The sequence below is a fragment of the Calyptranema fuscum S582 genome, from assembly GCF_055793305.1.
The window spans coordinates 1-115,343 of record NZ_JBSLYH010000006.1 but is presented as its reverse complement, the minus strand read 5'-3'; the positions used below and the strand labels follow the sequence as shown (position 1 = coordinate 115,343).

Genomic DNA, 115,343 nt, shown 5'->3' with positions numbered 1-115,343 from the left:
CCCTGTGCCATAGGCAGCACAAGAGTTTTAAGGTGATATGTTTAATTCGGCTATGTGATTCCGTGAGTGCTGTGTACGGCTTATGGTAAGAGTAGTCTAAATCTAACCCGTGCTTGTGTCATGCCAACTACGTCCTTCACCGATAGTCAGGGTCATTGGGCTGAAGCTTGCATTTTGGCGTTAGCCAATCGTGCCATTGTCAACGGCTACCCTGACGGAGGGTTTCGACCTGATAGCGGAATTACTCGGGCGGAATTTGCAGCCCTGACCTATCGGGCATTTCCAGAGGCACCCGCCGTGCGATCGCCCCTTGCATTCGCCGATGTGCCAGCCACCCATTGGGCAGCAACAGTGATTCGCTGGGCAGTAGAAAGAGGCTTTTTTTCGGGATATAACGACGGCAGTTTTCAACCGGGGCAATCGATTTCTCGTTTACAAGTGTTATTGGTACTGGTGAATGCGGCACGGTTGACGACTGTAACAACGGCTGATGACCTCTTACCCCTCTATTTCACCGATGCGGCAGAGGTAGCAGGATGGGCAAAAGGGGCGATCGCTACTGCCATTAGTGGCGATCTGGTGGTGAACTATCCAGATGTGCGACAGTTGCGCCCCAACGTCAATGCCACTCGGGCTGAAGTCTGTGCTAACTTATGCCGTGCCTTAAAGATGCGCGATTCAGTGCCACCCCAAGCTGCCACCTGGTACTGGGGTTTACCAGACTTGCTAGCAGGCAGCGTCACTGTTCCCTTTGCTACCTGGAAAGGTAGTGCCCGGTTGATGCGTGATCTTCAGGTGCAACTGACCGCACTGGGATTGTATCCTGCGGCAGAAATCAATGGCATCTACACTTCTAAAACTGAGCAAGCTCTAACGCAATTTTGTCAGTTTTATGGGCTTTCTACCATGAAAGTCGGTGAGTTTAACGCGCCCTTTGCCCAGGCATTAATCCATGCCGATGCCACTGATATGTCTTTGCAAGCCGCCAGCGATCGGCAACAGCTGTTTGATCGTCTGCTCACCCAGGAGGCTGGATTTAATGCCGAGAAGCTCGCGTTTCTCGATTACGGCATTCAACAATCTGCCTATTTTAATGACATCCCCAGCTATGCCGATCGGCTGATACAACCCGTAGATGGCTCCCAGGTAGTATCGTTGGGCGATCGCACATCCTTAACCGGCAGCACAACCCCCGTTACATTTCTGCCGTATCCCAGCGTGGGTACGAAACCTTCTGTAGCAGGGGGCTTGGAGTTTTTGCATAGTGATATTGCCTCCGCCTGCATCTGCATCGGCAGCATGGTTGAAGGCAGGGTCAAAGCTCGTTGGTTGGGACGCAACGCCCTGACGGCAATGCAGCTCTGGAGTGCAACTAAATTTATTCCCGTGTTGCATGTCATCGCCCGTGCCAATGCGGTTAACCCCGGTGCAGCCATTAAAGATTGTCTGGTGCGATCGCCCGGAAGTAGTGGCGGCTATAACGTCTATCGACTGGCAGTTGATCTGGTCACCTATCAAACCATGATTGGCAGTTCCAATGCGATCGCCTTAATGTTTAAACAGTTTTCGCCGCCAACGGATCTAGAGAACTGGGTGAAACGCATGACTGGCAATAGCTCCCTGGAATTTCGCGGACGCTATGGAGAAGATGCCTTCATCAGTCAACCCAGTTTATATCATCTCTCCTCCAATCAAACGCTCTTGCCTGCGATCGCCACCAGTTATTCCGGCAATAATTTGCTATCAACCTACGATCTCACCCGCCTGATCACCATGCTGGGCTGGCACTATCATCTTCCTGCCGATGCCCAAATCACCTCTGCCCAGTGGAGTAGCCTGGAAGCGGTGGTACGAGCAATGGCACAAGATACAGCCCGTTACCTGGATATCGCCATCGATCAATTGGGTATCGCCAATGTGATTGAAGCGCCGGTGATTCTTTCAAAACTGGGGTTTGGGCGCAGTGCCACCCGCGATCGCACAGAATTGGTTTATACAGCGCTGTTTCGTTTTAACGATACCCGTCCGCGTCGTCAGGGAAATCCAGCGATTTGGCGATCGCTCGGTTTGACTCTGGTTGCAACCAAAGACTTGAATGATGCCAACGAAGAGGCTCGCCAACTCGATGCCCGTATGGCTGCCGAAATTACCGAAATTCTCCGTCGGATCATGACGCAAGAACTATAGCGATCGCCCATTTGTGTGAGAACCACGCTCCGCGTGGCTCTCACATAGACGGATAGGCGGGTTGTGAGAGGCGTACCCCTTCGGGGTGCGCCTCTCACAACCCATTTAGGATTGCGGTATTAACCATTAGGGGCTGGTGTTTCAGATGTTTCAGGCGCTTCAGGCGTTGCTGGTTGATCACAGGCAAACCGTAATGTCCTCAATGCACTACTACCAGAAGCGGGTTGGGCAAGGCTACCCGTATCGCCATAATTGAACTGTTGCAATTGTTCTTGACCATCACCATAAACAATCAATTGCCGTAACCGAGCTACATTCGCAACACAATCCACAGATTGATACAGCATCACCCCATATACTGGCTCACTGATTTCAGCTTCAACAAACGCATTATTGGGTTGCTCAAAACTACGATATTCCCAGTACCAAACACTATCTTCGCGCGTCTCAATCGAGTTGCGATCGACAGAAAAGCGATCGCCCACGGCATTGGTTGTGACTTCTACCCAGTTAGGTTCTGCGATCGCAGGTAGGCAAGGCAACAGCACCGCACTTAAGACCGCTAACTTGAGCAAGTATATATTCATAATACGATTCATAACATGATTCATTAAAGGTTCAAACGATACCCATCTCACAAGCATCACAGCTCAATTAGAGGGGGATGGACTTGGCTGCAAAGGTACCACATCAGAAGGGTCGGTTGTGTCTTCAGGCAGGCGATTCAAGTAGCCTTCAACGTTTTCGATCGCCTGCTGAGCATAGCTATCATCGGGACGTTCATCCAGCGCCCGCCTGAAGTACAGCAATGCAGTCGCATAATCCCGTTGCTCCGTTGCTCTGTATCCCGCTTGCATATAGCGATCAAACACCGGGCGTAGAGGCTCTGCCTCTACAGACGGTTGTGCGCTGGAAGTTGCCGTTGATTCAGATTGCTGTTGATAGGCATTCAGCACTCGCTCAGTATAAGCTGCCGTTCCAGCCGTGTCGTACTGGCTGGCATCTCCTGTCATCCACCATGCCGCCGCCCGTCGAACAGCGATCGCTTCATTCTGATTGCTGGCGTCATACTCCTCTGCCAACACATCTCGCATTACACAGATCAAAATGTTACGAGCAGTGACAGGGCTGGCTTCAAAAGCATCAGGAGTTAACTCGCGACCAATGCAACGGCGCGACCAGCGCGGAATATTTTCGGGCTTGATTTGCCACTCACTGTACAAACCATCGTTTTCCGTGTCCGTTTGCGGAGCAGCCTGCCGCAAGGCTTCAACCAATGCCCCAACTTGTTGATCAGACACTTGAGCCTGGGCAGGCAACGCCCCCAGTCCCCAGACCAGACCCAAGAGCAATATTAATTTGCTGAACGGCGATCGCACCATACCCACTCTCCAACTCTGAGTTAGTTTCCAGATACCACATACCAGAGTGTATCAACAGTTTTGGTTACACCCACTGCCAACAATTGTAATCAATCGTGTTCTCTAGAAGAAAGACCCCTAGGAGAGAGCGATCGTTCCCTACTCAGCTGAAAATACGTTTGAGCAGTTTCTCTAGTTGACTAACTCATGAATGCGGCGATCGCCAAGATAACAAATAACCAATTAATTGACTGGAGACACCACTAAATCACTTATGTCCCATGAGCAAAGTGTCCCAGTATGAGGTGAATCGGTCTGCCTAGAAATATCTATTAACAAATAAGCAGGATCAGATGTTTCTAAAATGACATCAAACTTTGATACATTGTCAGATACAAGTTTAAGCTGTTTTTGATCGAGTATCGTGCCTTGAGGATCCACTGACTTAACAGTTAATTTTATTTCCGGGCATTGTGCATCACTGAAGTTGAATTGTCCTTCAAGAAAAGCTTGGTTTGGAGGTGTTTCCAAATAGAGTAGCGAAGTTGCCTCAGGTTGACTATCACCTTCTGGATAAAAGTTAATATTGTAGCTTTGATCAGAATCGTTAGAAATAAAATATCCTGGGCTGTGGCTCAGTGCTAACCAAGCTTTCTGACCGCCAGGACGTTCTCCCATATCCTCTTCCATGCTCCTTAGGGTGCGAAATGCTGTATCAATTGAGGTAGGTCGCCGACGTTGATAAATATTTACTGTTATATCGTCGTCTAGTAAAAATTGTTTAGGAAGCAATGCAAAATCCTGAGCAATTTCCCAGTTTTGCGCAAATGCGTCAACCACCACCCTGATCAAATCTTGTTCCTCAGGGCGCAAATGATGCTGGAAAGGAGTCGCAATCACAACATAGTTGGAATACAGCAGACGTTCCAAAGGGTATGCATCCCTTGAATCTACAAAAGGTATCCAATGAAGGATTTTCAATCCTTTACTGTGCCAAAACTCCTGAGCTGAGGACGACATCACATTTTCATACAAACTTCGATTTGCTTGCCACAACAAATCGTCATTTAATTGAGGAGACGATGCTGCAACATAAATGGGATCATTAGGCTCTGATACCTCTCGAAGATAATTCACGAGGTCACTAATAGTCGCGTAGTCCTGATGAACCTCAGGAGGATAGTTAGATGTGAATAGCTTGCTCAAGCTGGCATTTGCGATCGCCTTACCCATTGCTGTATCAGCCCAGATACTGCGAGGGGCTAGACCGACAACCATGTTAAAACACAAATAAATAATGAGCAAACTCAGAAAAAGTAATCGTTTTCTTCCTTTCAGCGTTAGCCAAACAGTCCACATTAACGCAGACAACCCCAAAACAACCCAGGGTGTGAAGTGCATACTATAGTGAAAACCCAACTGTTTTACTCGTAGTACCCACTGCCCAATGGAAAATATTGCCAAGCTAACCAGGAACAGTGCAGTAGAGCGAGCCAGAACGTGATTGAATAAGCCTGCGACAAAACCAAGGGCTGCTAACAAACAAGCAATCCAACCGTAATACTCTCGATAGTAGTTAATGCTAACGCTTATAGGTTGTTCATAAGATGAGTAAAGCTCACCAAAATTGGTAAACAGAATTTTTTGAATGAACGGTAAACCAAGAAAAGCAACCACACTCACGGTGGCAGCTATCATAAAGATAATTTTCTGTATTTGTTGTGGTAATTCCTGAAAAGCTTTGCTTTTGTTGCGATAGAAGGTGTTGAGAAAAAAGATGAATTGCTGTCCTATAACGCAGCAGAAAAACGCAATGCCTGCATATACAAAATGACGACGAAATAAAACTGATATAGCCAAACAAAACCCGATTACGATTATCTGCCAGGGATGCGATCGCCTGGGGTTACGTACGTAGATATAGGTTGCTAAACCTACTAAAACAGCGGATCCAGCATCTGGATAACCTCGCAAGGCCGGTAGCCATGTTGCCGGCAAGAACATTGCCAATAGGGCAGTTGACCAAAATACAGTACGAGGAGAGCTAGGAATTAAAACGGAAGCGATCGCCCCCATAGTTAAGCTAAATGGCAATACATAGAATAGGGTCAGAGTAAGAATATAAACTAATCGACTATTACCAAATATCAGGATAAAAGGAACACTAAGTAATGTGTGAAAATCACTATAATCTTGAGCCGTTGATTTCCAAATTCCACCGACAGCCTGAAATACCGAAAAGAGAGTATTTTTGGGTAAATCGCGAAAGTAGATCGCTTTCGCTGCCGTCATATCTTGATATTGAGCAGAGTCCCAGTAATAAAAAGTATGCTCGTTTAGTATATAAATAGATGTTAAAGCTACGGTCAGCATTACCAATGCAATCAAGCAGGTAAAATTAATCCAAAATCCTCGCTTTTGTTGAAATAGACTCATGGCTCTAAATCTATGCACGAAACTACATTCAGCAATACTCTGATTTTTTTCAATTCTGGAGCGATCGCGTAGTAACTTCCGTCCCAGACGATAAAACTGAACCCATTTGCCAACGACAAGGCGGATTCAGAATCCCTTTGCTGCTTTGGAACGAGCGCACTTCTAAGGGATACACATGCCAATGATAATCATAGGTATATTCCCAATTACTGTGATGAATCCCGACATTAACAAAGTAACTACCCTGGTTCAAATCGAGGCGATCGATTTGTAGATGAATTCGCCCTTTCCCATACAAAACTGTCATCGGGATTTCCATGTCACAAGTATTGACATCTAAACAAGGTTGTCCATCTGCCGTACTGAGAGTCACGCCAAAAATAGCAGATTCAATCATCTCAGGAGACTCATACTCAATTTCAACCGTCAATGGCGCGCCCGACTCCATCGTCGAATCGGGTAAAAGCTTCACGCCTGTAATTTCGACCTCTAAAGAGCCAAACCGATTTTCGTTAACACGTAACTCAACTCCAGATTCAGTCAGTTGTGCAGGGCGTTTGGGTGTACGCTGCTGCGTTTGCGATCGCATTTCACTGGTGTACTGCCCGACCACAACCTCTGGTTCGCCATAGGCAACCACTGTTCCATGTCGTAACCATAGAGCGCGATCGCACAGCCGATCGACCTGATCCACATCATGAGAAACCAAAACAATGGCACAGCCTTGCTCCTTTAAATCCGCAATTCGATTCAAGCATTTCGCCTGAAATGCCAGATCACCCACAGATAAGAACTCATCGACCAGCAACACTTGGGGCGTCGTGTGGACGGCGATCGCAAATGCTAGACGCATTGCCATACCTGTGCTGTAAGTTCGTACAGGATTATCAATAAACTCTTCCAGTTCAGCAAAATCAACAATCTGATCAAACCGACGTACAACTTCCTTGCGAGTCAAACCTGCCACAATTGCATTGGTAAATACATTCTCTCGACCCGTCAGATCGCCATGAAACCCCGCTCCCAGATCTAACAACGCACCAATTCGACCATTAATATGAATGCGTCCTTCATTAGGAGGGGCAATCTGGCCTAATATTTGCAACAATGTTGATTTACCTGCGCCATTATGTCCAATCACACCCAGCATTTCACCTGCCGCAACGGTGAAGTTGATGTGCCGCAGTGCCCAAAACTCCTCCACCGGACGCATTCGCTGCAATCCGGATAATGCCGCTTCCATAATCGTCATGGGTTTTTCTGCATGATAGCGTCGAAACCACTTGCCGAGATTCTCTACGACGATGGCATCGTGCATTTAGATCTCCTCCACAAAACGAGCACTTTGACGCTTAAATACCGCATATCCAAGCGGTAATAAAGCGAGCGTAATCACAGTAATGATGGCTAACGCGAGCCAATCGGGTGCAACACCCCACAATAAAATCTGCCGATATGATGTAACGATATGAACCATTGGATTTAATCCATAAACATACCAGTATTGAGCAGGAATGTTTCTGAGGTCATAAAAAATGGGGGTGAGATAAAACAGAAATTGTAAAATCACACCCAGAGTATGTTGTGTATCCCTAAACGTTACATTCAAAGCCGCCAGAAAATAGGAAAGGCTGACGGTTAGGACAAATTGTAAAAGTTGCAGTAACGGCAAACATAAAATGAAGGGAGTAAACTTCACACCATCAATCAACAGAAAAGCAATCAATACAGGTAGAGCGAGTAAGAAATGAATCAACCCCGTCGTCACAATGACAATCGGCAAGATGGTGACCGGAAAACCAGGTTGACGAATCAAAGGGCGGCTATTGATAATGATGCCTGTTGCTTGATAGAGAGCTGTTTGAGACCAATTCCAGACCAATAACCCAATAAAAACATACGATGAATATTGGGGAATATTAACTGGTACAACGGCTTGAAAAACAAAAACAAAAACAGCAAGTTGAAATAGTGGATTGATTAATGTCCAGGCGATCCCCAGAGACGATCGCTTATACATGAGTTTCATCTCACGATCTACCAGCGATCGCAATAAATCCCACAAATAGCCAAATTGGTGCAGACTGATAGGTCGCTTTGACTTTCTTGACGCAGTCATGTTCTACACTCCTCTAACATCGACAGTTCAACAGGACACGACAGGTACTGAAACTAAAAGATTGGGACAAAATGCCCCAATCTTTTAGTCTCAAATAGTTTCGGAATATGCCCTGGTGTCAGACATGACGTCATCCTCTGGTTCAGACGGCTCAACAGGTGTGGCGATATTTAGAGGTGCCTCACGAGTTCGTAATGCAACAGGAATATAAGGTGCGCTCCGTCCTTCTTTGAAAACTCTCTGGTGCGATCGCCATAACGCCCAGGGACCCGCTAAATTTCCTTTGATTTCTAGCAAAACCAACGAAATTGGATAATCGCTCCATCCGCGTAACGAGTAATAAATTCGCCAAAAATGAGCGGCAGGAAGCCCAACTAAAAGTTGTAGTAACCCCCGCCAGTCCCAATCACGAAACAACGTTGTCAGATGGTGCGCACTATGCCCTTTACTATAGTTATAAATTTGGCGACGTAGTGCGTCCATTGTTTGCCGATGTCGGTGCCAAACATACGCATTAGGCTCGTATGCCAGTGTGTAACCTGCCTTGAGAATTTTGTAGAAGAGATAGCTATCTTCTCCTACACCCGATGGCATTCCGGGTCCCAAGGCTTCTACCATCAGCCCTACTTCTGGATCACAGAACAAACTGGCACGATAGGCAGAATTTGCGGTACCTCCTAAAATCCAGGTTGGTACCGGACGCCAGCGAAACTGCTCAAACCAGTCTCCATTAACCTCAAACGATTGAAACCCACGACCTAACCCGCCATAACTTTCATAAAGCTGTTGAGAGCGCGTTTCTAACTCCAATGGCAACACATTTCCGGTCACTGCCATGACATCAGCTCGAACAAACGGAGTAATCAGATTTTCCAACCAATCCACCGGCAACTTCACATCATCATCCGTCGTCGCAATGATATCTCCTGTACTGGCAGCGATTCCGGCATTACGTGCATAGGAAACACCCGGACGAGATTCACTAACTAACACCACCCCCGGAAATTCAGCAACCACAGGCGGAGTTAAGCCAGAATCCGGACGATTATCCACCACAATAATTTCAACAGATCGTGATGTAGATTGTGCTTTTAAACTGCGAATACAGTTACGTAAATCATCCGGGCGATCGCACGTTCCGACCACGACCGATACCGGAATTGAATCGGGTAAACGGATAGGATCAGCAATTTCTTTGGGCACGTAATGTTGCCGCAGCAAAGTTTGTATTTTGTTCCACAGCGCATCTTGAGAAGAGTGCCCCTCAAAATTGAGCAATCCCATGCCTAACCCATCGATCATGGCTGTGCGCAAACGACCTAAACTAATCGATTGGTTGCGATTGGCGATCGTAAAGTTGCCCAGAGGTTTGCCCTTCCACGAAACAAACAGTTGAACTTCATCATAGTTGCTCAGGTTTTCCAGCGGAGATAATGGCTCTGACAACTCTAACTGACGAACAGCAACTGCTTTTTCAAACTTGCCTCTAAGCGGTGTCTGAGGACAATGGACATACTTGGGAGGAATCGGTGGATCATCTGCACAAGCGAACGATTTAGTAATTTCAGCCGCCCGCCGTTGAGATTTAGCATAGGTCGTCAACCCCATAAACGCGCCCCAAAACTCCGCCCAAATCAGCTCTTTAGGAAATTGAATCGGGTGCAATGCAGCAATCAGTAACCGTCGCACATTCCAATACAACATCCACCAAATGGCTAACCACAAAAACGTTAATCGTTGATCGGGGTATGACCAACCACTGCACCAAAAATAGGTGTAAAGGCTACCATTATTGCGAATTTGGGTTTTAAGTTTGGCGTAGTCGCGTCGATGCCGATGTCGAATCAGAGCTTGTGGTTCATAAACCAGCGTATGCCCTGCTTTCAACACTCGAAAAAACATTTCTAAGTCTCCTGCCCCGTTCGTGACCGTACCCACATCCAGAGCTGGATCAAAGTAGCCAATTTGTTCAAAAACAGACCGTCGATATGCCATGTTGGCACCCGTACCAAACTGTCCGGTACCCAACCATCGCCAGGGAATCGGCTTGTCTTTCTCGGCGCGATACCACGTTTGAGTAAATCCTCGCCCAAAGCCACCATATTTTTCAAACAAAACTTGCGCTTCTGTTTCTAATTCATAGGGCACGACTAACCCTGTGACTGCCATGACTTCAGGATTTTCGGCAAACACCTGGGCGATCGCCTTGACCCAACCGGGATCAACTACCACATCATCATCGGTATAGGCAATGATGTCTCCCTTTGCTTCTAAAATTGCCCGATTTCTTGCCCAATCCAACCCCGGACGAGGCTCTCGCACATAGCGCACCTGGGGATATTGGGTATCAATCAGAATTTTTGTGGCTTCAGTGGCAGGCGCATTATCCACCACAAGAATTTCAAGATTGGGATAGTCTAATTGGTTTAATGCTTCCAGACAAAGCACCATATCATCCGGGCGATCGCGCGTACAGACTGCCACTGTCACCAGCAGATGATCCCCTTCATACTGAGGCGGTGGCATGGCAATCAAATCTTCCAGTTGCAAGTCTTCCAAGCGTTCTACAGCGGTCAATCCTTGCTTGAGTAATTGAGCCGTAATTGCCCAACTATGCTGTTCTAAAATCAGCTTACTGAGTGTTTGGGTCGGACACTGCCCTGCGAAAATTGGTGCCTGAATATAGCCAATCGGCACGCCATGTAAACGAACCAGTCCTTTCAGTGCAATATAGTGTTCTAAGCCTGTGAAAGTTGGGATGGGTTGGCTCAGTTCAATATCAACAACTTTGACAGGGGCAAGGGATGTGGGCATGGTTCAGGTGCAAGCTAAAAAGAATGAAGTGGATATGTCTCTAAACAGGATGAAAAGTCCGATTCTAAACCTGACGCTGTTTGCGCAGTAGGTGATGTAAGGGTTTCGTGATTGATGGTTAAAGGTAGCTGCCGACCGATTACAACGCTTTAGAGTTTCCGTTTATTCGGTTTAAAAAAGGGAGAAAATGATGCAACTTGTCACTGATCAAGACTTTGAACTTGACACCCCATTTTCGTAACCATGATTGGGGCAGCAGGTTAGCCGTTTGGGTTAATCGATGTTTTAGAAAGGTTTTCAGCGTCATCCAATAAGGATTCTCTGGTCCAATAAAAGCAGAAATTTCCTTAAGGGCTAACCTGACAAAACTTTCAACGACGAGAATGTACCACCCTAAGCGCAACAATGGGGTGACATGGTCGGCTCGGACGGCTTGAGATAGCCAGTACAACGTTCCCCGATAACATTGAATTTGACGGCTTTGCTGCGCCAGATAGAGATAAAAACTACTGCGAGATAGTTTGAATAAAATAGCAGGAAGTCCAGATTGACGTGCTAATGTTCGCTCAATCATCAGCTCATGAGATTGCGCCATTTTGCCGTAGTTGCGAGACATACTACCTGCAATTTTGCGGTAGCCCACCAAAAATTCTGGTACTACCCGAAACTGATAGGATTCTGCAAGACGTAAATATAAATCCCAGTCTTCACACCCCTGAGCCTCCAGTTGTTTGAACGAGGAATCATAGCCACCCACGGTATCCAAACACGTTTTGCGAATCAGGGTGGCACTGGCATTGCCAATGAAGTTATGACACAGCAACGTCGCAAACACATCTCCCTCTATGGTTGCCGTATGATAGCCATCAATCGGTGAATCATTTTCGTCAATATCTAACGACCAAGAATAGATCACCCCAACCGACTCATCAGATTGCAGACAGCATTGCACCTGCTTTTCGAGATGCTTGGGATACCAAATATCATCGGCGTCAATTGGTGCAATCCATTCACCGTTGGCATGAGCAATTGCCAGATTGCGCGCCAGTGCAACCCCGGCATTTGCTTGACTGAACAGCACAACCCGTGGGTCTGTTTCCGCGATCGCCTTGACAATTTCAGGAGTGCGATCGCTGGAGCCATCATCCACAACCAATACTTCGATTTGGCGATAAGTCTGCGACAAAACCGAGTGCAGTGTGCGTTCAATAAACGCCTCAGCATTGTAGGCAGGGATGATAACGGAAATGAGTGGAAATCGAGCAGACACTGTGAAGGTATTCATGATGCCCAGAGAACGCAGCACAATCAACAAAACGAAGCAGGTTGCTAGCCCGAATAACACTCTATGGTGCCCTTATGGCAGCATTTTCTAACGCACTGGCGACTTAACGTAACAATTGCGGCTCATCGGTTTAGCCTTTTCCAGCCAGAACACGATCGTCCCTAAAACAAAGGCAAGCCCCCCGTAGAGGAAATACAGCCAATGCATCAAGACACTTTGAACAGCAAAGATCAACCCGTGTTTACGATGAAAGAATTGGTAGACATCCCAATTAAGTTTCACCAGCACGATAGCGCATACCAGGGCACCTATGAACCAATCGATGCGATACACACTCGCCAAGGTAAACAGTACAAGCAGGTAAGATAGCACCACACTCATACGGCTAGAGGTCTTTAAATTCAAATCATTAACACACGCCGATGGATTACTTTTGATGAGGATGGTCCAGGGAATCCCGCGATCGCAAATATCCGTTTTAATCAGCCCCCAAAATGTCCAGGCTTTGTAATGCTTAACCTGAGCCTGTTTGACCAGACGAATATGCCCACCTGCCTGCCGGATGCGGTAGCCCAACTCGATATCTTCGATACAGGGACGATCATAACGGCAAACATCGAACCCACTCAGCTTCAAAAACGTAGACCGCTTAACGGCTCCGCAACCTGCCCAGAAGGTAGACGCGTCTTCACACCCTGTTTGATGCACATAGTGATGCAGCAGGTTTTTGAACTGGGCAACAAAATTGGTCGCTTTGGGGGCATCGTCATAGGAACCAAACACCGCATCAATCGTCGGGTCTTGTTGCAATGCCATTGCCAGTTGCAAAAAGGTATCTGGATGAACCTCACAATCTGCATCAATAAAACAGAGATAGTTGCCTTTAGCTGTTGCCGCACCCAGATTACGAGCAGCACCGGGTCCCAGGCGTTCGTTGGTTTTGAGAACTGTTGCACCTGACGCGATCGCCCGTTCACCCGAATCATCCGTTGAACTATCATCCACGACGATCAACTCCCAGTCTTGAAACTGAGACTGGGCGATCGCATGTAGACAAGCCCGGAATGCCATTCCACCGTTATAAACCGGAATAATAATTGAGAAAAAAGGAGAACCTGTCTCTGGCGGTTTTGTGCGTGTCATCTGCCATTTGCTCCTACATCCAGCGTCCTGTGGTGACAGATAACGGTTTCACATTGAGGTCTTGGGTGGGGAACAAGGTTTCCATTAACTGAAACACATCTTCAATCACACCATCACTATTCATATAGTGGAACGAACCCGTCCTACCCACCAGATGGAGGTTATTCCATTGACTCAGGTAGGTTTTGACCCGTTTCAGTTTTTCCTGGTAGCCAATGTGATACACCGGATACGCATAGGGCACCCGCAAAATCCACCGCTGATCGACATCTTCTTTATTGAACCAACCAATTTGATCCATTTGCTCGACCACTCGATCTAGCAAGTCGTCATCCGACAGATTCCAGACATCATCCGTCCGGCTCGAAAAGATTTCAATCGCCAGTGAGGTGTAGTCATCACGGGGCACCATTTCCGCTGACCAGTTTTTAGGTTCATGGGTACGCCCAAAAACAAGATGTTTGAGAGGAAAATACGTCCAGCTGTCCTGGCTAATTTGCTTGCGTTTTAAGGAAACAAACAGGCAAATCATATCGCGATATTCTAAATCGCAGTCCTTTAGAGCAGCCCGACTCCCCAACTCTTCAGGCAGCGCATTGAATAAGCAGTTTAGCGGTACTGTTGAGATCACCTGATCCGCGTTTAAGGTTTGATAGGTACCCGCTTGATCTTGAACCGTTATCTCAAAGCCTTGCTCTTGAGGGACACAGCGATGCAGAGAAGTTTGTGTATGGATCACGCCACCCCGCAGAATAATTTCTTTCTCCAGCGCTTTGGGGATCATGCCAAAGCCAGCACGGGGATAGTAAAAGTGAGAAATTGCCGTCGCCAGGGTTTCTTTATCAGGGGCGATCGCCTGTTTGATCATTCTAAGAAAGCTAGGAATGCCAATTCGTTGGGCTGCCCAGCTTGCAGATAACTGATCGCAGGGAATTCCCCAAACTTTCTCGGTATAAGGTTGAAAAAAAACCTCATACAATTCCCGGCCGTAGCGTTTGATTACCCAATCTTCAAACGAAATATCTGGACGATGGCGATCGCGAATCCTGGCAGCTAAATAACTCCCCACCATCTGGATTGCCTTATGGGGCGAAAAAATCGATAGCGCTTTGGGCAGTTGGATCGGGTAATCAACAAACTGGTTGTTGAGATAAATGTGACTGGTGCGCGGCACCACCAACAGATCGGATTTCAGAAGATTCTTAAGCCACTGCACCACATTGGGATTATTGCTGTGAAAGCGATGTCCACCGATATCAAATCGAAACCCATCTTTTTCAAACGTCCGCGCCAGCCCACCAACGTCTGCGGCTTGTTCGATCACCGTAACGGCGTGCCCCCGGTGAACAAGCTCATAAGCTGTTACCAAACCAGCCAAACCACCCCCCAAAATCACAAAATGCTGCTGTCTTCCATTATCTGAAGTTGCTGGAACCATCTCATTACCCAAGTAATTGGTGATAACCATTACCGAAAAAACTCCCCAATCATTTAAGAGAAATCCTATAGAAGCAGCCCCATGATGTAGGACAAGGTGCAAGAAAAACCGATCTGGAGTGTAGCCTCCGCTTTTTTATCCAGGGTTTAGGACCAGTGACTCTTTGAGCCAGATAGCGATAAACCAGCTCATTCTATGACCGTTCCAGGACAGTATCCGCCTGGGTGAAGTATGGCGTGTAGAGTTCTTTTGCAGAAAAATCCTTGCACTCTTTATCTTTATCAATCTACATACAAAGCAATGAAAATTAATAATATGATACGAGCAAAGATTAATTTGTGCCACTCAGACACGGTTTAAAATTTCAAATGAAGTCTTTAAAGAGAGGGGATCACTAGCAGTTTGATGAAACGATGATGATTTCTTTCACCTGTGCAACAGAACCCAAACTCTTGTAGAACTTTTTTCTTTTTCAACTCTTCTTTTGAGAACTTCACTGATTCGTATGCCCCCTTTGGTAGCCCCTGTCGATTTCAACACGTCCCTAGTTAAAGTTCCCTTACAATCTACATTTGCATCAAAGTAATCGATCTAACAGGATTATTGTTGAAAATTCATCGGAATTTGATTTTCAGGTTTTCTCTAAAATCTGAATTTAAAACCTCAAAACTATTGCGGCACAATAATTTCACTGGTTATATCTAAATGTCTAACAAAAGAGAATTAAATGTCTTCCAGCAGTGATTCACAATTCAATTAATACTGAAGATCAATCGTCTCTGCTGGGTTCTACTGATCTTTTAATCTATCCAATCGAGCTAATTGCTTGAAGATTAACGCACTTTACGTAAAAAAAATCAGCCTATTGGCTGATTTTGTCATAATGAAGCTCCAAATCGAATTGAATCAATCCATTAGCATTTAAACTTTCTTTACCCATGAAAACGGTATACTTCCCTGGTTAGCTAGTTTTGCTTAACTTCATATAGTAGTCCCAGGACTGTCATGATTTTTTGTGGCGCGGGCGACGCCCACGCCACAAAAAATTACTCTGTAAATATCACGACCACTTCATGCAATCTTGGAAGCAAAGTGTACATGGTTTAGTTTGGATCCAAAATCTTCCGGGTAAACCCAGCCCAAATCCCCTGACGAGGGTCTAGTAATTGGATATCGGCGGCTGGCTCTGCGGTACAGGGTAACTGAGCTGCCCAGCACGCCATTTTCTCATTTTTTGGAACGAAAAAAGTGACATCATTGACCTGTTGTACGTCTACCTCCACGCGATCGAAAGCAGGCGGTAAGACAAAGCGGGTTTGATGAATCGCCAGAACAACCGTTGCCACACTTAAACTGAGACTGAGGAAAAAGATATCCCGCTGCGTAGATGAAGATGGGGTAAGCAAAGTGTTGAGCCAAGGCAAATCAAATCTACTCTGCTTCTGCAAAGACGAGCAAAGGGCAGTCGCAATCGCTAACGCAGGTAATAAAACAACGTATCCCATGCCAAACCGAAACAGAGGCGCATAAAGTAAGATAAAACCAATACCTATGACCGCGATAGCCACGAGCCAGAAAAGACCTTTTCCAGATGACATCAGTTTTTTTTGGTGCAAGTGTTCTGGATAAAGCCGGGATCGGGGGATTTTCATCAAGCGATGGGCATGTTTCCCCGTCCAGAACACATAGAACATTGAGAGGAAAGACAAAATAACGAGTAAGACAATGAGTTTACTGGAGCCAATGGAATTGAACCATTGTTGAAAAATCCACCAGACCGGATTGACATTTGTAGGTGGAGAACCGAACCAAACACCCCATCCTCTGGTTGCTTCTGCCATTGCATGAGCTTCATAGGCAGTTTTTGACCACGGTAGCTGTAAACACAAGGTTGGAGAAGGGTAGAGCGGACAGCCTGAAGTCAGGATGTTAGCCGCCAGTATGGGAGTTAACATGAGTGTGCCTAGCACCGTACCCATAGCAACACGCAGCCAGCGGATACCTCTGATGAATAGATAGAAACAGACGGAAACGGGAAGTAAGGGTAAGGCAATAAGCTTGATACTAACGGCTCCAGCCGAAAGCAATAAGGGAATGAGATCTGCGTTCAAGTTTTTGGTTAAACCAGAGGAAGACAAATCCGATGGATGGGGCGAAATGACCAACATCGTCCATGCCACAATGCCAATGAGAAAAATTATCACAATATCGGGCGAAGCAGACACTAGGACGGTAGACAACAGATGCGTGCCCAGTAGCACGGGCAGTGTCATCACAGAATAGATCAATAAAAACCAATCACTCAGTTGGGCTTGAGATCTGAAGCCTCGATGGACAACAATGCCAATTTGCCAGGTCATGAGCAGCACAACAAAACCGTTGGTGACGGCACTCACCTGCCCTTCGAGAGCGACTGGGTTCAAGGGTGCGGCGATCGCAAACCAGGACGAAATATAACCCAATTGACTGGATAACAGTGCTAAGCCTGGAACCAAGCCAACGTCGCGTATCCAATGGATTAAAGGATAGTGGTATAAGCCCGTATCAATCCAGGTAACTTGCTGAGTCATGAACGCGGCAATGCATAGAGCGATCGCCAGTCCTGCAATGCCCTGAGTCGGGGTTAGAGTGGTGATAACGCGAGTGATTTCAGTGCGCACAGCTTTTACGATCAGGCAAAGACAGGCTAATCCTAGAATCCAACTCCAGCCTACGATAGGGGTCAGTGGCAGAAAACAAGATAGGGTTAAGAAGGATAGGTTGAGGATGATTAATCCTAACCAAACAGCTGCAATCCAGCGATCGCCCATTCTTGAAAAACAATCAGCCTTCATCGCCCAGAGTAGCGTCGTTCCAATAAGACAGCAAGCACTTCCTAAAATGAACCAAACGACTAAAAAGTACAGCATGAATACGGGGGTTTGGTAACTAAGGATGATGGATTAAATAAGACCGGAAAGTAACTACTGAGGCTGAAGATTGAGAGAAATGAGACGTCTTAGGAATACCTGTTCTAGAGCATCCAGCCGATTATACCCCTGATTTTTGAGGGTGGAAAGATAGCTCTAAATACAACAAAAAACCCGATCACCATCTAGTGAGCGCAAGGACAATTAGGCAGCCAAATGCCCCAGACAATAGTTCTCGAACTTCTGCTGATCACAAAAGCTTTACTACGGTATTCCAGTTTCCCAATCGTTTCTGCTCGTGCTTTTAGTAAATTCTCTACTAATGCAATCATAGCCTCTTCACCCTGCCAGTAGGTGGCACGGCTCATCTCCCGAAGTTGCTCTGATTGCTCGCGTGCTCCCTTGACTTACATTAGGGTCTGTTTTAAAAGTTGTTTTTTCGTGCGCGAAGCGCACGAAAAAACAACCTTCTTAGCAAGTTTCAGTAACACGCCCTAGATTATTCAAGCTAAAACTCACCCACAGCAGTAGCTTTAACATATTTGGCTCATTTGAATGATTCATCCGCTATTCTCAATCAGCTTACCTGATTGGGAATTAATATAGTTTGCGATCGCTGCGAGCACGTTATTTCGCCACCAACATTTGATGTGCCAGTGGAAATGCGGAATATGAGTTAGAAGCGATCGCAAAGTTATGTTTGTTGCTCTGGGAATTTAAAGCCGAGATAGGTTCCAGCACTAATCCCCTGTAATGTTAATAAGGTTGTATCAAATTCAGGAAATGTAAGATTTTTCCAGACTTGAATCACAAAAATAATTCCAAGAACTAGAGTCCATATGAGTATTTGAAATCGATGAAAACTAATCCCATTGACATCACTCAAAATATCCATTAAAAAGTTTTGTGAGGCTGGTTGTTCAAGCTTACCTCTGAGTTTTCCGATATCAGAAGTCTTGATCTTCAGTTGTTTCTCTTTCTCGGTGATTTCCGCTTTAGAGCGAGTTAAATCCTGCTGCTCATTTAAACTCAGTGCTGTTCCAGATTTAATCTTTTGCTCAAGATCAGATATTGTTGAGGTAAAATCTGCCATCTCGGCATCGAGATTTTCTTGTTCCACCTGAAGATTTTGAAGCTGGCTTTCCATCTCAGCACGCTTGCCATCGTCTATAACAACAGCACTTATGGCAGTACTGGCACTGATACCTAACAAGACAAGAGCTTGACCTGTGATGATATCAGTGTAATCTCCTGTAATTAAGTAGATGAATGCAAAAGAAGAAATGATTAAAAAGAACCAGAAAGCCATTTGACATCTTCCGAGACTGTAAGGTCTTTTATCGCCTTGTTTAGGATTTGTCGGAACAGAATCTCGGACTATATTGGTAATACGTGCAAGGATCAGGAATAGAATTAAGCCCATACCCAAAACAACAAGATAAAGCATTGCTGATCCTCGACCAAATATGGTGAGATCCAGGATTGGTTGAGTAACACCATCTGCTAGCGAGAGCTCTAATTGATTTGGAAAACCAACACCCACTCTTGTGTGACGTACTTGATCCTGTGGGCTACCCAGTATAGCGTTCCATGCATCTTGAGATTCGTTAGTGCGGATGAGATGAAATTCTAATAAATTACGTCCAACTGGTTCACCATAAACTCCTTTGAGAGCGTGCCCATCCAAATACAATTCAAGCTTGAGACGCTCAGATTGATTGCTTTTTAATGCATCTGAAAGCCCCTCTACCTCAACTTGAATGCGATCGCCCAACCTGACCTGACCTTTTCCATTTGTTCCAGCGATTACTGCTCTAGTTTTTAGAGATACTTCTGGAGGTTGTGTAGAAAGAGACTCTGTAGCTGAGGATTCTGTAGGGGCTACAGGTGAGGAAATCGCTGAAGGTTCTGGAGAGGGTGAAATTGTAGGGGATGGAGTTTGGGCATTAACCGCTAAGTTAATAGAGAAGACAAAGCTTACTATTAACAAAAAAATAAATATCCATTGTTTCTTGATTCTACTCAGCATAAAATCTCAAATTAATCAATTAATAAATATCACATTGATAAGAGAAAAATCTTGCTTTACCATATCATAGTTTTTACGTCACTTTAAAGAGATTCATAAGCATAATTAGTTTTTGTATCATTATCTCGATTTAGCCAGCCCGCCTGTCTCTGTAATGCTGCGAAAAATTTATTGGATACATCTACAACAGCAACTGGAAAATCTTCATCTGATTCATTGAGTGAATCATAATCAAATGAAAATTCAGTAATAAGAGGGTATGAGCCGACACTTTCTGGCAAATACCAAAAACTAAATGCTAATTTGATAATGGGTTTTTGATTTGAAAACTTAATCTGCCCTGCTTTACGAAATACTTCATGGGCAACAAAATTTTTAACGATCGTTACTGGAGTATCACTCGAAAGTGGAAGCTCATTCAGCCCCGGAAAGAGTTGAATTACATCCCCTATTGTCTCTAATTTATAAAGATTTTCCGTTTCAGCAGAGCATGACTTAGAGAATTTGCTGATAAATGTAGGAGTGATATCTTCTTCAAACTTAGGTTTACCATCAGCAGTATCTACATTCTTAGAAGCAGATATATACCGATCGCCCGAACGGTACTTCAATGTTGTTTTATAAACTGATTGTTCCTCTTCTCTAACCCGTAAGACAAATTTATTTTGCTGAAGAGCTAATTCAGGAGTATCTACATACCAAGTTTTTCGTAATTCTTCATCATCTACATCATTTTGTTGTTTTTCAATGACACCTCCATATTCCTTGATTAAAAACTCAACTAGTTGTCTAAATGCTTGACATCCTATATCTCGATCTTGAAAGCGATCGCTATTGAGAATGAGCTTATATTCTCTAGATGTTACTGGAAGAAGCATAGATTTTTCCTAAATTAGGTTTTTAGTTCATCTTGAAGCTCAGGCATTATAAATATTGCCCATTAAAAGTACTGGATACGAGAACCAAATAGCCAATAATCATCGGAGAATGTGACAAGTCTAACTAACCATATTTGATTTTCAAGAAATTTGTATCAATAAGTATGATCACTCATGAATTTATTTAGCTTTCGGCGGCTTTTTCTCTTACTGTCTTACGCAAGAGTGGAGTCAAGGCAACTAGCTGGGCTGGAAAGCCAAAAGCCATTCTGGTAAATTTAAAAAACTGTAAAAGATCCCTGAAAGTGTCTACTTGCTCAATAATTTTATTATTTTGAACTCCAAATTTAGATTTGATCCAATAGTCAACACATCTCTGCTTATCGCCATAGAGGTAACTTACTCTATACTCTGCTTCGACCGTACCATCCTCAGCTTTAACAACTTTGAATTCAGGAACATTAACGGGATCTTTGCGCGGCGAATATAGGATACAAAACCAATGCCACATTGCTCTTACTTCTTTACCTTGAATTTTATCAAAAGCAAAATCAGAAAACATCACATTGCTATCTAAACAGTCATGCATACCATTAAAGTCATGGTTTTGATAACAAGTTAGAAATTTCTCGACTATTTCTTGATTTGGCACATCAATCTCCTATTCTATCTAGTAATCTGATTTTTAAAGAAAAATAGAAATAGCTCTATTCCTCTAAATTTATTAAGTAACAGAATTTCAAAAGTTTTCTTCCGAACTTGCATTGACAAATTAAATTGTTCGGCAATTTTAAGGATCCAGAATCGACAGCTTTTCCTTGAAAAAGGATCTAGAATCGACAGCTTCTCCTTGAAAACTGTCGATTCCGTAAGTAGTATATTAGAAACCATCAATCGGCGTCTTGAGCAATCGTTTAATAGTTTCAGAATCTTGCCAGTTTGGAAGTAACAATTGACCGTCTACATCAATTTTGTCAAGCGGATTATGCTTGTTCCAAAGACTTTGGAAAGCCTTAATTCCTAGAGAACGGAGATCTGTTCCACCTGTAATAAAATCGTAGTGGGGTAAATCTCTAGACCCAAAGTGTCTCCAACCTTGAGTTTGGAGAAAAGGCTTCCAAGTTAAAGGATCTTTGATATCTAATGCTAAGCCACTTTCGTGGTTGCTTGCACCGGGTCTTGCCACTGCTGTAATACCACAGGCACTAAGAACAAAATTCTTTTCCCGAAATAGCAAAAATTGCTGCGCAAAGGTTCGGTATGCTGAATTGATGTGAAGTGTTACCCCACGAGCAGTGATTGCCGCTTCAAGTTTTGTCCTAACGGTTGAACCACCGACAAAGGGAATAGCGCCAGAATTCAGGGATACATTAAGTCCACTAATATCAACAAGTTTGCCAGGTGCGATAATTTGTAACTCAGCTAAAAGCTGATCGTTCAACCCTTTGAGGATAACAGTACTGGGGCAACTTGAAAGATTAATATCCTTGAACAATGTTGACATCAGAGTAACTCCGAAAATGTAAATTTAACTGGAAAGTCTCTAACCTTCTCTTTGTTATCCAGCAGGAAAAAAAGCAACCAGGAAAGGGCTATCGGGGAAATCTGTTTGAGAGCGCTATGACCTATTCCAATGAATCCCGTTCGACAGTCAATAGACCTAAAGCAACTAAAACACTAACACCTGCAACTCCATCAGGCGCAAATCCTTGGCTATCTTGAAAATCTTTGACGGATTGTTCCACACCTAAACCAAAAAGACCATCGATTGGACCAGTATACAAATCCAGCTCTTGCAGTTTTTGCTGAAGCTTTTCTACATCTATCCCCTTTGAGCCTAAGTATAGATTTTCCATAAATGCCGGAGTTAATTGTTCACCAGTTACTTGGAACATAACTTTCACCTACTATCTAGACAGTGCATCAAACTTTTGTACTCAAAACCAAACTTTTTTTGTTTTCTTAGCCCAGTCTTCTCGTTGAGAAATACCAATATGTCCTCCGTTAATCTTTTTAGTGATTGCCTTAATATCATCGCTGTCAGCCAAAGTATTACACCCTTTTTCTTCCCATTCTGATGCTGCAATCTCTAGACACCATTTCGCACTGATAACTTCATCAGGTTGGGTAACAAAGTCTGGAGCAGAAGGATCAGTTTTCTGTAGTATCCTTGTTGCTTCTACATAGCTTTCTTTACCCGTCAGTTGTAAAAGACCTCGACCACGATATTTAAACCCGTCTCCTGGAGCTGTATTGCCCATCCTTCCTCCATAAACCTCATTCGCAAGTTTGACAGGATTACCAGCATAGTCGGCAGGATCTAATGGTCCTCTAGGCTTAAATCTCTTAGACCAAACTTGTGGCAAACGCTTAGCACTATAGTTGAGGTTTTCAAACTCAATTGTTAATGCACCGCACTCATGCATGACTTGTGCTATGAAATGTGCTACTCGAAGGGGTGTTTTTGATATTTCGTATCGATCAAGCGTAGCTTGCCCATTTTTGAAGGCATCGAGATAGTTATTTTTAGCTGTAGGAGCCAGTTTAAGAATTTGAGCAGTAGACACCAAAACTTTGTCCAAAGCACTCGCAATTGGAGGAGTAACCGGAGACCATCCATCCTCTTTTTTGTGACTTAAACCCGCTTGCCAAGTCTCAAGTGTTACAGTTCCAGTGATCGGTAGACCAAGATCTTGTTGAAATCTTCTAGTTGTTGCGACAGTTTCTTTATCCATCGCTCCAGTCACAATCAGTTGAGGTTTGTAACCACAGCCATTTAGGATGTTTTGCCATGCCGCTACAGAGCCAACTACAGATAGATTATCCTCTATTATTCCTGTATTCATATTTCACCTAATAACAATCATTTTGAATGAGTGAGACTTTCAACGAGTAAAGTTGTAGATGGAATAGAGTGTTAAATTACTTCATTGTTTTAATTACACAAATGAATTGATTTGCACTAGTTTGCTTAAGTAAGCCGCCAGGTGTTAAACGAATGAGCTTTTTGCCAACAGAATCACTCTCATTACCACCCACGGTGAGAAGATAGTTACCTTTACTGTCAGTTCCTGTCTCAACTACAATAGCCGAATGAGATTTGTAACTAGTGTTTGCCTTTGCAAAGGTAAAATCAAACGTGTTTCCTCCTCGGTTATTTTGAATAATATCTCCTACACGAGGAGCGTATGAATCAATTTCAAAGGCTCGAAAAACTCCAGTTTTGCTGTCAGCATTTTTGATGGCTGTGTGAACAAACGCTGAATGTGCTGGGTCAAACTTAAACTCGTTAGCTGTAGCTCCAGCAGTCTTAACACACCAAGAAACGAAAACCGCTGACCACGCTGTTCCTACACCAGGAAATAAAAAACCAAGATCAGTCCAATACTGTTTAATACGGCGGGATAACGCAGGATCGGTTTCATCCTCTAAATGGAAAGCGTTGAATTCTGATTCTGCGATAGCTGCTAGTTTCTTGGCATAATCTGACACTTGGCTTTTGGGCTCAATATCTGGAGTCTCCTTAGGCCATCCAGATTCTTTATCATGCTTTAAACCCGCTTTCCACGTATCTAGAGTGACATTTCCGGTCTCCAATAACCCGAGGTCTCTCTGAAACCTTTTAGTTGTTGCGGTGGTTTCTTCATCCATATATCCCGTAATTAGTAGTGGAGGTACATAACCACAACCGTTTAAGATATTTTGCCACGCTGCTACAGAACCAACCTTTTCTGGATCATTTTCAATTAATCCACTCATATTTCAATTCCTTTCTTTTCCTTAAGTAAGTATGACCTCTATCAATGGTAAAGCACTCTAAACTACTGATCGAAATACACCCTTTACTCTGCGTCACCTAATGTACGTTAGGCATTGTTCTAGGAAAGATATACACCACCCTAATTTCTCCACATTTACTTTGCCAGAAATAAGGATTCAGCATGACAGGATCAATCATTTCTTGGACTTCTCTTAGTAATGTTTTAACGGTTTTCTCATAGCTAAGATAGATGCCTTAAAACTGGCTGAGAGGGCGATCGCCCCCTTTTACTCTTACTCCCAACCCAAATGCCTGTACTCATCTGAGATGAGAGATAGAAGGTGTTCATCGAAGCGTTGGTAGATGGCGGTAGATGTGTTTTTTGGGTTGTGAATCCACCATAAGGGTATGTGATTTTACTGACACCTAATGAACGTTAGGAATTTTGATTAGGAGGTTAAGCATAAGGACTGTAAAGTTTTAAGAGAATTTAGCCGCTGAAATGGGCAGGTATCGATCGAGTCTCCTGACAATGCCCAACTGACGTGGTATGACTGATAATATTCCTCCTGTACAAAGTGATTGCCTGTGAAATCATCTTCTAGCCCCCCGGAAGTGCTGTTTCCTGATGCTGTTCAGTTCTGGGATTTGGATCAGTTGTGTACCGATTTAGCAAAGGTCAAACAGCACAGGATTTCGCCGACTGAAACGGTTTGTTTGCGAGGGTTGTTGTGTGGTATCGACCCCAACGATATTGCGGCGGCATTGTATCGTCAGCCTCAAGGTTTGCGTGTTGATTTGTCGCGTGGCTTGTATCGTTATATTGAAGGGTTGACGGAGAAGCCTGTCAAAAACTGGCGGGAAGTTTCGGTGGCGTTGGAGAAGGCGGGTTACAAACATCGGGTTGGTTTACAACCAGAGACCATTGCGCAAGGGTCAGATGACCCTCTAGCCATGACTTTACCTGCAAACCCAACGGTTTACCACAACTTGCCGATTCGAGATTTTGGTGCGTTAATCGGGCGCGATCGCGAACTTCATACCCTATTAGAATTGCTATCGTTTGACAATCCTACCCACTGCATTAGCATTGAGGGGATGGGTGGGATGGGTAAAACCACCTTGGCAATGGCGGCAGCTTATGAATGCTTGCATTCCGATTTTAATGCCATCATTTTCACGTCTGCCAAGCAACAAAGGCTGACTCCCCAGAAAATTTTGTCGCGGTTGCAACCGCAATTGAACTTACGTGATCTATTTCGAGCGATCGCACGAACGCTGAATTGCTCTGATATATTGTTACTTGAGTTTGATGAGCAGTTGACCCAAATTCAAGCAGGTCTAGCACGGCAAAAAACCTTACTAATTGTCGATAATTTAGAGACATTGGAGGACTATGATGCCGTCCTTGCCTTCTTATATGAGTTGCCGTCCGTTGTTAAAGTAGTAGTGACCAGTCGTCAGCAAACGCCCTTTACTACCTTGCAACTTGAGCCATTAACAGAACCAGAGAGCGTTCATCTGATTCAACAGCAAGCTCAAAGTAAAAACCTGACCCTGGTTGACGATGAAGCACACACATTAAGCGCCAAAACAGGTGGCATTCCAGCTGCTATTGTGTATGCGATTGGGCAACTTGCTGCTGGCTACCCATTAAGAGAAGTACCAGAACGATTGATGCGAATGGGTGGCAATTTTTGTCGCTTTTACTTCGACAGTTCAATGATGCAATTGCGAGGAAAATCGTCTCATCAATTACTGATGGCGTTAGCATTATTTCCTCAGCCGATCACCGCCACCGCGATCGCCCATGTTGCAGGTAGCGCTTCACTTGCCGAAACTATTGAAGGCTTGGCACATTTGCAACAACTTTCGTTGGTCAATCAGCAGCAAGAATGCTATACCATGCTGCTATTAACACGAGAGTATGCGATCGCTGAACTGATGGCACATCCTAAGTTTGAGCAGCAAGCTCGCGATCGATGGGTTAGCTGGTATCTGAACATTGTGAACCAGCATGGCGGCAAAGATTGGAAAGAATGGATAGACTATGCCTTACTCGACGAAGAATGGGACAATCTACAATCTGCAATCGAATGGTGTATTGATCAAGAACGGTACGAAGATGTTTGTCAATTTTGGCAGCAGATCAATTGCTATACTCACGCGCAGGGTTATCGGGGCAATCGTTTGAGCTATTGGGATACACGACTGGACTGGACAGATTGGCTGATTCAGGCAGCAGAGCAACGACAAGATTGGTTGACTGCTCTGAGGGTCATGTTTGACCAGGGGTGGACATTGACGTTGTTAGGGCATCCCAGACACTTAGAACAAGCCAATAAAGTCTATCAAAAAGCGTGGCAACTCCGTTTTCATCAAGCTCTACCCTTCCAGACTGAGTTAGCCATTCATATTGCCGTATTAAGAATTCAGCAACAACAGTTTGATCAAGCAACCGACTGGTTGCAGCAGGCATCAACCTTGCTCCATAGCGCCCTCTCAGACGCTGACTGGGTTCTGCGATCGCAGATTCATCTGCACTATTATCACGGCGAAATTTGCTACAAAACGAAGCAGTATGATCAGTCAAAAAGCCTGTTTCAGCAAGTGCTAGAACAGGCGCAACAGATTGAATGGCAACGAGCAATCTTTTTAGCCAAAGATTGGTTGGCAGATATTGCCATTCAGCAAGGCAATTTCTCAGAGGCGCAACAGTTGCTAGAAGAAGGCTTGCAGATTGCCGCAACCTATCGGGATGATTGTCGAGCAGCTTTCTGTCAGCGATCGCTGGCTCAGTTAGAACAATCATTGGGCAATCCAACCCTTGCCTATGAGTGGGCAAAAACAGCAAAACAAACCTTTGAGCGCTTAGGAATGCTGCCAGAAGCCAGGGAAACAGAGATGTTACTGCGATCGATTGAAGATCAGTGTTGAGAATTACGATACAACCGAAGATGATGTTTGTCAGCGCGGCGTTGCCGCGCTGACAAGCATAAATTCCCAGATTTTATTTAGTTTGTAACCCCTAGAGGTAAGATGCGGATCACCTCTGTCATGCTGATATCAACGCCAGGACGGTGATCCACCGCAGGGCGATCGCCCATCGCTTGACAATGTATGGCTGAGTCTAAACGACTGATTAGCAAGGGTTCGCAATCACAAAGCGATCGCTGATGAAGGATTAATTCAATCCCGAAGTGCTTATGAAATAAAACTTGAGTCAAGGCAAACGCTTGATACAAGTCTCGTTGATCGGCATCATCGCGTGTTCCCAGATAAGGAAAATGGTGGATGAAATAGCCGAATAGAGTCTGGCAATCTTCAGCATATTTGACGGTGTCAAGAATATGATAATGCCATACTTGATCAATCTCCCAACTTGGAGAGAGTTGCAGGTGAGGATAACGATGAATCAAATAAAGAAACGCTAAATAGTGAGCGATCGCTGTCGTCGTCTGCTCGCGGGTCCATTGCAGTCCCGAACGCGATTGCATCAGCTGATAGGCAATAGGACTTAAATCTAGCAATCGAACCTTTTGCAAAAAACCATGAAATTCTTCAGTAGAGGCTTTTTCTGGCATAACCACGGGAGCGTACTCCTTCAGGGAAACATCATTTAGAAAAACGCATCAACTCATTGGATGAATCAGTCGGATGAATTTCGCTAATGTAAGATACAACTGGACTCAATTGACCTTACTGATTTTGACTGGCTCACTTTCCAGGTCAGTTACAGTAATAGAAAACTGAGTCTTGACAATTTCCTCACCGGGGTGTACCTACGTGTCATCACTTAAAGCCTCCCATCAAGGATTAGAGCAGATCAGGCAAGCTCGTAAAGCAAAGAACTGGGCAATTGAAGATCCACGCTGGTTAACGGCTGCCAGTCAATGTCTCGACCCCCAGACAGATTGGACTTCTCCAGCGTTTACAGGAATTTTTGCTGCCGGAATTTCTCTTTCGACTTGGAAGCGATTTTTGCAGGGCAAACCGATCAACGCCAAAGTGTTTGACGTATTTTGTCAACTCCTGAACCTCAACGGGGAAACTGTCAGCGATCGCCCTATGACTCCGATGGTTGAACCCCTGGTGGAACATGTACCAGGCTCTGGAGATAGCCAACAAGGCGTTGTCTCTACGGTGGTTCATTGGGGTACAGCACCGGATATCCCTGCTTTTTTCGGACGACATCAAGAACTTGCGATTCTCGCCCAATGGCTACTTGATGATCAGTGTCGGCTGGTCGCCATTTTGGGAATGGGGGGTTCGGGAAAAACAGCTTTATCAGTGAAGTTAGTAGAGCTGGCATCTGATACAAGCAGGAGCAAAAAATCACGGGAATCCCAGGTTAATTCAAAAGTAGGAAGCGAGTATTGGGAAACTAGTGAACCCTCTACCCCGTTTCAGTGTATTGTTTGGCGATCGCTGCTGAATGCGCCACCCCTTACGACACTATTGATCGATTTGCTGCAAGCTTTATCGGCTGATACTGCCTCCACGGTTTCCTATCCGGTTTCACATACGGTCGATGAGTTGATGGCTCAATTGTTAGACGTCCTGCGATCGCAGCGTTGCTTACTGGTGTTTGACAATGTCGAAACAATTTTGCAAGCAGGTGGCGTCGTCGGGCAGTATCGAAACGGCTATGAAGGGTATGGGCAGTTGTTGAAGCTCGTGGGTGAAGTTCCTCATCAAAGTTGTTTGCTGCTCACCAGTCGTGAGAAGCCCAAAGAAGTGGCGCGATTAGAAGGAAAAAATCGTCCAGTGCGATCGCTAGACTTGCAGGGATTAATGGTAGACGATGGCAAACAAATTTTTGCTGAAATTGGCAGCTTTCAAGCCACTGAACTAGAATGGCAAACCCTGATTACAGGCTATCGGGGCAATCCCCTGGCACTCGAACTCACTGCCAAACATATTGATGAAGTGTTTCAGGGTAACATTACTTCGTTTTTTCAACAGGGCAACCATTTATTTCAGGATGTCCGAGAATTACTTGATTGGCATGTTAGCCGTTTGTCGGAACACGAACAAGAGATTGCCTATTGGTTGAGCATTCATCGAGAACCTGTGGCGATCGCCGATCTCAAAGCCGCTCTACTGTCACCGGCGATCCGGGATAATCTTCCCACCCTGTTACAAGCACTTCAGCGTCGATTTCCATTGGAACGGCATCACGATAAATTCAAACTTCATTCGGTGCTAATAGAATATTTGAATGACCAATTAATCGAGCAAAGCTATCAAGAGATTCAAACAAAAACATTTCATGTCTTGAAGAAATATGCCCTGCTACAAGCCACAGCCAGCGACCACATTCGCGACTCTCAACGGCATTTGATTGTGCAACCCATTATCGAACGATTGCGCTCTGCATTGGGTGGCTCCGTCTGTCTTGATGCATGTCTGAGTCAATGTTTGGAGACACTCAAATATCAATCGGCTATAGATACGGGATACACCGCAGGCAATCTGATTAACTTGCTGGCTCATGGGCAAGCATATGAGCACTATAATTTAAGCGATCGCGACTTTTCGCACCAGGTGATTCGACAGGCAGATCTATCCCAGAGCACCCTACACAGAACCAATTTGGCAGATAGCGAGGTATATCAATCAGTTTTTGCCGAAACGTTTTCTGGAGTGCTGTGTGTTGCCTTTCACCCAACCGAAAACCTACTGGCTGCCAGTGATACTACAGGTGAGATTTTAATCCGGCAGATCTCGACAGCAAAGCAAGTAAGCAGTTGGAAAGCTCATTCTTACTGGACTTGGGCGATCGCATTTAGTCCGAATGGTCAAGTCCTCGCCAGCGTCGGAGATGATTATTGGGTGAAGCTCTGGGATGTCACCCATCAAACCTGCTTGAAGCAGTTTAAAGGACATACCTATTCCGTCAATGCCGTGACGTTCAGCCCAGACGGACGCATACTGGCAAGCAGCAGTCAAGATAGCACGATTCGGCTTTGGGATGTCAGTCCCCCGGCGTTACAAAGCTCTCCAGAGATCGTGGATACGTGTCTTCATGTCCTGCACGGGCATACCCAACGAGTTTGGGCGATCGCCTTTAGCCCCGATGGTAAAACGCTTGCCAGTGCGTCTGAAGACTGTACCATCAAACGCTGGCACGTTGATTCAGGACACTGCTATGAAACATTGCATGGACATTCGGATTGGGTCAAATGTATTGCATTCAGCCACACCGGCGAATACATTGCCAGTGGCAGCATGGATCAGACGATTAAGCTGTGGGACAGCCAAACCGGACAACCTCTTGCTACCTTTGAAGGACATACCAGAGCAATCACGACTGTTGTGTTCAGTTCAGATGATCAAACGTTGATCAGTTGTAGCAATGATCGAACCATCAAGCTATGGAACCTGAGAGAAGTGGGGATTGAGAACTCCACACAATCCTGTCGCGATCGCATCCTACCCTGTCTTAAAACCCTACACGGTCATACAAATCGGGTGTGGTCAGTGGCATTGAGTCCCGATGATCACCATCTAGCGAGCGGGGGTGACGACCATGCCATCAAGCTTTGGGAGATAGAAACGGGGAACTGTACTCAGACCTGGAAGGGGTATACGAATACAGTGCTATCGCTAACACTCAATTCTCAGCAATCCCTTCTTGCCAGTGGGCATGAAGATGAAACCATTAAAGTATGGCATCTTGCCTCAAGGAAACTCGGGCAAGTGCTTCAAGGACACATTGATCGGGTTTGGTCGGTCGCTTTTATGCCACCTCTGATTAACACTTTGCTCAAAGGTTGTACATCGGAAAGCATTATTCTGGCAAGCGCCAGTGCCGATCGCACAATTAAGTTTTGGGATTGCACCACGGGTCAATGTCTGACCACATTGAAAGGTCATACAAGTTGGGTGTGGTCTATTGCCGCCGACTTCACATCAGAACATCAACGGTTTGCCAGTGCCAGCTACGACCAAACCATCAAACTTTGGGATATTAAGACAGGCAAGTGTTTGACAACGCTAACTGGGCATACGGCTCCGGTTGTGCAGGTTGCATTTGGTTCAGGTGGGCGTTGGTTAGCCAGTAGTAGTTTTGATAGGACAATCAAGCTCTGGGATATGACCACAGGGCACTGTATTCAAACCTTACACGGTCATACCAGTAGTGTTTGGCAAATTGCGTTTCGCCCTGTCAGTACAGACCTTTTGCAGCAGCAAAGCATGTTAGCCAGCGGCAGTTTCGATCATACGGTGAAGCTGTGGGATGTTACGACCGGACAGTGTTTGCAAACCCTGTATGGGCACGAAGATTCTGTCGTGGCGATCGCTTTTAGTCCCGACGGTCACTATCTATTCAGTGGTAGCTTTGATCAAACGATTAAGCAATGGGATGTAGAAACAGGACGCTGCATCCACACCTTCAACGGACATGAAGGAGTAGTGTCGGCAATTGTTTGTTCTACCGACTTATCAAACTCATCTGTGAACAAAGAACAGGTAGAAGCCAGCAGCCAATCTCCGGCAACCGTTCCGAGCAACTTGCTGGTTAGCGCTAGCTTTGATGAAACCATCAAGCTATGGGATCTTCCCACAGGGCAGTGTTTCCAGACGTTGAGAGCACCCCGACCGTATGAAGGAATGACCATTAGCCGCATCAAAGGTTTGACCGCTGCTCAAATTATCAACTTGAAACTTTTGGGAGCCATAGAAGACACACCATCTTTCCCTTAGAATCACCAATTAAATAAAACTCGGAAGTTTATGTTTGTCAGCACAGCTCTGCCGCACTGACAAACTTAGATCTTCGGGTTTCTTCAATCCATAATCCTTAGTCGCCATGATATAGCAGTCGAAGGGTTGATTAAGACAAGGATGATGTGAGAACCCTCGCTCCGCGAGGGTTCTCACATAACCTCCTGATTTAACCGTCTCGACGGTTGCTATATGAATGAGTCGAAGATCCCTCCAACTTTCCTTAGGATCATGGATTAAATAAGATCAAATATTGAATCATTTGGAGGGGCGAACGACCGTTCGCCCGTACAACAAATCATCGGAGTTATTTAATTCCCATTCCTTAGGAAGGGGGGAATCTCCGGTTGATTAAGCTGCCATTTCAAACACCAGGACTTCAGCGTCATCGGATAGGCTTTGCAGCGTGAGGTGTTGCTCTTGAGCCACAGTTGCACCATCTCCAGCACTCAAGGTTTGGTCATTCAATTGCACCGCTCCCCGAGCAACTTGAACCCAGGCAACCCGACCATCGGCTAAAGTATGATTGACGCGATCGCCAGTTTGTAAGGCTGTTGCATAGAGATTGACATCTTGATGAATCACAACGGATCCTTCTCGTCCATCCTGCGAACCGACTAAACGTAAAGTGCCACGTTTTTCTTCGGTCGTAAACGTTTTTTGTTCGTATCCTGGTTCAATTCCTTTTTGTTCCGGCAGAATCCAGATTTGGAGAAAATGAACAGGATCTGTTTTAGAAGCATTATATTCACTATGCATAATGCCCGTTCCGGCAGACATCCGTTGCACGTCACCGGGTCGAATAACAGAGCCGTTGCCAATATTATCTTTATGCTCCAAGGCACCGTCTAAAACATAGGAAATAATTTCCATATCACGGTGACCATGAGTCGAAAAACCTTGTCCGGGAGCCACTTTATCTTCGTTGATGACGCGTAGATCCGCAAAACCCATGTGCTTGGGGTCGTAATATTCACCAAAGGAAAACGTATGCCGACTATCGAGCCAACCAAAATTAGCGATACCGCGAGCAGTTGCTGGACGAATAGTAATCATAGTGGAGTACCTGTTGATTGCGAATAGTATTATTATGAATTGAATCTCATTGAAAGACAATACCCTATTTTATAAACAGACTGTATCTAAAAAATCTACAATAAAACACTCATGGATAAATTTGAGGGCATTCGAGCCTTTACTCAGGTGGTCAAGTTTGGTGGATTTGCTGCCGCTGCCCGTGAATTGGGAGTATCGCGATCGGCAGTAAACAAACTTGTGATTCATTTAGAAAACGAATTAGGGGTGCAACTGCTGCATCGCAGTACCCGTCGGGTTAGTCCAACAGAAACGGGGCTGGCTTTTTACGATCGCTGTGTGGCAATTTTGGCTGACCTGGCAGAAGCCGAGCAAGCCGTGATGCAACTTCATGAACAACCAAAAGGTTCATTGCGAGTCAATGCTCCCATGTCGTTTGGGACGATGCATCTGGCTCCTGCACTGGCTGATTTTCTTGTGCAATATCCAGATGTGCAGGTACAACTGACCCTGAGCGATCGCTTTATTGACCCAATTGAAGAAGGCTTTGATGTCACCGTGCGGATTGCTCAGCCCCAAGCGACTGCCAGCCTCATCGTGCAGGATATACTTGTGGCAACACGAGTTCTATGTGCAGCCCCAACTTATCTCAAACAGCATGGCGTTCCTACCCATCCTACGGATCTTTCGCAACATTCCTGCTTACACTATGGTCATTTGGCAACCGACAATCACTGGACACTAACGGGTTCTGATGGAGAACATACCATCCCCATTCAAGGTGTCTTATGTTCTAATAACGGTGAGGCTCTCCGAGATGCCGCGATTAAAGGGTTGGGCATTACATTGTTGCCCACATTCATCATCGGCAGGGAACTAAAGCAAGGCATGTTAAACATTGTGTTACCCAACTACCATCCCCCAGATCTGACCATCTCAGCCATTTATCCCGCCAATCGCCATCTTTCTACTAAAACTCGTCTATTGGTGCAGTTTCTAAGAGACCGATTCAGCCAAAATCCCAGTTGGAATGAGTACGTTAACCCGTCTTTTGGCACTCCGTTGCAATAATGATGATACAAGGGAGATCTTGATTGACAGCCACGCTTCGCATAGCTGTCAATCAAGATTAGATACAGCAGACTTGCCTTGCTGATGGTTACACAACCGTGCCAAAAATGGCACCGACAGCAGCCGTCAACCCCATGGCGATCGCGCCCCAAAAGGTAACTCGAATAGCGGATACCATCACAGGTGCGCCACCCGCTCTTGCCGACAGCACACCTAACGTCGCTAAAAAAAATAGGGCATTCCCAAACACAACAGGTACCAATCTCGATTCGGGTGCAACCAGTACGGTGAGCAGTGGCATGGCTGCACCCAGAGCAAATGCACCTGCCGATGCCAACGCTGCTTGAATCGGTCGCGCTGCCAGACTGTCGGTAATCCCCAGTTCATCCCTGGCATGAGCAGCTAACGCATCATACGCCATCAACTGCTCGGCAACTTGTTCAGCTAACGATTGATCTAGCCCTCGGTCTACATAGATTGATGCTAATTCTTCCCGCTCAGATCGTTCGTCAAACGCTAGTTCTTGTCGTTCACGAGACAGGTCAGCCTTTTCAGTATCAGCTTGCGAACTAACCGAAACATACTCACCGGCAGCCATTGACATCGCCCCTGCCACCAAACCAGCAACTCCAGCGATCAATACTTCACTACGAGACGTGTTTGCCGCAGCCACACCTACAATCAGGCTTGCAGTGGATACAATGCCATCATTTGCGCCCAAAACTGCGGCACGTAGCCAGCCGATTCGTCCTGTACGATGTCGTTCTCTATGGCTTCTAGGCATTCTCTTTCTCTCTAGTGATGATGATAGCAACGATCCATTTTGCCTCGTCAATCATACACGTTTGAGCCAGTATCATACTTCTACTGGAAATGATTTGAAAAATTCATAGCTAACGACACCCATTTGCAAAGCGCTACTGGTTTTATGGCGCTACGCACTGAGGCGAGAACGGAATGCAGGGGGTTCTACCTCTACATGGGGCATTGCCCCTCACCCCCATGTCCTAACGTGAATACCTGAAGCTATATAGCAACTGTCAAGACGGTTAAATCAGGAGGTTGTGTGAGAACCCACGCTCCGCGTGGGTTCTCACACAACCTTTATCTTAATCAATCTCTCGACGGCTATAGATATGGCTTGGAATCGAAAACCGAAAGTTTCCGATTCCAAGCCATGCCCGGATTTAGCAATGGTCGTCCCAAACTTGCCCGTTGTATAACAATATTAAGTGGAAGATCTGACTCGATCAAGTTTTTCAGTCACACATAATGACCGACAATCAACTCTACTGGAGCATATCCCTTGAAGCAAGCATGGATACACTTCCAGATAAGATTCTGGCGCTGCTTCAAATAAAACGCGTTCCTTTGAAAAAACCACACGCTCAAATTCACACTTGATTCCACTCATCACTCGAATAATTTGGCTACCTTCCGTACGGTTAATGTAGTAGCAAAGAATTTGGGGAGATTCTTCAGCACAAGGCTCAGTTTGAACGAGGGAAAGCAAGTAAGCCATAGGTTTAAGTCAAATAAAACACAATATGTTCAAACATAGGGGATAAACCAAAGCGAGAGTACCCTTCTTAAGGGTGATCTCCCTAACACCACCCATATTTTTACCGATACAAACCCATACAAATAGAGGTAAGTAGAGCTTCCCAAGTAATTCATTATCTTCAGCTTGTAGAAGATTGCTTTGATCATGCCTGTTTTGAAGATACAGCCATTTTCAATTGATTAAGCCACAGATTTTTTATTGTGTGCCGCGCGGAGCGCGGCACACAATAAAAAATCTAAACAAACTCAAGCGCGAAGCACTGCAAATGGGATGAGTTGCGATCGCAACTCATCCCATTCATGGCTGATTGATGAACCTGTAATGCTTTTAGAAAGGACAACAGTTTCAACAGAGTTCTCTAAAAGCATCAAGTTTCGTTGAATCCATCATCCTGAAGACTTGAGATAGAAGTCGGTAGATTAGTCAATCATTTTTTTGACATCATCTTTCATATTTTCAATCGTATGGCGAACATTAGCTTCAGCTTGCTTTTCCTGACCTTCTACCTGAAGTTTAGGGTCACCTGTCAGGTCACCGACAACTTCTTGAGCTTTGCCTTCGATATTTTTAGCCGTTGCTTTGACTCTATTTTTTAAGCTCATGATACTCTCCTTGTTGAATACGTTGAATTGAATATTATTAGACAATGCGGCGTCCCATAAACAAGTTATAGACAATGGCAATCAGTGCCAACACTAAAAGTAGATGAATTAAGCTACCCCCTAGATGAATTAAGAAGCCTAAAAACCAGAGAATGAACAGTATACCAATCGCCGTCCAGATGAGATTAATCACCGTTTTCTCCTTCTATTTAAATTAAAGAAATACGCTTTCCGGATAGCTATCACTCCAATCAAATAAAGGGGAGAAAATAAGAGCACAAATTAGAAGATCGTCTATGTCATTTAATATGTCATGACTACCGTACAATCACATCACTCTTGGGGATTATTTCTTATCTCAGAATAATCGGGTGTAGATCGACCGGATCAGCGTCACACTCTATCCCCTTGATCGATCAGGCGATCGCCCAATCCCTTCTCATAATCTGGGTCTTGAGTGCCCAATAATTTATCCCAAAACGTGAAATATAAGCCGTAATGTTGCGTGTACTTGAGATGATGGATGGAATGATGGATGGGTCCGATAAACCACTTGCCCAGCCAATGATGGGGAAACGAAAGCGGCAACCGATCGGGTCCCAAATGATTCAACACCGCCCAAACCGTCATGGTGGTCAGTACAGCTAGCAACGTGATGAAATGTAGCGGAATTATAAACACGATCGCCACTAAAAAAAGCGCTTGCACGATCGCCTCAGGTGGGTCAAAAGCAAACGAAGTCCATGGAGTCGGGTAGCGCGATCGATGATGCCCCTGGTGCAACCAACGATAGAGAGTGGGATGGTGAAACAGGCGATGGGTGAAATAAAAATAAGTATCTTGCAGAATTAGCACAGCACCATAACTAACCCCCAAATACCATAATCCATACTGTTGAGCATGGCTATACAAGCACGTAATCCCTCCAGCGTACGATGACAAAATGAATGCAGCAGCTAACGCAAATACCCCCGCCGAAAGCACTGAAAGTTTAATATCCCGTCGAATCGCTCGCCAGGATGATGCCCGCTGGCACACCTGATGCTGAACAACAGGTCGCTGGAATGGTAAAGACAATAGTAAGTAGGTTGCCCCTGCTACAAGGAAATAGCGGAATAGAATAATGCCAAAAAAGGCGATGCCATAAAACCCGAAAGAGTAGTCTATCAATTCAATCTCCTTGCCATTTCCGATCTTCTAATTCTCTTGGCGGCAAGAGCAATGTAGCTTCAATGTCTTGTCGCATTGCTGCCGTGACTTCGCAGTGAATATAGCGCTGTACGAATTGATTCAGTATGGTGTTGTGGGGCGCAGAGCACCCCACAACACCATTTCTATACTTGACGAACTTGCACACCACTATATTCAAACAATCAATCAGAAGTTAATGAGATCATAGTAGCGTTGCAAAACTTGTTATTGCTCATGAAATCGTCAGAGATTTTTGGCTTGCCCGCAACCAAGATTCTTGCAAATCAGGAATTTAATGTAAGGTATTCTTGAAAAACGACATCGGAAAACCAAAAATGTCTCATGTTCATTCAATCGACAACCCATACTGCGCCTCGATCGCGTTTCGCATGGCTTCGCTCTCAGGTGACTCAACTCAGCTTAACCGTTGGCTTGAATCCGAGCTAAATTGATCTTGAATATCTAAATTGGCTCACTTAATTAGCCCCTGAGGCTCATCTCATACACTTAAATCTTTAGACTGATTGTGGACATATATTCAAGTTTTGTAACAAATTAAAACGCAATATTAAGTCAGTGAATGACCTATCAATCCTTGCCCCATGAAGGGCAGATCGGTGAAATCCAACAAAAACTGCGGGTATTGGTCAAAGAAGCCTTGATCGATGCGACCGATATCCCTGTGTTAGATCTATGGACGGAAGTAGAAGCCGTGCTAGATCGACTATCGCAAGACCAACAATTACTATTTTTAGGAAATGCGATCGCCATTCTTGCGGAAATTTGTGAGTTAAAAGCCCAGCAGTTTTGGGACGACTGGCAAAACCAGGATCGCTCAGATGGTCCTAGCATCACACCTGAAATGGTAGTGGGTTTGTTTCGCCAGAGTATGAATCTCGATATTTCCGACCTGGTTAAACCCAAACGAAATCAGCCCAGACAAACTACTCCGCCCCATCCAGACGATTCAGTGATTGGGGTCGTCGAAAAAGCAAGGTTGCTTACCGTTGTAGATGCGATCGCCGAGCGCGACAAAGCTCTCGCTGTTGCCCATGAAGAAGATGTGGCAGGCTGGGGCAAAGCCATCCGACTGGCGATCGCCCAGTGGCAACCCCATGACGGACGGATTTCTCTGCAAGAATTGCAAAAACGAGTCAGCAAACCTCTGGTAGAAGTCTGGTTAGCCCTGCTCTTAGGTGGATGGGAATTAGAATCAGACGATGAATTTTATGGAACAGATATTTGGATCAAGTTACCCCTGTAGGGGGGAAGCATTCGGATGATGTTCAGCCCATGCCCGTGCTTCTGCCATTAAAATCGGGTCGCCTGACACCAGGTAAGCCTGCATTCGCGATCGATGTTCAGTCCAATAACGGTGCTGTCGCAGTTGTTGATCCCGTTGCAACTCAGAGCCAGCCGAGCGACTGACCAGGGAATTACTATCCCACCTACCAGAGGTAGCCGCAGGATCTGCCAAACCCTTGTGCCACAAGGCATTACCATCAATCTGTGCTAATAAGTTTGGGGTATTTAAATCGTTATATATAATTTCCGGCTGATTTGCCTCCTTACATTCAAAATGTCCAAATTCGTCCACAAAAGCTGTGGAAAACTCAGTGGGTACTTGTTCCTGCGATACTTGTCCCTGTGATGTTTGTTGATCGAATACTTGCACCTCAGGTACTTGCAAATCTGGTACGCCTGATGCTAATGCATTGCATCCTTGCCCATGAAATCTGTCTGGTGGCGCAGACACATAACGGGGATGCCATAGATCCCGATGGCGATACAGTGACCCGCCGCCAATGCCATACTGCACCAGAGCTTGAAATCTGGCTGTAGCTTTGGCAGGAAGAGAATGGGTATCAAGTAAGTGAGCGATCGCCTGACGGATTTTTTCACGGGTCTGTTGAGATCGCTGCTGATTCCAGGTCAAGGCATCATCTGACGTTGCTTTAGATTTAAGCGATCGCCGAGATTGAACCCCATAGGGAAAGTAATGACTATTTTCCGCACAACGCGCCCATTCTGCTGATCGCTGTTCAATTTCATGCTGATGTTGACAGTAGTCGTAATAGCCAGGAAGCGATCGCGCTGTTGACACAATCGCATCCACTAACGGCTGACCCACCAGCGGCTCGCCACCATACAAAAAGTGCTGAAAGATATAACAGCGCATGGCAATCCGTCCCAACAACCGATTGGTTTGCCCTAACCCTGTCCAACCGATTTCAATCTCTGCATTGAGATCATTGAGAAATTTATTGGCTTTAACCGAAAGACGAGCATACCGACGACGAGCCGCCTTTAAAACGCGTTGTAAATAATCTGAATCAATCGAATTTCGAGCTTGAGCAAACTGCCACTGTTGAACAAAGGTAGAGCGATCGCTCCAGATCGGTTGAAAATCTGAATTGACCAGATAGGAACCCGCTTGCAATGGCAAACGATGCCCGTTAAACAAAGCAGGTAAACCATTGGCATCATACGGTTTTGGATCAGGAAATAACTCCAGTTGACCCTGTTTGAGTTTAAACCCTGCTTGTTCTAAAAGAATGGCGATCGCCATCGACAAATGCCAGGAATTCTGCACCTGATCCAACGGAAAATAAAGGTGCAAACCATTGCTATAGCTAGATGTACAAGTCACCGCAGATACTAACCCTAAGGGTTCTAAAGCCGCTTGCAATCGAGAAATAGCAAAGGCATCTTGACGAGGGTGATACACACTCCCCACATCAATGTCCAGCAACACATACTGAGTTTCTTTGCCAAACCGGACACCAAACAAAAAGTCTGCTTGATTGATCAAGCGATCGCTCAAAGGATGGCGATTTTCTGTTTTCCAACCCGGACGTTCATCAGGTTGAGGATGATTGGCATAAAGATAATCAAATCGATGCGGAAACAACGCCAGAAATGCATCGGCTGACTCCCGCACAGACACAAATTGGGATGAAGCAACTGCGATCGCTATAAGACACCTCCCAGCCATACGGCTGAATGGAGACGTCTCCGCAAATCGACAGATACAGCGAATCCATCAAAAAAATAGACACAATAATTCTGTGACTCTTTGCCAGAGCCGCAAGAATTGTTAGAATTTGGATGCATAAAAACTCGACCCAATTAGCCGTTGGGTTAAAAGAGTAAAATTCATCCCCTTAGCTGACTGTGGTAGGAAGGCTAGGGGGATTTAATTGTGGACGCCGAAGCCTTAGTTAATCTCCTTAAAACACAAGGTAGTAGCTGCAATGCAATACAGTCTTATGCCGCAGGTGGTATCCACAGCACAAGAAATCATGCTTATTCGATATCGCTCTACGAATCACACATTAAATAAAACTCGGACATTCACTTCTGTCAGCACAGCATCACCAGGCTGACAAAAATAAATCTTCGGTTTATTAAATCCACGATTCTATGAGTCAGTACATGAGTACATAATCGAGTAGAGGATAACATTCTAAGAATCAGATCTCAATAGCCCAAAACTCTCGATACGTGGGAGTTACAGGTCAAAAATACGCCGGAGTTACAGCTCAAAACTATACGCCGGAGTTACAGGTCATTTCTACGTCATACGTGGGAGTTACAGGCAAAACTATACGCCGGAGTTACAGCACTATCAAGCTAAAGATTGAAAAAACAAGCCCCAGAATTCCCCTTCAGTAAAAACCATACGCCGGAGTTACAGCTCAAAACTATACGCCGGAGTTACAGGCAACTTTCTTTCTATACGCTGGAGTTACAGGTAAAACTATACGCCGGAGTTACAGGCAAAACCGATGAAATAGTACGCCGGAGTTACAGGTCATTGGGCAAACTATACGCCGGAGTTACAGGCTTATTTTTAGTGCATGACGTCTAACTTATGGTGTAAAAGCCTTGCTCTACAAGCCTTTCATCCAATAACCATAATCCCTTCCAGGTGTGAAGCACTATAGCGATAAGAACCTGACAAAATTAGATCGATTCAGCGGCAAATCACAACGTGCCTGATACAATTTGACCACAACGATCGATAAGGGTGTGCAATCACTACCCAATGGATTTCAAACACGACCGAAAAAACTTAACTGCTAAGGATCGTGGATTTAATAAAACCCGATTCTTTTGGAGAGAGCGGCGGCTCCGCCGCCGCTCTCTCCAAAAGAATTACAGGTTAATTAATCTGTGATCCTAAAGTGCTTGAGCTGAGTGATCCCCAACCGACACGCCGCAGTTTTTGAGAAGAGTGATGAATGTGGTGAAGAAAGAAGAATCAACCTTTCCAGTCGATGGTCAACTACTCATGGTGTTGCCCAGAGCAGGTGCCTCGATTAAAAATCCCGATGTCCATCTGCCCATCTTGCGTGCCGATGACGAAGGCTATTACCTGGAAATGCGCGTTCAGGCAGACTCCCAGGAAACCACAGAGGTTGCCGTTACTCGTCGCGTTCCCTTAGACAACCTTTCAGCAGAAGAATGGGAAGATCTAAAACAACAATATGCCGCATTAGATCTACAATCTTGCGCCGACCAGGGGATCAGTAAAGGTTTAGAACGAATTCAAGACCGCCGGATTCAGCGCCTATTCATGGCGTTGCTAACGTTTCTAAATCCGCGTCAGGTTTCCATTGTTCTATACCTCTACAGACTGGCAGCGCAACAAGGAAACGGACCCCTGGTTCACTTTCGCTCCAATGATCTGCTAGAAAGTTTAGGCTATACCCGCACCAAAGATGGCGGTTTTGCCTCAAAACTGCGATCGCAACTCAACTGCGACCTCGTTGCCCTCCACCGCACAGAGCTAGTGTTTGCCCAATCCCTCCGCAAGGGCGATAGCATCGGTGCCAAAGTCATGATCAAAAGCGTCCTGCGGATTAAAGATTACGAAATTGACAACGTCCCCCGCGACTTCGACTTGGCGAAAGCTGCCGACTATACCTACGAACTCGCCGACGCGTACACCGTCTCTCTGGAGTTTTTCGAAGGACCCGGTCGCACTGGCGACTATGTTTTGTTTGCCAACAACATCGACATTACCCAAAAGCTAGGCAGCAATGCCAAAAGCGACTACAAAACCAAACTCTTGATCTACCTAGCCAGTCGGCTCAAATGGGACAAACCCCAGGATGGACAATACCTGGTCATTTCCAAACAATACTTGTTTAAAAATTTGGATCTCCTGGGCAGCAACTCTTCGCGCAACAACCAAATTTTTTGGCGCACCGTAGATGAATTGAAACAAGAAGGCTATATCCTGGGCGCACAAGAATTACCCGGCAAAAAGCGATCACCCTCCGTGCAATTTCAACTCAACCCCGAAAAGCTACATGATTCCTAAACTAAATGAGCTGAAACAGGTCATTCCAGGAGCATTTTATTGGATTTGTGTGGCACTGAAATCTCATTTTTAGATTTCAGTGCCACACAAACTTATAAATGTAAACTAACTTGATTTAAACCACTCTCGCGATGCATCTTCCCTCTTGTAATACCAAATCGCCTTGAGCTTGCACATAATAGAGAGTGAAGAGAAATAGCCCCCGATTATGTCACGTACCTGAGCATTGGACATCTCCGAGAGTGAGGAGTACTTAGAGAAAAGTGTCCGCAATGCCAAGAGCGCCAAACAGAAGGAGCGCCTGCAAATGCTTTGGTGGCTAAAAAGCGACCAAGTGAGCGAGCATCAACAGTTGAGTCAACGCCTGAGGCGAAACCCATCGACTATTACCCGGTGGTTACAGCACTATCGAAACGGGGGGTTGAGTGCCCTGCTGGAAGTGAAACAAGCCCCGAGACAACCCCCCAAGATCCAAGGAGAACTGTTGAGCAAGCTAGAGGAACGTCTGACAGAGTCTGAGGGCTTCAACAGTTATAGTGCTGTGCAACAGTAGTTAGAAGCGCAATCGGGCCAGTCCTTCAACTACAAGACGGTGCGCTATCGGCTGAAGGCGAAGCTAAAGGTGCCACGTCCTCACAACAGCAAGCAAGATACCGAATCGGTAGAGCAGTTTAAAAATTGTAATGCAACCTCTCTATAGTCTAGAACTCAATCCCATTGAAAGATTCTGGCGGCATATTCGATACCTGTTGAAGCACAAACGCATTACCTGCATCACTCAGTTACGGGCGCAGGTTAACCAAATCCTGGATTCATTAAGCTCACAGCAGGTTGCCTCACTCACCAGTTAAATAACTCCTCAAACGGTGCGTTTGGTGTTAATCGTGATGTGAAGATCTAATTCTCTCAGAGTTTCCATCACAGTCTGATAAAAATCAGCGACCGAGCGAGGGTAGAGGGCGATCGCCCGTCTTGCCCCTTCGCTGGTTTGAATCAGCAGCTCATGATCAATGAAATCAAAGTCGATTTGAAAGATGCGACTGCCGTAGTGAATGGTGGAAGTAGTCAGTCCCTAAACGGTTAAATAGAGGGGAATATGCCAGGAATGATTAATCCACGGCGTTTGGGCAAATCGGATTTTGCCGATGATTTGAGTCCACATGTGCAAGGTGGTATAGGTCTCTTGCCATGCTTCCAGGGGTAAACTCGGCCAAATATCTGTTGAGGTCAGGGTAGACTGATTTGACATCACGTTTTCCTCGTAAATGGAAGCGGAGCTTAATCAATAGTTCTTCTGTTGCTCATCGGTAAAGCACCACAGCCATTCTTCTCCCAACTCGGCTGAACTGATTACCGCGTGTCCGCTCTCTTCGTAATGGCGGCGAGCGTGTTGATTTTTAGACGAGTCGCAGCACAGCATTTTGCCGCAGGTCTGACAAATTCTCAAGTGAACCCAGCGATCGCCCACTCGCAGGCATTCCTCACAGCGGAATACCGGGTAATTGGCTTTTGAAATCATCGTCTCTAGCGTCAGTTCATTCAGGTGTTGACAAGACATGGAATGCTCCTGTGGATGTACAAGATATAGACTTGATCACGTGGGATACAGCCATTTGCGAAAGAGTTGAGTGATGCAATGCCGCAAATGGACTGGATCACTGAGCAATGACAACATCCACTCAGTTACACACGAGCCATGAGGCGATCGCGATTGGCAGAGCCAGCATTGGATATTGCTGCATAGCTCGTCATGAGGTTTTTGTAGTCAGGAATAAACTCTGCGAGGAGATTACCTAGCCCTTCAATATCGTTACGCCAATCACGGTGCAATTCACCCACAACGCTAAACCAATTGACCAACTGAACGCCAGCACGAGACATCCGATCCCACGCCGCATCGCGACAGGCTGCATCGAAGGTGCCAGAGGCATCGGTGACCACAAAAACGTCATACCCTGCCTCCAATGCTGAAAGCGCGCAAAAAGTGACACAGACATCCGTGACAATTCCAGCAATAATCAATTGCTTCTTACCCGTTGCTTCTACGGCTTCAACAAATTCCTCATTGTCCCAAGCGTTGATCTGTCCGGGGCGCGCAATGAAGGGAACATCAGGAAACTTCTCCTTCAGTTCCGGCAGGATGACTCCATTGGGACCGTCCTCAAAGCTAGTAGTCAAAACAGTAGGCAGGTTGAAAAACTTGGCTATACTTGCTAGCGCTAACACATTATTTTTGAAGTCGGCAGCACCAATATCACGCACCAGCGAGAACAGCCCAGTTTGGTGATCCACCAGTAAAACCGCAGCATTATTCTTGTCTAGACGATTGTACTTGAATGTAGACATTAGGTAATTCTCCTATTTGAGTGATTGGCGAATGAGGAATTGCAGAATGAAATTGAAGAACGCAAGTTCCTCTCAAGGGCTAAGGGCGTAAGTTGTTGTGCTATGAACACAGTTTGCAAGACGGCTCCACATTTCACCACTTAAGATCTGCAAGTTAAGCATAGAGTTAAGATTTTCGCGTCGCGTGCCCGAAGGGTATTCGCTTCACTGTGAAACGGCTCCTAATGCTTTCAATGTCGCTGCTTAGGCGTGCGTTAATCCAGTTGCAGCTTGAATATTCATGCCTTCAACATGGAACCGTGCAATTTACTTGCTCGATCCATTTGCGTGACTGTTTGCACAAATTCAATATAAGGTGGACGCCTTCAAGCTGTCGCCTACAGCAAGTTAAATTTTTTATGGTGCAAATTGATAGAGTAATCATGCCATCGCGGAGTAGAAGGCTAGCTCTAACTTAAGTTAGAATCCGAATTTGATCGAAAGTACATTCATACAACCGATCGACCATTAATGTCTGAATGTAAAATCTGGTAGCAACGTGCTGAAGCAGCTTCAATTTTGGAAGAACGCAACCGCATGGCACGCGAAATTCACTACACACTTTCGCAGTCGTTTACAGGCATTCTGGCGCAGGTAGGAGCGGCAAAACAGGTGCTAACGGATGATTTAGAAGCAGCTCAGGAACATCTAGATCTAATCAAAGAATTAGCACGCACTGGACTGACTGAAGCATGGCGATCGGTCGTCGCGCTCCGTCCTCAGCTTTTGGAGGAGGGCAGTTTACAGAGCGCTCTCCATCGTCTCATCGCTCAGACTAGAGCTGCCGCAATGGATACCACTTTGCACTATGAGATCGAGGGGGCAGTGTATGCTCTTCCCACTGAAGTCGAGAATAACCTACTGCGGATGGGGCAGGAAGCATTAACCAATGCGATTAAACATGCCAATGCTGATGAAATCCCGTTTACTCAACCGCCTCCGTCAAAGTCTTCAAAGGGGAACAGATAACAATTGACTACTCCACACCCCACACCCTACACCCCATGCACCCCACACCCCCAATTCAGGTTCTGATTGCGGACGATCACGCCATTTTTCGGCAAGGTTTAGCCACGATTATTAACCGTGATCCAGATATGACAGTAATTGTCCAAGCCGAAAATGGGGAACAGGCGATCGCGCTATTTGAGGAGCACCAACCGGATGTCACACTCATGGATCTGCGAATGCCGGAGGTGGAAGGAGTTGCTGCCATCGGTGCAATCTGTGCGATCGCCAAATCAGCTCGAATTATTGTACTGACCACGTATGATAGCGACGAAGATATTTATCGGGGATTGCAGGCAGGCGCAAAAGGATACCTGTTGAAAGAAACTGAACCCGACGAGCTTCTAAACGCCATTCGTACCGTTCATCGGGGTCAGAAGTACATTCCACCTGATGTAGGAGCAAAGTTAGTACAGCGGCTCAGCAATCCAGAACTGAATGAACGAGAACTAACAGTACTCCGCTCGTTAGCTCAGGGGATGAGTAACGCCGATATTGCGGCTACTTTGAGCATCGGTGAAGGTACTGTTAAATCCCATGTCAATCGCATTCTGAATAAGTTGGATGTGAGCGATCGCACTCAAGCGGTGATTGTTGCTGTTAAACGCGGCATTGTGAATTTGTAGGGTGTACTTTTGATCGAATTTGGATTCTACCTTAAGTTAGAGTCAGCCTTCTACGTTGCGATGGAACGGTTACTCCATCAATTTGTACTGCAAAACTTTTAACTCGCTATAGACGACAACTTAAAGGCGATCTCCTACATTGAATGTATGCAATAAAAGTGCATCCAATCAGACAAATCATGCTCCTCTAAAGCGGTGAAGCTGATTGAGTTTTCAACCCTGATACATTGGAGATAAATCGATGACATCTACTTTCACAGCTACAGACCCAATGCTACGAGAAGGCGATTCTGGTGCTGCTGTTACTACGCTACAACGATTGTTGAATGCGAAAGGAATTAACATTGCAATCGATGGAATTTTTGGCGGTGCGACTCGCGCCGCAGTGATTCAGTTTCAAAAGCAGAGTGGCATTGCTGCAGATGGCATCGTTGGTCCTCAAACGTGGCAAGCCCTTCGTCAAGTTGTTGATCTACCCATTCAACTGACTGACGCAGCCATTTACTACGAGCCATCGAAATATTTCTATCAAAAAGAGGCGTTTGAGTGGTTGCAATCCCAGATTTCTAGATCAGTTCTAGAGGAATTTGCTCGTCGTTGGCGGAACCTACGCTAACGCAGCAATCACCAATTTCAAAGTTAGTCAGCCCAGGTTCAAATTATTGACGCTGGGAATACCTGAATCATCAGGTTTTTCCCAGCTCTCGTGGCAAGGTTCCAACCTTGATACAGATGTAGAAAAATGAACGACGATCGTAGCCAGAGTTCCTTACTTATCCCACCTTCAACCTAAGATTGGATGCAAGGTGGGCTGAGTGCCAGGGTCATGCTGGTGATATATATCAGCTTGGACTAGACATTCCCCAATTTTTGCAAAAACTATCTCACCAAACGCATCTCGATCGCATCAACGCAGGTATCGAGAGTGGACACCGCAGTGGAGTTACGGTTGCTCCAGCTCTGTTTATCAACTGATGAAATTAAAACAGGAGAAACAGAATGATACTGCAAGATAAAGTGGCGTTAGTCACCGGAGGCACATCGGGAATTGGTAGAACAACGGCGATCGCTTATGCCCAACAACAAGCAATGGTGGTGGTGGTGGGTCGCCGAATGGATGAAGGTGAAGAAACGGTTCGATTGATTCAGGAAATTGACGGAGAGGCGATTTTTGTGCAAGCCGATGTCACGAAAGAAGCCGATGTTGAAGCAATGGTTGATAAAGCAGTTAGCGTTTTTGGTCGGTTAGATATTGCCTTTAATAATGCAGGAATAGTCGGCGAAAATCCCTCACTGATTGAGCAAACAGAAGCGGAATATGACCACACGATGAACGTCAATGTCAAAGGTGTTTGGTTGTCGATGAAATATGAAATCGCCCAAATGTTGAAACAGGGAAGTGGTGCAATCGTCAATATGGCATCTGCGGTTGGAGTTGTTGCCCTGCCTAACATACTCCTCTACACCGCGAGTAAACATGCGGTCGTAGGCTTAACAAAAGCGGCTGCACTCCAATATGCCAAAGCGGGTGTTCGCATCAATGTCGTTGCGCCAGGGTCAATCAAAACAGATTTGTTTGAAGCCTCTACAGATGAAGCCAAAGCTTACCTATCAGGACTTCACCCAATCGGACGAGTTGGCACACCGCTTGAAGTTGCCAATGCAGTTCTGTTTTTATCATCTGAAATGGCATCGTTCATAACAGGTGAAACGTTGATGATAGATGGTGGGTATTTAGCGCAGTAGTCGATCGACAGCGCAAAATGACAAAACTTGCAGGCAAAGTTGCACTGATATAGCTGTAGCCAATCAGATTAGGACACAGACTATAAGTCAAGATGGTCGCCGTAAAACAACCATCATTAATCACGTAACTAAAAAGGAGTTTGACCGTGCAGAAAATCACACTTGACACTATCACTGAAGCCGTCATTAATCATGGCGATCGCGGCAAATCTCACCCGCGACCCTATGAAATTTACACGAGCTTGGTTCGACATTTGCATGACTTTGTGCGTGAGGTGAATCTGACTGAATCAGAGTTGCAGCAGGGACGTAATTTTCTCAACCGGGTCAGTCATCACACTCAAGAGATTCCCGCTGGAGAAATGCAGGCGTTAACAGATCTACTGGGAATTTCAGAGTTGGTAGAATTGCTGCACGATGCTCATCGCGGTACAGAAAGCAATTTAGAAGGACCCTTGTACGTGCCGAATGCACCAGAACGGCAGATGGGCGATCGCTTAGGCGTTGATCCAGAAGGCGACACACTTTTCCTGTCAGGCAGGGTTTTAGATTTGAACGGTCAACCGCTCGCCAATGCTCTGATTGATGTTTGGCAACCCAATTCCCAAGGATTATATGATGTCCAAGAGCCATCTCAGCCGTTGGGAAATTTTCGCAGACGGTTCAAAACGAACAAGAGTGGAACGTATAGGTTTGAAACCGTCGTGCCACTAGGTTACAAAGTGCCAAGCAGTGGTCCATGTGGCGAGTTGCTGGGACTCTTGGGACGGCATCCCTGGCAGGCGGCTCACATCCATGTCAAAGTCAGTGCTCCGGAGTACACTCCACTGACAACACAAATTTTTATTGCTGGCGATCCTCACCTGGATTCAGATACGACCTTTGCAGTACGATCGGCGATCGTTCAATTGCAAAAGCACGAGGCAACAGACAAACTCAAGGCACACAATCAAAGTAAACCGTTTTACACGACTGAGTTTGATTTTGTGTTGAAACCCGCTACTCTCTAGCGGAGAATCATCAAGCAATGGTTGCACATTATGTCTACACCATCAATCCAGAACAATCTGCTAATTGGCATTTGGAAGTTAATTTCTGCAACTGCCATTTACGCTGATGGAACGGTGACTCCAGACGTGTATGGGACTCATCCGGTTGGCTACATCACTTACACATCAGATGGTCACATGATGGTGATGTTTTCTAGGAGCGATCGCTTACCGCTGAGTCAGGAGGTCAGATCACCGCTGACTCCCCAGATGCAATCTTTACCCGTGGAAGAGCTTGCTCAAGCATTTACAACATTCAATGCTTACGCTGGAACTTATACATTGAGTGGCAACACAGTCACTCACCAGATCAAAATTGCATCAATTCCTAATCGCGTTGGTACAACGTTAGTTCGCACCTTTACTCTTAATGAGAGCCGACTAACGCTCGTGACGCCGCCAGTCTTAAGTGATGGTGTTGAAGCGGTTTTTGAACTGCTGTGGGAACGCACTATAGCTACAGATCCTGAACGTGATCCGATTGTGTAATTGCAAGCTACATCACTGGACAATCCTTAGTGATTCTCCTGTAGGAGAGGCTACGCCAACGATGGCGGATACACAGCGAACTGACCCATTTCAAGAGAGAACAGACGAGCTTGATTTTCAGATCACATCTACAAGGAAGGATTCTATGTCAACTTTTGTCTTAGTTCATGGCTCCTGGCATGATGGTTCTGCTTGGCAGGCAGTCATTGATCAACTAGAAGCAAAGGAACATCATGCTTTTGCGCCCACGATCGCTGGACATGGCAAAGACGTGAACAAAAACGTCAACCATGCTCAATGCACGGAATCGATCGTCGATTACATTGTGAGTAAAGACTTAAACGATATCGTTCTAGTCGGACATAGTTTCGGTGGAACCATTATTGCCAAAGTTGCTGAAGCAATCAGCAATCGCATTCGACGACTCATCTTCTTCAATGCCTTTGTCCTCAATGATGGTGAAAGCCTCAACGATAACACCCCACCGCACTCTCAAGCGTTATCCGATCAGCTAGCAAGACAATCGGGCGATCATACGGTGATGCTACCTTTTGAGATTTGGCGAGAAGCGTTTATCAACGACGCTGACCTCGAACTGGCTCGATCGAGTTACGCACAATTATCGCCTGAACCGTATCAACCGTGGCTTGACAAGTTAGACCTGAAGCAGTTTTACTCGCTGCCCATCCCCAAAAGCTACCTCTACTGTACCGAAGACAATGTTCTTCCTCAAGGTGATTGGGGTTGGCATCCCAGAATGTCTAGCCGCCTGGGACTATTTCGGTTCGTGCAAATGCCCGGTAGTCATGAGGTGATGTTTTCTAACCCGGTTGGTTTAGCAGAAAAGATGATTGCAGCAGGGCGCGACTAGCTGATGGTTGAGATGAACAACAGACAATCGGGCAATTCTTCTTGGACGAGTTTGATTCGCTGAGTGAAAAGGCTCAATGCCAAGCAACCGATCTCGTTACAGAGATCAAGCAGGCTTAACTTCAACTGCGGGAGTAAACAAAGAAGTCGGCAACGATCGCGAATGAAATAAGAATCTGAAAGAAGTTAAGCATTGAAATCAATACAGTTGAAATAGAACGAACTAGGAGAATCTAACATGGTCAAAGAGCAAATTGTAGACAAACCAGCAAATGTACAGGTAACCCCCAACCTGACACCTGCTCAGGAAGCTTTACAAGCGGTCTGGGAAGAGCATATCGGGCACGAGTTTGGTACTCACAGCACTGAAGATGCTCTCGTTACAATGGTTGAGGACACTTACGTGAATCACATTCCGGTAATGACTGGGGGAGTAGGGAAACCAGCCGTGGGTGAGTTTTATTCCAAGTACTTCATTCCACAGATGCCGCCGGACATAGAGTTGAATCCGGTCTCGCGTACAATCGGAACCAATCAACTCGTCGATGAAATGCTAGTTACGTTCACTCATACCATCCAAATGGACTGGATGCTACCTGGCATTGCTCCGACAGGGAAACGGATTGAAGTGGCAGTAGTAGCGATTGTCCAGTTCCGTGATGGCAAGTTAGCCCATGAACACCTCTACTGGGATCAGGCGAGTGTATTGGTTCAACTCGGCATGCTTGATCCGGTTACACTGCCCGTCGTAGGGGTTGATAGTGCGCGCAAGGTACTTGATCCGAGCTTGCCCTCAAACGCACTGATCAATCGTGCAAGCGATCGCGACTAAAGGTTAGAACAAGCTTTCCATCAATGCTTAAACTGCTCGATACCGATCGGAGCAAGCAGATGGAGTAATAACTGCGACACAAACTTGATTAGAACCAGGAAATTCCAGTCACAGGGCAAGTCAATCCTACAACTTGGGAAGTCCTGGATATGCGGGAGAATCCTTATCGATCGCCGCTCCCCTGGAAACAATAGGGTTAGTAGAGTATGCAATGCTCACGAGCTAAAACCTACTCAGAACAAATGTTTCATCGGGTATGTACAGGAGAGATTCAAATGTTAGAGAATAATAAAGCAATCTTAGAAGCGGCAAACGCAGCGATCGCTATAGGCGACTATGAAGGATTCTTGTCGTTCTGCACCGACGACACGGAATGGACATTTGTCGGCGATAAGACCCTGAACGGAAAAGCAGCCGTTCGCCAATGGATGGCAACAACCTACATAGAACCGCCAGCGTTTAGGGTCGCCAACTTAATCGCCGAGGGTGATTTTGTCACGGCACTTGGCAACATCACTATGAAAGATGAAGGCGGGAAGGCAGCTGATTACTCATACTGTGACATCTGGCGTTTTCGCGACGGTCAGATGGTCGAATTAAAGGCTTTCGTGATCAAAATACCCATTTCGCTTCCGCCTGCTCGAAGTCTACAATCATGATGCCTACAGTCAACGATTCTGACACTAAGGATCGCATATTTATTAACCTGTAATTCTTTTTTAGGGAGAGGCGGCTTCGCCGCCTCTCCCTAAAAAAGAATTACAGGTTGTTTTGTTTGTGATCCTCAGTGAGTCAATGTTATTGAGGAACATTTCGGGCAGGCGATCGCAGACCCCTATCGCTGGTTGGAAAACGATGTCCGCAACAACGAGGGGTACTGAAATTGATAGCTAATGCAGTTGCTGCTTAACTGGGCTGCCCAATCGGTCGAACGATGATTTCATTAACATCCACATCTGCGGGCTGCTCGATCGCAAAGGCAATGTCTACTTTCACCCTCATTACGTTAGCCTCGACCATAAACTGAACAAAGCTCGGTGCCCAGAGCGAATGTTTGACTATGACAATCTCCAGATCATGTGCTGGAAATGCAATAACCTCAAAGGTGACAACAATGCCTATGAGCTTCAGCACAGTCTCAGCCATCTTCAAGATCTGACTGCGGGAATTCTTCACCCATACCCACTCCTTTGACGTTACAGACAGAGATGTAGGACGAAACTTCACTGGATACGATTACGCTGGATTTGATGAATAAATAATCGATAGATCGTTAATGGTGCGATCGCTGGCGAGTAAAAACCCCTTGCTGAGAATAACCGAGAGCATAGAATTATGCTCGAATAGCAACGGCTTAACCTCACCATTCCCGGTAAAGTTTCTCTGCATGAAACATGATTTCTTCGTTGGGTAAGCGAATCTTAGCAGGCTGACGCGGATAAGAGGTTTCGATCGCCCGCGTGTCTTGTTCCACAACCGTTGCTACCGCACTCAACATCAATCGCCCTAACACTGGTTTGAACACTGGATGATTGAATTTGGCAAAAACCAGCACAAAGGTTTTTGTGTGGGTTGCAGTTTCAGGGTACAGCACATGCACCTGCAAAATTTCACCTAGAGGAAAGCGGGTTTTAAAAGTAGTCAGCGCCGGAAATGCATACTCCAGCGTGCCAGTGTAGGTCTTGGGTGCAAGGAGAACTGCTGGGTTGCGGCGAATGTCAGCAAAGGTGGCATCATTGCGATCGAGTTCCTGCACCACCTTCGCCCAGTAGCCCTCGTGCTCAAACACCGGAATGCGATTGGCTTTGATGCCAAATAATTCCCGATGGGTGCCGTTCTGATGGTTGTAATCATAGTTGATCAACAAATTGTGCAGAAAAGTGCCCTGGATGCTTTTTTCTCCAGCAACGCCCAAAAAAGTCATACCCTGACTCATTCGTTCAATCAAGTCAGGTACCGGAACTTTGGCACTCAAGCCACCATACGTCCAGATGCAATCGTTCTGAATCACGCACTCCAGAGGGGTTAACAGTGGTTGTGTTCCCACGTTTCCTGCTTGATGCAGCCGCCCCTGCCCGTCAAATTCCAGCGCGTGAAATGGACAGGTAATGGTGTTTCGTTCCTGGCAGATCCAACCATCTGACAGGGGAGCCTGCATGTGAGGACACACATTATTGAGGGCAAACACCTCCCCTTGAGGGTTTTGCCAGAGGACATAGTCTTGTCCATTCAACGAAATTTTGTGAGGTTGATTAATGCCTAATATCGATCGGTGGGCAATCAGCCAGGGTGCGCCAGGAAGGATGGGTGACATAGGGTAAAATTATGACAAAACTTTCATGTTTAATTCTGAAAATACGACAAACTATTCATGTTTGTCAAGCAAGTCCTCCTCATCACCGATGATAGAATCACAACATCACCCAACGCCACTCCGACGACAGCCTAAGCAACAGCGTAGCCAGCAGCGGGTCGAGCAGATTCTGCGATCGGCCGCAGAGGTGTTTGTAGAAGTGGGCTACGAAGCGGCGACTACTCACATGATTGCGGCTAGGGCAAAAACGGCGATCGGCTCCCTTTACCAGTTTTTTCCCGACAAACTGGCCATCTTTCATGCCTTAGAAGCCCGCCACATGGAAAACGTGATGGTGCTAAACAAGGAACTATTGCAGTCTGCGGATCTACAACGACCGTTCGCCGAGTTTATTGAGCGCATGGTTGAGGCGCATATCGCCTATTTCCAAGATCCGATCCCGCGTGTAGTCTATATTCAATATTTTGTGGCTCCCCAAATATTTGTGCTGTTTGATGAGACGTTCAATCGTCAGTTGATTGAACAATATGCAAACTTCTTGCGGCAGTGGAATCCGGCACTAGCAGTTGAGAAGAGTGAACGCCTCGCCGAAACAGTGCATCAGTGTTACAACGCCCTACTGCTGCAAGCTTTGAGGGGAGCGGAGAGCAAACGGCGATCGCGCTACGAAGAACTCAAAGCCTTACTAGTTGCCTATCTATTACCTCATGTAGAGCCAAAGTCAATAGATGAAGCCGTGACAAAAGTAATGAAATGTCATTACTGTCAGTCTGACCGCTTGTCGAAGAACGGACATCGTTACAACAAGCAACGCTACCTATGTAAGGACTGTGGCAAGCAGTTTCTAGAGCGTACCGATTGGAAAACTCATGCAAATGAATTGCGAAATGAATCACATGTTCAAGCTCCTGCGCGAGATGCCGAAGGTTGAAATTCATACTCATCTGATTGGCACGGCAGATGCAGAAACCATTTATCAAATTGCGCAACGCAATCGGATAGCCTTGCCAGCAGGTTCTCTAGAAGAGTGGAAATTGTTTTATGAGTTTCGAGATTTCACTCACTTTATCGAGGTTTATCGCATTGCTCGTCAATGCGTGCAAACGCCAGAGGATTATGTTTTTCTGGTTGAGCAATTTCTGAAACAGCAGGCTGAGCAAAATATTCGCTACAGCGAAGTTCATTTCGGCACTGCTTTGCCGTCTGATGCTTTGACAGATACCGAATTACTTGAAGCCTTGAGTATTGGAGCAAGCAGGGGTGAAGCAAACTGTGGTAGTCGAGTAAAATTTATTGCAGCGATCGTCCGTCACATTCCAGATTTGCAGAGACAAACCCTGGAATGCGCCTTACAGGGACAGGAGATGGGAATTGTCATTGGTTTAGGGTTGGCTGGGCAGGAGAAAGGTTACGCACCGGAGGCGTTTAGCGAAACATTTGCAGAGGCAATGCGGCAGGGATTGAGAGTAGTTGCCCATGCTGGGGAGGCAGTGGGACCAGAAAGCATTTGGAGTGCGCTGGAGCATTTGAAGATTGAGCGCATTGGGCACGGTATTCGCTGTTTAGAAGACGATGCGTTGGTACAAAAATTGCGTGATCTACAAATCCCATTAGAAGTATCCCCTCAAAGCAATTACTGTCTGGGAATTGTCGATCGCCATCAACCTCACCCAATCCGACAACTGGTGGATGAGGGATTGTATTGCACATTGAACTCGGATGATCCTCTCATGTTCAACACAAACCTGGTGAATGAATATCTCATTCTGGCTGAACAAGGATTCTCCTGGAACGAACTCTGGCAGGTAAATTTGAATACGTTGGAAGCAAGCTTTTTACCTGAATTAGAAAAAACCACCTATCGTCAGGAGTGGGAAGCGTTTCTGAGCAATTGTGTTAGCAATTTCAGTTGGGTAGAACCATCTTGAAGGCTTCAAACAGCATCTTGCAGCCTTATCCCTGAGGTGACGCTCCATCAAGCCATAACAGGTTGGAGGGCAAGTTGGAGAGCGATCGCCACCAGCGGTTGGACATCGCCTCGTGTTCCGATCGTGGATAACAAGATACGCATCTTTTTTTCTGGATTTGAGTCAGGGTAAGTGAGATTTTCTACACCCAATGTGCACGCATCGTCTTCAAATATTCAACAGCCGCTTCCTCAGCCGCTGCATGATAGGTAATTGCCGCTGAACGGAGCGATCGATAAAGTTCGATGCACCGTTCCAATGCCAGATAACAACTCTCTCGATCATGCAAAGCGATCGTGCTTTCAAGGGCTTCAGCGAGGGTCGGTGCCAGCTGCTCAATCTTCCGAACCCCACTCGGTTTGCATCCTGCTTGCAGGAGTCCTAGAGGACCCAGAACCGTGCTCCGCAGATAGGAAATGAAGTCTAGCGCTTCAAACAATTCTCCCCGCGCAATCTTGCCAGCTCCATAGTGAATCCAAATCCAGAATCGATCCTCGATCCACTGTTCATTGGGCAAGGGATACCGACCAGTACTAGCCGCATAAGCCTGTGATAAGCGATCGTCGCGCTCCCACAGAATGACTGGCTCATCGACTCGCGTTTGGGCATCATGAATGGACAAAAACTTGAGATCAACATGCAGGAGCGGTGAGCCATACAGGCAGATCAAGACCCGTGGCTCACCGACATGCTCACCTGTAAACGACGCTAATAACTCTCCCAGGGATGCAGCAATGCTCTGTCGTTCCGACATCACTTGTACAACGCTCTCATGCTCCACGGCGATAATCAAATCGAGATCACTGAACTCATCCATCGAGTTCTCTGCCCAAGAACCTGTTGCTGCTACCCCCACCAATCGCGGGTCTGCTGCAAAATGGGGTAAGGCTCTGCTGATGAATAGTTGATGAGTGGTCAGTGCAGTCGTTGGAACGTCCATAGGTACTACCATGACTCTGGATACTCAGCGTGGGTTGGCAGTCCGCCGCTGGCACAACCCCATGGCACTCTGGATGCCCAGAAGATGTGATCGCTCGGAGTGATCAGTGGGGCTGTATCTAACGAACCAGCCGGAATCGTCATGATCTTGCCATCGCGCGTGAGTCGTGGCACCGGGCATCCGCAATGACTGCAAAACCATTTGCCGAAGTGTTGTGCGGTAGGAAGATCATACCGGGCGATCGCTTCTTCCCCTGAAAGCCAGCGGAACTGGTTGGGTTCAACGGTTAAATTGGTGGCGTGACCTGTGCCCGTGGCTTTGCGGCACCGTGAGCAGTGGCAATGCACCATTTTCTGGAAGGGTGGGTTCACCTCAAAGGTCACCGTTCCGCACAGGCAACCACCGTGAATGTTGGACTGACTCATCTGCTCTCTCCGATCGCCTCAATTCTGCTTCAACCGCCGCACATCACTTTTCGGACTGAATCAGCATGCAAATAGCTGATTAGCTCACTGACACATCCTTAATATTTCCCATACCAAACATAACTCCTCGCGGACTGCCCTACACCGCCAACCGTCGATCGCCATACCACTGGCTCAATTCCCGCTCAATCTCATTCAGGATAGCGATCGCCTCCCCAATCGATTCTGCATCAGCTGCCAATAACGCAAACACTGACTCAACCCGTTGTTGATAGTCCAGAGGACAAAGCGTAAAGCCATTCGCAAGTGCCACAGCACCCTTCTCATTCAGCAGGTACACCTCATTCAATGTAAAGAGTACCTGATTCATACACACCACACTGCGAAAACAACAGCCTGCGGCATAGGCAACATCACCTCGTGCAACTGCTTTCTAAGCAACTACCAGCGAGAAACTGATTTCCCAAGCAAACTTGTCAATCGTTGCTTGCTTCAGCTTTGGAGGTAGGTAAATAGATAAATGATTTTGTGATCTATTGAAACTAAATGAGCTGAAACAGGTCATTCCATGGGCATTTTTTTGGGTTTGTGTGGCACCAAAATTTGACTTATTGACTTGAATGCCACACAGTTTAGATCACGATATAAATTGTGTTCTTTAAATGCAATAACAAAAGAGCGATCGCCTATCGATGTAGGGCGAAGCATTCGGTAGATAATCCTTGACAAATGACGAAAAATCATGGTTCGAATGCTTCGCCCCTACGACTTGCTGGTAAACTTTTTCTAGAAATTGCCTTAGTTCTGGATGTAACGCCTTTAGAGAGCATTCCAACACAGGTATTAAGGAGATTTCTGCCCAAGAAAATACCTGAATTCCCACGTTTCGACTTCGCTCAATGCCCAGAGTTTGTGGGCTGAGCGAAGTCGAAACCCAGATCAAAGGGTAGATTTATTGCTAGAAATCTCCTAAAGGAAAGCGAGTTACGAGAGGCGCACCCCATTTGGAATTGCTATAGACTTTTGCAGCACAAAAAACTGAACCCTATCCCCTGGAAAAAGGCAATAGGGTTCAGCTCAATCGCCCGTAAACTCTTGGTGGAGTACGTACGCTAAACTTACACTAAAAAATCATTTGGCGCTCCAGCCAATTAGAAAATAGAGAGAAACCCCATTCTTCAATCCTTAGGATCACCAATTAATTAAAACCCGGAAGTTTATTTTTGGAAGCGCGGCGGAGCCGCGCTTCCAAAAATAAATCTTCGGTTTTATTAAATCCACGATCCTTACGATCACGCTAATGTGTCTTCCTATTCGGTCAGCGTAAACTGAGTTGCCATTGCTGACGCCTGATTTAGCAAAGATTGATCGATCGATGTGTAATACGCAGCATGATGAGCGATCGCCTCTACCACTTTTGCCAAGTCCGCATTCCCCGCTCGCGCCCCCAAGCCATTAATCGAGCATTCAATTTGCCGTGCGCCTACATTCAGAGCTGCCAATGAATTGGCGATCGCCACTCCCTGATCATCATGACAATGAACCGCCAGGGTTGCCTGATCTATATTCGGCACACGATGCATCACCGTAGCAATCAGATCTGAAAATTCGGTGGGTGAAGCAACACCCATGCTGTCAGGAATGGCGATTGTCGTCGCACCGTGTTTAATTGCTGTTTCAACGGCTTTGCAAACCACATCGGGATGACTGCGCGTAGCATCAAACGCCGACCATTCCACATCACCACAGTACTTTCTTGCCAGAGTCATACTATTTTGAATTGTTTCGTATAGCTCGGACTCCGTCCTATTGGCTGGCAGACGAACAGAGGTATAAACGTTAATCCGTCCCCGAATAGCGGGTTTGAGTGCGATCGCAACGGCGGCAATTTCATCAGGCTGACTACTTGCCAAACCACAAATGATGGATCGTTTCACATGCTGAGCAATCTGGGAAATTTCATCACTATCTTTGGGAAAGACACCGGGATAGCCGACCTCAATGACATCCACTGACATCTGATCTAAAAGCATCGCAAAGCGCAACTTTTGCTCAACAGTGAGTTTACGTTCCAGGGCAAGTTCTCCATCGCGCAAGGTCGTATCAAAGATCGTAATTTTAACGCTGGGGCTACCGTCATTCATCGCGATCAACCGCTCTCCTGCTCCACTATTCAAAATTTTCCCGTAGCGTCTTTCAATGAATCAATTCGGGAACTGTCTGTTTGAGAATGTCTAAAAAGGCATAGACGGCAGGGGGATGCAACGCATCTGCCAGGACAGCAACCCCAATCAATCGCACCAACGTCGGAGTTAACTGACAAACTTGCACATTGCTTGGAATCGGTTCTGCTGCCAGTCGTGGCAAGATGGTAACGCCCAACCCTTGCGCCACCAATCGGACGATTGCTGCATCTGTATCTACTTCATAGGCAATCTTCAAGTGATAACCACACGCTTGAGCATACTCATAGACTTGCCGCATCATCATATTATCCCGTGGAGGCATAATCATCGGCTGAGCCATAACGGTTTCCCAGGTCAAGGGTGCAGTCGCTTTCAGTTTAAACGTTGCGGGCAGCAATGCAATATATTCATCGCGCAACACCTCCCAGGCTTCCAGATCTTCAGCCGCTGGCATAAAGGTAAAGCCAATATCGACCCGTCCTTCTCGCAACGCTTGTTCGACCTGGGGATAGTCGTCATATTCGGAAAGGCTAACGGCGATCGCCGGAAAGCAGCGATGGAATTCTGCCACGACATCGGGCAAGACATGGGTAGCAATACTGCGGAACGAGGCAATTCTCACTTGCCCACCCTGCAACCCTCGTGCTGATTCAGCAGCTCTGGTGATGGCATCCGTTTGCATCACCACTTCCCGCGCATGTTTGACGACTTGCTGACCTACGGGCGTGAGATGAGCACCATAGCGCCCCCGAATAAACAACACCACTCCCAAATGGTCTTCTAATGCTGCGATCGCATGACTCACAGCTGATTGCGATATTTCTAGTTGCAATGCTGCTTCTGTAAAATTCTCGTAGTCTGCCACTGCCACCAAAATTCGTAGCTGCGATAGTTTCATCTGATTTTGAGAATTAACTTTCACAGTGCGTCGTTATCTCGCTCCAGTTCAGACAGGGGGCATTGCTTAATAGCGGTATGAATTTGAACGTGAAACCAAAGGTTTCACGTTCAAATTCATACCCAAAATCAGCAACGCCGTTCAGACAGGGTGGTCATTGACGATTGGCAAGGACAGCAGAAACGCCCATCCCACCAGCGTATGTTTAAGAAAACGGTTGGCAACCCTTAACTATCTCTTTCCCAAAACAGGTGACCATCTAACATTCATTCCATCAAACCTACTCATGGAAGCGATGAGCGCTAGTTTTTGTAGTTTACGCTACAGTTTTTTAGACTGAACGTATTAAACAAAAACGAGACGCATCTATGAAAACTCAACTCAACTGGAATGGGTATCAACAGACCCCTTCTTCCTTAGCTTCAACTTTACAGACTAAACGACATCAGTTAGGTAGCACATTAAACAACTGGTGGCAAAGTTTACTCGCCTATTCTAGTGCGTCCTCTGAACCCCATGTTTGGCAGACGGAAGATAGTACAGGTCAACTCGTTTGGAATGCTTACGATCCCCTCAGACGGCAGTTGATTGAACGGGTTTCTACCCAGGAAATGTTGATCTGGTTAGAAGAACGTCATTATCAAAATAGTTGATCGTGATCGATTTACCTTAATGGATCTATGTTTACTAAACCCCCAGTTGTGTGAGGACGCGGCGGAGCCGCGTCCTCACACAACTGGGGGTTTAGGCATTGCTGATCACTCAGGATGCAGAGGCTGTCCCAAAACCGCCACCGCCTGGCGTTTCAATCACAAACACATCACCGGGTTCCATGGCAACAGCGGCTTTACTGCCCAATAGTTCGGCGCTGCCATTGGCGCGATCGACCCAGTTACGACCTGTGGCTCCCGACGCACCGCCATTCAATCCAAACGGTGGAACAGTGCGGTGGTTCGAGAGAATGGCTGCTGTCATGGCTTCCCGAAACCGAATACGGCGAATCACACCATTACCGCCCCGATGCAAGCCCTGACCACCCGTATTGGCACGAATGGCAAACTGTTCTAGCAGCACTGGAAAGCGCCATTCTAAAACTTCTGGATCCGTCAGACGGGAGTTCGTCATGTGAGTATGTACAGCATCGGTGCCATCAAACGTCGCACCTGCGCCAGAGCCACCGCAAATCGTTTCGTAGTATTGATACGTGTGATTGCCGAAGGTGACATTGTTCATTGTCCCCTGAGACGCTGCCATTGTCCCCAAGGCTCCATACAGCGCATCGGTCACAACCTGGGAGGTTTCAACATTGCCTGCCACGACTGCCGCAGGATACTGAGGATTGAGCATACAGCCCTGTGGAATGACGATTTCTAAGGGTTTGAGACAACCCGCATTCAAGGGGATATCATCATCGATTAAGCTGCGAAAGACATAGAGTACGGCAGCTTTGCAAACTGCGATAGGCGCATTAAAGTTGTTGGGTTGCTGCGGTGATGTGCCGGTGAAATCAATGGTTGCGGTGCGATCGCCTCGATTAATCGTCACTGTGACAGCAATTTGGCTGCCATCATCCACCCCATAGGTAAAATGACCGTCATTCAACACATCAATCACCCGTTGCACCGCTGCTTCAGCATGGTTTTGAACGTGCTTCATATAAGCTTGCACCCTATCTAACCCGAAATGTGCCACCATTTTATGGAGTTCCTGCACCCCCTTTTCATTAGCGGCAATTTGGGCTTTTAGGTCTGCGATATTCTGAACTGGATTCCGGACTGGATACTCACCACTGGTTAACAGTTCGAGTAATTCTTTTTCTCGGAAATGACCTTGATCAATCAGAAGGAAGGTGTTGATCAGAATTCCCTCCTGAGTGATGCTAGTGCTGTCGGGCGGCATAGAACCGGGAGTGATGCCCCCAATATCCGCATGATGACCGCGAGAGGCAACATAGAAGAGGGGGCTAAGGGAGGACGGGGCTGTATCCAACTCGCGATCGCCAAACACGGGCGTAATCACGGTGATATCCGGTAAGTGAGTACCACCATTGTAGGGATTGTTGAGCACATAGACATCGCCGGGTTTAATCGTGTGACCCCGATCTGTAATCAGGGATTGAACGCTTTCACTCATCGAGCCTAAGTGAACTGGAATGTGCGGCGCATTGGCTACTAACTGTCCACCCTGATCGAAGATGGCGCAGGAAAAATCAAGCCGCTCTTTGATGTTGACCGAGTAACTGGTATTTTGCAGCGTAAAGCCCATCTGCTCTGCGATCGCCATAAACAGATGATTAAAGATTTCCAGCAACACGGGGTCTGGGGATGCCTGTAATGGCTGTATGGACGCGGCGATCGCCTCCTGCTGATTCACGCCTGACTTTTTCAGCAGCAAATGATTCCGTTCTGTCAATTCTGCTTGCCACCCTGGTTCAATCACATTAGTACCCGTCGGTTCAATGATCAAAGCAGGTCCAGAAATGATGTCTCCCGGTAAAAGTGCCTCTCGGTCAAACACAGGCGTTTCCTGCCAGTGGTCAAACACATACATCTGCACAGTTGCAGTCGGCAGCAGGGGCACGGTTCGCGGCGCTTTGAGCATGGGTTCTTCAGGGGCATCGGCAGGAGCAATTGACTCCACTGAGATAGCTTCCACAATCAACGGTTTGTTTTGGGCAATAAAGCCATAGCGCTGGTAATGGGCTGCTTCAAACTGCATCACCATGTCAGGAATGCTGCCAAAGTTCACCATTAAAGCAGAATCGGTGCCTTGATAACGCAAATGAACTCGCTTGAGTACCTGAACCTCAGACGTTGACACACCCTGCTGGCGTAACTCTACTTCACCACTAGTTTGTAACGCCTGCAACTGCTGTTGCAATTCAGCCAACAATTCATCAGCTAAGACCGCTTCGATCGCCCGTTCCTGCATGACGCTCTGGTTTGCCAGACCCATACCATAGGCAGAGAGAACGCCTGCATAGGGGTGCAGAAAGACCTGCGTAATCCCCAGTGAATCCGCGATCGCACAGGCATGTTGTCCCCCGGCTCCGCCAAAACAGCAGAGCGTGTATTCCGTCACGTCATACCCCCGCTGAACGGATATTTTCTTGATCGCGCTTGCCATTTTTTCAACCGCGATGGTCAAAAACCCCTGGGCAACTTGTTCGGGCGATCGCGCCTGCCCGGTGACCAATTGAATCTGATCTGCCAGGTCTGCAAACTGTTGCCGTACACCTTCCTGATCCAGGGGCAAATTGCCATCCATGCCAAACACGTGCGGGAAAAATTCCGGTTGAATGCGACCCAGCATCACGTTGCAATCGGTAACCGCTAACGGTCCACCCTTGCGATAGCAGGCAGGACCAGGGTTTGCCCCCGCAGATTCCGGTCCTACCCGATAGCGCGAGCCATCAAAGCTAAGGATTGAACCACCCCCCGCCGCAACAGTATGAATCGACATCATCGGCGATCGCAACCGCACGCCTGCCACCTCAGTTTCAAAGGTGCGCTCGTACTCGCCCGCATAGTGCGCCACATCCGTAGACGTACCGCCCATATCAAAACTAATAATGTTGTCGATGCCTGCCATCTTGCTCGTCTGCACGGCTCCAACAATGCCCCCTGCCGGTCCCGAAAGAATGCTGTCTTTCCCCTGAAACGATCGGGCATTCGTCAATCCACCATTGGATTGCATGAACATCAGCCGCAGCGATTCTGTTGTCTCCTCGGCTGGCTCAATCCCGGTTAATTCCTGGCTCACCTGCTCCACATACCGCCGCAAAATTGGAGATAAATAGGCATCCACAACCGTCGTATCTCCCCGGCTAATCAGTTTCATCAGCGGACTGACGTGATGGGAAACTGAAATTTGACTGAAGCCAATTTCAGCGGCGATCGCCGCGACCTGCTGTTCGTGATCTGAATACCGATAGCCATGCATCAACGCGATCGCACACGCACGAAACCCATCTTCATAGGCTGCCTGCAATTCAGTTCGGACTGCTTCCTGATGCAACGGGATCAGTTCCTCTCCCTCAGCGCTGTACCGCTCTACAACTTCAATCACCCGCTCATACAACATCTCAGGCAGAACAATGTGGCGAGCAAAGATATTCGGGCGGTTCTGATAACCAATGCGCAAAGCATCGCGAAATCCCTGGGTGATTAAGAGAACAACGCGATCGCCCTTACGTTCCAGCAACGCATTGGTCGCCACCGTTGTACCCATTTTGATGGCAGCAATCTGCTCAACTGGAATCGGATCATCATCAGCCAATCCCAAAATCTCTCGAATTCCCTGAACAGAGGCATCCCGATAGCGCTCAGGATTCTCAGATAGCAGCTTGTGCACCGTCAAACGTCCATCCGGGCGACGCGCCACGATATCGGTAAAGGTACCGCCGCGATCGATCCAAAATTGCCAGCGAGTATCGGTTGCGTTCATCATCTGCCTCATTCCGGTAAGATGCCTCGACTATAGACAGCCCTTACTATATTTTCAATACTTAATTAATTAACTGAGTATATTATCAGTGATATATAAAAACCCCTAAGGGTTTGTGAGAACCTCCATCTCCCATAGGACTGCTATATCAGCTCCTTATATCCACCCCTATGAATCTCCTCTATCTCAGCACAATTGAATTGCGTCAGGTGTGCTACTTCCTCGCCGTTGCTGCCGCAGGCAACAATTTCAGCAAAGCTGCCGAGTATTTACAGATTGACCAACCGCCCCTGAGCCAGCGTATCCGCGCCCTGGAAAAGAAGCTGAAGGTTGAATTGTTCGATCGCACACGACGCCCGCTGCAACTGACCGCAGCCGGAACTATTTTTTTAGCAGATGCCCAACGAGCATTAGCCACACTGGATCAAGCCATTACCCAGGCACAACGGGCAGGGCGAGGTGACATTGGTTCGCTGTCCGTTGGCATTGCCAGTTCGATTGCCAATACAATTCTGCCGGATATCTTGCGTCTGTTTTATGAACGGTTTCCAGATGTCGAGCTAGAACTGCGAGAACTGACTGCCGACCAACAACTGCAAGCATTGCGCGATCGTCATTTAGACGTTGGCTTTGAAGTCATCCCGGAAGCCTCTGATCAAGAGAGTTACGTGATCAGTGCCCCGATTGTAGAAGAGTCCCTCGTCGTTGCCCTACCAGAAAACCATCCTCTCGCCGCTCAAACACAGATCCCATTAACCGCTTTAGCCAATGAATCGCTGATTCTACCGGCGATCGCCGCATTTCCCTTTTACCAAAAATTCATTCATTGCTGTGAGCAAGCAGGGTTTCAACCCAACATTGTCCAAAATGTTAAAGCAACCTGGATGCTAACCCTATTGAGCCTGGTCATCGCTGGAGTGGGTATTGCCATCCTGCCAGACAATGTTCAGAATCTTCAGCGCCAAGGAGTTGTCTATCGAGCCATTCAAGCAACTAACCTGACTCGCCAAATCTCCGTCATGTGGCGCAGCGATAACCCTTCGATCGTCTTACGCGAATTCTTGCAGGTGGTTCAGGTTATATCGGGGAAAACGATTCTATTTGATCCCTGAGCTTGCGGTTTATTGAATCTACAAATTTAGTAATGCAGCATCAGCTTAAAGGCTACGATGCCCTAAAAAAGGATATTCACTGATTTTGTATGGCACTAAATTTATAATTTAAAGTTTTAGTGCCACACAAACCCCAATTCATGCAATTGTGCATCAGATCTTCATGGGATAGTTGCTGTCCAACTGTTGTTTTCTAATGTGGAGCGATCGCCAATGAAACAGTTTCAGGATGTAATGAATCTGTCTGCCATGAAAGAGGATTGTTATGGATGTATTGCTGAATCTGGTGCAATGATGTTGGATTACGAATGATGTATTCCTAATAATTTCGTTGCCAAACCGTTCTGCCTGTGCTGCGAGTTCTCTGATTGATTTTACGGGTTGAAATGGATTTAAAGTTCTGGACAATTGCTCCAATTGATTTGGGTTGGGTGCCGCAGTCTGGTAGGGGCGAAGCAGTTGCATTGAGGGTATTAGAAAAGGATAGTTCTCCTGGTGCAACTGCTTCACCCCTACAGGGGTAACATCTTTCTCAGAAATTTCCTCAGTCGGGGCAGAGCTGCTTCAGACCGAACCTATTCCTCTTTCTAGAAAAAATACTGTAATTTAGGTCATGACGAGTTTGTTACGCTAAACTTACACTAAAAATTGGTCTGCCTTGGATTCGACTCACTCGGCTTGAAAGCCTTACTCAGCAAGCGCCCCACAACACCGTCCTGAGTAGTGGCATTTAATTTATGTAATGATTTTTTGTTGCACGGGCAACGCCCGTGCAACAAAAAATCATTACATAAATTAATCCGCGCAGCGCTATAAACAGAAGTAATTACATACCTCATCGTTGGGAGGTACGCGCCGAATGTGCCTACCTCCCAACGATGGGAATAGGATTTTTGTGGGTGCTAATTTGTAACGATGGCTTCGAGTTGATGCAGCAATTGTTCAAGTTGTTGGGTTTTTTCTGGATTGTTCCAAAGCTTTTTATTTTTCTTGGCTTGTTGAACTACTTGAGATAAACGCTCTTTGAGATGAAGGGGTGCAGATTTCTCTTTGCTGTTGCTGCCCAACTCTTTCACTCGTTGTTTAATTTCAGATAAGCTCAACGCCTGGTTTACTACTTCATTGAGTAATTGCTGCCTGGTGTCTGAGTCTTTGATACTGGCGAGCATAATTCCTTTGGTGTAGTGAATTTTTCCTTTACGAATGCCGTCTAAAATTTCGGATGGTTTTTTCAGCAGAGGTAATCGGGTGGCAACAAACGATTGCCAGGTAATCCGTCCGAACGAGTCGAAAACGTGTTTAACAAGTTCTGCTTCCTGGCTAACCAAAACGTTTTGGTTAGTTGTGCCCTTAGCTGCATTGTTCATGCGATAGAGGAAGCTGACAACTTCCTCGGTATTGAGTCTGAGCTGAATTTCAAGCAACCGTAGGGTGTTATCCAGTTCTTCTAAAGCACTAAAGTCTCGACGGTTGGCGTTTTCGGAAATGGCAGCATGGAACGCTGTGCGGTTATCCCAGTCAAAGGTTTTCGCTGGAACCGTCTCAAGTCCTAAGATTCCGGCAGCTTTTAATCGGCGCAGACCGGCAACTAGCTCATACTTGCCCGTTTCTGTCGGATGAGGACGGAGCCATAGGGGTGAACGAATGCCGTTGGGCTGAATATCATTCTTTGCCCATTGTTCTAGCTCTTCTGGGTCGTAATAGTGGCGAACGGGTTTTCTGTCCGGAACAAAGGTAAAGGAGCAAAGAATATCCTTGCAAGGGATCAACTGTTCTTTGGTTTCCTCAGCTGTCTGTGTAATTTTGCGGGTCGTCGCCTGACCAAAGACAAAACTCAATTCCTCGCTGTTGGCGATCGCATCACTTAGTTTGCGGCGTGTTGTCATGATTCTGATTCAAATAATTTCAATGCTTCTGTGAGTAGTTTGGTGTATGCATTAGCAGCCGATTTCGGTGCTTCCCCCTTCATGCGAAATACTGTGCTGCCCTGACCGGGTGCATCTTTAATGCATTGCCGATCGGGGAGAGTCGTGTTGAGTAACGGCAAAAGACCGCTTTGTAAGGCTTCTCGTGCTTCTCGTAACAGGATTGTATTGTCTTTGACGGCATTCAGATATAGCGCTGCAACTGGAAATCCATTGCGAATTTCTTTTGCCTGACGAACAAATTGCACAATTTTGCCCGTACTAGCCAGATCAATCATGGAATCTCGGCACGGAATCAGAATCAGATCTGACCGAATTAGAACGGCTTTGGTGACCTCGCTGGCATTGCCGGGACCATCGACAATAACAATGTCGTACGCTTCAGCCAGTTTGGGCAGTTCATCAAACAGAGCTTCTGGATCACTGATGACTTTGCAAGGTAACTCTAATTCCTTCAGCCAACTGGAAGAGCTTTGTTGACCGTCAGCATCAACTAAAATCGCGGAGTATCCTTTCTGGGTAAACCAATCGACCGCATGAACGGCTCCAGTCGATTTTCCTGCTCCACCTTTTTGGTTTGCAAATGCCAGAATTTTAGGTAGTTTTGTCGGTAGACTCACTACTTTTGTGGACTTTGATTTTGGCATAGGTTAAATAACCAAAATGTATGGTTTAATCGTACCACTGTTCTGAAAAACTGAACGCCCAGATTCCTGATCCAACCAGAAATAGACCCGATGCTGTGTCTACATTCAGATGTAGGGCGACAGGGAAATGTTAGACCTAGGAACGCGATCGCTACCCAATTACAGATCCCAAGAATCACCGATTAGTTAGCTGTAATTTCCTATAGCGCCTTGTATCTGGATAAATTATGGTTGCAGGTGAGAGTCACGCGGAGCGCAGTTCTCATCCCGCAACCTGGACTTCACGGTATTGAGAATTGCTATAAAAGAGTGACAGCAGAGCCGTTGCCCTTTCGAAAAAAGTCTTGATTGCATCTATGGCGCTGTGTAAGTTGATTCAGTACGGTGTTGTGGGGCGCGGAGCGCCCCACAACACCGTTTCTGTACTTAACGAACTTGTACACCACTATCCTCTTCCAGGAAGGCTGGGTTTAACCAAAACGTTTTGGTTAGCCAACGTAAAACTCTAGAGTTTAAATCAAGATCAGGCGTTGCGATCGCCACTCCTCAGTAAAAGCGCTATTTGAACCAAATTCCTCATCAGCAATTTGGCTCAGAGAGATGAACAAGAGTTCTTACAAGAGCAGGAAATAATCATGCAAGAGTCCTATATTCACGATCCATTTGCCATCGTCCGTGCCGCTCAAACCGATGCGATGAATTTTGACCTGGATAATGATGCGATTATTGCTCGACTTCAGCAATGGCAGTCAGTTTGTACGTTTCGCGTGATAGCGGCGACGGTTGATACCGTCGATATCCAGTTTGATACCTTGCCAGATGATATGGATGAATTTGTCCGATCTCTGTATGACTTCTGTCCAGATTTAGTGGATCAGGGGACGGGCTGCCTGCATGAGATGTTAGAAGAGAGTGATGAGAGTCTCTCACCTGAAATGCAGAGTTTTCTCGATGGGATCGATTTCGAAGATGAAGACTATGGGCTTGAGGTTCTCAAACGTGGGTTGCAGCAGACCAAAAGTGTTCAATTATGGTGGGATTGAGTGGATAACCCTGGAGTCTGTTTTAAAGGTAGTTTTTTCGTGCGCTTCGCGCACGAAAAAACTACCTTCTTAGCAAGTTTTAAAACTTGTCCTAGCAATTTTTAATTAAGTCAAGTACAAGTTGTTGTGTGAGAGCTGCGCGGAGCGCAGCTCTCACACAACAACCGTAATCTATCTAGTCGCGAATGATATAGACATGATGCATATATCTACGGCTGCAAAAATGGCGTTTCAGGGTGTGCAGGTACTCACGCCAACGGGGTGGTTGCCGGATGCAACGGTATTCGTAGAAGACGGACGTTTTGCTGCGATTGATCAACGCAGTATCCCCCGTGGGTGGGTTGCCATCGATGCTACGAGATTGTCGATGCTACCCGGAATAGTGGATATTCATGGGGATGCGTTTGAGCGAATGATTTGTCCCCGTCCGGGGGTAAGTTTGCCCTTACCAATGGCGATCGCCGAAAACGAACATAACTTATTGGGCTGCGGCATCACTACGTTTTACTACTCCATCACGGATTCATTTGAACCGGGGTTGCGCAGTCGAGAGACAGCCCGCCAAATTATCCAATTTGTTTTAGAAACAGGTCGAGAGCAGTTACGCGTTGATAACCGTATCCACATTCGCCATGAACAAGCCAATACAGCTGACTATGACGAGTTAGAGCAGTGGCTGGAAACGGGAAAGGTTCATCTGTTGTCGCTGAATAACCATTTGCCGCCCACAACTGATGAGGCAACCCTGGTACGCCATACGAAAGGACTGCGGCAACGCCTCAAACTTTCTGAGACAGAGATTCGTACCTTGATTGAGGCAGCGATGAGTCGTCAAGTGGAGGGCTTACACCAGACTGAGCAACTGATCCAAAAAGCCCATCAAATTGGGATTCCCGTTGCGTCTCACGATGATGATTCAGATGCGGATGTGGCATTGAGTGCCCGTCGCAAGGTCGCGATCGCTGAATTTCCTGCCTCTATACCATTAGCTATTCAATCGCGTGCCTATGGTGCTGCCGTGTTGATGGGTGCGCCCAATTTGGTGCGAGGTGGATCACACATGGGGTATATGGGGGTGGCTGAAGCGGTCGCTGCTGGCGTGTTGGATTGTCTTTGCTCCGATTATCATTACCCTTCTCTGTTTCATGCCCCCTTTAAGTTGGCAGAATTGGGACTGATGCCGTTTGAGTCAGCCTGGAAGTTAGTCTCGACCCATCCGGCAGCCGCCGCAGGCATTGGCGATCGCAAAGGTGCCATTGCTGTTGGATTGGATGCAGATTTTTTGTTGGTTAAACCCGATCGCTCCTTATCGTCAGCGATCGCGGCAGTCTATATCAACGGTCAAGAAGTCGCTCGCTATGCCTAGCTCATTTATCGTTTATGCTTGTCCGATAGGGGAGTTAGCGATACAATTGCAGACTTACTTTGCCCAAAGCCTGAAACTCTGCGGTCGGAATGCAGCCCACAACTACATGCCCCACTGCTCGTTGACTGGATTTTTCCAAGACCAAGACTCTGCGATTTCGCTATATCTAGAGGCGATCGCGATCGCCCTGCACCAGTCGCCGCCTTGTCCTCAACCCGTGATGGCGATCTCAGGCATGACCTTTCGTTCAGATTGGCACGGCTTAGAACTTCAGTCAGATTGGTTGATTCAGTTGATGAGGGATGTTGCCCAACAGGCGATGTCGCCCAGCCGGATAACACCGTTGCGATTAAAACCCTGGCTGCATCTCAGTCTGGCATACGAGTTTTCTCCAGACCAGGCTCCCATGCTGCGGCAACTGGCTCAAACCTCTATCAATCTGGAGTCTGCGGTGGCTTGGGAATTGCGATTTTATCAACGGCATCTAGACCATCGCTGGACGTGCCATCGCTCTTGGTCTCTCACTCCTAACCCATCCTCAGGTCGTGACATCTATGCACCCAACTCTCAACCAGATTATTGATATTCTTTCTACCAAAGGCAAGGCGCAATATGGGCGTGAAGCGGTTAGTCAGCTCGATCATGCGTTGCAATGTGCTGCCCTTGCCGAAGCTGCACACTGTAGTCGTGAACTGATTGTTGCCTGCCTGCTCCATGACCTGGGGCATTTGGTGCATACGTTAGGTGACGATGTTGTCGATCGCGGATTGGACGATCGCCATGAGCAACGAGCAATGCCTTTTTTACAAGTGCTGTTTAGCCCCGCAGTTACCGAACCGATTCGTCTGCATGTCCAGGCAAAACGCTATCTTTGCAGAGTTAACCCAACCTATTGGGCATCCCTTTCACCTGCATCCCAGCGAAGCCTAGAACTTCAGGGGGGTGCGTTTGAGCAAGCGGCGGCTGAGCAATTTATCCGGCACCCCTATGCTGAAGATGCTGTACAACTCAGACGTTGGGACGATCTCGCTAAAGTTGCCAATCTCCAGACCCCGACCCTCCACCATTTTGCCGATCTCCTACACAGTACTTGTTGAATGACACACTTGTTGAATGACACGAATGGAGGGTGGCAAATTGTCCAAGACCGCTTGGACGATTCATCTACCCCGTCAAGCTATAGTGCCATCACTTCACCTTCAAATTCATACTTAAAACTGCCAACGCTTACTGAAACGGGATTGGATGAACCGCCAGATCGTCTAGTACAGCAAAACGAAAGTTTTGTAAGGGGTGAGGGGGTGGAACCCCTTCTTGGGGGCGAAGCCCCCAACCCCCCATGTTGCAAAATTTGGTGTCTGCAACACTAGTCATTGAGATCTGAGCGATCGCCGATCGCTTGGACTGACACTGTGTTCAGTTCCATTTCCAAGCGCTCAATGCTGGGCAAACTTTCTTGCAACGGTTCGGGTAACGTATCTTTGAGTCGATAAGTGGCAACACCGACAGGGTGCTGAATGTACCGCAACGCATATTCCACCGTTGCTTTGTTTTTCGACTTGCATAGCACAATGCCAATGGTGGGATTATCCATTTCACTGCGCAGCAAGTCATCTACCGCCGCAATATAAAAGCTCATTTTGCCAGAAAATTCGGGTTCAAACTCGACCATTTTTAGATCGATCACCACGTAACAGTGCAGTTTGACATGGTAAAAAAGTAAGTCAAGTTTATAGTCTTTCCCTCCAACTTCGAGTGCATATTGACTGCCCAAAAAAGAGAAACCAACGCCCAGTTCCAACAAAAAATCTCGGATGTGATCTACCAATGCTCGTTCGAAGTCTCGTTCTTGAGCCGATTCTGCCAGTTCTAAAAATTCAAAATTGTAAGGACTTTTTAGGATCTGGTGAGCCAGGTCAGACTGGCTTTGTGGTAAGGTATGGTTAAAATTATTAACAGCATTGCCCACCCGTTGATATAAGCCACTTTCGATCTGGTGAACCAGGGCACTGCGGCTCCAACCTTGCTCGATGGTCTTTTGGGCATACCATAGCCGTTCGTCATTGACCTTTAGCTTATCGAGCAAGGCAATGTTGTGATACCAGGTGATTTGTCCCATGACAGCTTGAATCACGGTTTCATCGGGAAATGCCTGGGCAAAGGCCCGCATATACAGCAAATTAGACCGGGAAAAGCCCTTCATGTCAGGAAAAGCGTGTTTCAAATCGGTAGATAGCCGCTGAATCACCTTGGCTCCCCACCCCTCTTGCTGCTGCTTGGCAAGAATGGCTCGTCCAATCTTCCAATACAGCGTCACGAGTTCCCGATTGACGGCGGTTGCGGCGCGCAGTTGGGCGCTCTGAATCCAGGTTTTCAGGTCATCTAAAAACTGACGATAGCTATCTGACGATAGATTGCTTGCCATTGCTTTTACAAAGCAGTCCAGAGAGCGTTTGCTAGAGTCTATTTTAAAAGTTGGTTTTTCGTGTGCGAAGCGCACGAAAAACCAACCCTCTTCGCGAGTTTTAAAACACGCCCTAGCGTTTGCTAGTTTTTACTATAACGGCGAATCGTCCAAGATCGCTTGGACGATTTACTATAGCAATTCTCAAGGCATGGCTGAATATAGCAATATGCAGGTTGATTAAGTACAGGGGGTGCAGGGGGCACCGCCCCCTGCGTGGGGGTGGAACCCCCACACCCCGTACTCAACCCAAGTGGGTACCGCTATATGGGAATGAATGGTGAGCGATGGCAAGAGTATGGCTTTCCAAAAATAATCTGGTTCTAGCCAAGCGCGAAGCGCTATGTTTACGGTTGAATGCTCTGCTGCCACAGTCTTTCTAGATTTGCAACACGTTTTCTCAGTTGGGCAGATTGGTAGAGGCGATAGCGATGGCGTAATACAATCCCCAGGTGCATGATGATGGGCAGCAAAAAACAGCCCAGCAAAAGAATGGAAATGGTCAGGTGGACAAGGGTGCTGTAGCGATTGGGAACTAAAGAGGATTCAGCCGTCGTAGGCAGATTCGGGAGTAGACAATTTTCGGATGAAACAGGTTGTGAAGGGTCTGAAATAGTCGTCAGGGCTAAATCAGAATAGGGTTCGCCTAAAAGAGCAGGCATCGGTGCGATCGCCATGTCTGGATTGATGGTTGGATGGATAACATGCAAATGGTTAAACCAGATCAACCCATAAAATAACAGGGACGGTGTCAGCACAATCAGGACAATACAACAGGTCAGCAAACATTCGGTGAGTTTAGACTTCATCATGTCTCTCACTGATAGGGTTTATTTATAGCGCTGTGCAGGTTGATTCAGTACGGTGTTGTGGGGCGCGGAGCGCCCCACAACACCGTTTCTGTACTTAACGAACTTGCACACTCCTATAGAGCCGTAATCTTAGGAACTGGCGTGAAAATAAAATACCTGGGGTGCGTTACGGCGATCGCCTAACACACCCTACAAAGGGGACATGTTTGAGGTATGAATTAGAGAGGCAACCTCATGGTTGCCTCTCTAATTCATACCAAGCTGCATTAATGCCTAAAATAGCGTCAGGATGTAGAGTAGCGAGAATAAAATAATCCAAATAATATCGACAAAGTGCCAGTAGATTTCTGCCATCTCGACCCCAACATGCTTGGCATGGGAATAGTGACCTTCACGCCGCGATCGCCAGACCACGCCTAAGATCAGCAGCAATCCGACAAACACATGGAGTCCATGAAACCCGGTCATGAGATAAAAGCAGTTAGAAAAAACGTTGGTAGTTAGCCCATACCCCAAGGTCAGATATTCATAGACCTGACCTGCCAGGAATATCGCTCCCATGAGCGCGGTGATCAGATACCAGCGGCGTAACCCAGCAATATCATTCTTTTTAATCGCCGTGTCTCCCAGATGAATCACAAAACTACTGGAGACCAGAATGATAGTGTTGATACTGGGCACTAAAAGTTCAACCTCAGTTCCCTGCGGTGGCCATTCTAACGCTCCACCTCGAAGGAATAAGTACGTGGCAAAGAAGCCACCAAACATTAACGACTCAGATGCCAGAAACGTTAGCAAACCCCAGACCCGTAAGTCGGGATGTTCATCATGATGGGCGATCGCCGTTGGCTCAGAAACAGAAGGGGATGTGGTGGTCATAGGTCGAGATTCAAGAGTGAATGATGAAGGGTGAAGGGTGAAGGGAATATGTTGAACCGCTACGCAGAGCGTAGCGGTTCAACACATCATCAAGCTTCAACGGATTCCGGAACCATGCCGTAGTCGTAGGGTCCGTGGGTGACAACGGGAAGGATTTCCCAATTTTCAACCAGGGGAGGAGAACTGGTTGTCCATTCCAGAGTCAGAGCGTTCCATGGATTATCGGATGCTTTGACGCCACCCATCCAACTCCAGACCGCGTTGATGGCAAAGGGAATAACGGAGGCGGCTAAGACAAAGGCACCAATGGTGCAAATCTGATTGATAGAGGTGAATTGGGGATCGTACATGGCAACCCGGCGAGGCATTCCTTGCAAGCCCAATTCGTGCATTGGCAGAAAGGTTAGGTGAGTGCCGATAAACGTTAAGACAAAATGAATGCGTCCCAGAGGTTCATTCATCATGCGTCCGGTCATCTTAGGAAACCAGTGATAAATACCGGAATAAATCCCAAATACAGATCCACCAAATAGCACGTAGTGAAAGTGTCCGACGACGTAGTAAGTATCGTGAACGTGGAGATCAAAGGGCGCAGTGCCTAACGTAATGCCACCCAATCCGCCCATGACAAACATCGACAGCAAGCCGATCGCAAATAGCATGGCACTGGTAAAGCGAATTTTGCCACCCCACAAAGTTGCCACCCATCCAAAGATTTTTACCCCTGTCGGTACTGCCACAATTAAGGTGGAAATGGTGAAGAAAATTCGCATCCAGGGGGGAGTGCCGCTGGTGAACATGTGATGCACCCAGACGAATAAGCCGACTACACAAATGGCGAGGCTGGAATAGGCGATCGCTTTGTACCCAAAAATCGGCTTGCGTGCATGAACCGGGATGACTTCAGACATAATGCCAAAAATTGGCAAAATCATCAGATACACGGCTGGATGGGAATAAAACCAGAATAAGTGTTGGTATAACACCACATTGCCACCCGCTTCTGGCTTAAAGAATGAGGTGCCAAAGTTGATGTCAAACAGCAGCAATACCAGACCCGCTGCCAGCACAGGGGTGGACAGTAGCGCTAGCACAGATGTCGCTAAAATTGCCCAACAAAACAGCGGTACCTGAGTCCATTGCATACTGGGCACTTTCATTTTGAGGATGGTGACGACAAAGTTTACCGATCCCAAAATAGAAGAGGTACCGACCAAGACAATGCTGAGAATCCAGAAGGTTTGAGCAGTGTTAGCAGTGACCAGGCTGAGGGGAGGATACGCTGTCCAGCCCGACTGCGAACCGCCGAATAGGAAACTTGCCAGTAACAACGCCCCTGCCGGAGGATTGAGCCAGAAGGCGATCGCATTCAACTTCGGGAATGCCATATCCCTGGCACCAATCAACAGAGGCACCAAAAAATTGCCAAATCCACCAATGGCACTGGGCACAATCCACAAGAAGATCATGATGGTGCCGTGATTGGTCATGAATGCGTTGTATAGATTGGGATCGAGAACATCGGGATCGGGTGTGTTCAATTCCATCCGCATCACGACTGCCATCAAACCGCCAATCAAATAAAACGCAAAGGCAGTCACCAGGTATTGAATGCCGATGACTTTGTGATCGGTATTGAAGGTGAAATAGTCATACCATTTCCATGCCGTATGCAGATGGGATGTACCCTCTGCCCTGGCACTTTGAGAAGGGTGTACTTGAGTCATAGACGAGGTCTCTGGGTTGCGTTAGAAATTAAGATCGTGGATTTAATAAAACCGAAGATTTATTTTTGTCAGCGCGGCAGAGCCGCGCTGACAAAAATATAGCGGTACGCATTAGGGTTAGGACGGGGTGCAGGGGTGAAACCCCTGCGTGGGGGCACCGCCCCCACCTCCCTGATGTCCTGACTGGATTGCGTAGAGCCATAAACTTCCGGGTTTTAATTAATTCGTGATTCTTAGGGATGCAGGTGATTCAGCATGGCTGTATCGACGTGCCATGCCTTGGCATAGGGTGCGAGAAATTCGGATGCTGATAGATCAGCCGTATGCGTTGCGATCGCTGTGTCTAAATCGATGTTCTGAGCAACACGATTGTCTGCCAACCATTGCTCATAGTCTTCAGGCGAATGCACGACGACTTGCGTCCGCATACTGCCGTGATAGCCACCGCATAACTCGGCACAAACCACCGGAAAGGTGCCAATTTTGGTGGCAACAAACCGAAGCTGACTGGGTTGTCCGGGTAAGGCATCTTGCTTCAGGCGAAACTGGGGCATCCAAAACGAGTGAATGACATCTTGTGCGGACAGATTCAGCAGGACGTCTTTCCCCAGGGGAATGTGCAATTCACCCGTCGTGACCCCGGCATCGGGATAGTTGAAAATCCAGGCATATTGAATACCCGTTACATTCACCGTCACATCGGCACCCTTACCCATTTCTTCCGGTGTCGCACCTAAGCCATATTTAGCCGTGGTTTGGGGGGATTCCTCAGCAGCGATCGCCGATTCCGCCAGCAGCGGTGCCACAGGTTCATCGGTCGGTGCTTGTGCGACCATAACGGCGGATGAGTGATGGGCTGCCATGTCATGCCCCAGCGACAGGCTAAAGCCACCCATTTGCTCATACACGACGACGCTATAAACGCCCAACCCAATCACGATAATGGCAGGGATCGCCGTCCAAACTACTTCTAGCGAAAAGTTGCCCTCAATAGGTTCACCATCGGTTTCATCGCCGTCTCGTTTGCGAAATTGAATCGCAAACAGAACGATCGCCCCTTCCACAATCAGGAACAAAGCAGTGGCGATCGTCACCATCAGGTTAAAAAAGCCATCGACTAATGGCGCTTGCTCGGACGCTTGTTCGGGGAGTAACCCGTGATGCTGACCTACCCAAAGGCTAATCAGCGTAATAACCACACCAGCTATCAAAGTCAAAAGTGAAGCGGGAACTTGTTTCATAAATCTTCCCTGGTCAGGTGATCCACTGCTTATTCGATCTCTGCAAAACTATATAAGTAAATACAGGGAGTTGACAGAAGCTTAATATCGATTTAATTTATAGCCTGAGAATGATAGATAGAATAAAATCGAAAATCTAGTATTCATTGAATTTCATCGAACACTGTTGGGTTGCACGAGGCGAAGCCCGTGCAACCCAACAGTGTTATTGGCTCAGACGCCTTATGCCGTTACTAGATTGGTTGGAGGAACGGTTGGGGTCGGTGTGCTTTGCCCGCGACAAAATGCTAATTCTGCGGCAATGTCATTGACCGCTTCCCACGCATCAGTTGCTTCTTGGGATGTTTCACCTTTGGCTTCACTGAGGGCGCGCGCATTGACGGTGGCTTGTTGCAGCACGCGCTCTAGAATTTGCACTCGGGGATTTTCCAGGAAATCGCTCTTCGCCAAAATGTCAGTCACTGAGATGATGCCGAGTAAGTCACCCTGGATCACGGGGGCACGGTCGATGCCAGTCTGAGCAAACAATCGGGCAACATATTCCACTGCTAAATCGGGATTGACCACAATGCAGGGCTTTGTCATCACTTCATAGACATGCACTTGTTTAGGATCTTTGCCGTAAGCAATGACCTTGTTTGAAATGTCTGTGTCTGTGACGATACCGTAAGCGTCATCATCCGTCCGACGTTCTACAACCAGTGAATGCAGCCCTCGCAGTCGCATGAGGCGAACTGCATCGGCAACGGTTGCGGAGCCGCGAACTGTTGCGACATCTTCGGTCATAATTTCCCGTGCGGTTACCATATGAGATTTTTCTCCTTGCTTTTATTGTCGTTACTTGCAATTGCAAAGCAGACTAATCTGCTGGATACCTCCTAAACTGCGAAATGTGCAACCCCAAAGGATTGCAACTGAGGGGATAACAGTATTTAAACCTGTCTAAGGACATAGCCCCTCGTGCCCAGGTTGCATCATGAATCAATATTTGAACCTGTCTAAGGACATAGCCCCTCGTGCCCCAGGTTGCATCATGAATCAATGGCAACACTGTTTGCTAAACCCATCTGTCATGCCGATAGATCATTAGGCGATCGCCAATTCAGCATGGGTGTAGCAATTCTTGGGACATACTCTGGAACACGCCTGACAACCAATGCAATTGTCTGCATTGGCAATGGTCATCACCTTGCGTTCAATTTCGTCGTCGTCCTCGTTGTCCACAAACTCTCCGTCTTCGTTCAAAGCCCGCAAATTTAATACGTTGCGACCACAGACTTTGAAACAGCGACCGCAACCAATGCAGCGGTCTTGAGCAATCTTTTGCACGAATTGAGGGATCCAGTTTTTGCCCCCCAATGTTAAACCCGTTAGTGTTGACATAATTATTGTTCCTGTAATTTCCGAATTAGCGATGCTGCCCTTCGTTTGTGGTCAATCCGGTGCGCTGATCAACCAGCCGCACATAGACCGAACGGATCATGTGTTCATCCAGCGCAATACGATTGAATCCTGCTTTAACGATGAACCGAGGAAAGCGTTGTTCTAGCGTAATCAGCGTGCCAGGAAACAAACCCAGCGATCGCAGTTTCCCTTTGACGCCATCATTGGAATGGCTAAAGCCCGTGACAACGCCACGTTCTCCAATACTCATTAATTTCAGTGAAGAGCCAGATACCGTAAAACCCTGGTTAAACATCAGCATGAACCTCCGAGGATGGGACGGGGGATGAAGGGGAATAGAGGGATGAAGGGGGATGGGGGAGGTGGGGGAGATAGAGGGATGAAGGGGTGAAGGGATGGGGGAGATGGGCTTGCCGTGAGCGTAGTCGAATGGGAGGTGGGGGAGGTGAGGGAGATGGGCTTGCTGTGAGTGTAGTTGAATGGGAGATGGGTGTCGTACCTGTAGACGTTGAAGGCTAGCGTTGCTGACTGATTGAATCTGTGAGCCTAACTAAACTAAGTACGCTTCTTGGTGCGTCCGGATGGTGCAGTCAGAGGTTGGGTAGGCGACGCACAAAAGTACGAACCCTTTGGCAACTTGTTCATCATCTAAGAACGTTTGATCAGACTGATCAACTTCGCCTTCAACCAGTTTGCCTACGCAACTGGAACACGCGCCAGAATGACAAGAGAAGGGTAAATCAACTCCGGCATCTTCTGCACCTTCTAAGATTGAAGTGCTACTGTCGATGGGAATGGTGATGTCAATATCTCGCTTTTTATTGATCAGTCTGACGTTGTAGGTGGTCATGGTGGGTTCTCCGAGTTGAATGTAACGAGTGTGGAGCTGATGGGATGTGGGGGGTAAGGGTTGAGTGAAACGTTTGCATTTGATCCTCAACCCTAAACTGTTCTGATCTGGTTCTGGATCTCTAGCTGCACGGTACGCCGACGGGTGAGCAGTCTCCGGCTTTGAAGGATTGTCCGCACCCACAGCTTTCGGTTGCGTTGGGGTTGCTGAATTTAAAGCCGCTTTCCATGATGCCTTCGACGTAATCCACAACGACACCGTCTAGGAGCGGAGCGCTGCCTGGATCGACATAAACCTTGACTTTGCCGTGTTGAAAAATCAGATCATCGGCACCGGGTGTATTGGTAATGTCTAACGTATATTGGTAGCCACTGCATCCGCCATCAGATACGCCAATGCGAACGCCTCGACTGGGGATATCTTTGTCTGGTGAACCTTGCAGAAACGCCCGCAGACGAAATTCTGCTTTTTCGGTGAGGGTAATGGTCATGAAAATCTCCGGGTAAAATCTAGAGAATGGATGAAAATTGCTCGATTGAATTCAGCTCTGATGAATGAGTGCGTTGAGTGCGATCGCCACAGACAGGGCAATGGGGATCGTGGTAAGTCCGCCGCTTGGCAAACTCCATGTGGTGTAAATCCATCGTCAGCAATTGAGACAAAAGCGGTGGGCTAAATCCCGTAATTACCTTAATGGCTTCCAACGCGGTCAAACATGCCAGCGTTCCCGATACCACGCCTAAGACGCCAAATCCCCGTTTATCCCAATCTGGTTTTTCTGGAAACAAACAGGTCAGACAGCCAGTTTGCCCTGGAATAATGGTCGTCAAATACGCTTCCATGTTGTTCATGGCAGCTTCAACCATAGGTTTACGCCAACGCACACAGGCATCATTCAGTAAGTCACGTTCCACAAAATTATGGGCGCAGTCAAGTGCAATATCCGCATCATGAACCAGCGCATCTACATTGTCTGATATAACGTACTCACAAATGGCTTCAACCTGGACATCAGGATTGATTGCCTGTAGGGTTTCTTTTGCTTTAAAGACGCGTGGCGAATTTACCCAATCATGCGTCATTAAGATCTGACGGTTCATGTCATCCAGACGTAACTCGCCCCCTCGCACCAGGATCAATCGCCCAATTCCGGCAACGGCTAGATACAGGGCTGCTGTGCCTCCTAGCCCACCGACACCTGTGACCAAAGCCGTTGTAGATTTGAGCTTTTGCTGTGCTTCCTCCCCAAAATTGGGCAGCATCATCTGACGACGATAGCGTTCTAACTCAGTTGGCGTAAACTCGAACACGTCTTAATTCCTCCCCTATGGGATTTAGCTTCCGATTTCACTCAACAACACAACATTGGCAGGTTTCTCATGAAACACTTTGAAGAGTTTTTGTTCAACCCCAGTAGAGGTTTGAAATAGGCTATGAGCCTGCATGAGCGCGGCACGATATTGCTCTAGCCGCTCTGCTTCACTTGCATCTGGTACGGTGGCATGAAGCTCTTTAATGGCATTTGAGAATTGCTTTAAGATGTGCAAGCGATTCACATTGACCAGTTGTGGATCGTAGTCCAATCCAAAAAACTCAAAGTATTGTTCTGCATCGGTGATTTGATTGAAAGCTTGCAACGTCCCTGTCATGTCAATGACTCCCGGTGGTATACAGGTGGTTTGGCGAAGGGTGGGTGGAACTACACGAGGTCTTTTTCTAAGGCTTTGAGTTGTTGCCTTAATTCAGTCAGAGTGCGAAAAACTGCGTAGGTTTGGGAGGCAACGTCCATTAACTGTTCGTAGTTGGTTGGTAAGCCTTCCGCTAAATCGTGCAGATCCATTTTGAGTTGGCCTGCTTTGCTGTTGAGCTTGCGAATTTGCGTTTTTAGCTCGTCGATGTTGGGTGGAACTTTTGTATCTGTTGTCTGAACCATGATTGAGGAAATGAGAAATGGGTGTGGGCAGACGTGGGAAATGTATGGGAATGGCAATTGAATGGTTAATTCGGACGGGGTGCAGGGGTGGAACCCCTGTCCGGGGGCGCAGTCCCCACGCCCCTGTCCTAATCAGCCCTTCGACTGCTAGAGGAGTTTGGCATGCCAGGTGAACACAAATTGAGTGAGAACCGGATAGTTCCAAACCCCTACTGAGCGGCTATGGGTTGGCAACTTCGGGATACTTGCGGATGTAGTCAATGCCTTTTTGCGCCAGCTTGTCGCCTTCTGCGGCAACTTTTTCGAGCGAGTCAAAGCCAAAGCGTTGAGCGTCGCGCAGGGTGCGGGTGACCACCAGAAGACGACCGCAAAAGACAAGCGCCCAGCCAAAACCTTCATGACTCAGGTCAATGACGACCTGACACAGTTGTCCGGTTTCGGTTTCGATGCAAGAAGCGATCGCCCGATAGAAGGCTAAGATGCGACCTTTGGTGATGGGGTCAACGTCACCTTCTACCGAAATGGCTCGTTTTTCAACTTTGCTAACCACATAGGGTTTGAGCAACAACTCATCCGACCAGTTGCGGTAGGTGCCATAGGCATCGTTGGCACGAATTTGCTGAACGATCGCTTTCAAAAATGGAGATTCTAGAATCGTAGTGGTGGTTTCAGGGGTCGTCGTTGTGGTCATACAGTCACTTCTTCCTCAGCTTCATCTAATTCATCGAAATTGGTCTGTTGTTGTTGCAGGGCTTTCCTTAACCAGGGGGGTGGATTTCCGTTTAAGGTTTGCACCAGCTTGGTGAGAACATCGGTAATTTCTTCGTCCTCCGAACGCGCTTTCACAGGTGTAATTCGTTTCTTAATCAAACGAGCAGCGGCACTTCCTCCAATTGCCGAAACATAGACAATCGTGCAGTCATACAGTGCTTCAATTTTGGGTAAAAGTTTGTCTTCATTGCCGTCTTCTTTCAAGTCGCCATTAAAGACAAGGGTTTCGATAAACGTGTACCCATCTGGCGAAACATCGTAGACATCAATTTTTTTTGCCCAGCCAAAGTGAGCGTTGATGTGAACGCGATCGCTTGTGGTGAAGGCTATTTTCATCAGTGGTTCTCCTCTTGTTCCAGGAACAGGTTGCCAATCTCAAACAAAAGCTGCATGGTGCCCCGATAGCCGACTTTGCTAAACTGACCGTTGCCCAGACGATCAAAGATCGGGAAGCCTTGGCGATATAGGGGAATATGAAGCCGACGGGCGATCGCCGATGCATTGGAATTAGCAATGAGCAAATCAGAGCCGGTTGCCAGTTGTTCGAAATCTTCTAAATCTCCAATCACTACGGTTTCCACAGGCATCCGTTCTAACAACGGCGATTTAGTCGTGGTTACGGCTGCTTGAACCTCGGCTCCCATCAATTGCAGGAAGCTGGTGATTGCCCATAATAAATCTGGCTCTAATGCCAGCGAGATGCGCTTTCGTCCAAAGAAAAAATGCGTATCCAACATGGCATCTTGCAACTGGCGACGTTGCCGACGATATTGATTGGGCACCGGGACGCCGCTCAGATCAAACAGGGCTTGCAAGAACTCGTCTACGGCATCTAATCCCGTCAGATGCGGGAAAACTTCATAGGGAATGTTGAAGCGATCGCTGAGAATTTGAGCCGCACCCCGCATACTTTCTCCCAATGCCAGCGTGAACATGGAGCATCCGATTTCACGCAATTCAGCCAGGGTTGTGCCGCCGCTGGTCGTACTGCTAGGAGAGTCGTCTAAATGCCCATCTAGCGATGTCGATAAATCTGGCACTACAATGGCTTTCAACCCAAAAGCCGCCGTGATCTCTTTGATTTCTTGCACATCACCGGGGGTAAATGCAGAACTGACCAGCAGATTGATCTGATTCATCCGCACTTCACCCGGTTGGGGCAGCGATCGCATCATGCTTTCGACTGCCAGGGCAAACCCATCTTGCAATGCTCCACGAAAATCGGGGGTAGAAACAAAGACAATCGGCATATCAAATAGTTCTGGATGCCGCTTGCGAATGCTGCGCAAGATGCCTTCCATGTCATCGCCACGGGTTTCTGTCAATCCTGTGGTACATAGCCCAATGATTTCAGGCTTAGACTTTTCGACCAGGGTTAAGATCGCTTGCTCGACATTGTCTTCGCCCCCCAGAATGGTGCTGACTTCGGTCATGGCGGTTGTTGAAAGGGGAATTGCTTCGCGAAAATGGCGCACCAGCATCACTTTGGCAAAGGCAGTACATCCTTGTGACCCATGAAACAGGGGCATCATTCCTTTTAACCCCAGGAAGGCGATCGCTGCACCCAGAGGTTGACTCTGCTTCAGCGGATTGACGGCAACGGACTTCTTTGGCGTACTGACAATAGCCATTACACAACCTCCTCATCCCAGGGTGCAGGTTTACGAATTTGTTCCCAAATCGGGCTGTACAGTGCTTCATCTAGCTCTCGTGCCATTTCCACCATGCCAACGTAACCCGCATAGGGATGATGACGTTCTTGATTGATATCGAGGAAGGGAATACGAGCTTTGAGTGCCGTGTATTGATTGCGTCCACCAGCAATCAGCATGTCGGCTTTGGTTTTGGCAATCACCTGCAACAATTCCTGGGCATTGCCTTTTTCCATCATGATGCCGTCTTGACCGAGTAATTCACGAATTCGGGCTTTGTCTTCTTCGGTACTTTTTTTCGTACTGGTGGCAACCACTTCCATGCCCAAATCTTTTGCTGCCGAGATAATCGACCAACTCTTGACCCCACCCGTATAAAGAACGACTCGTTTGCCTTTGAGACGGGCACGGTAGGATGCTAATTGGTTGTCAAGGTTTGCGGTTTCGTCTGCGATCAACTGTTCGACGCGCTGTTGTAAAAGTTCATCGCCTAATTTCGCGGCAATGTTACGTAAACATCGATTAATATCTTCGACCCCATAAAAGGATTCTTCTATGTAAGGAATGTTGTATCGCTCTTCCATTTTTCGCGCGACATTAATCAATGCTTTCGAGCAAATCATGACGTTGAGTTTGGCGCGATGAGCTGTGCAAACTTCTTTGTACTGCGCGTCACCTGTAATCTTTGCTAAAACGCGAATGCCCAGTTTTTTGAACAGTGGTAAGACACCCCACAACTCGCCTGCAATGTTGTATTCGCCAATCAGGTTAATGTCGTAAGCCGTGGTGTATTCGGGTTCAGCCGTGCCAATGACATACTCTAGCAACGACTCACCACCGACACGGTTTCCTAGATTTTTGCTGCCAATGAAACCCGGAGAATTGACCGGGACAACGGGGATGCCCGTTTTCTCGGCTGCCTTCTGGCAAACTGCATCCAGATCATCTCCAATTAATGCCGTGACGCACGTGGAATAGACAAATACGGCGGCGGGTTGGTAGCGTTGCTCGATTTCTAAAATGGCTTTATACAACCGCTTTTCGCCACCAAAGATGACATCGTTTTCAGTTAGGTCAGTTGTAAAGCCCATTTTGTAGAGCTTTGAGCCAGATGATAAGCTGCCGCGCCCCCCCCAAGAGTTGCCCGCACAGGCGATCGGGCCATGCACTAGATGGGCAACATCCGTAATGGGCACCAGGGCAATCATCGAGCCATCAAAAGCACAGCCACCTTGCGCTGCACCGGGTTGAGCCTGTTGAGCGCAGGCTTTATTTTTTTTATCACCGTGCTTGTGGTGGTTGTGCTCGCAACCCGGCTCAGTCAGAAGTTCGTTGATTTTGCCTTGGGTAAGTTTCATGGCAGAAGGAGGATAGGGAGAGTGGGGAGATGGGACGCGAGGGAACGGTTTGAGGTCTAATACCCTTCTAAGACATCGGATGCTGGCTAAATATAGGGTGTGATGTCTTCGCCGGAGAGGTTAGCGAGGTAGGTCAGGGCATGAAAGCGGAGGGTGATGAATTCGTTGTAAAAGGGGTTGAGTTTACACAATGGTGGGATGCGAACAAGGGTGTGTCCAAACAGGGTGATATCTCGTGCAAAGGGGCAGGTGGGTGGAATGAATCGGCAGATGAGGTGGGCAAAGTGGCGATCGCGGATGGGGATGCGATTTAGCCAGCGGCGTAGCGGCGCTAACGGCGTAAAGGGAGAGTGATCTCTTCTGGGAAGAGGAAGTGGGGAGTGGGTGATAGTAGACATGGCATGAGGGAAGGTGGTGTTGGGGGGGTAGAGACGCGATTGATCGCGTCTCTTTCAAGGGTGCTTTTAGGAATTGGGGATTGATGGATCGGATTCGATTTCGTTGGGTTGGGGGGTAACGGGAGGTTCGGTGAGCATGCGTTTAAGCATGTAATCGTAAGCAATCTTGTACAAAAGTAGGAGGCTAAACAGGGGGAGGAGCGAGACAATCATGATGGATTCTCCTAACGGCGCAAGGGCGCGTCTGGGTTGATGATTTGCCATCTCAATCAATAGATGCTGGCAATAGGTTGATGACCTAACCAATCGAAAATATGACTGAGTTGTTCGATGGAAACTAACCCGTATTGCCACAGGATCATATGCAAGGGGGCGATATCTTGTTCTGGATGTTTAAGCGCTACGGCGATCGCCTCGTCTGATACTGCCAATTCAGTTTGTAAGAACTGGATAAATTGGGTATGTCGATGACGTTCCATAGCGCTCTCCTGATGGCTTTTAGAGGATTAATGGGATGAACCTTAGGCTGTTTTGAGCAAGGGAATGGGCACTGTCAAACATGAGATCTTCAATGGGTAACAAGACTGGTATTCAGGTTGGATATCAGTAGAAACGTTTTAGGTCTTACATGTGATATCTATGGGGGATGGGCGATCGTTTTTAAAAGGGCGGCATGGGAGAATACCTTGCGTCATGTTTATAGGTGAATAGTGGGTTTTGCTGTGAGGGCTTGTAGCTGTTGTTCGAGCCGTTCAATGCGATCGATTAACGTACGAATCACAGTTGCTTCTGCGTCGGGCATTTTTCCGTGGTCAAGAGGTGAACTGGGCAGATTAACGCGACAAAGATTACGACCGGGAACTCCTACGGCGGTACAATGAGCAGGAACGTTTCGGAGCACAATCGAACCTGCTCCGACGCGAGCATGATCGCCAATGTCGATATTGCCTAAAATCTTTGCGCCTGCACCGACAACGACATGCTCTCCTAAGGTTGGATGTCGTTTGCCAGTCTCTTTTCCGGTTCCACCCAGGGTTACGCCTTGATAGATCAGGCAATAGTCGCCGACGATCGCTGTCTCTCCAATCACCACCCCCATGCCGTGGTCAATCACCACCCCTTTGCCAATTTGAGCACCGGGATGAATCTCAATCCCTGTAAAAAAACGTCCCACGTGAGAAATCAAACGTGGGAAGAAGGGTACCCGCTGACGATGTAATTCATGGGCAATGCGATGCAAGAACAAGGCATGTAGACCGGGATAGCAACATAGCACCTCCAACCCATTGCGTGCCGCTGGATCACGCTCAAAAATGACGCGAAAGTCAGTTAACAGGACTTGCCAGACTTTCACAAAGAAAGGCTGAGCTGATCTGGATTCAAGTCTCGGTGCTGTTGCGGATCGGTAGCTCTCGGTCTGGCAGGGATGCTCCAGCGTCGGAGAGGAAGGGGGGTGGAGAGAGTGGGGGGTGCAGCGCATTGGAGTTCCGGGAATAAACAATTCATGTCCTGTTCTTCCTGCTTATATCAGGTGTTTCTAAGCAAGAAGGGACAATGAACCCGGATAAGATTTATTGGATTAATTAGAGTTGTACTCAACCCCTGAACGCCCGATTAAATGGAGGATTTAAAAATGTTTCGGGGTAGGGGTTCTAGTATTTTTAATTGAGGGTACAAGTATTTATGGGGTAGGGGAACAGGTATTTTAGTACTCACAGCTAAACCCTTGTCAAACAAGGGTTTGAGGCTGATTTAGACGCACATTTTGTGCTCAATTGATCTGTACTCATCTGCACTCAAAGAGGCGTGTTGCAAGTGGCAGATAAAGGGTTTCTGTATCTGTAGATACGATTCATATCTTATTCCTTTCAATCTAAATCTACAAGTCATGATGTCAGGATTTGTGTCAATTTTCTTTGCGCTATTTAGGGGTCGTTACTGCAACGTGGATTACGCAACTTGTGATCACGCGAAGTCCAGGTTATTGTGTGAGAGCCGCGCGGAGCGCGGCTCTCACACAATAATCGTTACCTACCCAGGCGCGAAGCGCTATATACATACTGTATATATAGATACGAAAAAAAGATGATCCCATATGACCCATGCAAACGGGCGGCTGAGCCACTGGCTCAGCCGCCCGTTTGCATAGACGAGGATCTCGCACACTCAATTCTGTCCTGAAGCCAGGGGAATGATACTTGCCTCAGGGTTTAGGGGTTGTTGAGTCGTTCGAAGGCGATCGCCGCTGCTATGGACTCTGGGAGTTCTGCCAGATCCTCCATGCTGCCCGTCGGGTCTACGGGCGACACAAAGGAGTAGCTGGGGTCACAGATACCCGTATCGTAGACTTGCAACACCCACTTATCCGGTAAGCCTTCGACGCCAATTTCCACCACGTACCAACTGTTTTGCACCAGGCGGGTATCGAGCGTCGCAAACCATTCCCAATCGTCTTCAGGAAGCGCCAGATCGGTCATCAGGAAGTCGAGGGCAATCTGGGCTGCATCAGTCGGGGTCATGACTACCTCCGGTTTGCTCGGAGGTTTGCTCGGACGTATCTTCAGCAACCGTTTGCACCTGGGGGTAAAGACCTAATTCCTTTGCCAGTGCACGGGCAACATGGACGAGAAATTTAGCGGCATCGGGATTATCGTGATGGGCAAAGTAAGCTGAAACCTGCGTCATCGTTTGCACTAACCCAGCATCAAGCAAATCTGAATGCTGATCTAAAACCTCTGGCTCCTGACCGTTGGGGCATTTGAGTAATGCATCGATCAAGTTCATGTAAAGCGTTTGACGGTGTTCTGTCATGGTGGGTTCAACCAAATCTGTTTTGGAAGCTGGAGTTTTTTCAAGTAAAGCTCCAGCTTCCAAAGCGGACGGGGTAGGGCGCACTTGATTAAGTAGATTATTTCTGAACTTCAAGAACAGTAAATAAAGCTACATTTTGATGATTTTGGAAATAAGAAATGATAGTTTAGATACAGAATGAATTTCCGAGGGAAGTTTTGAGGTCATTTTTGGGCATAAACTCTACGGTTTTCATAGATTTTCCTGAAAAATTGCCTCAAAACTTCTTTTTTCTAATCGATTTGAGTACAGGTTTTCACTCAGTCACAAGTGTAACAAAACACTTTACAATCCTTGCAGAGACTGGATTTGACTTGAGTACAGGAATACCTGTTCCCTTTCCCATAAATACTCGTACCCTACTTCAAAAATACTCGTACCTCTATCCCGAAGAAATATTTAAATCCGCTTCATTTCAGGGATTGAAGGTCTGAGTACATTTCTAATTAATCCAATAAATCTTTATCGGCAGTCGGTCATTTTTGCCATTTTGAGACGACTGATATAAATCCCATAACGCCACTCACAAACACTCTTCTAACGCAGAACACAGTTTTAACGTTCTCCACCTGAAGGTTCTTGTGAAGCCTGCGATGTGATAGTGCCCAATCCCCTAGTATGCGACTTGCAGGATTGCGACCATTGATGTCTTTTTCTATCCCTTAAACCGATTCTGTCAGCATTGTCTGAGAATTATGGGTTTCTAACTTACGTAGGTAAGCTGCATCTATATGGTTGCGATCCGCGATCGCTTTCATCCTATCCATCGGTTTTGTGTCAGCCCGTCCTTCCTCACTCTGGAAATTCATTCTAATGACACCACCACCTATTACGGCGACCCCCGATCTGCCTACGACGGACATCTTGATCACAAAAAATACGGTTACAACTACGCAAAAATCAAGTTCCAGTAGTTGTGGTTGTAGTAGCAATACCAGTCCGAAAGTCGAGTTTGACGAACGTCTGCGACAACGTATTGAGAAACATCCGTGTTACAGCGAAGAAGCACATCATCATTACGCTCGGATGCACGTTGCTGTTGCACCGGCGTGTAACATTCAATGTAACTATTGCAATCGCAAATACGACTGTGCCAACGAAAGCCGACCAGGTGTGGTGAGTGAACTATTGACGCCTGAGGAAGCGGCTCACAAAGTGTTAGTGATTGCCGGTAAAATTCCTCAGATGACGGTATTGGGAATTGCTGGACCGGGTGATCCCCTGGCAAATCCAGAGAAAACGTTCCGCACGTTTGAGTTGATTGCGGATAAAGCACCCGATATCAAGTTGTGTCTTTCAACCAACGGCTTGATGCTGCCCGATTACGTCGATCGCATTAAACAACTCAATGTCGATCACGTCACCATTACCATTAATATGGTTGACCCCGAAATCGGCACCCAGATCTATCCTTGGGTTCACTACAGACGCAGACGATATAAAGGTCTAGAGGCTGCCCGCATTCTGCATGAACGGCAGATGGAAGGATTGCAAGCGTTGAAAGAAGCGGATATTCTCTGCAAAGTCAACTCGGTGATGATTCCTGGTATTAACGATCAACATCTGGTAGAAGTCGATCAGGTGATCCGGGAGAAAGGCGCATTCTTGCACAACATCATGCCGCTGATTTCAGCTCCGGAACATGGCACCCACTTTGGCTTGACGGGTCAACGAGGACCGAACCCGAAAGAGCTAAAAGCCCTGCAAGATCAGTGTGCTGATAGCAACATGAAAATGATGCGCCACTGTCGCCAGTGTCGGGCTGATGCGGTTGGACTTTTGGGTGAAGATCGCTCCCAGGAATTCACCAAAGACAAGTTCATGGACATGGCTCCTCAATACGATCTGGAACTGCGTCAGGAAGTTCATGCTGGGATTGAGAAGTTTAAGGAAGAGATTAAACTGGCAAAGGCTAAAGTCAAACCCAGTGAACGGGTGCAAAATAGCCTCAAGATCCTGGTAGCTGTGGCAACCAAGGGCGGCGGACTGGTCAATCAACACTTTGGTCATGCAAAGGAGTTTCAGGTTTTTGAAGTCGATGCTAACGAAGCAAAATTTGTTGGACATCGCAAGATTGATCACTATTGCCAGAGTGGTTATGGCGAAGATGCAACGTTAGAAAACACGATTAAAGCGATCGCCGATTGTAAAGCAATTCTCGTTTCCAAAGTAGGTGAATGTCCCAAAGCCGAGCTACGGGAAGCCGGATTGGAAGTCGTTGAAGCTTACGATGTCATCGAGAAAGTGGCGAGAGAATTCTACGATCGCTACGTCGAAAAACGATAAGCACTCTGTGTTGAGTTTTAAGTCACAGAATTTTCGTAAGTCTTGACCTGAGTCAAACGTAGATTCTTAAAATTTTCAATACTTAAAACTCAACACTGACTTCAGCAATCGTGATGCTTCATCTGGCATTGCCCAATCTCCCTAATTCATAGCGCCGCTTAACCCGCTCTCACCCTACCCGTAGAAGAAACAACCATGAGCGTGATCTATCTCGACAACAATGCTACGACGAAAGTAGACCCAGCCGTTTTAGAGGCGATCCTACCCTATCTCACCGAGTTTTATGGCAATCCGTCTTCCATGCATACCTTTGGTGGACAGGTTGGCAAAGCTATCAAAGAAGCTAGAGAACAGGTTGCTGCTTTGTTTGGGGCAGCTGACGCCTCTGAGGTGATTTTCACGAGCGGTGGCACGGAAGGCAATAACACGGCGATTCGTGCTGCCCTGGCTGCCCAACCCGATCGCCGTCATATTGTCACTACACAGGTTGAACATGCGTGTGTTTTGAATCTGTGCAAACAGTTGGAAAAGCAGGGCTACTCTGTAACCTACCTGTCTGTCGATCGCCAGGGCATGGTGGATCTGATGGAACTGGAAGCCTCGATTACAGGCAATACAGCGCTGGTGACAACGATGTATGCCAATAACGAGACAGGGGTGATTTTCCCGGTGGATGAGATTGGGGCGATCGCCAAAGGACGAGGTGCCACATTCCATGTTGATGCGGTGCAAGTCGCTGGCAAACTGCCGCTAAAGCTGAAAAATAGCCCTGTGGACTTGTTGACCATCTCCGGTCACAAACTTCATGCCCCTAAAGGCATTGGCGCACTGTATGTGCGTAAAGGGTTCCGCTTCCGTCCCTTTTTGATTGGTGGACATCAAGAACGCGGACGTAGAGCAGGCACCGAGAATGTTCCTGGCATCATCGGTCTGGGCAAAGCCGCAGAAATCGCCAACTTTGAAGTGAGTTACATGGGGCGAGAACAACGCTTGCGCGATCGCCTGGAATCAGGCATCCTCTCGACGATTCCCGATACCGTTGTCAACGGACATCCCACCAAACGACTTCCTAATACTACGAATATTGGCTTCAAGTATATCGAAGGCGAAGCAATCCTACTGTCGCTCGATAAGTATGGCATCTGTGCGTCCTCCGGTTCCGCCTGTACATCAGGGTCTTTAGAACCCTCCCATGTTTTGCGAGCAATGGGTTTGCCCTATACCATCCTGCATGGCTCGATTCGCTTCAGCCTATCGCGCTTCACCAGCGAAACCGAAATCGATCGAGTTCTGTCTCTCCTGCCCGACATTGTAGAACGCCTGCGAGCCATCTCGCCCTTCAATAGTGACGAAGCGGAATGGTTACAAGGTCGCGAAGAAGCGGTGGTAGGAGTCAGAGATTAGAGGTTAAGGGTCAGGAAGGTTTTGCATCTGAAAGCTTGAAACAAAACTCCCTCCTCCCCCATCTTCCCCACCTCCCTCCCCTCCCCCATCTTCCCCACCTCCCGTATCTCCTCCATCACCCCCTCACCCTTACTCTGCCAATAACTGCCATGTGGGACTATACCGACAAAGTACTGGATCTGTTTTATAACCCCAAAAACCAAGGGGCGATCGCGAACGAGAATGAATCTGGAATTGCTGTGGTTTATGGCGAAGTCGGTAGCATTGCCTGTGGCGATGCCTTGAGACTTCATCTTAAAATAGATATCGAACAGGATACGATTCTCGATTCGCGGTTTCAAACGTTTGGCTGTACCAGTGCGATCGCGTCTTCGTCTGCGTTGACGGAGTTAATTAAAGGACTGACGTTAGACGCAGCCTTGCAGATCTCAAACCATGATATTGCGGACTATTTAGGCGGATTGCCGGAAGCGAAAATGCACTGTTCGGTTATGGGACAGGAGGCGCTAGAAGCTGCCATTTATAAATATCGCGGCATTGAAGTCGAAGTCCATGAAGAAGATGAAGGGGCGTTGATCTGTACCTGCTATAGCGTTAGTGATACCAAAATCCGTCGCTTTGTCATTGAAAATAATCTAACGACGGCTGAGCAAGTCACTCACTACATCAAAGCTGGTGGCAGTTGTGGATCGTGCCTGGTCGGTATCGAAGATATCATCGCGTCGGTGCAGGCAGAACGAGATGCCATGCCCGCCAAACTAGAAGCAGAACTGTCGAAGGCTCAAGAGCCGGTATCCCAGCGTCCGCTGACGATGGTGCAAAAGATTGCCCTGATTCAGCAAGTGTTATCCGAAGAAGTTCGCCCGGTGCTAATTGCCGATGGGGGTGACGTAGAACTCTACGACGTAGAAGGCGATCGCGTTCTCGTCTCTCTCAAAGGTGCCTGTGGTTCCTGTTCGAGTAGCACTGCCACGTTAAAAGGTGCGATTGAATCACGCTTACGCGAGCGTGTCTCACCCAACTTATTAGTCGAAGCTGTTCAGTAAAACGTATGAACTCTAGAATCTTTCAACGTTTGCCGGGTGAGCGATCGCCTCCGCGATTGTCTCCATTCCCCCTGTGATCAGTTTGTAGCAACCGCCCAGGTAGCTAGGAACGAAGGGTGTGTGGCATAACCCCCAGAGGCTTTACCCCTGCACCCCAATTTCAAAGAACAACAACAAGCCGCTAACAGCGAATAGCCAATAGCGAACCACTAACTTTCACTCACACCCCAAGGAGCTTAATCCCATGACTGACGAAAGCATTAGACAGATTGCATTCTACGGCAAAGGTGGTATTGGTAAGTCCACCACGTCGCAAAACACGATTGCTGGCATGGCTGAACTCGGTCAGCGCGTTATGATCGTCGGCTGTGACCCTAAAGCTGACTCCACTCGATTGATGCTCCACAGCAAAGCCCAAACCACCATTTTGCATCTGGCTGCTGAGCGTGGCGCGGTTGAAGATCTGGAACTTGAAGAAGTGTTGTTGACCGGCTATCGCGATGTTCGTTGCGTTGAGTCCGGTGGTCCTGAACCCGGTGTCGGTTGCGCTGGACGAGGCATCATCACCGCCATCAACTTCCTGGAAGAAAATGGTGCGTACGAAGACCTCGATTTCGTTTCTTACGACGTGTTGGGTGACGTGGTTTGCGGTGGTTTCGCCATGCCCATTCGGGAAGGCAAAGCCCAAGAAATTTACATCGTCACGTCGGGTGAAATGATGGCAATGTATGCTGCCAACAACATCGCACGAGGCGTTCTCAAGTATGCTCACTCTGGCGGTGTGCGTCTGGGTGGCTTGATCTGCAACAGCCGTAAAGTTGACCGAGAACTGGAATTGATTGAAACCCTGGCGAAGCGGCTCAATACTCAAATGATTCACTTCGTTCCTCGCGACAACATCGTTCAACATGCTGAATTGCGACGCATGACGGTGATCGAGTATGCACCCGACAGCAAGCAAGCTGATGAGTACCGCACCCTTGCCGGTAAGATCATCGACAACAAGAATCTGACAATCCCAACCCCCATCTCGATGGATGAATTAGAAGATCTCTTGGTTGAATTCGGCATTCTGGGCGGCGAAGAAGAGTACGAGAGAGCCATCAAAGAAGGTACCAAAGCTCCTGCGGGCGTTGTCTAGAGTCTGCTTTGAAATTTGATTTTCGTGTGCCGAGCGCACGAAAATCAAATTTCTCAAAACGTCTTATTCCCGTTTGTCTTAACCGTTTCCCATCCCAACTCAATTGAGAGGCAGAATAATGACACCTCCTGAATTAGCGACTCTCGAAGTTCCCACATCCACCGAATCCCTGACGATTGCTGACAAGAAAGGTCTGATCAAAGAAGTTTTAGAAGCTTATCCTGACAAGGCGGCGAAGAAACGAGAAAAGCATCTGAACGTTTACGAAGAGGGCAAATCTGACTGCGGTGTTAAATCTAACATCAAGTCTGTTCCGGGTTCCATGACCACCCGTGGTTGCGCTTATGCGGGTTCTAAAGGGGTGGTCTGGGGTCCAATCAAAGACATGATTCACATCAGCCACGGTCCTGTGGGATGTGGATATTACTCCTGGTCCGGTCGCCGCAACTACTACATTGGCACCACAGGCATCGACACCTTCGGCACGATGCAGTTTACCTCCGATTTCCAGGAACGCGACATTGTATTTGGCGGTGACAAAAAACTTGCCAAGTTGATTTCTGAACTGGAAGAACTCTTCCCCCTCAACCGGGGTGTTTCAATCCAATCAGAGTGCCCCATCGGTCTGATTGGAGATGACATTGAAGCAGTTGCCAAGAAAGCAACCAAAGACATTGGCAAGACCGTTGTTCCGGTTCGGTGTGAAGGCTTCCGGGGCGTTTCCCAGTCTCTCGGTCACCACATTGCGAACGATGCGGTTCGCGACTGGGTTTTCCCACAATACGACAAGCAAAAGAAAGCTGGTACCCTGGAGGTTGATCCCACTGCTTATGATGTTGCCATCATTGGTGACTACAACATCGGTGGAGATGCCTGGTCGAGCCGGATTTTACTGGAAGAAATCGGCTTGCGCGTGGTTGCCCAGTGGTCCGGTGATGGTACGTTGAACGAGATGATCAACACGCCATCCGTGAAACTCAACCTGGTTCACTGCTACCGTTCAATGAACTATATTTCCCGCCACATGGAAGAAGCCTACGGGATTCCCTGGTTGGAGTATAACTTCTTTGGACCCACCAAGATTGCTGAATCGTTACGAGAAATCGCGGCTAAGTTTGACGAAACGATTCAAGCCAATGCTGAGCGCGTGATTGCCAAGTATGAAGCACAAACCCAGGCCGTGATCGACAAGTACCTGCCCCGTTTGCAAGGTAAGACCGTTGCTTTGATGGTTGGTGGGTTGCGTCCTCGTCACGTTGTCCCTGCATTCTATGACCTGGGAATGAAGCTAATTGGGACAGGGTACGAATTTGGTCATAACGACGACTACAAACGCACCACCCACTATGTTGAAAACGGCACCCTGATCTACGATGACGTTTCTGCGTATGAGTTTGAACAGTTTGTCAAAGAGCTGAAGCCTGACTTGATTGCATCCGGTATTAAAGAGAAGTATGTCTTCCAGAAGATGGCACTACCATTCCGCCAGATGCACTCCTGGGATTACTCCGGACCTTACCACGGTTATGACGGGTTCGCGATCTTTGCCCGCGACATGGATCTGGCACTCAATAGCCCCACCTGGAGCTTGATTGGTGCGCCGTGGAAGAAAGCTGAATAGGAGTTTGGTACCGGGAAAAAAGTGAGCTGTAGGGTGCGTTCGCGCAGTGTAACGCACCGAAACACAACCTCAAATGGTGCCTGGTAAACGCACTCTACAAAAGCTTTTCTACCTTCCATTCTCCTCATCTCCCCCACCTTCTCCCCCTCGTCCCACACCCCACACCCCACATCCCACACAGGAGACGAACAATGGCTCAGAATGACGTCAACAACATTAAAGACCACGCCGAACTGTTTCACCAAGACGAATATCAAGAACTCTTTCAAGCCAAAAAGGAGTTTGAAGGTGGACATAGCCCAGAAGAAATTGCTCGCATCGCTGAATGGACTAAGACTTGGGAGTATCGCGAGAAAAACTTCGCCCGTGAAGCCCTCACCGTCAACCCCGCCAAAGCCTGCCAACCCTTAGGTGCGATTTTAGCCGCTGTGGGTTTTGAAGGAACACTACCGTTTGTCCACGGTTCTCAGGGTTGTGTAGCCTACTTCCGTTCCCACTTTACCCGCCACTTTAAAGAACCCTTCTCGGCTGTTTCCTCATCAATGACGGAAGATGCGGCAGTGTTTGGGGGGCAAAATAACTTGATTGATGGTTTGGCAAACAGCTACAGCCTCTACAATCCCAAAATGATTGCCATCTGCACAACTTGCATGGCAGAGGTGATCGGAGATGACTTGCAAGCCTTCATCACCAACGCCAAAACGGCGGGTTCAGTGCCTCAAGAGTTCCCCGTACCCTATGCCCACACCCCCAGTTTTGTCGGTTCCCACGTCACGGGTTACGACAATATGATGAAGGGGATTTTGACCAACTTGACCAACGGCAAAAAAGCAGAAACAACCAACGGCAAAATCAACTTCATTCCTGGGTTTGAAACCTACATCGGCAACTTGCGGGAAGTGAAGCGGATTGCCTCGCTCATGGGTGTGGATTACACCTTGCTGGCAGATAACTCGGAATACCTGGATTCGCCCAATACCGGAGAATACAACATGTATCCGGGTGGCACTCCATTAGATGTTGCGGCTGATTCCATCAATGCAGAAGCGACGATCGCCTTCCAGGCTTATTCCACCGTCAAGACCCGCGAAATGATTGAAGGCTGGGGACAAAAGACCTATGTGGCTCGTCCCGTCGGCATTCGCGGCACCGATGAATTCTTGATGAAACTGTCGGCATTGACTGGTCAACCGATTCCCGCAGAGTTAGAAGCGGAACGGGGTCGAGCTGTGGATGCGCTGACGGATTCTCAAGCCTGGTTGCACGGCAAGCGCATCTCCATGTACGGTGATCCAGATTTGGTGATTGGACTGACCCAATTCTTGCTAGAAGTGGGTGCTGAACCTGTTCACATCGTCGTCAGCAACAGCAACGAAGTGTTTGAAGCAGAACTTCGGGCATTGTTAGCCTCCAGTCCCTTCGGTCAGAATGCGACCATTTATGGTGGTAAGGATCTGTGGCACCTGCGATCGCTGCTGTTTACCGAACCCGTAGATTTGTTGATTGGCAACTCCTACGGCAAGTACCTGTGGCGTGATACCAAGACCCCGATTGTGCGGATTGGCTATCCTATCTTCGATCGCCATCACCTGCACCGTTACTCGACCTACGGCTACCAGGGCACGATCAACCTGCTCAACTGGATTGTCAACACGATTCTCGATGAACTCGATCGCAACACGATCATCCCAGCGAAGACGGATATTTCCTACGACTTAATCCGTTAATCGAGAGAACGCTTGACCCACGTTGTAAGGGCATAGCAGCGCTATGCCCCTACCTTTTAATTATTGGTGTGCGGGGACGTCATTATGAACGCCATTCAAATTAACGATACGACGTTACGTGATGGGGAACAGGCGGCGGGAGTTGCCTTTACGCTCAAGGAAAAAATTGCGATCGCCCAACTTTTAGATGCCATGGGTGTGCAAGAACTGGAAGTCGGCATCCCAGCGATGGGGCAAGATGAGATCCGGGCGATCGCCACCCTCAACACCTTGGGACTCAAAGCAAAATTGTTGGGCTGGAATCGGGCAGTCATGTCGGATATTACTGCCTCTCTCTCCTGCGGTTTGCAACGTGTCCATATTTCTATCCCCGTTTCCGCCGTTCAAATCGAAACTAAATTTCGTGGCGACTGTCGGTCAATGCTAGAGCAATTGCGCACCGTCATCACCTATGCCTGTGATCAGGGGTTATTTGTAGCGGTGGGCGGCGAAGATTCTTCCAGAGCCGATGAGTCGTTTTTGTTGGATGTCGTGCTGTCTGCGCAAGCCTGGGGAGCCTCTCGCTTCCGGTTTTGCGATACGGTGGGTATTCTCGACCCCTTCAGCACCTACCAGAAGGTGAGAAAGCTGGTGGATGCCGTTTCCATTCCGATTGAGATGCACACCCACAACGATTTGGGACTGGCAACGGCTAACGCGCTGGCAGGCATTAAAGCGGGCGCAACCTCCGTCAACACCACCGTCAATGGCTTGGGTGAACGGGCGGGCAATGCCGCTCTTGAGGAAGTTGTCGTGGCGCTGAAGCAACTCTATGGCATCAAGGTGGGGGTCAATACCCAGCGCTTGTTAGAACTATCGCGCTTAGTGGCGCAAGCGTCTGGAGCGGCTGTACCCCCCTGGAAAGCGATCGTAGGAGAAAATGCTTTTACCCATGAATCAGGCATTCATGCGGCTGGAATTTTGAAAAATCCCGCCACCTACGAACCCTTTGCCCCCGAAGAAGTAGGCAGTCAGCATCGCCTGGTCGCAGGCAAACATTCCGGGCGGCATCTGGTTAAGGAACTCTTGCAACAACAAGGGATTCAGGTCAATGAAGATGAAGTGCAATCGATTTTGACTGCTGTACGACAATTGTCTACCCAAATCAAACGCAGTTTAACGTCCGAAGAATTGCTACGCCTAGTTTCAGAGCGGAGGTTCAGCCATGCAATCCAGTGAGATCGAAATCGATGATCCCCCTATGTTTGATATGAATCAAAAAGTCAGGGTGCGTAAGTTAATTCGTAATGATGGTACCTTTCCGGGTAAAGATATTGGCGAAACCTTAGCCAAGAAAGGAGACACGGGGTATGTCGTTGGCATCGGTACCTTTTTGCAAACGTCTTACATTTACGCCGTCCATTTTTTGCACACCGGATACGTGGTCGGATGTCGAGCCAAAGAGTTGGAATCAGCCGAAGTAGAGGCGATCGCACCGTAAACGATTCACTCAGAGAAGCATGATGGAGCGCAAGGTGCTCCACTATGCCCATAGATATCACGCAGTCAACAACATCGATCTGGAGAAATAATTCATGAAGGTAATGCTACGTCAGAATAATGCCGGACATCTAACAGTTTATGTGGCAAAAAAAGATTTAGAAGAAGAAGTGGTGAAACAAGAACAAGGCGATGACGGCAGAGTTTTGACGCTGGCAAATGGTTGGGAATTATCGATTCCTACGCTAGAAGAGCCTTTGAAGTTGCCCCAGACGATTGAAGCAAGACGGCTGAACTAACGATTTTCAATAGCATGACGTACACAGCGTTGTGTAAGAACCGCGCTCCGCGCGGTTCTTACACAATATTCGTAATATATCCAGGCGCGAAGCGCTATAGTTTCTGTTTGAGGATGATTCCATGACTGTCTCGTGGTTTCCCGTATCGGAAGACGTTGAACGATGGCTCTGTTTGGCGATCGAGAATTGGGAAAATTCTATTGCGGCGGATCGATATATGAATCAGGCATTGGCGATCGCCCAGGAAGATCCTGATGTATGGATTGCCGCCTACCGTTATTTCTTTTATAAAAACAACTATCAAATGGCACTCAATGTCGCGTTAGCTGTGATTGCTTACGTTAAAAAAGTAGAGCAATTACCGGAATCGTGGCATGTATTAAAACCGATTCTCATGCAGCGCAAGGACGATGCCATCATCCGCTTATACTTAAACGCTCGCACCTCATCGGCGTTATTGTTGGCGAAAATAGGTGCGATTGAGATGGCGAAAGAAATAACGTCTCAAATTGTAGAAATTGATGATAAAAACGAGTTTGGTGCTGCGGTGGTTTTGCAGATCTTGATGCATTCAGGTGATGACGATGATGATGCAACCTGACTTGACCCGTCGAGACTGGTTGGTGACAGAGACGGGGGACTGCGAACCCCGTCCTTCGGTGCGAGATTGGGATCTGATTCGCGAAAACTATTACTTCCACCGTTTTTTATCAGACGTGGAAGATATTCTCAACGAGGTGAAAGATAGTGCTGATGAGTGGGAGCGCTTACCTCAAATTCGCATGAGGGTGCGGCAGTTGGTCAACAATTCCTACTGGGTGCGGACGCAGTATTTGGAAGCGTGCCCCAAAACAGGGGTGTCGATCCTGACGCTGTACGACGAAATTGGCTATCCACTGACTGTGCAGACGGTAACCTTTGCACCGGGTAAGGTTTCATCGATTCATAATCACGGAACCTGGGGAATTGTTGCGGTTCTAAAGGGCGAAGAAAAACATACCTTTTGGCGACGGGTCGATGATCCGCTGTTCCCCAATAAGATTGAACAGGTGGGAGAAAAACGGGTGAAACCGGGAGCCATCATTAGTTTTGTGCCCGATGCCATTCATCAAGTAGAAGCGATCGCCGATGAACCCACCGTCACGTTTCATTTATACGGGGATACACAACCGCGATCGCGGTTTGAGTTTGATCCGATAACCCATACGGCAAGACCATTTTAGGGCACCTCTGTAGTGGGGGCGGCTGATACGCTGCCTCTGCTACAGGATCGTGCTGGATTGAATCTTAATTTTTATCTTTTATGACGACTATCATTTTCTACGAAAAACCGGGTTGTATTAATAACACCAAACAAAAAGCCCTTCTGGAGGCAGCTGGACATGATCTTGAGGTGCGTAATTTACTAACAGAAGCGTGGACGGTCGATCGTCTGCGCCTATTTTTTGGTCAGCGTCCTGTGGTCGAATGGTTTAACCGTACTGCACCCGCCATCAAATCTGGGGAGGTGATCCCCGAACACCTTGATGCCGATACGGCTCTGGCATTAATGGTTGAGCAGCCGATTTTAATTCGTCGTCCATTGCTACAGGTGGGCGATCGCTATGGGTGCGGCTTTGACTTCGATGAGATTAATAGTTGGATTCGTTTACAGCCTCAGAGTGCAACGCAGCAGGCAATATATGATCATCTTATGAGTCAAGATCTACAAACGTGTCCCCGTTCACTCCAAGGAGAGCTAAACCATGCGCATTGCCAATGATGTCACCGAATTAATTGGTCATACTCCCCTCGTACGACTCAACCGCATTCCGCAAGCCGAAGGGTGTGTGGCAACCATCGTCGTTAAGTTAGAAGGTGCAAATCCAGCGGCTTCAGTTAAAGATCGGATTGGTGCCAACATGATTCGGGTGGCAGAATCAGCCGGATTGATCGAACCCGGCAAAACCGTGATTGTCGAACCTACCTCTGGGAATACGGGCATTGCTCTGGCAATGGTAGCCGCTGCCAAGGGCTATCGTATCGTCCTGACGATGCCGGAAACCATGAGTTTAGAACGGCGAGCCATGCTTAAAGCCTATGGTGCGGAACTGGTGCTGACGCCTGGAAATTTAGGCATGAAAGGTGCGATCGCCCGTGCCGTAGAACTGGTGGCTGAAATTCCTCATGCGTTCATGCCGCAACAGTTCCAAAATCCTGCCAATCCTCAAATTCATCGGGATACTACTGCCGAAGAAATTTGGGCAGATACCGACGGACAGGTAGATATTTTGATTGCTGGGGTCGGTACAGGGGGCACGATTACGGGCATTGCGGAAACGATCAAACACCGCAAACCTGATTTTCGGGTGATTGCTGTAGAACCCAGTCGCAGCCCTGTGCTGTCGGGTGGACAAGCGGGACCCCATAAAATTCAGGGAATTGGGGCTGGATTTGTGCCCGAAATCTTGAATGTGGGGTTGATTGATGAAGTGGTGCAGGTCAGTGATGAAGAGGCGATCGCCTATGGTCGCCGTTTAGCGCGAGAAGAAGGCTTGCTCTCGGGCTTATCATCGGGGGCAGCCCTCTGTGCCGCGATTCAAGTCGCAAAGCGCCCTGAAAATGCCGGAAAACTGATTGTGATGATTCAACCCAGTTTTGGCGAACGCTACCTCAGCACTGTGCTGTTCAATGATCCCGAATCTGTTCCCGTGGCAGAACAGATGGCACCTGCCATGTCGATGTGAGGTCTGCCCTGCTGCCGGATTGAAGGCGATCGCACTTCTCCCGGCATTTTTTCCCGGCATTCTCTCCCCGGCATTCCCTTCCTGCCATTAGATGAGAGCCTTATACCAATCTTTTATGAAGTTGCGCCAGACTAGAACCCCCTGTAGTCCCCCTTGCCAAGGAGGACGGCGATAGCCGGGGGTTGAATAAGATGCAGCTTCACATTAAATCGGTATTATGCCATGAGGCTTTCATTCAACCGATCATTCAACCGATCTTCAACCGATATAGCATCCCCTCGAACCTGTTCTATGTCTGACTCCATAACTCATCCCCATCAACCTCTAAAATCGCCAGAGCGCTGGCAGGCTTACTACAATGCGGTGGCAGGTCGTCCGCCGCGTGAAACCCTGCTATGTGCCCTGGAAAAGTTTGACGCAGAAGCGTTGCCTGTTACACCCCGGTTTGCGGTCGATCTCGGCTGTGGTGAAGGGCGTGATACTGTGGAACTATTGCAGCGAGGCTGGCAGGTTTTGGGCATTGATGGTGAAGCAGCAGCGATCGCCCGTCTGCTGAATCGTCCAGAGATTAACCCAGCCCAACTGCAAACGCAGGTTAGCCGATTTGAAGTGTTGACTTTACCGGAATCGGTTGATTTGATCAATGCCAGTTTTTCACTGCCGTTTTGCTCACCCGACCATTTCTCAACGCTGTGGCAGACGATTGTCAGCTCGTTGCGGTTGGGAGGACGGTTTTGTGGACAGTTATTTGGCGATCGCGATTCGTGGGCAGCCAATCCTGCGATGACTGCCCATACTCGGATACAAGTTGAAGCGTTATTGCGATCGTTTGATGTCGAGTTTTTTGCAGAAGAAGATCATCCCGGTGAAACGGCATTGGGAGAAACCAAGCATTGGCACATCTTTCACATCGTGGCGCGAAAAAAGAGTGTGACTTAAGCCGCGATCGGTTTGATCTGAGGCGCAGAATGCTGGATCTGTTGGACACCCTCAATCTGTTGCCAGCATGACATCGCTGGCTTTAACCACAGCGTAAGCTTCCTTACCTTCTGTTAGCCCCAGTTTCGTTGCCGATGCTTTCGTAATGATCGACGTAATTTCAACACCCGGAGCAACTTCCAAGGTGACTTCTGCATTCACCGACCCTACTACCACTTGTTTTACGGTTCCTTTGATCGCATTACGCGCACTGACTTCCATAGAGATTCCTCTTCAATGAATCATGATTTGATAAAAAATGACGTTGAAATTCACGTTTTTTGAGCTATGAATTTAACGGTGAGACGAGTCTATCATACTCACTCTGAAGGCGATCGCCAGGACGTATTTTTTAAAGATTGGATTTGAGAATGATTTGAGTACATATTGATGCTTGTCTCGCTTACCCGGCTTCGGCAATCATCACGTTATTGGATTTGATCACCGCATACACCATCTTTCCTTCTACCAATCCCAATTCTTGCGCTGATGTGGTCGTAATGATTGAAATTAACGTGATCCCCGGTGCGATCTCTAAGGTGACTTCTGTATTGACCACACCCCTGACTAAACGGAGGATCTTAGATTTGAGAAGATTTCGCGCACTAATTTTTACCATTGGTAGATCTGAAGGCGTTTTTGATCCCTCCGGTGTTGTCATCTCTGGCTCATAAGATTGACTCTGAGAGGGTGCCATTGTTGTATCTTCGGGACGGTTTAAACTCCGCACCAATTCTCGCAAAATTTCAGTTTTAGTCCGTTGAGATTGTTGACAATATTGCTCTAAAATCTGGCGTTCTTCGGATGAGGACTGGAATGTAATCCATCCTTGCTCTTTTCTTGGCATTGTGTTTTTACTATCTAGCGACTGGGTAACGGGGGGTCAACATCGGCATCGAATTTAGGTGAATAACGATGACAGTCATGGAGAATTTTCGCTTTTCATCATATCTATTTCTGAAGCAACCTGATGATTATAGCGGTGTGTAAGTTCGTTAACTACAGAAACGATATTGTGCGGCACGGAGCGCCCCATAATACCGGACTGAATTAATTCACACAGCGCTATAGCTTGCTAAAAGGGCGTAGCAGTAGAGCAAGAATGTTCAGGATGAATCAAGGATTGCTTAGGGTTTGTTGAAAAATAGTTGCATGGTTTTGTCTGGCTGTTAGCTGTTAGCTATTAGCCAACAGCTAACAGCCCAGCTCATGTTATTTCTTTACAGCTCCTTACTGATAGCCATGCCCCGACGTTAAATCAATACAACCTGAGTGAGAACTAGAAAAAACAGGTGATTGATAGGTCGTTGGTATAGATTTCAGTGTAAGATGGACAAGCTACCAACTAAGTTGGTAAATCAGGATCATTGGATACAGTTTAATCTGTCAAAGTCAGCTTTGATTATAGATGGAGGGTCAAATGCCTCAGTGGAGGCTCACCCCACAATCCAAAACAGCCAAAATCCACACCAGTATTCCAGTTCGCTTCAGTTTTATTGAAAGTTTCGGTTGAAATCATGAAAAGAAGATACTTGCTTGCATTTATCGCTGGCATCTGTGCCACGATCGCACTTTCATGGGGCTTGAGAAGCTTTACATCTGCGCCTGTCAGTGCTCAGACCCCGACAACTCTTTTAGTGTCTGCGGCAGCCAGTCTGCAAGATGCGATGGACGATATCAAGCCCCTGTTTGAATCTGCCCATACCAATATCCGAGTCAATTACAACTTTGGTTCTTCGGGTACTTTGCAACAACAAATTGAACAGGGTGCCCCCGCCGATGTTTTCGTTTCGGCAGCAACACGACAAATGGATGCGTTGCAAACGCAAAATTTAATTCTGCCCGATACTCGTCGGACGTTACTGACCAATCATTTGGTATTGATTGTGCCGCGTAATTCCAGCCTGGGGTTGACTAGCTTTCGCCAGTTAACCCAAGCCAATGTTCGTCACATTGCCATCGGCGAACCTCGCAGTGTACCGGCGGGACAATATGCCCAGGAGTTGTTCACTACTTTAGGAATGTGGGATCAGATTCAAGCCAAACTGGTCTTTGGCAATACGGTGCGGAACGTGTTGGCAGCAGTGGAAAGTGGTAATGCCGACGCGGGCATTGTTTACACCACCGATGCTCGTATGTCTGATCAGGTCACGCAAGTTGCAACAGCACCCGATGATCTGCATTCTCCGATTGTTTATCCGGTTGCAGTGTTGCGAGGCAGTTCCAATCAATCGGTGGCGCGGCAATTTGTCCAATTTTTAGAGAGCGATCGCGCTCGTCAAATTTTCACAAGCTTTGGGTTTGGTATAGCGTAAGCAGTGGGCGAATGAGGGTGGTGTAACCCTGATTTTGTCCCAAAGGAGAGTTGACGATGATTGTTGATCTGTCCCCCCTGTGGATCTCGTTGAAAACGGCTACTCTGGCAACGGTCGTTACTTTCTTTTTGGGAATTGCTGTTGCCTACGGCATGTTAGGGTATCGGGGTCGATGGAAATCTTTGTTAGAGGGCTTGTTGCTCTCTCCTCTGGTCTTGCCACCCACCGTCGTCGGCTTTCTATTGTTACTGTTGTTGGGTAAAAATGGTCCGATTGGGCAGGTGTTATTACCGTTCAACGTCACCATTATCTTTACCTGGTATGCTGCCGCGATCGCCGCTACAGTTGTATCCTTTCCGTTGATGTATAAAACGGCATTGGGTGCATTTGAGCAGATCGACAGCGGCTTGCTCCAGGTCGCCAGAACGCTGGGTGCATCTGAATGGCGGATATTTTGGCGAATCACATTGCCGCTGGCATTGCCGGGAGTAGCCGCAGGAACCATGTTGGCGTTTGCCCGTGCCCTGGGTGAATTTGGTGCCACCCTGATGCTCGCGGGCAATATTCCCGGACAAACCCAGACGATTCCCATGGCAATTTACTTTGCCGTTGAAGCCGGAGCTATGCATGAAGCCTGGTTTTGGGCGATCGTAATTATGGGACTCTCGCTTTCTGGCATTGTCACGGTCAATATATGGGTCAGGCGGCGGCGAGGTGGTGTCAGGCAGTCGAGCCGAACTGAGAGCGATGAGATAAATCCCGTCCCGCTTCCCAGTTCCCAGCCTCCCCAGCCTCCTCGCTCCTCTGCGTCTACCTTACTCGTCGATATCCAAAAACAACTCTCTGGCTTTTCCTTAGATGTGGCGTTTAGTGCTGAGCAAGAAGCGTTGGGGGTATTGGGGTCATCGGGTGCGGGCAAGAGTATGATCTTGCGCTGTATTGCAGGTGTGGAAACGCCTTCGAGTGGACGGATTGTGCTGAATGGGCGGGTGTTGTTTGATGCCGATCGCCAGATTAATTTACCCAGTTTGCGTCGTCGGGTGGGCTTGGTGTTTCAAAATTATGCGCTATTTCCCCATCTGACTGTGGCACAAAATATTGCCTTTGGTCTACACAGATTGCCTAAAACGGTGCGATCGCAACGGGTTGCCATGCAACTGGCAGCCGTGCATTTAGAAGGATTGGGCGATCGCTATCCGCACCAACTGTCGGGAGGACAACAGCAACGGGTCGCTTTGGCACGCGCCTTAGCGCCCGACCCCGATGTATTGTTATTAGACGAACCGTTTTCGGCACTGGATACGCATTTACGCTATCAACTCGAACGCCAGCTGATTGAAACATTATCAGGCTATACAGGCATCACACTTTTAGTAACACATAACTTAGAAGAAGCGTATCGAGTTTGTACTAATTTACTTGTGATGTCGCAAGGAAAAGCGATCGCCAATGGGTCTAAACAATTGATCTTCGAACGTCCCAATACTTACACCACCGCTGTATTAACGGGGTGCAAAAATTTCTCACGGGCACGGTTAAGTTCGGCTCAAGCGATCGACGCGATCGACTGGGGGTGTTCACTCAAGGTGATAGAACCAATTCCTCAAGACCTGGCATTTGTGGGGATTCGTGCCCATCAAATTGGCTTTGCCCCTGATTCAACGTCAGAGAATACCTTTCCTGCATGGCTGGCTGCCACCAGTGAAACGCAACACCGGATGACATTGTTTTTAAAGCTCAACTCACCGGCTCAGGGGTTGCATGATTATCATATCCAGGCTGAGGTATTCAAAGAAAAATGGGCAACGATCAAAGACCGTCCGTTTCCCTGGTGGGTGCAGCTCGATCCACTGCGACTCATGACCATGGTTGAAGAACCCGATTATTCTAATTCCAGCATTCTGCGTAATAATGTTTGATCGTCTGCTTTGGGACAAAACCGACCTTTTTCAATATCACGAATCCAACTCTGGCTTTTTCCAGTTTTTTCTGCCAGGTCTCGCTGGCTCCAACCATGTTGCTTGCGGGCAGCAACAATTTGTGCGCCTGTCAATAAGATCGAGACTTCCGTTGGGGCTTGCGATCGCGGTTTCTTTTTTTTGCTGCCGTAGCTTCGCACTTTGTGCCCCGATCCTTTGTGCGATCGCGGTTTCTTCCGGTCTAATTTTCCTGAAGCTGACTGCCATTCCGTTGGCAATTCAAACCAGAGAATGCGGGCATTCATCAGCAGGTTCCACTTACCACGGGGGCTAACATCCGTCAGCCGAGTATCATTGCTGCCATCATTCATCCAAAATTCTAACGCCGCTTCGGCATCTTCTGGCAGTTCGCCTAATTTTGCCCACAGGGGTTGAATGTCAAGCGTATAAGTTTCTGGATCAAAGACAGGTTTTAAGCCATAGTGATTCAAGACTTCAAGATCACTTTCAAAGGTTTTAATCAACCGTTTTCTTTCTTCTCGTTGAGCCGTTGCCCGCGCGATCCGGTCTTCCCCATAGGCAATCCGCATCAAGGTGGGCACCATGATCCGTTGTTCTCTACCCATGCGTACCTTAAATAGCAGCCACAACATCATCCGGGCAGAGCCTTCATGCTGTTGCCAAATGCTGGTGATGGCACTGAGCAACGATTTTGGTAAAACGCTGTATTGATAAAATGCCGTACGCTCTTTACAGCCCTGGCGATTGAGAAAATATTTTGCCCAGATGCCTGCCCGGATTGTAAAGGTCAGTCCGACCAGATGTTTGCACCCCATCTCATCTTCTTGAAACGAATGATGAATGTCTAACACATGCCAGAGCGGTTCATTTTCGCAAGAAAATCCTGGAATTCGTCCTTGCGATGGATAGTTCATCGTCAAATTGATCAGACAAGGTTGCTGCGCAATTTCCTTAATCAACGTGAGTCTGGCAGGTTTGCTCAGGTCTTTGCGTTTGTCTAAGCCTAAATAATCTTCAATTTGGCGATCGCTAATCACAAAGGTTTGCTCCCAGGGTTGATCTAGCGCTGTCGCATGAGCAGCATAGATCAGATGCATAGAAGCAGCCCGAATATCAAACGCTTCGAGGCTGGTAATCGTCCCTTTACCGGCAATGGGCACTAACGAATTTTGCTGGGGTATGTCACGGACTTCTAATTTTAAATTGCCGTGTTTGTTTAACGTGCGTTGATAGGTAAATTTATTCTCTACATCTCCGCCAGCCAGCAATGATTGACGCTGTGCCAACAAATTACAAGCTTCCCAGACGACCAAGGCAGAGGCAAATGGGCTGTTTTTAGTATTGGCAAATAAATCAGGACTGGTGGGAATGCGAGAGTCAATTTTAGCTCTCCCTTTTTTTGCCTGCGATGGCATCGGCAGACTCAATGGACAACTGATGACACACTGAGGTTCTGCATATTCTTTACAGTCGTTACAGAGATCTGGATTAATCCAATATTGTCCATCCTCCACGTCAATTGCCCCGGTCGGGCAGAGGGGGCGACAGTTATCACAGGCAAGACAATCATTAGAAATTTTATAAGCCATGATAACTACTCAAAAAATGTACTGAGCTTCAAAAACGAGATGAAATCTGAGATTTGATAACTATAAAACTCTGTAAAAATACTCGGGGTCAATATGAAGAAAATCGGCTTTTTGCAATTGAGTTTTTATCGTTGATAAAAGTTTGTTGCAAAACTCGATAGAGCTTAATAATGAGATTTGAATGATCAAAGTTTTAATGAAGGAATAAAATATTTTTGTCCAAAATGAGCGTTTAAATATTCTTTTAAACTTCCTGCCATTTTTTTGTATCGTAAATAGCAAGAAGCGTCAATTTCATGGGAAATTTGTCTGATTTAGAGAACTCAATCCAATATGTTTGGCTTGCGCAAAATGGCAACGCTTTTCTACCAATTTTGTTGGTATTTTGAACAGAAAAGAGTGGCTTAATCCTAGAGTATTTCTGCAATAAAGTGTAGTCGATGATGATGGATAAATCAAATAGGTAGCGTAGGCAGGGTATTCATATCAGGCATTCTGGGGATAGGGCTTAAGCTTACGTATCCAAATCTATTGATTTTTTCGGCTGTCCCCACTGAATCATTCAGTGGCTGCTGCTGGTTGTTGTTACGTCTGTACTGACGTTGAAGTCACGTTAAAAACTGCGATCGCTCTTACGGTTATGGATAGATTATATGGCGTCATCTTAAGTAGTCATTTTTACGTTGTTTAATAGACTATTTTATGCGATTAAAATTGTGATTAAATGGGCGATCGCCAGGGCAATAATAACAACGTTAGTACTTTAAAATTGTTGTAAATTTAACGCTCAGATTGACACATCAATCAGTCCCGATTGTTCGTTAGTGAGAATGTCGCGTTACTGCCTGGGTAAAAATAACCCTTTAATTGCTGCCAGGTGATTGACCCGGATCAGGATAGTGGGTTGATATCGATCGCACTCCCAAGTGGGTTGCAAGAGGTGCACCTGAAGATGTGCCTCTCGCAACGGCGTCGCTGAATAGAAGTATAAATTTGCCCATGATCCGGGGTGAAAGCGATCGCCCGAAGAATAGGTACGATTTAGGATGGCTATATTTGTCTTTTATAACAATTGAGTAGATGGTGAAGACAGTGGGGGTATGGGGGCTGCGCCCGCAGCCAGGGGTTCGGAACCCCTGCACCCCGTCCTAACCAGCCCTTCGGCTGCTGCTATAACTTAGCCTGCGGAGGGATGGGCATTTACTACTGTACGACAATATAATGATAGGGCTAGATATACTAAATCCTTGGAATACCGTTCATGCCGACAAAAGCGCTAAAAAAATCAGGTACGGTTCAAGAAAGAATAGGTGAGCGCGATTTTTCTAAACTAACTCCCGAATCCTTGGGGCTGATGGCAGACTTTTTCAAAGTATTGTCAGAAGTTAGCCGACTTCAGATTGTCTGTTCTTTAAAGTCGGGTGCTAAAAATGTCACCGAAATCATTCAAGCCACTGATTTAGGACAGGCGAATGTTTCTAAGCATCTGAAAATGTTGACGCAAGCAGGGGTAGTCGCACGAGAACAACGTGGCGTGTGCGTGTATTATCGGATTGCTAATCCGTTTTTGTTTGAACTCTGCGATTTAGTTTGCGAAACCCTGACGATGCAGATGAAACAACAAAGCGAACAATTGCTGCAATTGTCCAAGCTCAGGCAAAGTCGTTAGGAGTGTCTAATTAGACTATAGCGCTGCGTGCCTGAATGGATTATGGTTGTTGTGTGGGAGCCGCGCGGAGCGCGGCTCCCACACAACAACTTGTATGTTTACACCCTTGAGAGTTGCTATATTGGTAGACCTCAATCTATTGCCGAGCCTCGATTTACAGATCCCTCTACTGGTAGCAGCGGGTGCGATTCCAGGAGCGTTATGCCGCTATTACTTCACCTTACTGGCGGCTCAACGGTTGGGGACGACATTTCCCTATGGAACTTTCCTGATCAATCTCACGGGGGCTGGGTTAATTGGGTTTCTGGCAACGTTGATAGATCAACACGCATGGTCTCCAGATTGGCGATCGCTGTTGATTGTGGGGTTTTTGGGATCTTATACGACCTTCTCTACCTATGCGCTAGATACTTCAAATTTACACCGGATGGGTAGCCACAAACGTGCCCTGGTGTATGGGTTGGGCAGTCCTGTTTTAGGGTTGCTGTGCGTAGCTTTAGGGATTTTCTTAGCGAGACAGATGATATCATACCGATTTAATTAGCAATTGCACAAGATCCCGTAGGGGCGCATCGCGATGCGCCCTTACAGAAAATTGATGCGCCGTGCAGTCTGTTTAAATCGGTATCATATTAGGCTGATCATAAAGATGCAATGAATCGTGTCTCTACCAGGGGATACCACTGGAATGACGTATTATGATTCTGATTGATCTGGGCTTGTTTGCGGATGAATCATCTCAGCCAATGCGATACCAAGTTGCAAGCTGATCAGGCCCAATATAACTGTGCCACCCCAATAGAACATAGCACGCTCCGGGTTGTGCTGGAGGAGTTTCATGGCATCTAATGTGTAGCTTGAGAAGGTGGTGTAAGACCCTAAAAATCCGGTGGTTACCATTAGTCGTACCGTTGGGCGAATAGTAGCGACTCGGATTAGAGAAAATGTTGTGAAAAAGCCCATGACAAAGCATCCCGTGACATTGATAAACAGGGTGCCGTAGGGAAATGTTTCTCCAAACAGTTGCGTAAACCCAATCCCAATGTAGTAGCGACTGAGTGCCCCAGCGATCGCACCCAAACTAATCCCACCTACCGTTTCTACTACCGGATGTTTCCACATACTGTTCAATCGAGAATCAAATAGTTAAACCCAATTCATCGTAGTTCTCAATGACGTGACATACAAGTTGTTGAGAGAGAGCCGCGCGGAGCGCGGCTCTCTCTCAACACCGTAACTATCATCCGATGATTTTTTGTAGGGGCGAACGGCTGTTCGCCCCTACAAACGATTCAATAGTTGATCTGATTTAATCCACGATTCTTAGCTAACCAGTTGAGCTAGGGGTAAAGCATAGCCTCGACTTTGTAGGTGCTTGTTCCAATCCCATTGATCTAGCAAGAATGCTTTAGCACTTTCGTATCCTTTTCGGTACAAATAATCTTTGTCAGCATTGTCTAAATCAAACTTCGTCACGGAAACTTTGGATGTATCAATACTAATTACCCGACCTTGATCGTTTGCGCGTTGGTGATAGCGATCGTGCGCTACCATCATCGTATCCATCATGCTAGAAAGAATATCGATCGCCCCTTTAATCGGACGGGTTTCCCGCTTCTCGTTGGTTAATTGGAACCCAAAGGTTGGGCAGTTGGGAGCGCGAGATTGAGGTGCATCATAAACCCACAACGGGAAGTTACTCAAAATGCCACCATCAACAATCGTGCGACCATTCAACTGACCAGGTTCAAAGAAGAACGGAATACTCATCGATAAACGAACTGCTTCAGCCACACTAAAGTGTTCCGGTTGTTGGTCATATTTGGGTAAATCATCTGGAAGAATGCACATTTCCCCATCGCTGAGGTTAGATACAATAATCTTGAGTTGTCGCTGGTTATACCACTCTGGGGCACTGCCTAACCCATTTAGAAAAGGAGCGAAGGTATCGAGGCGATCCTTTAATGTTTTACTTAACCACTGCTTAAATGGCTCTGATGAATACTGTCCTTTGTGACTCGTTAAGACTAAGTTTGCAATCATCCACTTGGGATCGCGCAAATCATCTTCTGGAGAATCATTAAAAATAAACGAATTCTTCTGGCTGAGGATATCATCCATATAGTTCAACCGAGCAATGATGCCTTCCAGCTCAGCGATGCTGAAGCGTGTAGCTACCAGTGCTGCCGTAATCGCTCCAGCCGATGTTCCAGCGACTTTGCGCCATTGAATGCCGACTTCACTGAAGCAACGTAATGCTCCTAAAAAGGCAGTTCCCTTCACCCCACCCCCTTCAAAGACGGCATCCGCATAAAATTGTCCGTCTGCGGCACGGGGTAGCTTAGCTTGGATGCTTGCTATCTGTTTATCAGACAGATAGAGGTGATGCTGTTGACGAACCGTGTCAGGATTCCAGATTTGCATAGGTTGAATTGCACCGTGTTAGATGGATATGCCTATTATTAGAGATGCAATTCTCCAGGAGTGATACCCGTTAGGGTACTTTTCCATCATTTGGAGAATATATCGATTCTCAAGGGCGTGCCGTACAAGTTTTTGTGTGAGAACCTTGCGGAGCAAGGCTCTCACGCAAAAGCCGTAATCTTTCAGGTGCAAAGCTTCTACATACCAATCTTCGGTTTGATTGAATATGAGGTGCTAAAACAGTCTAATTCCTCGTGCTAAGATCGCTGCAAATAGGGGAATCAGGGCAAATCCAGCTAACTCTCCCCGGATTAACCAGGTAAGCCACTTGACTTGGGTTACTTCCAGGGTAGGGGATTTGCCATCTCGCAAGCCTTTAATCCAGGTGAGAAACGAAAAGGTCGGATACAACGATAGTAAACTCACCACGATGAAGATCCCTACCTTGGTATAGAACGCTGGACTGCTGAGGTAGTACTCGGTTCCTTTCCCAAAGTAGATAACCCGTAAAATTCCCGTGATCAGCACCAGGGTTGCCGATAAGCCGTAAACAGAATCTGCGATTAAGATTCTCCAGGCTTCTTTCAGCTCCAGATCTTTTTTTAATGTCAGGTGTTCAATGGTCAGTGCCCCAAACGCTACCATGAAGCCCAAATAATGCAAATACGCTGTAACCGCACTTCCCCACATAGGTTTTTTAAGATGAATTGAAGAGTTTTACAAATTGTACGACTGGTCTAGCCTGACGTCACCCCATTAAGACAGGCGATAGGTAGAAACGCGCCTTGCAGTGCCAAGCCCCTCCTGAACGTCTATAGCAATCCTATTTGATCTGTGAAAATGATTCGGTGTAAAAGCGCCCGCCCGAAGGGCGGGCGCTTTTACACCGAATTTAGGATCGCTATATGTGCCCAAAAATTCGTTTACAGCCATTTTCAATTGATTAAGCCACAGATTTTTTGTTGTGTGTCGCGCGGAGCGCGGCACACAACAAAAAATCTAAACATATTCAAGCGCGAAGCGCTGTAAATGGGGATATCGCCTGTTTGATCAGATTGATTTCAGGCTGATCAAGTTGGGATGATGTCCTGCCAGACCCATGGCATATCGAATTAGCTCTCGTTTGACCGGGGGAATGTGTTCAATTCCCATCAATCCCAGATGCCGAACCCATTGCAAGGGCAACCAGTTATTTGAGAACAAG

Annotated in this window: 110 protein-coding genes and 4 pseudogenes; 46 read left to right on the top strand and 68 right to left on the bottom strand. The window is 47.1% G+C overall.

The annotated features are described in order from the left end of the window. Positions 1-120 precede the first annotated feature (120 nt). Positions 121-2,187 (top strand): S-layer homology domain-containing protein, encoded by a 2,067-nt coding sequence (locus tag ACR6Z4_RS06390; protein ID WP_479716399.1) that lies wholly within the window; start codon positions 121-123, stop codon positions 2,185-2,187. A 119-nt stretch (positions 2,188-2,306) separates the two neighbouring features. On the opposite strand, the gene ACR6Z4_RS06385 is transcribed toward ACR6Z4_RS06390, so the two are convergent. From ACR6Z4_RS06385 to ACR6Z4_RS06305, 17 genes are all read right to left on the bottom strand, one after another. Beyond that, the gene (locus ACR6Z4_RS06385; protein WP_479716398.1) at positions 2,307-2,774 is read right to left on the bottom strand and encodes a surface-adhesin E family protein; all 468 of its coding nucleotides are present in this window, start codon (positions 2,772-2,774) and stop codon (positions 2,307-2,309) included. 63 nt (positions 2,775-2,837) lie between these two features. Next, entirely contained in the window at positions 2,838-3,569 is a 732-nt protein-coding gene (locus ACR6Z4_RS06380; RefSeq protein WP_479716397.1) for a hypothetical protein, read from the bottom strand. A gap of 222 nt (positions 3,570-3,791) precedes the next feature. After that, positions 3,792-5,984 carry a hypothetical protein gene (locus ACR6Z4_RS06375; protein ID WP_479716396.1) on the bottom strand — a complete coding sequence of 731 codons (2,193 nt, stop codon included), beginning with the start codon at positions 5,982-5,984 and terminating at the stop codon, positions 3,792-3,794. Positions 5,985-6,033: 49 nt separating this feature from the next. Next, entirely contained in the window at positions 6,034-7,302 is a 1,269-nt protein-coding gene (locus ACR6Z4_RS06370) for an ABC transporter ATP-binding protein (protein ID WP_479716395.1), read from the bottom strand. Beyond that, positions 7,303-8,103 (bottom strand): ABC transporter permease, encoded by an 801-nt coding sequence (locus tag ACR6Z4_RS06365; protein WP_479716394.1) that lies wholly within the window; start codon positions 8,101-8,103, stop codon positions 7,303-7,305. It lies immediately after the preceding gene. A 90-nt stretch (positions 8,104-8,193) separates the two neighbouring features. Then, positions 8,194-10,917, bottom strand: a complete 2,724-nt coding sequence (locus ACR6Z4_RS06360; protein ID WP_479716393.1) for a glycosyltransferase family 2 protein — start codon at positions 10,915-10,917, stop codon at positions 8,194-8,196. Positions 10,918-11,056: 139 nt separating this feature from the next. After that, positions 11,057-12,202, bottom strand: a complete 1,146-nt coding sequence (locus ACR6Z4_RS06355; protein WP_479716392.1) for a glycosyltransferase family 2 protein — start codon at positions 12,200-12,202, stop codon at positions 11,057-11,059. 87 nt (positions 12,203-12,289) lie between these two features. Next, entirely contained in the window at positions 12,290-13,345 is a 1,056-nt protein-coding gene (locus ACR6Z4_RS06350) for a glycosyltransferase family 2 protein (protein WP_479716391.1), read from the bottom strand. 13 nt (positions 13,346-13,358) lie between these two features. Next, positions 13,359-14,783, bottom strand: coding sequence for an FAD-dependent oxidoreductase (locus tag ACR6Z4_RS06345; protein WP_479716390.1), 1,425 nt, complete (start codon positions 14,781-14,783; stop codon positions 13,359-13,361). A gap of 1,103 nt (positions 14,784-15,886) precedes the next feature. Then, positions 15,887-17,692, bottom strand: coding sequence for an LIC_10190 family membrane protein (locus ACR6Z4_RS06340; protein ID WP_479716389.1), 1,806 nt, complete (start codon positions 17,690-17,692; stop codon positions 15,887-15,889). A gap of 694 nt (positions 17,693-18,386) precedes the next feature. Then, the gene (locus tag ACR6Z4_RS06335) at positions 18,387-19,721 is read right to left on the bottom strand and encodes a hypothetical protein (RefSeq protein ID WP_479716388.1); all 1,335 of its coding nucleotides are present in this window, start codon (positions 19,719-19,721) and stop codon (positions 18,387-18,389) included. Between the two features lie 83 nt (positions 19,722-19,804). Continuing rightward, on the bottom strand, positions 19,805-20,599 hold the full coding sequence (locus tag ACR6Z4_RS06330; protein ID WP_479716387.1) for a hypothetical protein: 795 nt from the start codon (positions 20,597-20,599) through the stop codon (positions 19,805-19,807). 184 nt (positions 20,600-20,783) lie between these two features. Further along, entirely contained in the window at positions 20,784-21,251 is a 468-nt protein-coding gene (locus tag ACR6Z4_RS06325; RefSeq protein WP_479716386.1) for a nuclear transport factor 2 family protein, read from the bottom strand. Positions 21,252-21,479: 228 nt separating this feature from the next. Beyond that, positions 21,480-22,103 carry a M15 family metallopeptidase gene (locus ACR6Z4_RS06320; RefSeq protein WP_479716385.1) on the bottom strand — a complete coding sequence of 208 codons (624 nt, stop codon included), beginning with the start codon at positions 22,101-22,103 and terminating at the stop codon, positions 21,480-21,482. Positions 22,104-22,224: 121 nt separating this feature from the next. Beyond that, entirely contained in the window at positions 22,225-22,494 is a 270-nt protein-coding gene (locus tag ACR6Z4_RS06315) for a peptidoglycan-binding domain-containing protein (RefSeq protein WP_479716384.1), read from the bottom strand. A gap of 42 nt (positions 22,495-22,536) precedes the next feature. Then, the gene (locus ACR6Z4_RS06310) at positions 22,537-23,445 is read right to left on the bottom strand and encodes a peptidoglycan-binding protein (protein WP_479716383.1); all 909 of its coding nucleotides are present in this window, start codon (positions 23,443-23,445) and stop codon (positions 22,537-22,539) included. Positions 23,446-23,521: 76 nt separating this feature from the next. Then, entirely contained in the window at positions 23,522-24,358 is an 837-nt protein-coding gene (locus ACR6Z4_RS06305) for a DUF2272 domain-containing protein (protein WP_479716382.1), read from the bottom strand. Positions 24,359-24,947: 589 nt separating this feature from the next. Here ACR6Z4_RS06305 and ACR6Z4_RS06300 point away from each other — a divergent pair. Further along, positions 24,948-27,296 (top strand): NB-ARC domain-containing protein, encoded by a 2,349-nt coding sequence (locus tag ACR6Z4_RS06300; RefSeq protein ID WP_479716381.1) that lies wholly within the window; start codon positions 24,948-24,950, stop codon positions 27,294-27,296. A 77-nt stretch (positions 27,297-27,373) separates the two neighbouring features. Here ACR6Z4_RS06300 and ACR6Z4_RS06295 read toward each other — a convergent pair whose 3' ends face one another. Further along, positions 27,374-27,943, bottom strand: coding sequence for a glycine-rich domain-containing protein (locus ACR6Z4_RS06295; RefSeq protein ID WP_479716445.1), 570 nt, complete (start codon positions 27,941-27,943; stop codon positions 27,374-27,376). 202 nt (positions 27,944-28,145) lie between these two features. Here ACR6Z4_RS06295 and ACR6Z4_RS06290 point away from each other — a divergent pair, with 202 nt between their 5' ends. Continuing rightward, positions 28,146-32,069, top strand: coding sequence for a WD40 domain-containing protein (locus ACR6Z4_RS06290; RefSeq protein ID WP_479716380.1), 3,924 nt, complete (start codon positions 28,146-28,148; stop codon positions 32,067-32,069). 372 nt (positions 32,070-32,441) lie between these two features. On the opposite strand, the gene ACR6Z4_RS06285 is transcribed toward ACR6Z4_RS06290, so the two are convergent. Further along, a complete protein-coding gene (locus ACR6Z4_RS06285; RefSeq protein ID WP_479716379.1) occupies positions 32,442-33,146 on the bottom strand; it encodes a pirin family protein in 705 nt (234 codons plus the stop codon). 111 nt (positions 33,147-33,257) lie between these two features. Between ACR6Z4_RS06285 and ACR6Z4_RS06280 the strand changes: the two genes are divergently transcribed. Then, positions 33,258-34,196 (top strand): LysR family transcriptional regulator, encoded by a 939-nt coding sequence (locus ACR6Z4_RS06280; protein ID WP_479716378.1) that lies wholly within the window; start codon positions 33,258-33,260, stop codon positions 34,194-34,196. An 88-nt stretch (positions 34,197-34,284) separates the two neighbouring features. Here ACR6Z4_RS06280 and ACR6Z4_RS06275 read toward each other — a convergent pair whose 3' ends face one another. The 5 genes from ACR6Z4_RS06275 to ACR6Z4_RS06255 form a co-directional block, all read right to left on the bottom strand. Beyond that, positions 34,285-34,980, bottom strand: a complete 696-nt coding sequence (locus ACR6Z4_RS06275; RefSeq protein WP_479716377.1) for a VIT1/CCC1 transporter family protein — start codon at positions 34,978-34,980, stop codon at positions 34,285-34,287. Positions 34,981-35,424: 444 nt separating this feature from the next. Next, the gene (locus ACR6Z4_RS06270) at positions 35,425-35,718 is read right to left on the bottom strand and encodes a DUF1830 domain-containing protein (protein WP_479716376.1); all 294 of its coding nucleotides are present in this window, start codon (positions 35,716-35,718) and stop codon (positions 35,425-35,427) included. Positions 35,719-36,179: 461 nt separating this feature from the next. Beyond that, positions 36,180-36,362, bottom strand: a complete 183-nt coding sequence (locus tag ACR6Z4_RS06265; protein WP_479716375.1) for a CsbD family protein — start codon at positions 36,360-36,362, stop codon at positions 36,180-36,182. A 37-nt stretch (positions 36,363-36,399) separates the two neighbouring features. Then, positions 36,400-36,555 carry a lmo0937 family membrane protein gene (locus ACR6Z4_RS06260; RefSeq protein ID WP_479716374.1) on the bottom strand — a complete coding sequence of 52 codons (156 nt, stop codon included), beginning with the start codon at positions 36,553-36,555 and terminating at the stop codon, positions 36,400-36,402. Between the two features lie 200 nt (positions 36,556-36,755). After that, a complete protein-coding gene (locus ACR6Z4_RS06255; RefSeq protein ID WP_479716373.1) occupies positions 36,756-37,532 on the bottom strand; it encodes a sterol desaturase family protein in 777 nt (258 codons plus the stop codon). A 601-nt stretch (positions 37,533-38,133) separates the two neighbouring features. On the opposite strand from ACR6Z4_RS06255, the gene ACR6Z4_RS06250 reads away from it, so the two are divergent. Further along, positions 38,134-38,817, top strand: a complete 684-nt coding sequence (locus ACR6Z4_RS06250) for a hypothetical protein (RefSeq protein ID WP_479716372.1) — start codon at positions 38,134-38,136, stop codon at positions 38,815-38,817. On the opposite strand, the gene ACR6Z4_RS06245 is transcribed toward ACR6Z4_RS06250, so the two are convergent. Beyond that, positions 38,806-40,548, bottom strand: a complete 1,743-nt coding sequence (locus ACR6Z4_RS06245; RefSeq protein ID WP_479716371.1) for a hypothetical protein — start codon at positions 40,546-40,548, stop codon at positions 38,806-38,808. The genes ACR6Z4_RS06250 and ACR6Z4_RS06245 overlap by 12 nt on opposite strands. Before the next feature lie 645 nt (positions 40,549-41,193). Between ACR6Z4_RS06245 and ACR6Z4_RS06240 the strand changes: the two genes are divergently transcribed. The 4 genes from ACR6Z4_RS06240 (at position 41,194) to ACR6Z4_RS06225 (ending at position 43,733) form a co-directional block, all read left to right on the top strand. Then, positions 41,194-41,424, top strand: coding sequence for a hypothetical protein (locus ACR6Z4_RS06240; RefSeq protein ID WP_479716370.1), 231 nt, complete (start codon positions 41,194-41,196; stop codon positions 41,422-41,424). Between the two features lie 369 nt (positions 41,425-41,793). After that, complete coding sequence (locus ACR6Z4_RS06235) at positions 41,794-42,882, top strand: hypothetical protein (protein ID WP_479716369.1); 1,089 nt, start codon at positions 41,794-41,796, stop codon at positions 42,880-42,882. Between the two features lie 226 nt (positions 42,883-43,108). After that, a complete protein-coding gene (locus ACR6Z4_RS06230; protein WP_479716368.1) occupies positions 43,109-43,435 on the top strand; it encodes a helix-turn-helix domain-containing protein in 327 nt (108 codons plus the stop codon). Positions 43,436-43,565: 130 nt separating this feature from the next. Then, positions 43,566-43,733 carry a hypothetical protein gene (locus ACR6Z4_RS06225; RefSeq protein WP_479716367.1) on the top strand — a complete coding sequence of 56 codons (168 nt, stop codon included), beginning with the start codon at positions 43,566-43,568 and terminating at the stop codon, positions 43,731-43,733. 8 nt (positions 43,734-43,741) lie between these two features. Here the strand turns inward: ACR6Z4_RS06225 and ACR6Z4_RS06220 are convergent. The 3 genes and pseudogenes from ACR6Z4_RS06220 to ycaC all read right to left on the bottom strand — a co-directional run bounded on the left by ACR6Z4_RS06220 (position 43,742) and on the right by ycaC (position 45,228). Further along, positions 43,742-44,044, bottom strand: a pseudogene (locus tag ACR6Z4_RS06220) (DUF5996 family protein). A gap of 120 nt (positions 44,045-44,164) precedes the next feature. After that, positions 44,165-44,440 carry a UBP-type zinc finger domain-containing protein gene (locus tag ACR6Z4_RS06215; RefSeq protein ID WP_479716366.1) on the bottom strand — a complete coding sequence of 92 codons (276 nt, stop codon included), beginning with the start codon at positions 44,438-44,440 and terminating at the stop codon, positions 44,165-44,167. Positions 44,441-44,565: 125 nt separating this feature from the next. Then, entirely contained in the window at positions 44,566-45,228 is a 663-nt protein-coding gene (gene ycaC / locus ACR6Z4_RS06210) for an isochorismate family cysteine hydrolase YcaC (RefSeq protein ID WP_479716365.1), read from the bottom strand. A gap of 534 nt (positions 45,229-45,762) precedes the next feature. Between ycaC and ACR6Z4_RS06205 the strand changes: the two are divergent. From ACR6Z4_RS06205 to ACR6Z4_RS06160, 10 genes and pseudogenes are all read left to right on the top strand, one after another. Then, a pseudogene (locus ACR6Z4_RS06205) lies at positions 45,763-46,188 on the top strand (sensor histidine kinase); the annotation flags it as partial. Positions 46,189-46,271: 83 nt separating this feature from the next. Next, the gene (locus tag ACR6Z4_RS06200) at positions 46,272-46,901 is read left to right on the top strand and encodes a response regulator (RefSeq protein ID WP_479716364.1); all 630 of its coding nucleotides are present in this window, start codon (positions 46,272-46,274) and stop codon (positions 46,899-46,901) included. A 241-nt stretch (positions 46,902-47,142) separates the two neighbouring features. Continuing rightward, on the top strand, positions 47,143-47,517 hold the full coding sequence (locus ACR6Z4_RS06195) for a peptidoglycan-binding domain-containing protein (protein WP_479716363.1): 375 nt from the start codon (positions 47,143-47,145) through the stop codon (positions 47,515-47,517). Between the two features lie 230 nt (positions 47,518-47,747). Continuing rightward, a pseudogene (locus ACR6Z4_RS06190) lies at positions 47,748-47,873 on the top strand (DsbA family protein); the annotation flags it as partial. 27 nt (positions 47,874-47,900) lie between these two features. Next, positions 47,901-48,647, top strand: coding sequence for an SDR family oxidoreductase (locus ACR6Z4_RS06185; RefSeq protein WP_479716362.1), 747 nt, complete (start codon positions 47,901-47,903; stop codon positions 48,645-48,647). Between the two features lie 146 nt (positions 48,648-48,793). After that, on the top strand, positions 48,794-49,657 hold the full coding sequence (locus ACR6Z4_RS06180; RefSeq protein WP_479716361.1) for a dioxygenase family protein: 864 nt from the start codon (positions 48,794-48,796) through the stop codon (positions 49,655-49,657). 30 nt (positions 49,658-49,687) lie between these two features. Then, positions 49,688-50,185, top strand: a complete 498-nt coding sequence (locus tag ACR6Z4_RS06175; protein WP_479716360.1) for a lipocalin-like domain-containing protein — start codon at positions 49,688-49,690, stop codon at positions 50,183-50,185. A gap of 145 nt (positions 50,186-50,330) precedes the next feature. Further along, positions 50,331-51,056 carry an alpha/beta fold hydrolase gene (locus ACR6Z4_RS06170; protein ID WP_479716359.1) on the top strand — a complete coding sequence of 242 codons (726 nt, stop codon included), beginning with the start codon at positions 50,331-50,333 and terminating at the stop codon, positions 51,054-51,056. Positions 51,057-51,293: 237 nt separating this feature from the next. Continuing rightward, a complete protein-coding gene (locus ACR6Z4_RS06165; RefSeq protein WP_479716358.1) occupies positions 51,294-51,887 on the top strand; it encodes an ester cyclase in 594 nt (197 codons plus the stop codon). Between the two features lie 275 nt (positions 51,888-52,162). After that, positions 52,163-52,546: a nuclear transport factor 2 family protein gene (locus tag ACR6Z4_RS06160; RefSeq protein ID WP_479716444.1), complete on the top strand. Its 384-nt coding sequence runs from the start codon at positions 52,163-52,165 to the stop codon at positions 52,544-52,546. Positions 52,547-52,793: 247 nt separating this feature from the next. On the opposite strand, the gene ACR6Z4_RS06155 is transcribed toward ACR6Z4_RS06160, so the two are convergent. Together ACR6Z4_RS06155 and ACR6Z4_RS06150 are read right to left on the bottom strand one after the other, a co-directional pair. Next, positions 52,794-53,063 carry a hypothetical protein gene (locus tag ACR6Z4_RS06155; RefSeq protein WP_479716357.1) on the bottom strand — a complete coding sequence of 90 codons (270 nt, stop codon included), beginning with the start codon at positions 53,061-53,063 and terminating at the stop codon, positions 52,794-52,796. Between the two features lie 184 nt (positions 53,064-53,247). After that, complete coding sequence (locus tag ACR6Z4_RS06150; protein WP_479716356.1) at positions 53,248-54,201, bottom strand: Rieske 2Fe-2S domain-containing protein; 954 nt, start codon at positions 54,199-54,201, stop codon at positions 53,248-53,250. 88 nt (positions 54,202-54,289) lie between these two features. On the opposite strand from ACR6Z4_RS06150, the gene ACR6Z4_RS06145 reads away from it, so the two are divergent. Beyond that, a complete protein-coding gene (locus ACR6Z4_RS06145) occupies positions 54,290-55,132 on the top strand; it encodes a TetR family transcriptional regulator (protein WP_479716355.1) in 843 nt (280 codons plus the stop codon). Continuing rightward, entirely contained in the window at positions 55,089-56,129 is a 1,041-nt protein-coding gene (add, locus tag ACR6Z4_RS06140; protein ID WP_479716354.1) for an adenosine deaminase, read from the top strand. The genes ACR6Z4_RS06145 and add overlap by 44 nt, the downstream gene beginning before the upstream one ends. 47 nt (positions 56,130-56,176) lie before the next feature. On the opposite strand, the gene ACR6Z4_RS06135 is transcribed toward add, so the two are convergent. From ACR6Z4_RS06135 to ACR6Z4_RS06110, 6 genes are all read right to left on the bottom strand, one after another. After that, positions 56,177-56,272 (bottom strand): glycosyltransferase, encoded by a 96-nt coding sequence (locus tag ACR6Z4_RS06135; protein WP_479716353.1) that lies wholly within the window; start codon positions 56,270-56,272, stop codon positions 56,177-56,179. A 38-nt stretch (positions 56,273-56,310) separates the two neighbouring features. After that, a complete protein-coding gene (locus ACR6Z4_RS06130; protein ID WP_479716352.1) occupies positions 56,311-57,108 on the bottom strand; it encodes an oxalate:formate antiporter in 798 nt (265 codons plus the stop codon). Between the two features lie 5 nt (positions 57,109-57,113). Beyond that, entirely contained in the window at positions 57,114-57,533 is a 420-nt protein-coding gene (locus ACR6Z4_RS06125; protein ID WP_479716351.1) for a GFA family protein, read from the bottom strand. Between the two features lie 139 nt (positions 57,534-57,672). Beyond that, on the bottom strand, positions 57,673-57,903 hold the full coding sequence (locus ACR6Z4_RS06120; RefSeq protein ID WP_479716350.1) for a hypothetical protein: 231 nt from the start codon (positions 57,901-57,903) through the stop codon (positions 57,673-57,675). A 940-nt stretch (positions 57,904-58,843) separates the two neighbouring features. Further along, positions 58,844-59,710 carry a beta/alpha barrel domain-containing protein gene (locus ACR6Z4_RS06115; RefSeq protein WP_479716349.1) on the bottom strand — a complete coding sequence of 289 codons (867 nt, stop codon included), beginning with the start codon at positions 59,708-59,710 and terminating at the stop codon, positions 58,844-58,846. Positions 59,711-59,729: 19 nt separating this feature from the next. After that, on the bottom strand, positions 59,730-60,641 hold the full coding sequence (locus tag ACR6Z4_RS06110; RefSeq protein WP_479716348.1) for a LysR family transcriptional regulator: 912 nt from the start codon (positions 60,639-60,641) through the stop codon (positions 59,730-59,732). A 344-nt stretch (positions 60,642-60,985) separates the two neighbouring features. Between ACR6Z4_RS06110 and ACR6Z4_RS06105 the strand changes: the two genes are divergently transcribed. Further along, on the top strand, positions 60,986-61,270 hold the full coding sequence (locus tag ACR6Z4_RS06105; protein ID WP_479716347.1) for a hypothetical protein: 285 nt from the start codon (positions 60,986-60,988) through the stop codon (positions 61,268-61,270). 109 nt (positions 61,271-61,379) lie between these two features. On the opposite strand, the gene ACR6Z4_RS06100 is transcribed toward ACR6Z4_RS06105, so the two are convergent. Then, a complete protein-coding gene (locus ACR6Z4_RS06100; RefSeq protein WP_479716443.1) occupies positions 61,380-65,063 on the bottom strand; it encodes a hydantoinase B/oxoprolinase family protein in 3,684 nt (1,227 codons plus the stop codon). Between the two features lie 170 nt (positions 65,064-65,233). Here ACR6Z4_RS06100 and ACR6Z4_RS06095 point away from each other — a divergent pair. Next, positions 65,234-65,431 (top strand): annotated as a pseudogene (locus ACR6Z4_RS06095) (LysR family transcriptional regulator); the annotation flags it as partial. A 129-nt stretch (positions 65,432-65,560) separates the two neighbouring features. Beyond that, positions 65,561-66,175, top strand: coding sequence for a LysR family substrate-binding domain-containing protein (locus tag ACR6Z4_RS06090; RefSeq protein ID WP_479716442.1), 615 nt, complete (start codon positions 65,561-65,563; stop codon positions 66,173-66,175). 902 nt (positions 66,176-67,077) lie between these two features. Here ACR6Z4_RS06090 and ACR6Z4_RS06085 read toward each other — a convergent pair. Further along, positions 67,078-68,061: a ParB/RepB/Spo0J family partition protein gene (locus ACR6Z4_RS06085; RefSeq protein ID WP_479716346.1), complete on the bottom strand. Its 984-nt coding sequence runs from the start codon at positions 68,059-68,061 to the stop codon at positions 67,078-67,080. Continuing rightward, on the bottom strand, positions 68,058-68,747 hold the full coding sequence (locus ACR6Z4_RS06080) for an AAA family ATPase (protein WP_479716345.1): 690 nt from the start codon (positions 68,745-68,747) through the stop codon (positions 68,058-68,060). The genes ACR6Z4_RS06085 and ACR6Z4_RS06080 overlap by 4 nt, the downstream gene beginning before the upstream one ends. Before the next feature lie 635 nt (positions 68,748-69,382). Here ACR6Z4_RS06080 and ACR6Z4_RS06075 point away from each other — a divergent pair. From ACR6Z4_RS06075 to ACR6Z4_RS06060, 4 genes are all read left to right on the top strand, one after another. Further along, positions 69,383-69,790 (top strand): DUF4253 domain-containing protein, encoded by a 408-nt coding sequence (locus ACR6Z4_RS06075; RefSeq protein WP_479716344.1) that lies wholly within the window; start codon positions 69,383-69,385, stop codon positions 69,788-69,790. A gap of 196 nt (positions 69,791-69,986) precedes the next feature. Next, a complete protein-coding gene (locus ACR6Z4_RS06070) occupies positions 69,987-71,156 on the top strand; it encodes an alpha-D-ribose 1-methylphosphonate 5-triphosphate diphosphatase (RefSeq protein WP_479716343.1) in 1,170 nt (389 codons plus the stop codon). Further along, the gene (locus ACR6Z4_RS06065; RefSeq protein WP_479716342.1) at positions 71,149-71,739 is read left to right on the top strand and encodes a hypothetical protein; all 591 of its coding nucleotides are present in this window, start codon (positions 71,149-71,151) and stop codon (positions 71,737-71,739) included. Before ACR6Z4_RS06070 ends, ACR6Z4_RS06065 begins: the two co-directional genes overlap by 8 nt. Next, positions 71,711-72,253: a phosphonate degradation HD-domain oxygenase gene (locus ACR6Z4_RS06060; RefSeq protein ID WP_479716341.1), complete on the top strand. Its 543-nt coding sequence runs from the start codon at positions 71,711-71,713 to the stop codon at positions 72,251-72,253. Before ACR6Z4_RS06065 ends, ACR6Z4_RS06060 begins: the two co-directional genes overlap by 29 nt. A gap of 269 nt (positions 72,254-72,522) precedes the next feature. On the opposite strand, the gene ACR6Z4_RS06055 is transcribed toward ACR6Z4_RS06060, so the two are convergent. The 23 genes from ACR6Z4_RS06055 to ACR6Z4_RS05945 form a co-directional block, all read right to left on the bottom strand. Next, a complete protein-coding gene (locus ACR6Z4_RS06055; protein ID WP_479716340.1) occupies positions 72,523-73,581 on the bottom strand; it encodes a PDDEXK nuclease domain-containing protein in 1,059 nt (352 codons plus the stop codon). A gap of 386 nt (positions 73,582-73,967) precedes the next feature. Beyond that, positions 73,968-74,432 (bottom strand): hypothetical protein, encoded by a 465-nt coding sequence (locus tag ACR6Z4_RS06050; protein WP_479716339.1) that lies wholly within the window; start codon positions 74,430-74,432, stop codon positions 73,968-73,970. Positions 74,433-74,705: 273 nt separating this feature from the next. Beyond that, complete coding sequence (locus ACR6Z4_RS06045; RefSeq protein ID WP_479716338.1) at positions 74,706-75,311, bottom strand: cytochrome c oxidase subunit 3; 606 nt, start codon at positions 75,309-75,311, stop codon at positions 74,706-74,708. Between the two features lie 89 nt (positions 75,312-75,400). Continuing rightward, positions 75,401-77,038: a cytochrome c oxidase subunit I gene (ctaD, locus tag ACR6Z4_RS06040; protein WP_479716337.1), complete on the bottom strand. Its 1,638-nt coding sequence runs from the start codon at positions 77,036-77,038 to the stop codon at positions 75,401-75,403. Between the two features lie 233 nt (positions 77,039-77,271). Further along, positions 77,272-78,279, bottom strand: a complete 1,008-nt coding sequence (locus ACR6Z4_RS06035) for a cytochrome c oxidase subunit II (protein WP_479716336.1) — start codon at positions 78,277-78,279, stop codon at positions 77,272-77,274. Between the two features lie 222 nt (positions 78,280-78,501). Further along, a complete protein-coding gene (locus ACR6Z4_RS06030) occupies positions 78,502-79,086 on the bottom strand; it encodes a CBS domain-containing protein (protein ID WP_479716335.1) in 585 nt (194 codons plus the stop codon). Positions 79,087-79,365: 279 nt separating this feature from the next. Further along, positions 79,366-79,662, bottom strand: coding sequence for a ferredoxin III, nif-specific (gene fdxB, locus ACR6Z4_RS06025; RefSeq protein ID WP_479716334.1), 297 nt, complete (start codon positions 79,660-79,662; stop codon positions 79,366-79,368). Between the two features lie 25 nt (positions 79,663-79,687). Continuing rightward, complete coding sequence (locus tag ACR6Z4_RS06020; RefSeq protein ID WP_479716333.1) at positions 79,688-79,984, bottom strand: FeoA family protein; 297 nt, start codon at positions 79,982-79,984, stop codon at positions 79,688-79,690. Between the two features lie 249 nt (positions 79,985-80,233). Next, entirely contained in the window at positions 80,234-80,533 is a 300-nt protein-coding gene (locus ACR6Z4_RS06015; protein WP_479716332.1) for a 2Fe-2S iron-sulfur cluster-binding protein, read from the bottom strand. Between the two features lie 121 nt (positions 80,534-80,654). Continuing rightward, positions 80,655-81,023: a HesB/IscA family protein gene (locus ACR6Z4_RS06010; RefSeq protein ID WP_479716331.1), complete on the bottom strand. Its 369-nt coding sequence runs from the start codon at positions 81,021-81,023 to the stop codon at positions 80,655-80,657. A 19-nt stretch (positions 81,024-81,042) separates the two neighbouring features. Beyond that, entirely contained in the window at positions 81,043-81,843 is an 801-nt protein-coding gene (locus ACR6Z4_RS06005) for a HesA/MoeB/ThiF family protein (RefSeq protein WP_479716330.1), read from the bottom strand. Between the two features lie 24 nt (positions 81,844-81,867). Then, positions 81,868-82,182, bottom strand: a complete 315-nt coding sequence (gene nifW, locus ACR6Z4_RS06000; protein ID WP_479716329.1) for a nitrogenase-stabilizing/protective protein NifW — start codon at positions 82,180-82,182, stop codon at positions 81,868-81,870. A gap of 50 nt (positions 82,183-82,232) precedes the next feature. Continuing rightward, a complete protein-coding gene (locus ACR6Z4_RS05995) occupies positions 82,233-82,466 on the bottom strand; it encodes a CCE_0567 family metalloprotein (RefSeq protein ID WP_479716328.1) in 234 nt (77 codons plus the stop codon). A 220-nt stretch (positions 82,467-82,686) separates the two neighbouring features. Next, positions 82,687-83,157 carry a NifX-associated nitrogen fixation protein gene (locus tag ACR6Z4_RS05990; protein ID WP_479716327.1) on the bottom strand — a complete coding sequence of 157 codons (471 nt, stop codon included), beginning with the start codon at positions 83,155-83,157 and terminating at the stop codon, positions 82,687-82,689. After that, entirely contained in the window at positions 83,154-83,573 is a 420-nt protein-coding gene (nifX, locus tag ACR6Z4_RS05985; RefSeq protein ID WP_479716326.1) for a nitrogen fixation protein NifX, read from the bottom strand. Before nifX ends, ACR6Z4_RS05990 begins: the two co-directional genes overlap by 4 nt. Next, positions 83,573-84,868 carry a nitrogenase iron-molybdenum cofactor biosynthesis protein NifN gene (nifN, locus tag ACR6Z4_RS05980; protein WP_479716325.1) on the bottom strand — a complete coding sequence of 432 codons (1,296 nt, stop codon included), beginning with the start codon at positions 84,866-84,868 and terminating at the stop codon, positions 83,573-83,575. Before nifN ends, nifX begins: the two co-directional genes overlap by 1 nt. Next, positions 84,868-86,247, bottom strand: a complete 1,380-nt coding sequence (nifE, locus tag ACR6Z4_RS05975) for a nitrogenase iron-molybdenum cofactor biosynthesis protein NifE (protein ID WP_479716324.1) — start codon at positions 86,245-86,247, stop codon at positions 84,868-84,870. The genes nifN and nifE overlap by 1 nt, the downstream gene beginning before the upstream one ends. Positions 86,248-86,333: 86 nt before the next feature. Continuing rightward, complete coding sequence (locus ACR6Z4_RS05970; RefSeq protein WP_479716323.1) at positions 86,334-86,645, bottom strand: Mo-dependent nitrogenase C-terminal domain-containing protein; 312 nt, start codon at positions 86,643-86,645, stop codon at positions 86,334-86,336. Between the two features lie 269 nt (positions 86,646-86,914). Beyond that, on the bottom strand, positions 86,915-87,124 hold the full coding sequence (locus tag ACR6Z4_RS05965; RefSeq protein ID WP_479716322.1) for a DUF2949 domain-containing protein: 210 nt from the start codon (positions 87,122-87,124) through the stop codon (positions 86,915-86,917). Between the two features lie 218 nt (positions 87,125-87,342). Continuing rightward, entirely contained in the window at positions 87,343-88,125 is a 783-nt protein-coding gene (cysE, locus tag ACR6Z4_RS05960; RefSeq protein WP_479716321.1) for a serine O-acetyltransferase, read from the bottom strand. 730 nt (positions 88,126-88,855) lie between these two features. Next, entirely contained in the window at positions 88,856-89,164 is a 309-nt protein-coding gene (locus ACR6Z4_RS05955) for a hypothetical protein (RefSeq protein WP_479716320.1), read from the bottom strand. Next, positions 89,151-89,456: a hypothetical protein gene (locus ACR6Z4_RS05950; protein WP_479716319.1), complete on the bottom strand. Its 306-nt coding sequence runs from the start codon at positions 89,454-89,456 to the stop codon at positions 89,151-89,153. Before ACR6Z4_RS05950 ends, ACR6Z4_RS05955 begins: the two co-directional genes overlap by 14 nt. Before the next feature lie 701 nt (positions 89,457-90,157). After that, entirely contained in the window at positions 90,158-90,304 is a 147-nt protein-coding gene (locus ACR6Z4_RS05945; protein ID WP_479716318.1) for a hypothetical protein, read from the bottom strand. A 4-nt stretch (positions 90,305-90,308) separates the two neighbouring features. Here ACR6Z4_RS05945 and nifB point away from each other — a divergent pair, with 4 nt between their 5' ends. From nifB to ACR6Z4_RS05875, 14 genes are all read left to right on the top strand, one after another. Then, positions 90,309-91,781: a nitrogenase cofactor biosynthesis protein NifB gene (gene nifB, locus ACR6Z4_RS05940; protein ID WP_479716317.1), complete on the top strand. Its 1,473-nt coding sequence runs from the start codon at positions 90,309-90,311 to the stop codon at positions 91,779-91,781. A gap of 195 nt (positions 91,782-91,976) precedes the next feature. Then, positions 91,977-93,185, top strand: coding sequence for a cysteine desulfurase NifS (gene nifS, locus ACR6Z4_RS05935; RefSeq protein ID WP_479716316.1), 1,209 nt, complete (start codon positions 91,977-91,979; stop codon positions 93,183-93,185). A gap of 149 nt (positions 93,186-93,334) precedes the next feature. Then, entirely contained in the window at positions 93,335-94,231 is an 897-nt protein-coding gene (nifU, locus tag ACR6Z4_RS05930; RefSeq protein WP_479716315.1) for a Fe-S cluster assembly protein NifU, read from the top strand. A gap of 244 nt (positions 94,232-94,475) precedes the next feature. Continuing rightward, positions 94,476-95,372 carry a nitrogenase iron protein gene (gene nifH / locus ACR6Z4_RS05925; RefSeq protein WP_479716314.1) on the top strand — a complete coding sequence of 299 codons (897 nt, stop codon included), beginning with the start codon at positions 94,476-94,478 and terminating at the stop codon, positions 95,370-95,372. Positions 95,373-95,490: 118 nt separating this feature from the next. Further along, positions 95,491-96,993, top strand: coding sequence for a nitrogenase molybdenum-iron protein alpha chain (gene nifD, locus ACR6Z4_RS05920; protein ID WP_479716313.1), 1,503 nt, complete (start codon positions 95,491-95,493; stop codon positions 96,991-96,993). 191 nt (positions 96,994-97,184) lie between these two features. Continuing rightward, entirely contained in the window at positions 97,185-98,720 is a 1,536-nt protein-coding gene (gene nifK / locus ACR6Z4_RS05915; RefSeq protein ID WP_479716312.1) for a nitrogenase molybdenum-iron protein subunit beta, read from the top strand. Between the two features lie 84 nt (positions 98,721-98,804). After that, positions 98,805-99,938 carry a homocitrate synthase gene (nifV, locus tag ACR6Z4_RS05910; RefSeq protein ID WP_479716311.1) on the top strand — a complete coding sequence of 378 codons (1,134 nt, stop codon included), beginning with the start codon at positions 98,805-98,807 and terminating at the stop codon, positions 99,936-99,938. Beyond that, the gene (locus ACR6Z4_RS05905; protein ID WP_479716310.1) at positions 99,925-100,200 is read left to right on the top strand and encodes a nitrogen fixation protein NifZ; all 276 of its coding nucleotides are present in this window, start codon (positions 99,925-99,927) and stop codon (positions 100,198-100,200) included. Before nifV ends, ACR6Z4_RS05905 begins: the two co-directional genes overlap by 14 nt. A gap of 94 nt (positions 100,201-100,294) precedes the next feature. After that, positions 100,295-100,498, top strand: a complete 204-nt coding sequence (gene nifT / locus ACR6Z4_RS05900; protein WP_479716309.1) for a putative nitrogen fixation protein NifT — start codon at positions 100,295-100,297, stop codon at positions 100,496-100,498. A gap of 121 nt (positions 100,499-100,619) precedes the next feature. Then, positions 100,620-101,099, top strand: coding sequence for a hypothetical protein (locus tag ACR6Z4_RS05895; protein ID WP_479716308.1), 480 nt, complete (start codon positions 100,620-100,622; stop codon positions 101,097-101,099). Between the two features lies 1 nt (position 101,100). After that, positions 101,101-101,721, top strand: coding sequence for a cysteine dioxygenase family protein (locus ACR6Z4_RS05890; RefSeq protein WP_479716441.1), 621 nt, complete (start codon positions 101,101-101,103; stop codon positions 101,719-101,721). An 80-nt stretch (positions 101,722-101,801) separates the two neighbouring features. Further along, positions 101,802-102,260 carry an ArsC/Spx/MgsR family protein gene (locus ACR6Z4_RS05885; RefSeq protein ID WP_479716307.1) on the top strand — a complete coding sequence of 153 codons (459 nt, stop codon included), beginning with the start codon at positions 101,802-101,804 and terminating at the stop codon, positions 102,258-102,260. Further along, positions 102,244-103,224, top strand: a complete 981-nt coding sequence (gene cysK / locus ACR6Z4_RS05880; RefSeq protein ID WP_479716306.1) for a cysteine synthase A — start codon at positions 102,244-102,246, stop codon at positions 103,222-103,224. The genes ACR6Z4_RS05885 and cysK overlap by 17 nt, the downstream gene beginning before the upstream one ends. Positions 103,225-103,515: 291 nt before the next feature. Further along, positions 103,516-104,163, top strand: a complete 648-nt coding sequence (locus ACR6Z4_RS05875) for a class I SAM-dependent methyltransferase (RefSeq protein ID WP_479716305.1) — start codon at positions 103,516-103,518, stop codon at positions 104,161-104,163. A 51-nt stretch (positions 104,164-104,214) separates the two neighbouring features. Here ACR6Z4_RS05875 and ACR6Z4_RS05870 read toward each other — a convergent pair whose 3' ends face one another. Both ACR6Z4_RS05870 and ACR6Z4_RS05865 read right to left on the bottom strand, forming a co-directional pair. Continuing rightward, positions 104,215-104,424, bottom strand: coding sequence for a TOBE domain-containing protein (locus ACR6Z4_RS05870; RefSeq protein ID WP_479716304.1), 210 nt, complete (start codon positions 104,422-104,424; stop codon positions 104,215-104,217). 181 nt (positions 104,425-104,605) lie between these two features. After that, complete coding sequence (locus ACR6Z4_RS05865; protein ID WP_479716303.1) at positions 104,606-105,049, bottom strand: TOBE domain-containing protein; 444 nt, start codon at positions 105,047-105,049, stop codon at positions 104,606-104,608. A gap of 670 nt (positions 105,050-105,719) precedes the next feature. On the opposite strand from ACR6Z4_RS05865, the gene modA reads away from it, so the two are divergent. Together modA and modB are read left to right on the top strand one after the other, a co-directional pair. Beyond that, on the top strand, positions 105,720-106,517 hold the full coding sequence (modA, locus tag ACR6Z4_RS05860) for a molybdate ABC transporter substrate-binding protein (protein WP_479716302.1): 798 nt from the start codon (positions 105,720-105,722) through the stop codon (positions 106,515-106,517). 56 nt (positions 106,518-106,573) lie between these two features. Continuing rightward, positions 106,574-108,436, top strand: a complete 1,863-nt coding sequence (gene modB, locus ACR6Z4_RS05855; RefSeq protein ID WP_479716301.1) for a molybdate ABC transporter permease subunit — start codon at positions 106,574-106,576, stop codon at positions 108,434-108,436. On the opposite strand, the gene ACR6Z4_RS05850 is transcribed toward modB, so the two are convergent. Continuing rightward, a complete protein-coding gene (locus ACR6Z4_RS05850) occupies positions 108,400-110,046 on the bottom strand; it encodes a helix-turn-helix domain-containing protein (protein ID WP_479716300.1) in 1,647 nt (548 codons plus the stop codon). The genes modB and ACR6Z4_RS05850 overlap by 37 nt on opposite strands. Positions 110,047-111,307: 1,261 nt before the next feature. On the opposite strand from ACR6Z4_RS05850, the gene ACR6Z4_RS05845 reads away from it, so the two are divergent. Both ACR6Z4_RS05845 and crcB (ACR6Z4_RS05840) read left to right on the top strand, forming a co-directional pair. After that, positions 111,308-111,715 carry an ArsR/SmtB family transcription factor gene (locus tag ACR6Z4_RS05845; RefSeq protein WP_479716299.1) on the top strand — a complete coding sequence of 136 codons (408 nt, stop codon included), beginning with the start codon at positions 111,308-111,310 and terminating at the stop codon, positions 111,713-111,715. A gap of 94 nt (positions 111,716-111,809) precedes the next feature. Then, positions 111,810-112,259, top strand: a complete 450-nt coding sequence (crcB, locus tag ACR6Z4_RS05840) for a fluoride efflux transporter CrcB (protein ID WP_479716298.1) — start codon at positions 111,810-111,812, stop codon at positions 112,257-112,259. Between the two features lie 152 nt (positions 112,260-112,411). Here crcB (ACR6Z4_RS05840) and crcB (ACR6Z4_RS05835) read toward each other — a convergent pair whose 3' ends face one another. From crcB (ACR6Z4_RS05835) to ACR6Z4_RS05825, 3 genes are all read right to left on the bottom strand, one after another. Continuing rightward, positions 112,412-112,837, bottom strand: coding sequence for a fluoride efflux transporter CrcB (crcB, locus tag ACR6Z4_RS05835; RefSeq protein WP_479716297.1), 426 nt, complete (start codon positions 112,835-112,837; stop codon positions 112,412-112,414). A gap of 201 nt (positions 112,838-113,038) precedes the next feature. Next, positions 113,039-114,139 (bottom strand): patatin-like phospholipase family protein, encoded by a 1,101-nt coding sequence (locus ACR6Z4_RS05830; RefSeq protein WP_479716296.1) that lies wholly within the window; start codon positions 114,137-114,139, stop codon positions 113,039-113,041. 234 nt (positions 114,140-114,373) lie between these two features. Then, complete coding sequence (locus ACR6Z4_RS05825) at positions 114,374-114,829, bottom strand: DUF2214 family protein (protein WP_479716295.1); 456 nt, start codon at positions 114,827-114,829, stop codon at positions 114,374-114,376. Positions 114,830-115,343: the final 514 nt, after the last annotated feature.

What these genes read in the sequence shown, in the direction of transcription:
- ACR6Z4_RS06390 (WP_479716399.1), top strand. Translation starts at nt 121, where the DNA reads ATGCCAACTACGTCCTTCACCGATAGTCAGGGTCATTGGGCTGAAGCT.
- ACR6Z4_RS06385 (WP_479716398.1), bottom strand. Translation starts at nt 2,774, where the DNA reads ATGAATATATACTTGCTCAAGTTAGCGGTCTTAAGTGCGGTGCTGTTG.
- ACR6Z4_RS06380 (WP_479716397.1), bottom strand. Translation starts at nt 3,569, where the DNA reads ATGGTGCGATCGCCGTTCAGCAAATTAATATTGCTCTTGGGTCTGGTC.
- ACR6Z4_RS06375 (WP_479716396.1), bottom strand. Translation starts at nt 5,984, where the DNA reads ATGAGTCTATTTCAACAAAAGCGAGGATTTTGGATTAATTTTACCTGC.
- ACR6Z4_RS06370 (WP_479716395.1), bottom strand. Translation starts at nt 7,302, where the DNA reads ATGCACGATGCCATCGTCGTAGAGAATCTCGGCAAGTGGTTTCGACGC.
- ACR6Z4_RS06365 (WP_479716394.1), bottom strand. Translation starts at nt 8,103, where the DNA reads ATGACTGCGTCAAGAAAGTCAAAGCGACCTATCAGTCTGCACCAATTT.
- ACR6Z4_RS06360 (WP_479716393.1), bottom strand. Translation starts at nt 10,917, where the DNA reads ATGCCCACATCCCTTGCCCCTGTCAAAGTTGTTGATATTGAACTGAGC.
- ACR6Z4_RS06355 (WP_479716392.1), bottom strand. Translation starts at nt 12,202, where the DNA reads ATGAATACCTTCACAGTGTCTGCTCGATTTCCACTCATTTCCGTTATC.
- ACR6Z4_RS06350 (WP_479716391.1), bottom strand. Translation starts at nt 13,345, where the DNA reads ATGACACGCACAAAACCGCCAGAGACAGGTTCTCCTTTTTTCTCAATT.
- ACR6Z4_RS06345 (WP_479716390.1), bottom strand. Translation starts at nt 14,783, where the DNA reads ATGGTTCCAGCAACTTCAGATAATGGAAGACAGCAGCATTTTGTGATT.
- ACR6Z4_RS06340 (WP_479716389.1), bottom strand. Translation starts at nt 17,692, where the DNA reads ATGCTGTACTTTTTAGTCGTTTGGTTCATTTTAGGAAGTGCTTGCTGT.
- ACR6Z4_RS06335 (WP_479716388.1), bottom strand. Translation starts at nt 19,721, where the DNA reads ATGCTGAGTAGAATCAAGAAACAATGGATATTTATTTTTTTGTTAATA.
- ACR6Z4_RS06330 (WP_479716387.1), bottom strand. Translation starts at nt 20,599, where the DNA reads ATGCTTCTTCCAGTAACATCTAGAGAATATAAGCTCATTCTCAATAGC.
- ACR6Z4_RS06320 (WP_479716385.1), bottom strand. Translation starts at nt 22,103, where the DNA reads ATGTCAACATTGTTCAAGGATATTAATCTTTCAAGTTGCCCCAGTACT.
- ACR6Z4_RS06315 (WP_479716384.1), bottom strand. Translation starts at nt 22,494, where the DNA reads ATGTTCCAAGTAACTGGTGAACAATTAACTCCGGCATTTATGGAAAAT.
- ACR6Z4_RS06310 (WP_479716383.1), bottom strand. Translation starts at nt 23,445, where the DNA reads ATGAATACAGGAATAATAGAGGATAATCTATCTGTAGTTGGCTCTGTA.
- ACR6Z4_RS06305 (WP_479716382.1), bottom strand. Translation starts at nt 24,358, where the DNA reads ATGAGTGGATTAATTGAAAATGATCCAGAAAAGGTTGGTTCTGTAGCA.
- ACR6Z4_RS06295 (WP_479716445.1), bottom strand. Translation starts at nt 27,943, where the DNA reads ATGCCAGAAAAAGCCTCTACTGAAGAATTTCATGGTTTTTTGCAAAAG.
- ACR6Z4_RS06285 (WP_479716379.1), bottom strand. Translation starts at nt 33,146, where the DNA reads ATGATTACTATTCGTCCAGCAACTGCTCGCGGTATCGCTAATTTTGGT.
- ACR6Z4_RS06280 (WP_479716378.1), top strand. Translation starts at nt 33,258, where the DNA reads ATGGATAAATTTGAGGGCATTCGAGCCTTTACTCAGGTGGTCAAGTTT.
- ACR6Z4_RS06275 (WP_479716377.1), bottom strand. Translation starts at nt 34,980, where the DNA reads ATGCCTAGAAGCCATAGAGAACGACATCGTACAGGACGAATCGGCTGG.
- ACR6Z4_RS06270 (WP_479716376.1), bottom strand. Translation starts at nt 35,718, where the DNA reads ATGGCTTACTTGCTTTCCCTCGTTCAAACTGAGCCTTGTGCTGAAGAA.
- ACR6Z4_RS06265 (WP_479716375.1), bottom strand. Translation starts at nt 36,362, where the DNA reads ATGAGCTTAAAAAATAGAGTCAAAGCAACGGCTAAAAATATCGAAGGC.
- ACR6Z4_RS06250 (WP_479716372.1), top strand. Translation starts at nt 38,134, where the DNA reads ATGACCTATCAATCCTTGCCCCATGAAGGGCAGATCGGTGAAATCCAA.
- ACR6Z4_RS06245 (WP_479716371.1), bottom strand. Translation starts at nt 40,548, where the DNA reads ATGGCTGGGAGGTGTCTTATAGCGATCGCAGTTGCTTCATCCCAATTT.
- ACR6Z4_RS06235 (WP_479716369.1), top strand. Translation starts at nt 41,794, where the DNA reads ATGAATGTGGTGAAGAAAGAAGAATCAACCTTTCCAGTCGATGGTCAA.
- ACR6Z4_RS06225 (WP_479716367.1), top strand. Translation starts at nt 43,566, where the DNA reads ATGCAACCTCTCTATAGTCTAGAACTCAATCCCATTGAAAGATTCTGG.
- ACR6Z4_RS06215 (WP_479716366.1), bottom strand. Translation starts at nt 44,440, where the DNA reads ATGTCTTGTCAACACCTGAATGAACTGACGCTAGAGACGATGATTTCA.
- ycaC (WP_479716365.1), bottom strand. Translation starts at nt 45,228, where the DNA reads ATGTCTACATTCAAGTACAATCGTCTAGACAAGAATAATGCTGCGGTT.
- ACR6Z4_RS06200 (WP_479716364.1), top strand. Translation starts at nt 46,272, where the DNA reads ATGCACCCCACACCCCCAATTCAGGTTCTGATTGCGGACGATCACGCC.
- ACR6Z4_RS06195 (WP_479716363.1), top strand. Translation starts at nt 47,143, where the DNA reads ATGACATCTACTTTCACAGCTACAGACCCAATGCTACGAGAAGGCGAT.
- ACR6Z4_RS06185 (WP_479716362.1), top strand. Translation starts at nt 47,901, where the DNA reads ATGATACTGCAAGATAAAGTGGCGTTAGTCACCGGAGGCACATCGGGA.
- ACR6Z4_RS06175 (WP_479716360.1), top strand. Translation starts at nt 49,688, where the DNA reads ATGTCTACACCATCAATCCAGAACAATCTGCTAATTGGCATTTGGAAG.
- ACR6Z4_RS06170 (WP_479716359.1), top strand. Translation starts at nt 50,331, where the DNA reads ATGTCAACTTTTGTCTTAGTTCATGGCTCCTGGCATGATGGTTCTGCT.
- ACR6Z4_RS06165 (WP_479716358.1), top strand. Translation starts at nt 51,294, where the DNA reads ATGGTCAAAGAGCAAATTGTAGACAAACCAGCAAATGTACAGGTAACC.
- ACR6Z4_RS06160 (WP_479716444.1), top strand. Translation starts at nt 52,163, where the DNA reads ATGTTAGAGAATAATAAAGCAATCTTAGAAGCGGCAAACGCAGCGATC.
- ACR6Z4_RS06150 (WP_479716356.1), bottom strand. Translation starts at nt 54,201, where the DNA reads ATGTCACCCATCCTTCCTGGCGCACCCTGGCTGATTGCCCACCGATCG.
- ACR6Z4_RS06145 (WP_479716355.1), top strand. Translation starts at nt 54,290, where the DNA reads ATGATAGAATCACAACATCACCCAACGCCACTCCGACGACAGCCTAAG.
- add (WP_479716354.1), top strand. Translation starts at nt 55,089, where the DNA reads ATGAATCACATGTTCAAGCTCCTGCGCGAGATGCCGAAGGTTGAAATT.
- ACR6Z4_RS06135 (WP_479716353.1), bottom strand. Translation starts at nt 56,272, where the DNA reads ATGCGTATCTTGTTATCCACGATCGGAACACGAGGCGATGTCCAACCG.
- ACR6Z4_RS06130 (WP_479716352.1), bottom strand. Translation starts at nt 57,108, where the DNA reads ATGGACGTTCCAACGACTGCACTGACCACTCATCAACTATTCATCAGC.
- ACR6Z4_RS06125 (WP_479716351.1), bottom strand. Translation starts at nt 57,533, where the DNA reads ATGAGTCAGTCCAACATTCACGGTGGTTGCCTGTGCGGAACGGTGACC.
- ACR6Z4_RS06120 (WP_479716350.1), bottom strand. Translation starts at nt 57,903, where the DNA reads ATGAATCAGGTACTCTTTACATTGAATGAGGTGTACCTGCTGAATGAG.
- ACR6Z4_RS06105 (WP_479716347.1), top strand. Translation starts at nt 60,986, where the DNA reads ATGAAAACTCAACTCAACTGGAATGGGTATCAACAGACCCCTTCTTCC.
- ACR6Z4_RS06100 (WP_479716443.1), bottom strand. Translation starts at nt 65,063, where the DNA reads ATGAACGCAACCGATACTCGCTGGCAATTTTGGATCGATCGCGGCGGT.
- ACR6Z4_RS06085 (WP_479716346.1), bottom strand. Translation starts at nt 68,061, where the DNA reads ATGACAACACGCCGCAAACTAAGTGATGCGATCGCCAACAGCGAGGAA.
- ACR6Z4_RS06080 (WP_479716345.1), bottom strand. Translation starts at nt 68,747, where the DNA reads ATGCCAAAATCAAAGTCCACAAAAGTAGTGAGTCTACCGACAAAACTA.
- ACR6Z4_RS06075 (WP_479716344.1), top strand. Translation starts at nt 69,383, where the DNA reads ATGCAAGAGTCCTATATTCACGATCCATTTGCCATCGTCCGTGCCGCT.
- ACR6Z4_RS06070 (WP_479716343.1), top strand. Translation starts at nt 69,987, where the DNA reads ATGATGCATATATCTACGGCTGCAAAAATGGCGTTTCAGGGTGTGCAG.
- ACR6Z4_RS06065 (WP_479716342.1), top strand. Translation starts at nt 71,149, where the DNA reads ATGCCTAGCTCATTTATCGTTTATGCTTGTCCGATAGGGGAGTTAGCG.
- ACR6Z4_RS06060 (WP_479716341.1), top strand. Translation starts at nt 71,711, where the DNA reads ATGCACCCAACTCTCAACCAGATTATTGATATTCTTTCTACCAAAGGC.
- ACR6Z4_RS06055 (WP_479716340.1), bottom strand. Translation starts at nt 73,581, where the DNA reads ATGGCAAGCAATCTATCGTCAGATAGCTATCGTCAGTTTTTAGATGAC.
- ACR6Z4_RS06050 (WP_479716339.1), bottom strand. Translation starts at nt 74,432, where the DNA reads ATGATGAAGTCTAAACTCACCGAATGTTTGCTGACCTGTTGTATTGTC.
- ACR6Z4_RS06045 (WP_479716338.1), bottom strand. Translation starts at nt 75,311, where the DNA reads ATGACCACCACATCCCCTTCTGTTTCTGAGCCAACGGCGATCGCCCAT.
- ctaD (WP_479716337.1), bottom strand. Translation starts at nt 77,038, where the DNA reads ATGACTCAAGTACACCCTTCTCAAAGTGCCAGGGCAGAGGGTACATCC.
- ACR6Z4_RS06035 (WP_479716336.1), bottom strand. Translation starts at nt 78,279, where the DNA reads ATGAAACAAGTTCCCGCTTCACTTTTGACTTTGATAGCTGGTGTGGTT.
- ACR6Z4_RS06030 (WP_479716335.1), bottom strand. Translation starts at nt 79,086, where the DNA reads ATGGTAACCGCACGGGAAATTATGACCGAAGATGTCGCAACAGTTCGC.
- fdxB (WP_479716334.1), bottom strand. Translation starts at nt 79,662, where the DNA reads ATGTCAACACTAACGGGTTTAACATTGGGGGGCAAAAACTGGATCCCT.
- ACR6Z4_RS06020 (WP_479716333.1), bottom strand. Translation starts at nt 79,984, where the DNA reads ATGCTGATGTTTAACCAGGGTTTTACGGTATCTGGCTCTTCACTGAAA.
- ACR6Z4_RS06015 (WP_479716332.1), bottom strand. Translation starts at nt 80,533, where the DNA reads ATGACCACCTACAACGTCAGACTGATCAATAAAAAGCGAGATATTGAC.
- ACR6Z4_RS06010 (WP_479716331.1), bottom strand. Translation starts at nt 81,023, where the DNA reads ATGACCATTACCCTCACCGAAAAAGCAGAATTTCGTCTGCGGGCGTTT.
- nifW (WP_479716329.1), bottom strand. Translation starts at nt 82,182, where the DNA reads ATGACAGGGACGTTGCAAGCTTTCAATCAAATCACCGATGCAGAACAA.
- ACR6Z4_RS05995 (WP_479716328.1), bottom strand. Translation starts at nt 82,466, where the DNA reads ATGGTTCAGACAACAGATACAAAAGTTCCACCCAACATCGACGAGCTA.
- ACR6Z4_RS05990 (WP_479716327.1), bottom strand. Translation starts at nt 83,157, where the DNA reads ATGACCACAACGACGACCCCTGAAACCACCACTACGATTCTAGAATCT.
- nifX (WP_479716326.1), bottom strand. Translation starts at nt 83,573, where the DNA reads ATGAAAATAGCCTTCACCACAAGCGATCGCGTTCACATCAACGCTCAC.
- nifN (WP_479716325.1), bottom strand. Translation starts at nt 84,868, where the DNA reads ATGGCTATTGTCAGTACGCCAAAGAAGTCCGTTGCCGTCAATCCGCTG.
- nifE (WP_479716324.1), bottom strand. Translation starts at nt 86,247, where the DNA reads ATGAAACTTACCCAAGGCAAAATCAACGAACTTCTGACTGAGCCGGGT.
- ACR6Z4_RS05970 (WP_479716323.1), bottom strand. Translation starts at nt 86,645, where the DNA reads ATGTCTACTATCACCCACTCCCCACTTCCTCTTCCCAGAAGAGATCAC.
- ACR6Z4_RS05965 (WP_479716322.1), bottom strand. Translation starts at nt 87,124, where the DNA reads ATGGAACGTCATCGACATACCCAATTTATCCAGTTCTTACAAACTGAA.
- cysE (WP_479716321.1), bottom strand. Translation starts at nt 88,125, where the DNA reads ATGCGCTGCACCCCCCACTCTCTCCACCCCCCTTCCTCTCCGACGCTG.
- ACR6Z4_RS05955 (WP_479716320.1), bottom strand. Translation starts at nt 89,164, where the DNA reads ATGACCCCGACTGATGCAGCCCAGATTGCCCTCGACTTCCTGATGACC.
- ACR6Z4_RS05950 (WP_479716319.1), bottom strand. Translation starts at nt 89,456, where the DNA reads ATGACAGAACACCGTCAAACGCTTTACATGAACTTGATCGATGCATTA.
- ACR6Z4_RS05945 (WP_479716318.1), bottom strand. Translation starts at nt 90,304, where the DNA reads ATGAATTTCCAGAGTGAGGAAGGACGGGCTGACACAAAACCGATGGAT.
- nifB (WP_479716317.1), top strand. Translation starts at nt 90,309, where the DNA reads ATGACACCACCACCTATTACGGCGACCCCCGATCTGCCTACGACGGAC.
- nifS (WP_479716316.1), top strand. Translation starts at nt 91,977, where the DNA reads ATGAGCGTGATCTATCTCGACAACAATGCTACGACGAAAGTAGACCCA.
- nifU (WP_479716315.1), top strand. Translation starts at nt 93,335, where the DNA reads ATGTGGGACTATACCGACAAAGTACTGGATCTGTTTTATAACCCCAAA.
- nifH (WP_479716314.1), top strand. Translation starts at nt 94,476, where the DNA reads ATGACTGACGAAAGCATTAGACAGATTGCATTCTACGGCAAAGGTGGT.
- nifD (WP_479716313.1), top strand. Translation starts at nt 95,491, where the DNA reads ATGACACCTCCTGAATTAGCGACTCTCGAAGTTCCCACATCCACCGAA.
- nifK (WP_479716312.1), top strand. Translation starts at nt 97,185, where the DNA reads ATGGCTCAGAATGACGTCAACAACATTAAAGACCACGCCGAACTGTTT.
- nifV (WP_479716311.1), top strand. Translation starts at nt 98,805, where the DNA reads ATGAACGCCATTCAAATTAACGATACGACGTTACGTGATGGGGAACAG.
- ACR6Z4_RS05905 (WP_479716310.1), top strand. Translation starts at nt 99,925, where the DNA reads ATGCAATCCAGTGAGATCGAAATCGATGATCCCCCTATGTTTGATATG.
- nifT (WP_479716309.1), top strand. Translation starts at nt 100,295, where the DNA reads ATGAAGGTAATGCTACGTCAGAATAATGCCGGACATCTAACAGTTTAT.
- ACR6Z4_RS05895 (WP_479716308.1), top strand. Translation starts at nt 100,620, where the DNA reads ATGACTGTCTCGTGGTTTCCCGTATCGGAAGACGTTGAACGATGGCTC.
- ACR6Z4_RS05885 (WP_479716307.1), top strand. Translation starts at nt 101,802, where the DNA reads ATGACGACTATCATTTTCTACGAAAAACCGGGTTGTATTAATAACACC.
- cysK (WP_479716306.1), top strand. Translation starts at nt 102,244, where the DNA reads ATGCGCATTGCCAATGATGTCACCGAATTAATTGGTCATACTCCCCTC.
- ACR6Z4_RS05875 (WP_479716305.1), top strand. Translation starts at nt 103,516, where the DNA reads ATGTCTGACTCCATAACTCATCCCCATCAACCTCTAAAATCGCCAGAG.
- ACR6Z4_RS05870 (WP_479716304.1), bottom strand. Translation starts at nt 104,424, where the DNA reads ATGGAAGTCAGTGCGCGTAATGCGATCAAAGGAACCGTAAAACAAGTG.
- ACR6Z4_RS05865 (WP_479716303.1), bottom strand. Translation starts at nt 105,049, where the DNA reads ATGCCAAGAAAAGAGCAAGGATGGATTACATTCCAGTCCTCATCCGAA.
- modA (WP_479716302.1), top strand. Translation starts at nt 105,720, where the DNA reads ATGAAAAGAAGATACTTGCTTGCATTTATCGCTGGCATCTGTGCCACG.
- modB (WP_479716301.1), top strand. Translation starts at nt 106,574, where the DNA reads ATGATTGTTGATCTGTCCCCCCTGTGGATCTCGTTGAAAACGGCTACT.
- ACR6Z4_RS05850 (WP_479716300.1), bottom strand. Translation starts at nt 110,046, where the DNA reads ATGGCTTATAAAATTTCTAATGATTGTCTTGCCTGTGATAACTGTCGC.
- ACR6Z4_RS05845 (WP_479716299.1), top strand. Translation starts at nt 111,308, where the DNA reads ATGCCGACAAAAGCGCTAAAAAAATCAGGTACGGTTCAAGAAAGAATA.
- crcB (WP_479716298.1), top strand. Translation starts at nt 111,810, where the DNA reads ATGTTTACACCCTTGAGAGTTGCTATATTGGTAGACCTCAATCTATTG.
- crcB (WP_479716297.1), bottom strand. Translation starts at nt 112,837, where the DNA reads ATGTGGAAACATCCGGTAGTAGAAACGGTAGGTGGGATTAGTTTGGGT.
- ACR6Z4_RS05830 (WP_479716296.1), bottom strand. Translation starts at nt 114,139, where the DNA reads ATGCAAATCTGGAATCCTGACACGGTTCGTCAACAGCATCACCTCTAT.
- ACR6Z4_RS05825 (WP_479716295.1), bottom strand. Translation starts at nt 114,829, where the DNA reads ATGTGGGGAAGTGCGGTTACAGCGTATTTGCATTATTTGGGCTTCATG.